Annotated in this window: 97 protein-coding genes and 2 tRNA genes (2 of these 99 running past the window's edge); 37 read left to right on the top strand and 62 right to left on the bottom strand. The window is 65.4% G+C overall.

Features of this window, described 5'->3' with window-relative positions; translation table 11 throughout:
• From ilvD to AC1DPF_RS03530, 4 genes are all read right to left on the bottom strand, one after another.
• Positions 1-467, bottom strand: partial view of a dihydroxy-acid dehydratase gene (gene ilvD, locus AC1DPF_RS03545; protein WP_477870057.1) — the beginning only. The gene continues 1,255 nt to the left of window position 1, outside the view; 467 of the gene's 1,722 nt are visible here — the first part of the coding sequence; the start codon lies at positions 465-467; its stop codon lies beyond the left edge, outside the window.
• Between the two features lie 324 nt (positions 468-791).
• Positions 792-1,142, bottom strand: a complete 351-nt coding sequence (locus AC1DPF_RS03540; protein ID WP_477870056.1) for a response regulator — start codon at positions 1,140-1,142, stop codon at positions 792-794.
• Between the two features lie 161 nt (positions 1,143-1,303).
• Entirely contained in the window at positions 1,304-1,993 is a 690-nt protein-coding gene (locus AC1DPF_RS03535) for an N-formylglutamate amidohydrolase (protein WP_477870054.1), read from the bottom strand.
• Complete coding sequence (locus AC1DPF_RS03530; RefSeq protein ID WP_477959731.1) at positions 1,990-2,727, bottom strand: enoyl-CoA hydratase/isomerase family protein; 738 nt, start codon at positions 2,725-2,727, stop codon at positions 1,990-1,992. Before AC1DPF_RS03530 ends, AC1DPF_RS03535 begins: the two co-directional genes overlap by 4 nt.
• A 63-nt stretch (positions 2,728-2,790) precedes the next feature.
• Here AC1DPF_RS03530 and AC1DPF_RS03525 point away from each other — a divergent pair, with 63 nt between their 5' ends.
• The 3 genes from AC1DPF_RS03525 (at position 2,791) to lldD (ending at position 6,496) form a co-directional block, all read left to right on the top strand.
• Positions 2,791-4,647 carry a DUF885 domain-containing protein gene (locus tag AC1DPF_RS03525; protein ID WP_477959730.1) on the top strand — a complete coding sequence of 619 codons (1,857 nt, stop codon included), beginning with the start codon at positions 2,791-2,793 and terminating at the stop codon, positions 4,645-4,647.
• Between the two features lie 112 nt (positions 4,648-4,759).
• The gene (locus AC1DPF_RS03520) at positions 4,760-5,329 is read left to right on the top strand and encodes a nitroreductase family protein (protein WP_477959729.1); all 570 of its coding nucleotides are present in this window, start codon (positions 4,760-4,762) and stop codon (positions 5,327-5,329) included.
• A 27-nt stretch (positions 5,330-5,356) separates the two neighbouring features.
• Entirely contained in the window at positions 5,357-6,496 is a 1,140-nt protein-coding gene (gene lldD, locus AC1DPF_RS03515) for an FMN-dependent L-lactate dehydrogenase LldD (protein WP_477870046.1), read from the top strand.
• 26 nt (positions 6,497-6,522) lie between these two features.
• Here lldD and AC1DPF_RS03510 read toward each other — a convergent pair whose 3' ends face one another.
• From AC1DPF_RS03510 to AC1DPF_RS03485, 6 genes are all read right to left on the bottom strand, one after another.
• The gene (locus AC1DPF_RS03510; RefSeq protein WP_477959728.1) at positions 6,523-7,509 is read right to left on the bottom strand and encodes a hypothetical protein; all 987 of its coding nucleotides are present in this window, start codon (positions 7,507-7,509) and stop codon (positions 6,523-6,525) included.
• A gap of 4 nt (positions 7,510-7,513) precedes the next feature.
• Positions 7,514-8,419: an NAD(P)H-hydrate dehydratase gene (locus AC1DPF_RS03505; protein WP_477959725.1), complete on the bottom strand. Its 906-nt coding sequence runs from the start codon at positions 8,417-8,419 to the stop codon at positions 7,514-7,516.
• Positions 8,416-9,183 (bottom strand): histidine phosphatase family protein, encoded by a 768-nt coding sequence (locus tag AC1DPF_RS03500; protein ID WP_477870040.1) that lies wholly within the window; start codon positions 9,181-9,183, stop codon positions 8,416-8,418. Before AC1DPF_RS03500 ends, AC1DPF_RS03505 begins: the two co-directional genes overlap by 4 nt.
• Positions 9,180-10,046 carry a KPN_02809 family neutral zinc metallopeptidase gene (gene ypfJ / locus AC1DPF_RS03495; RefSeq protein WP_477959724.1) on the bottom strand — a complete coding sequence of 289 codons (867 nt, stop codon included), beginning with the start codon at positions 10,044-10,046 and terminating at the stop codon, positions 9,180-9,182. Before ypfJ ends, AC1DPF_RS03500 begins: the two co-directional genes overlap by 4 nt.
• Before the next feature lie 95 nt (positions 10,047-10,141).
• On the bottom strand, positions 10,142-10,843 hold the full coding sequence (gene hutC / locus AC1DPF_RS03490; RefSeq protein WP_477959722.1) for a histidine utilization repressor: 702 nt from the start codon (positions 10,841-10,843) through the stop codon (positions 10,142-10,144).
• On the bottom strand, positions 10,840-12,198 hold the full coding sequence (locus AC1DPF_RS03485) for a formimidoylglutamate deiminase (protein WP_477959720.1): 1,359 nt from the start codon (positions 12,196-12,198) through the stop codon (positions 10,840-10,842). Before AC1DPF_RS03485 ends, hutC begins: the two co-directional genes overlap by 4 nt.
• A gap of 82 nt (positions 12,199-12,280) precedes the next feature.
• Between AC1DPF_RS03485 and hutI the strand changes: the two genes are divergently transcribed.
• The 5 genes from hutI (at position 12,281) to AC1DPF_RS03460 (ending at position 18,939) form a co-directional block, all read left to right on the top strand.
• The gene (hutI, locus tag AC1DPF_RS03480; protein WP_477959719.1) at positions 12,281-13,480 is read left to right on the top strand and encodes an imidazolonepropionase; all 1,200 of its coding nucleotides are present in this window, start codon (positions 12,281-12,283) and stop codon (positions 13,478-13,480) included.
• Entirely contained in the window at positions 13,477-15,009 is a 1,533-nt protein-coding gene (gene hutH / locus AC1DPF_RS03475) for a histidine ammonia-lyase (RefSeq protein WP_477870020.1), read from the top strand. The genes hutI and hutH overlap by 4 nt, the downstream gene beginning before the upstream one ends.
• The gene (hutG, locus tag AC1DPF_RS03470; RefSeq protein WP_477870018.1) at positions 15,009-15,812 is read left to right on the top strand and encodes an N-formylglutamate deformylase; all 804 of its coding nucleotides are present in this window, start codon (positions 15,009-15,011) and stop codon (positions 15,810-15,812) included. Before hutH ends, hutG begins: the two co-directional genes overlap by 1 nt.
• A 13-nt stretch (positions 15,813-15,825) precedes the next feature.
• A complete protein-coding gene (gene hutU, locus AC1DPF_RS03465; RefSeq protein ID WP_477870016.1) occupies positions 15,826-17,493 on the top strand; it encodes a urocanate hydratase in 1,668 nt (555 codons plus the stop codon).
• A gap of 75 nt (positions 17,494-17,568) precedes the next feature.
• On the top strand, positions 17,569-18,939 hold the full coding sequence (locus AC1DPF_RS03460; protein ID WP_477870014.1) for a methyl-accepting chemotaxis protein: 1,371 nt from the start codon (positions 17,569-17,571) through the stop codon (positions 18,937-18,939).
• A 151-nt stretch (positions 18,940-19,090) separates the two neighbouring features.
• Here AC1DPF_RS03460 and AC1DPF_RS03455 read toward each other — a convergent pair whose 3' ends face one another.
• The 12 genes from AC1DPF_RS03455 to AC1DPF_RS03400 all read right to left on the bottom strand — a co-directional run bounded on the left by AC1DPF_RS03455 (position 19,091) and on the right by AC1DPF_RS03400 (position 30,958).
• Positions 19,091-19,360: a hypothetical protein gene (locus AC1DPF_RS03455; protein ID WP_477870012.1), complete on the bottom strand. Its 270-nt coding sequence runs from the start codon at positions 19,358-19,360 to the stop codon at positions 19,091-19,093.
• 22 nt (positions 19,361-19,382) lie between these two features.
• On the bottom strand, positions 19,383-20,420 hold the full coding sequence (gene cheB, locus AC1DPF_RS03450) for a chemotaxis-specific protein-glutamate methyltransferase CheB (RefSeq protein ID WP_477870010.1): 1,038 nt from the start codon (positions 20,418-20,420) through the stop codon (positions 19,383-19,385).
• A 22-nt stretch (positions 20,421-20,442) separates the two neighbouring features.
• On the bottom strand, positions 20,443-20,892 hold the full coding sequence (locus tag AC1DPF_RS03445) for a chemotaxis protein CheW (RefSeq protein ID WP_477870008.1): 450 nt from the start codon (positions 20,890-20,892) through the stop codon (positions 20,443-20,445).
• 23 nt (positions 20,893-20,915) lie between these two features.
• The gene (locus AC1DPF_RS03440; protein WP_477870006.1) at positions 20,916-21,284 is read right to left on the bottom strand and encodes a response regulator; all 369 of its coding nucleotides are present in this window, start codon (positions 21,282-21,284) and stop codon (positions 20,916-20,918) included.
• Between the two features lie 75 nt (positions 21,285-21,359).
• Complete coding sequence (locus tag AC1DPF_RS03435) at positions 21,360-21,821, bottom strand: chemotaxis protein CheD (RefSeq protein WP_477959832.1); 462 nt, start codon at positions 21,819-21,821, stop codon at positions 21,360-21,362.
• 89 nt (positions 21,822-21,910) lie between these two features.
• Positions 21,911-22,936, bottom strand: coding sequence for a protein-glutamate methylesterase/protein-glutamine glutaminase (locus AC1DPF_RS03430; RefSeq protein ID WP_477870004.1), 1,026 nt, complete (start codon positions 22,934-22,936; stop codon positions 21,911-21,913).
• A complete protein-coding gene (locus AC1DPF_RS03425; protein ID WP_477870002.1) occupies positions 22,933-23,799 on the bottom strand; it encodes a CheR family methyltransferase in 867 nt (288 codons plus the stop codon). The genes AC1DPF_RS03430 and AC1DPF_RS03425 overlap by 4 nt, the downstream gene beginning before the upstream one ends.
• Before the next feature lie 9 nt (positions 23,800-23,808).
• A complete protein-coding gene (locus tag AC1DPF_RS03420; RefSeq protein ID WP_477959718.1) occupies positions 23,809-26,046 on the bottom strand; it encodes a chemotaxis protein CheA in 2,238 nt (745 codons plus the stop codon).
• Positions 26,043-26,327 carry an STAS domain-containing protein gene (locus AC1DPF_RS03415; RefSeq protein ID WP_477869998.1) on the bottom strand — a complete coding sequence of 95 codons (285 nt, stop codon included), beginning with the start codon at positions 26,325-26,327 and terminating at the stop codon, positions 26,043-26,045. Before AC1DPF_RS03415 ends, AC1DPF_RS03420 begins: the two co-directional genes overlap by 4 nt.
• Positions 26,328-26,381: 54 nt before the next feature.
• On the bottom strand, positions 26,382-28,253 hold the full coding sequence (locus AC1DPF_RS03410; RefSeq protein ID WP_477959717.1) for a methyl-accepting chemotaxis protein: 1,872 nt from the start codon (positions 28,251-28,253) through the stop codon (positions 26,382-26,384).
• 580 nt (positions 28,254-28,833) lie between these two features.
• A complete protein-coding gene (locus AC1DPF_RS03405) occupies positions 28,834-29,454 on the bottom strand; it encodes a response regulator transcription factor (RefSeq protein ID WP_477959716.1) in 621 nt (206 codons plus the stop codon).
• Positions 29,447-30,958: a PAS domain-containing sensor histidine kinase gene (locus AC1DPF_RS03400; protein WP_477959714.1), complete on the bottom strand. Its 1,512-nt coding sequence runs from the start codon at positions 30,956-30,958 to the stop codon at positions 29,447-29,449. The genes AC1DPF_RS03405 and AC1DPF_RS03400 overlap by 8 nt, the downstream gene beginning before the upstream one ends.
• Before the next feature lie 857 nt (positions 30,959-31,815).
• Here AC1DPF_RS03400 and AC1DPF_RS03395 point away from each other — a divergent pair.
• On the top strand, positions 31,816-32,796 hold the full coding sequence (locus tag AC1DPF_RS03395) for a YihY/virulence factor BrkB family protein (protein ID WP_477869990.1): 981 nt from the start codon (positions 31,816-31,818) through the stop codon (positions 32,794-32,796).
• On the opposite strand, the gene AC1DPF_RS03390 is transcribed toward AC1DPF_RS03395, so the two are convergent.
• Positions 32,793-32,918 (bottom strand): hypothetical protein, encoded by a 126-nt coding sequence (locus tag AC1DPF_RS03390; protein ID WP_477959712.1) that lies wholly within the window; start codon positions 32,916-32,918, stop codon positions 32,793-32,795. The genes AC1DPF_RS03395 and AC1DPF_RS03390 overlap by 4 nt on opposite strands.
• 309 nt (positions 32,919-33,227) lie before the next feature.
• Between AC1DPF_RS03390 and AC1DPF_RS03385 the strand changes: the two genes are divergently transcribed.
• Positions 33,228-34,697 (top strand): protein adenylyltransferase SelO, encoded by a 1,470-nt coding sequence (locus AC1DPF_RS03385; RefSeq protein WP_477869986.1) that lies wholly within the window; start codon positions 33,228-33,230, stop codon positions 34,695-34,697.
• A gap of 111 nt (positions 34,698-34,808) precedes the next feature.
• Here the strand turns inward: AC1DPF_RS03385 and AC1DPF_RS03380 are convergent, their stop codons facing one another.
• The 3 genes from AC1DPF_RS03380 to AC1DPF_RS03370 all read right to left on the bottom strand — a co-directional run bounded on the left by AC1DPF_RS03380 (position 34,809) and on the right by AC1DPF_RS03370 (position 39,688).
• Positions 34,809-36,071, bottom strand: coding sequence for an MFS transporter (locus tag AC1DPF_RS03380; protein ID WP_477869984.1), 1,263 nt, complete (start codon positions 36,069-36,071; stop codon positions 34,809-34,811).
• An 81-nt stretch (positions 36,072-36,152) separates the two neighbouring features.
• Positions 36,153-38,363 (bottom strand): TonB-dependent receptor, encoded by a 2,211-nt coding sequence (locus AC1DPF_RS03375; RefSeq protein ID WP_477869982.1) that lies wholly within the window; start codon positions 38,361-38,363, stop codon positions 36,153-36,155.
• Between the two features lie 149 nt (positions 38,364-38,512).
• On the bottom strand, positions 38,513-39,688 hold the full coding sequence (locus AC1DPF_RS03370; protein WP_477869980.1) for a sensor histidine kinase: 1,176 nt from the start codon (positions 39,686-39,688) through the stop codon (positions 38,513-38,515).
• 310 nt (positions 39,689-39,998) lie between these two features.
• Between AC1DPF_RS03370 and AC1DPF_RS03365 the strand changes: the two genes are divergently transcribed.
• Positions 39,999-42,245, top strand: coding sequence for a hypothetical protein (locus AC1DPF_RS03365; RefSeq protein ID WP_477959710.1), 2,247 nt, complete (start codon positions 39,999-40,001; stop codon positions 42,243-42,245).
• A gap of 290 nt (positions 42,246-42,535) precedes the next feature.
• Positions 42,536-45,139: a TonB-dependent receptor gene (locus AC1DPF_RS03360; RefSeq protein ID WP_477869976.1), complete on the top strand. Its 2,604-nt coding sequence runs from the start codon at positions 42,536-42,538 to the stop codon at positions 45,137-45,139.
• A gap of 279 nt (positions 45,140-45,418) precedes the next feature.
• Here AC1DPF_RS03360 and AC1DPF_RS03355 read toward each other — a convergent pair.
• Positions 45,419-45,493, bottom strand: a tRNA-Thr gene (locus AC1DPF_RS03355).
• A gap of 123 nt (positions 45,494-45,616) precedes the next feature.
• On the opposite strand from AC1DPF_RS03355, the gene AC1DPF_RS03350 reads away from it, so the two are divergent.
• A complete protein-coding gene (locus AC1DPF_RS03350) occupies positions 45,617-45,793 on the top strand; it encodes a hypothetical protein (RefSeq protein WP_477869974.1) in 177 nt (58 codons plus the stop codon).
• Here the strand turns inward: AC1DPF_RS03350 and AC1DPF_RS03345 are convergent.
• The 5 genes from AC1DPF_RS03345 to hemB form a co-directional block, all read right to left on the bottom strand.
• Positions 45,787-46,308, bottom strand: a complete 522-nt coding sequence (locus tag AC1DPF_RS03345; RefSeq protein WP_477869972.1) for a CAP domain-containing protein — start codon at positions 46,306-46,308, stop codon at positions 45,787-45,789. The genes AC1DPF_RS03350 and AC1DPF_RS03345 overlap by 7 nt on opposite strands.
• Before the next feature lie 111 nt (positions 46,309-46,419).
• Complete coding sequence (locus AC1DPF_RS03340) at positions 46,420-48,225, bottom strand: aminopeptidase P family protein (RefSeq protein WP_477959708.1); 1,806 nt, start codon at positions 48,223-48,225, stop codon at positions 46,420-46,422.
• A gap of 70 nt (positions 48,226-48,295) precedes the next feature.
• A complete protein-coding gene (locus tag AC1DPF_RS03335; RefSeq protein ID WP_477869968.1) occupies positions 48,296-48,829 on the bottom strand; it encodes a gamma carbonic anhydrase family protein in 534 nt (177 codons plus the stop codon).
• Entirely contained in the window at positions 48,826-49,359 is a 534-nt protein-coding gene (locus AC1DPF_RS03330; protein WP_477959706.1) for a GNAT family N-acetyltransferase, read from the bottom strand. The genes AC1DPF_RS03335 and AC1DPF_RS03330 overlap by 4 nt, the downstream gene beginning before the upstream one ends.
• Positions 49,356-50,348 (bottom strand): porphobilinogen synthase, encoded by a 993-nt coding sequence (gene hemB, locus AC1DPF_RS03325; protein ID WP_477959704.1) that lies wholly within the window; start codon positions 50,346-50,348, stop codon positions 49,356-49,358. The genes AC1DPF_RS03330 and hemB overlap by 4 nt, the downstream gene beginning before the upstream one ends.
• A gap of 115 nt (positions 50,349-50,463) precedes the next feature.
• Here hemB and AC1DPF_RS03320 point away from each other — a divergent pair, with 115 nt between their 5' ends.
• On the top strand, positions 50,464-51,363 hold the full coding sequence (locus tag AC1DPF_RS03320) for a diacylglycerol/lipid kinase family protein (RefSeq protein ID WP_477959702.1): 900 nt from the start codon (positions 50,464-50,466) through the stop codon (positions 51,361-51,363).
• Positions 51,364-51,379: 16 nt separating this feature from the next.
• On the opposite strand, the gene AC1DPF_RS03315 is transcribed toward AC1DPF_RS03320, so the two are convergent.
• The 6 genes from AC1DPF_RS03315 to AC1DPF_RS03290 all read right to left on the bottom strand — a co-directional run bounded on the left by AC1DPF_RS03315 (position 51,380) and on the right by AC1DPF_RS03290 (position 60,516).
• Complete coding sequence (locus AC1DPF_RS03315) at positions 51,380-52,777, bottom strand: MATE family efflux transporter (protein ID WP_477959700.1); 1,398 nt, start codon at positions 52,775-52,777, stop codon at positions 51,380-51,382.
• Between the two features lie 6 nt (positions 52,778-52,783).
• Entirely contained in the window at positions 52,784-55,519 is a 2,736-nt protein-coding gene (locus tag AC1DPF_RS03310; RefSeq protein ID WP_477959698.1) for a valine--tRNA ligase, read from the bottom strand.
• A 167-nt stretch (positions 55,520-55,686) separates the two neighbouring features.
• Positions 55,687-57,717: a dipeptidyl-peptidase 5 gene (locus tag AC1DPF_RS03305; protein WP_477959697.1), complete on the bottom strand. Its 2,031-nt coding sequence runs from the start codon at positions 57,715-57,717 to the stop codon at positions 55,687-55,689.
• Between the two features lie 68 nt (positions 57,718-57,785).
• Complete coding sequence (locus AC1DPF_RS03300; RefSeq protein WP_477959695.1) at positions 57,786-58,328, bottom strand: DUF2497 domain-containing protein; 543 nt, start codon at positions 58,326-58,328, stop codon at positions 57,786-57,788.
• Positions 58,329-58,369: 41 nt separating this feature from the next.
• Entirely contained in the window at positions 58,370-59,857 is a 1,488-nt protein-coding gene (locus AC1DPF_RS03295) for a TolC family outer membrane protein (RefSeq protein WP_477959693.1), read from the bottom strand.
• Between the two features lie 14 nt (positions 59,858-59,871).
• Positions 59,872-60,516 (bottom strand): protein-L-isoaspartate O-methyltransferase family protein, encoded by a 645-nt coding sequence (locus AC1DPF_RS03290; protein WP_477959691.1) that lies wholly within the window; start codon positions 60,514-60,516, stop codon positions 59,872-59,874.
• 170 nt (positions 60,517-60,686) lie between these two features.
• Between AC1DPF_RS03290 and AC1DPF_RS03285 the strand changes: the two genes are divergently transcribed.
• The 4 genes from AC1DPF_RS03285 (at position 60,687) to AC1DPF_RS03270 (ending at position 65,324) form a co-directional block, all read left to right on the top strand.
• Positions 60,687-60,760 (top strand) — tRNA-Cys (locus AC1DPF_RS03285).
• Positions 60,761-61,290: 530 nt separating this feature from the next.
• Positions 61,291-62,097: an SDR family oxidoreductase gene (locus AC1DPF_RS03280; protein WP_477869948.1), complete on the top strand. Its 807-nt coding sequence runs from the start codon at positions 61,291-61,293 to the stop codon at positions 62,095-62,097.
• A 459-nt stretch (positions 62,098-62,556) separates the two neighbouring features.
• Entirely contained in the window at positions 62,557-64,191 is a 1,635-nt protein-coding gene (locus tag AC1DPF_RS03275; RefSeq protein WP_477959689.1) for a tetratricopeptide repeat protein, read from the top strand.
• A 200-nt stretch (positions 64,192-64,391) separates the two neighbouring features.
• Complete coding sequence (locus AC1DPF_RS03270) at positions 64,392-65,324, top strand: sensor histidine kinase (RefSeq protein ID WP_477959687.1); 933 nt, start codon at positions 64,392-64,394, stop codon at positions 65,322-65,324.
• Between the two features lie 96 nt (positions 65,325-65,420).
• On the opposite strand, the gene AC1DPF_RS03265 is transcribed toward AC1DPF_RS03270, so the two are convergent.
• From AC1DPF_RS03265 to pstS, 4 genes are all read right to left on the bottom strand, one after another.
• Positions 65,421-66,293, bottom strand: a complete 873-nt coding sequence (locus AC1DPF_RS03265; protein WP_477869942.1) for a phosphate ABC transporter ATP-binding protein — start codon at positions 66,291-66,293, stop codon at positions 65,421-65,423.
• A complete protein-coding gene (gene pstA / locus AC1DPF_RS03260) occupies positions 66,290-67,129 on the bottom strand; it encodes a phosphate ABC transporter permease PstA (protein WP_477959685.1) in 840 nt (279 codons plus the stop codon). Before pstA (AC1DPF_RS03260) ends, AC1DPF_RS03265 begins: the two co-directional genes overlap by 4 nt.
• An 11-nt stretch (positions 67,130-67,140) precedes the next feature.
• On the bottom strand, positions 67,141-68,109 hold the full coding sequence (pstC, locus tag AC1DPF_RS03255) for a phosphate ABC transporter permease subunit PstC (RefSeq protein WP_477959683.1): 969 nt from the start codon (positions 68,107-68,109) through the stop codon (positions 67,141-67,143).
• 75 nt (positions 68,110-68,184) lie between these two features.
• Positions 68,185-69,222 carry a phosphate ABC transporter substrate-binding protein PstS gene (gene pstS, locus AC1DPF_RS03250; RefSeq protein ID WP_477869936.1) on the bottom strand — a complete coding sequence of 346 codons (1,038 nt, stop codon included), beginning with the start codon at positions 69,220-69,222 and terminating at the stop codon, positions 68,185-68,187.
• Between the two features lie 262 nt (positions 69,223-69,484).
• Between pstS and pstC (AC1DPF_RS03245) the strand changes: the two genes are divergently transcribed.
• The 6 genes from pstC (AC1DPF_RS03245) (at position 69,485) to AC1DPF_RS03220 (ending at position 76,260) form a co-directional block, all read left to right on the top strand.
• Entirely contained in the window at positions 69,485-70,864 is a 1,380-nt protein-coding gene (pstC, locus tag AC1DPF_RS03245) for a phosphate ABC transporter permease subunit PstC (RefSeq protein ID WP_477869934.1), read from the top strand.
• Positions 70,857-72,146, top strand: coding sequence for a phosphate ABC transporter permease PstA (gene pstA / locus AC1DPF_RS03240; RefSeq protein WP_477959681.1), 1,290 nt, complete (start codon positions 70,857-70,859; stop codon positions 72,144-72,146). Before pstC (AC1DPF_RS03245) ends, pstA (AC1DPF_RS03240) begins: the two co-directional genes overlap by 8 nt.
• Positions 72,147-72,154: 8 nt before the next feature.
• A complete protein-coding gene (gene pstB / locus AC1DPF_RS03235; RefSeq protein WP_477959679.1) occupies positions 72,155-72,934 on the top strand; it encodes a phosphate ABC transporter ATP-binding protein PstB in 780 nt (259 codons plus the stop codon).
• A 220-nt stretch (positions 72,935-73,154) separates the two neighbouring features.
• Positions 73,155-74,168 (top strand): substrate-binding domain-containing protein, encoded by a 1,014-nt coding sequence (locus AC1DPF_RS03230; RefSeq protein WP_477959830.1) that lies wholly within the window; start codon positions 73,155-73,157, stop codon positions 74,166-74,168.
• Between the two features lie 37 nt (positions 74,169-74,205).
• A complete protein-coding gene (locus tag AC1DPF_RS03225; RefSeq protein WP_477959677.1) occupies positions 74,206-75,714 on the top strand; it encodes an OprO/OprP family phosphate-selective porin in 1,509 nt (502 codons plus the stop codon).
• A gap of 177 nt (positions 75,715-75,891) precedes the next feature.
• On the top strand, positions 75,892-76,260 hold the full coding sequence (locus AC1DPF_RS03220) for a hypothetical protein (protein ID WP_477869926.1): 369 nt from the start codon (positions 75,892-75,894) through the stop codon (positions 76,258-76,260).
• Between the two features lie 283 nt (positions 76,261-76,543).
• Here the strand turns inward: AC1DPF_RS03220 and AC1DPF_RS03215 are convergent, their stop codons facing one another.
• From AC1DPF_RS03215 to putA, 4 genes are all read right to left on the bottom strand, one after another.
• Positions 76,544-76,993: an SRPBCC family protein gene (locus tag AC1DPF_RS03215; protein WP_477959675.1), complete on the bottom strand. Its 450-nt coding sequence runs from the start codon at positions 76,991-76,993 to the stop codon at positions 76,544-76,546.
• A gap of 32 nt (positions 76,994-77,025) precedes the next feature.
• Positions 77,026-77,670, bottom strand: a complete 645-nt coding sequence (locus tag AC1DPF_RS03210; RefSeq protein WP_477959673.1) for a helix-turn-helix domain-containing protein — start codon at positions 77,668-77,670, stop codon at positions 77,026-77,028.
• A gap of 65 nt (positions 77,671-77,735) precedes the next feature.
• Complete coding sequence (locus AC1DPF_RS03205; protein ID WP_477959671.1) at positions 77,736-78,491, bottom strand: prepilin peptidase; 756 nt, start codon at positions 78,489-78,491, stop codon at positions 77,736-77,738.
• A 174-nt stretch (positions 78,492-78,665) separates the two neighbouring features.
• Positions 78,666-81,764 (bottom strand): bifunctional proline dehydrogenase/L-glutamate gamma-semialdehyde dehydrogenase PutA, encoded by a 3,099-nt coding sequence (putA, locus tag AC1DPF_RS03200; RefSeq protein ID WP_477869916.1) that lies wholly within the window; start codon positions 81,762-81,764, stop codon positions 78,666-78,668.
• A gap of 106 nt (positions 81,765-81,870) precedes the next feature.
• Between putA and AC1DPF_RS03195 the strand changes: the two genes are divergently transcribed.
• Positions 81,871-82,350: an Lrp/AsnC ligand binding domain-containing protein gene (locus AC1DPF_RS03195; protein ID WP_477869914.1), complete on the top strand. Its 480-nt coding sequence runs from the start codon at positions 81,871-81,873 to the stop codon at positions 82,348-82,350.
• Positions 82,351-82,389: 39 nt separating this feature from the next.
• Here the strand turns inward: AC1DPF_RS03195 and AC1DPF_RS03190 are convergent, their stop codons facing one another.
• From AC1DPF_RS03190 to AC1DPF_RS03180, 3 genes are all read right to left on the bottom strand, one after another.
• A complete protein-coding gene (locus AC1DPF_RS03190; protein WP_477959669.1) occupies positions 82,390-85,812 on the bottom strand; it encodes a GAF domain-containing protein in 3,423 nt (1,140 codons plus the stop codon).
• 204 nt (positions 85,813-86,016) lie between these two features.
• A complete protein-coding gene (gene fghA, locus AC1DPF_RS03185; protein ID WP_477959829.1) occupies positions 86,017-86,853 on the bottom strand; it encodes an S-formylglutathione hydrolase in 837 nt (278 codons plus the stop codon).
• Between the two features lie 17 nt (positions 86,854-86,870).
• Positions 86,871-87,983: an S-(hydroxymethyl)glutathione dehydrogenase/class III alcohol dehydrogenase gene (locus tag AC1DPF_RS03180; protein WP_477959667.1), complete on the bottom strand. Its 1,113-nt coding sequence runs from the start codon at positions 87,981-87,983 to the stop codon at positions 86,871-86,873.
• A 100-nt stretch (positions 87,984-88,083) separates the two neighbouring features.
• Here AC1DPF_RS03180 and AC1DPF_RS03175 point away from each other — a divergent pair, with 100 nt between their 5' ends.
• The gene (locus tag AC1DPF_RS03175) at positions 88,084-89,064 is read left to right on the top strand and encodes an alpha/beta hydrolase family protein (RefSeq protein ID WP_477959665.1); all 981 of its coding nucleotides are present in this window, start codon (positions 88,084-88,086) and stop codon (positions 89,062-89,064) included.
• Between the two features lie 13 nt (positions 89,065-89,077).
• On the opposite strand, the gene AC1DPF_RS03170 is transcribed toward AC1DPF_RS03175, so the two are convergent.
• From AC1DPF_RS03170 to AC1DPF_RS03150, 5 genes are all read right to left on the bottom strand, one after another.
• Positions 89,078-92,620, bottom strand: a complete 3,543-nt coding sequence (locus AC1DPF_RS03170) for an error-prone DNA polymerase (protein ID WP_477871784.1) — start codon at positions 92,618-92,620, stop codon at positions 89,078-89,080.
• Positions 92,617-94,149 carry a Y-family DNA polymerase gene (locus AC1DPF_RS03165; protein ID WP_477871786.1) on the bottom strand — a complete coding sequence of 511 codons (1,533 nt, stop codon included), beginning with the start codon at positions 94,147-94,149 and terminating at the stop codon, positions 92,617-92,619. The genes AC1DPF_RS03170 and AC1DPF_RS03165 overlap by 4 nt, the downstream gene beginning before the upstream one ends.
• Positions 94,040-94,813 (bottom strand): ImuA family protein, encoded by a 774-nt coding sequence (locus AC1DPF_RS03160; protein WP_477871788.1) that lies wholly within the window; start codon positions 94,811-94,813, stop codon positions 94,040-94,042. Before AC1DPF_RS03160 ends, AC1DPF_RS03165 begins: the two co-directional genes overlap by 110 nt.
• Positions 94,814-95,139: 326 nt before the next feature.
• Positions 95,140-95,829, bottom strand: coding sequence for a hypothetical protein (locus AC1DPF_RS03155; protein ID WP_477959663.1), 690 nt, complete (start codon positions 95,827-95,829; stop codon positions 95,140-95,142).
• Between the two features lie 89 nt (positions 95,830-95,918).
• On the bottom strand, positions 95,919-96,593 hold the full coding sequence (locus AC1DPF_RS03150) for a hypothetical protein (RefSeq protein ID WP_477959661.1): 675 nt from the start codon (positions 96,591-96,593) through the stop codon (positions 95,919-95,921).
• Between the two features lie 143 nt (positions 96,594-96,736).
• Here AC1DPF_RS03150 and AC1DPF_RS03145 point away from each other — a divergent pair, with 143 nt between their 5' ends.
• Positions 96,737-97,372, top strand: a complete 636-nt coding sequence (locus AC1DPF_RS03145) for a hypothetical protein (protein ID WP_477959659.1) — start codon at positions 96,737-96,739, stop codon at positions 97,370-97,372.
• 12 nt (positions 97,373-97,384) lie between these two features.
• On the opposite strand, the gene AC1DPF_RS03140 is transcribed toward AC1DPF_RS03145, so the two are convergent.
• From AC1DPF_RS03140 to AC1DPF_RS03120, 5 genes are all read right to left on the bottom strand, one after another.
• The gene (locus AC1DPF_RS03140) at positions 97,385-98,134 is read right to left on the bottom strand and encodes a hypothetical protein (RefSeq protein ID WP_477959657.1); all 750 of its coding nucleotides are present in this window, start codon (positions 98,132-98,134) and stop codon (positions 97,385-97,387) included.
• Between the two features lie 172 nt (positions 98,135-98,306).
• Positions 98,307-99,230, bottom strand: coding sequence for an EamA family transporter (locus AC1DPF_RS03135; RefSeq protein WP_477959655.1), 924 nt, complete (start codon positions 99,228-99,230; stop codon positions 98,307-98,309).
• A gap of 85 nt (positions 99,231-99,315) precedes the next feature.
• Positions 99,316-100,362, bottom strand: coding sequence for a bifunctional DNA-binding transcriptional regulator/O6-methylguanine-DNA methyltransferase Ada (gene ada, locus AC1DPF_RS03130; protein ID WP_477871796.1), 1,047 nt, complete (start codon positions 100,360-100,362; stop codon positions 99,316-99,318).
• Between the two features lie 105 nt (positions 100,363-100,467).
• Positions 100,468-100,728 (bottom strand): hypothetical protein, encoded by a 261-nt coding sequence (locus AC1DPF_RS03125; protein ID WP_477871798.1) that lies wholly within the window; start codon positions 100,726-100,728, stop codon positions 100,468-100,470.
• A gap of 46 nt (positions 100,729-100,774) precedes the next feature.
• Positions 100,775-101,263 (bottom strand): hypothetical protein, encoded by a 489-nt coding sequence (locus tag AC1DPF_RS03120; RefSeq protein ID WP_477871800.1) that lies wholly within the window; start codon positions 101,261-101,263, stop codon positions 100,775-100,777.
• A gap of 166 nt (positions 101,264-101,429) precedes the next feature.
• Between AC1DPF_RS03120 and rpiB the strand changes: the two genes are divergently transcribed.
• The 6 genes from rpiB to AC1DPF_RS03090 all read left to right on the top strand — a co-directional run bounded on the left by rpiB (position 101,430) and on the right by AC1DPF_RS03090 (position 106,855).
• Positions 101,430-101,888: a ribose 5-phosphate isomerase B gene (rpiB, locus tag AC1DPF_RS03115; protein WP_477871802.1), complete on the top strand. Its 459-nt coding sequence runs from the start codon at positions 101,430-101,432 to the stop codon at positions 101,886-101,888.
• A complete protein-coding gene (glyA, locus tag AC1DPF_RS03110; RefSeq protein ID WP_477959653.1) occupies positions 101,885-103,201 on the top strand; it encodes a serine hydroxymethyltransferase in 1,317 nt (438 codons plus the stop codon). Before rpiB ends, glyA begins: the two co-directional genes overlap by 4 nt.
• A gap of 54 nt (positions 103,202-103,255) precedes the next feature.
• Positions 103,256-103,717: a transcriptional regulator NrdR gene (nrdR, locus tag AC1DPF_RS03105; RefSeq protein WP_477871806.1), complete on the top strand. Its 462-nt coding sequence runs from the start codon at positions 103,256-103,258 to the stop codon at positions 103,715-103,717.
• 89 nt (positions 103,718-103,806) lie between these two features.
• Positions 103,807-104,877: a TrmH family RNA methyltransferase gene (locus AC1DPF_RS03100; RefSeq protein ID WP_477959651.1), complete on the top strand. Its 1,071-nt coding sequence runs from the start codon at positions 103,807-103,809 to the stop codon at positions 104,875-104,877.
• Positions 104,878-105,050: 173 nt separating this feature from the next.
• Positions 105,051-105,959 (top strand): PEPxxWA-CTERM sorting domain-containing protein, encoded by a 909-nt coding sequence (locus AC1DPF_RS03095; RefSeq protein WP_477871810.1) that lies wholly within the window; start codon positions 105,051-105,053, stop codon positions 105,957-105,959.
• Positions 105,960-106,048: 89 nt separating this feature from the next.
• Complete coding sequence (locus AC1DPF_RS03090) at positions 106,049-106,855, top strand: sterol desaturase family protein (RefSeq protein WP_477871812.1); 807 nt, start codon at positions 106,049-106,051, stop codon at positions 106,853-106,855.
• A 59-nt stretch (positions 106,856-106,914) separates the two neighbouring features.
• Here AC1DPF_RS03090 and AC1DPF_RS03085 read toward each other — a convergent pair whose 3' ends face one another.
• Positions 106,915-107,229: a chorismate mutase gene (locus AC1DPF_RS03085; RefSeq protein ID WP_477871814.1), complete on the bottom strand. Its 315-nt coding sequence runs from the start codon at positions 107,227-107,229 to the stop codon at positions 106,915-106,917.
• 196 nt (positions 107,230-107,425) lie between these two features.
• Here AC1DPF_RS03085 and rpsD point away from each other — a divergent pair, with 196 nt between their 5' ends.
• Positions 107,426-108,040 carry a 30S ribosomal protein S4 gene (rpsD, locus tag AC1DPF_RS03080; RefSeq protein WP_477871816.1) on the top strand — a complete coding sequence of 205 codons (615 nt, stop codon included), beginning with the start codon at positions 107,426-107,428 and terminating at the stop codon, positions 108,038-108,040.
• Positions 108,041-108,094: 54 nt separating this feature from the next.
• Here rpsD and AC1DPF_RS03075 read toward each other — a convergent pair whose 3' ends face one another.
• On the bottom strand, positions 108,095-108,727 hold the full coding sequence (locus AC1DPF_RS03075; protein ID WP_477959828.1) for a TetR/AcrR family transcriptional regulator: 633 nt from the start codon (positions 108,725-108,727) through the stop codon (positions 108,095-108,097).
• Between the two features lie 92 nt (positions 108,728-108,819).
• Here AC1DPF_RS03075 and AC1DPF_RS03070 point away from each other — a divergent pair, with 92 nt between their 5' ends.
• From AC1DPF_RS03070 to AC1DPF_RS03060, 3 genes are read left to right on the top strand one after another with little or no spacing between them, the layout of a single operon-like run.
• The gene (locus tag AC1DPF_RS03070; protein ID WP_477959649.1) at positions 108,820-110,286 is read left to right on the top strand and encodes an efflux transporter outer membrane subunit; all 1,467 of its coding nucleotides are present in this window, start codon (positions 108,820-108,822) and stop codon (positions 110,284-110,286) included.
• Positions 110,279-111,445, top strand: coding sequence for an EmrA/EmrK family multidrug efflux transporter periplasmic adaptor subunit (locus AC1DPF_RS03065; RefSeq protein WP_477959647.1), 1,167 nt, complete (start codon positions 110,279-110,281; stop codon positions 111,443-111,445). The genes AC1DPF_RS03070 and AC1DPF_RS03065 overlap by 8 nt, the downstream gene beginning before the upstream one ends.
• A 6-nt stretch (positions 111,446-111,451) precedes the next feature.
• Positions 111,452-112,981 (top strand): DHA2 family efflux MFS transporter permease subunit, encoded by a 1,530-nt coding sequence (locus AC1DPF_RS03060; RefSeq protein ID WP_477959645.1) that lies wholly within the window; start codon positions 111,452-111,454, stop codon positions 112,979-112,981.
• A gap of 35 nt (positions 112,982-113,016) precedes the next feature.
• On the opposite strand, the gene lon is transcribed toward AC1DPF_RS03060, so the two are convergent.
• Positions 113,017-114,708 carry the 3' portion of an endopeptidase La gene (gene lon, locus AC1DPF_RS03055; RefSeq protein WP_477871824.1) on the bottom strand. Its footprint extends 693 nt past the window's final position, so 1,692 of the gene's 2,385 nt are visible here — the last part of the coding sequence; its start codon lies off the right edge, out of view — the gene reads right to left on this strand; it ends in the stop codon at positions 113,017-113,019.

Here is a 114,708-nt window from a genome sequence, read left to right as displayed (position 1 = left end):
GGCAGGATCGAACCGCCATAGACGAAGATCGACGGCACGTTCAGGCGCAACATCGCCATCATCATGCCGGGGAGCGACTTGTCGCAGCCGGCGAAGCCGACGACCGCGTCATAGCAATGGCCGCGCACCGACAGCTCGACCGAATCGGCGATGACTTCGCGGCTGACCAGCGAAGACTTCATCCCCTGATGACCCATCGCGATGCCGTCTGTGACCGTGATGGTATTGAACCGCCGCGGCGTGCCGCCCGCTTCCATCACGCCTTCGCGGCAGACGTCGGCCTGCGCGTCGAGCGCGGTGTTGCACGGCGCAGAGTCGTTGCCTGCGGAAGCGACCGCGACGAACGGCGCCGCAATCTGCTCCTCGGTCATCCCCATCGCATAATAATAGCTGCGCTGCGGCGCCCGCTCGGGGCCGACCGAGACATGGCGGCTGGGGAGTTTCGACTTGTCGAATATCTGCGTCATCGGGACTTCCTTGGTTGCGCGGAGCGCTCTAAGCGCTGCGGGGCGGTCGAGGCAAGGCCCTGGCAAGCCGTCCGGAGCGCGCGTGTCGGCATCGAGCAGCGTCGTGCCGGCAGCAAAGGCGCGGTCGCCGCCATGAGAATTGGGCAGCACTTATCGGCAGCGACGATCCCATGGCAGGACCAGGCTGATGTTACTTCGCCTTCATATTCCGATTCGATGAACCGGTGCCAATCGACAGTCCGGCGCTCGGTCGCGCAGCTTACCCTTCACCCACCAGCCGAAAGCGTCCGTCGAAAGGCGCCGCGGCACGACGGCCCCTCCAGATCACATCAGCTGCTCCAGGGTTGCGAGCAGGCTGCGCTGGCTGGTTGGCTTGCCGGCATTAGGCGCACCAGCGAGAGCAGGGCCACCGAACTGCTCCGGCTGGGCATAGGCGGTTGCCAGGGCGAAGGGCACGCCGCGGGCTTTCAGGACCTCTGCTACCGGCGTGACGAGCTCATCTCCCAGGTGGACGTCGAGCAGGGCGACCGAAGGCAGTTCGTCTTCTATGAGGCGGAGTGCGGCATTGACCGTCGCCACAGGGCCGATGGCGCGCCAGCCATGGCCCTCGACCCACAGCCGAAGATCCATCGCGATAAGATACTCATCCTCGACGATCAAAACCGTCTTCTGCATGCCAATCGCCAGTTTGGGAGACGTGTCTCCCACAAGCGGAATGACGTTCTCCACCGCAAAACTGCCAACTGCATAATCCTGTTCCGCCAAACGCAAAAGCCCTGAATCCTACGCCAACGAATCCATGAAATTTTTAAATGCACCAGTGAGCGGGAAGCACTCTAGATACGACTCGCGACATGCCGGATCACCGGCGCCAGCTTCTCTGCCCATGCCGCAACCCCCGCATCGTCGCCGATCATGTCTTGCCGGACCTCCAGCCCGAGATAGGCTATCCCATTCCCCTCGGCGTGCAGGTTCATCGTCGCGTTCAGCACCTTGCCCGAATAAGGCTCGTTGTCGCCAGTCACGATCCCTGCCGAACGCAGCGCCGCGATGCCTGGCCGCGCCCCGCGATCGTCCTGATTATACAGCACCCCGACCTGCCACGGCCGCTGCTCATGCGGCCTGGTGGCGAGCCGGGGCGTGAAGCTGTGAAGGGAGACGATCAGCCGCGGGCGATGCGCATCGATGCGCGCAGCGATGCCGCCATGATAGGGGCGCCAGAACCGCTCGATCCGGGCGCGCCGACCGACATCGTCGAGCAGGGCGTTGCCAGGGACAGCGAAACCGTCGCTTTCGATCGGAATCAGCCCACGAGCATTTTCCTCGCGGTTGAGGTCGATCACCAGCCGCGACACCGGGCCGAAGATTCCCTCCATGCCGAGTTGCGCGCACAGCAGCCGGCCGAGCGGCTCGACGCCGATGTCGATCGCCATATGTTGGTCCAGCAACGACGGATGGACATCGAGGTCGATGTCGCCAGGTACATGATTGGAGGCATGATCGGCGACCAGCAGCAGGCCGCTCATCCGGCGAACATCGGCCGGCGCCGCGCCTGGAAGGCCGCGACACCTTCGAGAAAATCGCCGCCGCCGAACGCGTCCTCGAACAGTCGGTCGGCATCGCTGTCCCCGGCCAGAATGCGCTTGAGGCCGGTGACGCTGGAGGCCGAGTTGACCGAGATCGTCTCCGCCAGCGCCAGCGCCGCCGTGTCGGCAGCCGGCGCACATTCCTCGACCAGCCTGATCGCCAGCGCCCGATCGGCGTCGATCGTCATGCCCGACACTAGCAGCCGAGCGGCCTGCCCCGGCCCGACCAGCGCTTTGAGCCGCGCGACATCCCCGGCCGGATAGACGATCCCTACCTTCGCCGGAGTGATTCCGAACGCCGCCTTCGCCCCGGCGATGCGGATGTCGCAGGCGAGTGCCAGCGCCACGCCCGCACCATAGCAGCCGCCGTCGACCGCAGCGATCGTCGCGATCGGCAGCGCCGCAAGCGCATCTAAAGCCGCCGCCATGCCGAGGCGGAAACGGGTTCGCATCGCCGGGTCGGCGCCGAGCGCCTCAAGATCCCCGATGTCCGCGCCGGAGCAGAAGATGCCCGGCGCGGCGGACCGAAGGATCAATACCCTGGCCCCGGATATGGCGACCTCCGCGATCGCGGCGGACAGCAGCTCCCAATGCGCAATGGCGATGGCGTTGCGGGCTGCGGGCCGGTCGAGGCTGATCCGCGCGACGCGGCCGATCGAATCGATGGTGAACATCCGCCGACTGTTGCCGTTCCCCATCGAAAATGTCACGACATCGCTGGACATATGGAATCTTCGATGGCCCCAGCTGTTTCGCGCCGCCAGTTCGGATATCTGATCGGCAGCGCCGCCATCGTCCCCGCCTTACCTGCCAGTGCCGGACCCCACCGCCCAGGCCCCTGCCCGATCATCACGCCGATCGATGCCATTACCGACGATCTGCTCGATCACACGCCCGAGACCGGCAGCTATGGCGGCGTTCCGCGCTCTGCCGGCGGCGGCCCGCTTGCGCGGCGGATGGACGATTATTCCCCTGAAGGCGAAGCGGCCTGGCGTGCCGCGCTCGGCGCGGCGGGGTTGGCGATCGGGCGCATCGACTGCAGCGGCGATGCGCTCGGGACATTGCGGCTGCGGATCGCCGCCGCGGTCATCGAAAATGGCACGCGCTCGGCGGCGATCGGCTATGGCCGCCCCAATCCCTTCTGGTTTTCCGGGCACGAACCCTACATCGTCAACCAGCTGTCCGGCCCCGCGATCAACACGCCCAATGTGATGATGGCGCAGCAGCCGCTGTCGACGCCAACCGAAGTGGATGCATGGCTGGAGAAGCTCGACGGCTTCGCCCCGGGCTTTGCCGGGGTCGTCGAGAAGACGCGCGCGGACCAGGGACTCGGCTGCATCCCGCCACGCGTGCTGCTCGAAAAGACGCTGCCGGTGCTCGAGAATTTCCTTGCCGGCCCGCCCGACAGCCATCCGCTGATCGTGGCGCTGCGCGAGCGGATGGCGACGGCGGGGCTGGACAGCCGCATTCGCGCCGCCGCAGAACAGCGCGCGATCGTCTCGCTCGAAAATCGCGCCCGCCCCGCATATGCGAAGCTGCGCGCGCGGGTCCGTGACATGCTTCCCGATGGACGCGAGGAGGCCGGGATCTGGGCGCAGCCGGATGGCGAAGCGCTCTATGCCGCCAATATCCGTTCGGTCGGCGACAGCTCCTTGTCGCCCGAACAGATCCACCGCATCGGCATCGACCAGATAAAGCTGGTGAGCTCGCAGCTGGACGTGCGGCTACGGCAGATCGGGCTTCGCAAGGGCACGCTGCGTCAACGGCTCGATGCACTGGCGGCCGATCCGCGGCAGCGTTTTCCCGATACCGCGCAAGGTCGCCGGCAGGTCCTCGATTATCTGCGCGCGCTGGTGGCGGGCATGGAAGCGCGCCAGCCGAGCTTCCTGCCGCACGCGATGATCCCCACCCAGCGCCTCGAGATCCGCGCCGTCCCACCGGCCACACAGGACTCGGCACCGGGCGGCTATTATGACGGCCCCTCGCTCGATGGCTCGCGTCCTGGCATCTACTGGGTGAACCTGCGCGACATGAGCGGAGTCCACCGATATGCACTGCCGACGCTCAGCTTTCATGAAGGCGTGCCCGGCCATCACACCCAGGGCGCGACCCTGTTGTCGCTGCCGCAGGCGCCGCTGCTGCTGCGCATCGCCAGTTTCAACGCGTATCAGGAGGGATGGGCGCTCTATGCCGAACGGCTCGCGGCGGACCTCGGCGCCTACGCCCATGATCCGGCCGGCGATGTCGGACGGCTCGCGGACGACCTGTTCCGCTGCGTGCGGCTGGTCGTCGACACCGGACTGCACCGGCTCAGATGGACCCGCGAACAGGCGATTGCCTATATGCAGTCGCACACCGGCTCGCCGATGAGCGAAGTCGTCGCCGAGGTGGAGCGCTATATGGCATGGCCGGGCCAGGCGCTCGGCTACAAGCTGGGCCAGCTGCGGATATTGTCGATGCGCGATCGGCTCAGGGCGCGTCTCGGCAGGCGCTTCGATCTCCGGCAATTCCATGCGATGGTGCTGGGCAACGGCGCCATGCCGATGGATCTGCTCGAAACCGTCGTGCTACCGTCGGCAAAGCGGCGAGGCTGATCCTGCGGCGGATCGCTTGCGAACGAAGTGTTTCCATTCCCGCCATGGTCTGCACCGGTGCCTGCCGATATCGCGTCTTAAGATGATGAGCCACCGCCCGATGAGAAATCGCATGACCGATCGCATGACCGACAGCCAGGTCGATCGCCTGTTCCTCGACCGCTGGTCGCCGCGCGCATTCGACGGGTCGTCGCTTGGCGAAGCCGACCTCCGCACGCTGTTCGACGCGGCGCGCTGGGCGCCTTCCTCCTTCAATGCGCAGCCATGGCGGTTGCTCTATGCGGTGCGGGGCGACGCGAACTGGGACCGTTTTCTCGGCCTGCTGGTGCCGGCGAACCAGGTCTGGGCGAAGAACGCCTCGCTGCTGATCTTCTTCGTATCTGCAACGACATCCCACGACCGGCCATCGCACACCCACAGCTTCGATACCGGTTCGGCCTGGATGTCGCTGGCGCTGCAGGCGCAGCTGATGGGGCTGCACGCGCATGGCATGGCCGGGGTCGATTATGACGCCGCGAGAACCGCGCTTGAGGTGCCCGACGATTTCCGCATCGAAGCCGCCGCCGCGGTGGGACGCCGGGCCGATCCCTCGATCCTGCCGGAAGCGCTGCGCGACAACGAGAAGCCCAGCGGCCGCAAGCCGATCGACGAGGTGGCCTTTGCAGGAAACTTCGTGGCATAGCCGCCCGATGACGGGCGCAGCACGGCCATGATCGCAGCCTCGGCGATCGACTATCGCGAACTGGCGCGGCGACGGCTGCCGCGGTTCCTGTTCGACTATATCGATGGCGGCTCCTATGCCGAGGTGACGCTGCGGCGCAACGTCGCCGATCTCGAGGACGTCGCGCTGCGCCAGCGGGTGTTGCGCGACGTTTCCCGGCTCGATCTCGATACCACCTTGTTCGGGCAGAAGCTTGCCATGCCCGTGGCCCTCGCGCCGATCGGGCTGGCCGGGTTGACGGCGCGGCGCGGCGAGGTCCAGGCCGCGCGCGCCGCCGAGGCCGCCGGCATCCCCTTCACCCTGTCCACCGTTTCCGCCTGCCCGCTCGACGAAGTGACGCGCAGCGTAGCGCGACCGATCTGGTTCCAACTCTACATGATCCGCGATCGCGGCTTCATGCGTGACCTGCTCGCGCAGGCGGCATCGGCCGGCTGCTCGGCCTTGCTGTTCACGATCGACATGCCGGTGCCGGGTTCGCGCTACCGCGATTATCATAGCGGCCTTGCCGGCGCGGCCGGGCTTCGCGGGCAGCTCCGCCGGCTGTGCCAGGGAGCGATGCATCCGCGCTGGGCCTGGGATGTCGGCATGATGGGCCGCCCGCACCAGCTCGGCAACGTCGCACCGCTGCTCGGCAGGAAGAGCGGCATCGAGGATTTCTTCGCCTGGCTGCGCGCCAACTTCGATCCGGCGATCCACTGGCGCGATCTCGAATTCATCCGGTCCGAATGGAAGGGACCGTTAATCCTGAAGGGGATTCTCGATCCGGAGGACGCACGCGAGGCGGTGCGCAGCGGCGCCGACGGGCTCATCGTCTCCAATCATGGCGGGCGGCAGCTCGACGGGGTGCTGTCGTCCGTCCGCGCGCTGCCGCCGATCGTCGATGCGGTGGGCGACGACATCTCCATCCTTGTCGATGGGGGGGTCCGCTCGGGGCTCGATGTGGTGCGGATGCTCGCGCTCGGAGCGCGCGGCGTGCTACTCGGCCGCGCCTGGGCCTATGCGCTCGCGGGCGGCGGACAGCGCGGCGTTGCGCATCTGCTGGCGCTGATCGAAGCCGAGATGCGGGTGGCGATGGCGCTGACCGGCGCGACGTCGATCGCCGCGATCGATCGCACTATCCTGGCCTGAACCATCGGCCATCCGAGACCACGATTTCATTGCCGCGTCCAGGTCAGCCATCGCGGCGCAGCCGGGCTGTCCACCGGCCCCTGCGGGGGATCCAGCGGATAGCCCAGGCTGCGCAGGTCGCAGGCCATGCGCTGCTCCAGCCAGCGGTTCGATCGCGAAAAGCGTGCTGCGACCCAGCGCCGCAATTCGCCGTCCAGGCCGGCGGCGGGCCGCGGCGCCGGGCCGAACAGAGGAGACCGGTTGAGCTGCCGGAACAGCCATTTCCGCGCCGCATACCAATAGGGAATATGGACCAGCCATCGCTTGTAGAGCAGCGACCGCGCAGTGAATAGGTTGGCCAGGCGCAGCAGCGGCAGCAGGACGACGCGGTAGGCGCTGTTCACGCGCTCGCCGCCGGGATCGGGCAGATCGGTCCCCAGCAAGGCCCCCACCCGCGCCAGCACCGCCGCCCGGTCCCGCGCCAGCGCCTCAAAAGGCAGCACGGTGACATGTTCGCGCCCGTAGAGCTCGTCATATGTCTCGACCAGACCGCGATAGTCGAGTTGCGCGAAATCGAAGCAGGGTATCTTGAACGGCCGGTCCTTGCCCAGGAATCGATAGCGCTGGGGGAGGAGATAGCGGCGCAGCGACGCGGTGCCGCCCTCGCGGACATATTGATGGTACCAGGACAGCGCCGCCGTCGGCTGCGCCCGGACGAAGATCAGGATATTCGCTTCGGGCAGGGTCGCGTGCAGCCGCCTCGCCATTTCCTTGGCGACATAGGTCGACGACAGGCCCTGGTGGAGGATCCCGGACAGATCCTCCTCGCACAGGATGGCGGGCTTGCCCGGCTGGTCGAGAGCCAGCGCAACGCGCGCCGCCGCCGGATCGAAATCGAAGGCGTCGCGGCACATCAAGGCGATGCGGATCGCCCGGCGATCAATCAGCCGGTGCGTCGTCAGCCGTGGATAGATCCGCTTCTGGAACCAGCTGGTCCCGGTCTTGTGGACGCCGATATGAACCAGCGGGCGCACGGCATTATCCCCGGTCTCGCCCGTCGTCGGCGGACGCCATCAGCCTCGGCACCTCGCCGGGCAGGTCGCGGGCAAGAAAGCCGATCGGCCCGATCCGCGCCGCCGCCGCCTGCCCCGCCTCGCCGTGCAGCCACACGCCCCAGCCTGCGGCGGTCACCGGATCGGCCCCGCGTGCGGCGAGGCCGGCCATGATGCCGGCCAGCACGTCGCCCGAACCGCCGGTGGCAAGGCCGACGCAGTCGCTGTCGTAGAGCAGCGCTCCGCCATCGGGCGCGGCGATGATCGTTTCGCTCGCCTTCAGCACGATCAGCGCGCCGAACTCTCGTGCCGCAGCAATCGCGCTCCCCACCGGGTCGGCGGCGATCTGCTCGGGCTCGCAGCCGGTCAGCCGGCCCATCTCGCCATGATGCGGAGTCATGATCACGCGTCCGTTGCGCGCAGCGACGATCTCGCGAAGGTCGGCAGCGCAGGCGATGGCTGCCGCATCGAGGATCGCGATCTGGTCGTCGCGCAATTCGGCGAAGAGCCCCTCGATCAGGGCGCGTGCGCTCGACTGGCTGACCATGCCCGGGCCAAGCAGCAGCGTATCGCAATAGCGCGCCGCGTCGACGAGGCTCGCCGCAGCGTCGGGAGCGATCTCACCGTCCTCATCGGTCGGCAGGCCGATCATCGCCGCCTCCGGCACCAGCACGCCCAGCTGCATCGCCGCAACATCCACCGTGGCGATCTGCAGCTTGCCCGCGCCCGCGCGCAACACCGCTTCGCCGGTCAGGCCGAGCGCGCCGGGCACGAACCTGCTGCCGCCCACCAGCAGCACGCGCCCGCGCGCATTCTTGTCGGTGGCCTGGCGATGGCCGGGCAGCGGATGCGCAGCGCGCCAAGCCCCATCCAGCGATACTATATTGCTCATCCGCGCGCCGCCACGATCTGGTCGGGCGCGCGGGTGACCGGCGCATGTTCGTCCTCCATCGGCGCCGTGGCGTTGTAGCGGACCATCACCAGGTTGCCGTCCTTCCCGGCCTGCGGATCGAAGGCATATTCGGTGACCGAGCAGTTCGCGACATCGGCAGCGCGATCGATCGCCAATATCCCTTCCTCGTCGAGATTCTCGATGATGTAGCGCAGGCATAGCACCACCACCTGGTGCGCGAAGATCATCACCCGCCGCTCGGCATAATGGAGCGAGACGGTATCGAGCAGCGAGCGCAGCCGCAGGATCACGTCGCACCAGCTCTCCCCGCCGGGCGGCCGATGGTAGAATTTCCCGAGCACCGCGCGAAAGCCGGCCTGATCGGGGAAGCTGTTGGCAATGCCGCTGGTCGTCAGCCCGTCGAGGATGCCGAACTCCTTCTCGCGCAGGCGCTCGTCCATGCAGATCACCTCGTCCGGCGCGGCCCCGCCGGCATCGCGGAAGCGGCGGGCGGTCTGCAGCGAACGGCGATAGGGAGACGACAACAGGATGTCGGGCCGGGCGCCTTCGTCATTCCCGGAAAACCAGTGGCCGAGCGCATCGGCCTGCTGCTCGCCGAGCGGGCTGAGGGGCACGTCGACGTCCCGGCCGGTGATTGCGATCCGATCGAGCGATGCTTGCTGCGCGGCATCGCGCGCGACATTGCCGGCGCTCTGGCCATGGCGAATGATCCACAGGCGAGCGGGCCAGCGCTGCCGCATCATCGCCCGCCGAACGTGTCGCAGCGTGCCGGATCGCCGGTCGACAGGCCGACCTGCAGCCACTTCTGGCGCTCCGCCGCGCTGCCATGGGTGAAGGACTCGGGCACGACGGAACCCTGGCTCGCCTTCTGCAGCGTATCGTCGCCCACGGCGGCGGCGCCGCGCAGGCCCTCTTCGGCATCGCCGGGCTCGAGCAGGTTCTTGTCGTTCGCCGCCCAGACGCCGGCATAGCAGTCTGCCTGCAGCTCGACCTTGACCTGCAGCGCATTGGCCTGCGCTTCGCTCATCCGCTCCTGCGCGCCGTGCACCTTGTCGAGCGTGCCCTCGAGATCCTGGACATGATGGCCGACCTCATGCGCGATCACATAGGCCTGGGCGAAATCGCCGGGTGCGCCGAACCGCGTCGCCAGCTCCTCGAAGAAGCTGGTGTCGAGATAGACCCGCTTGTCGGTCGGGCAATAGAAGGGGCCGGCCGACGACTGCGCGGCGCCGCAGCCGGACTGGGTTCGGCCCGGATAGAAGACCAGTGTGGTCGGCGTGTACTCGCCACCCTGCCGCGCGAACAGATCGCCCCACACCCGCTCGGTCGATCCGAGGATCTTGAGCGACGTGCTCTGGATCGCGGTCTTCTCGCCGGGCGCCGCCCCGGGCTCCCCCTGTTGGACGACCGGCGCGCCGTCCTGCGCCACGCCGATCAGCGACAGAGGATTGATCCCGAATATCAGCGAGATGATCCCGATCAGCAGCAGCGAGCCGCAGCCCAGCCCGCCCCGCCCGAGCGGTATTCCCATCGGCAGCCCGAAGCCACGCCCGCCGCCCGAGCGGATCTCGTAGTTGGAGCTTTCCCTTTCGTCATCGAGCCGCATGTCATTCTCCACTTCGGAGAGAATGCGCCGAGGAGGTTATGGTTGCGCCGCCTCAATCCTCCCTGGGGAGGATTCTCGACGTTCGCTGTCGACCGTCACGCCAGGAAACCCGCCATCAATTCGTAGCGCTCGCCCGGATAGATCTGGCGGACATAGGTGATCCGCTCGTCGGTTCGCCAGGTCCAGCGCTCGATCGACAGGCACACGCCGCCGACCGCGATCCCGAGTCTTTCGGCCACCGGGCGCTTCGCGGCGATGGCGCGGAAACGGTGGCGGGCGTCGGTCCAGGGAACATGGGCGAGCAGCCAGGCGCCCGGGCTCTCTTGCGCGAAGTCCACGTCGCGGGCGGCGGGGACCTGTTCGAGGTTGATAAGCCGCTCCTCCAGCGCGAAAGGCCTGTCGTCGGCGCGATGAAGACATCTCAGCGAAAGCACCCGGCCACCCGCCATGGCCAGCAACTCACGGTCGCCGCTATCGGCATCGCGCTCGACCCGCGCGATCAGGCCGAGTCTATAGGCCTTGCCCTGCATCCGTATCTCGGCCGAGATTTCCGGGACTTCGAGCGCCGCCCGATGCACCGGCCGCGCCGCCACGAAGGTGCCCGCGCGCTTGCGGCGGTCGAGCAGGCCCTGCTCGACCAGCCCCGCGAGCGCCTTGTTCACGGTCATCCGCGAGCAGCCATATTCGAGCATCAGCTGCTGTTCGACCGGAAGGCGATGGCCCGCCTCCCACACACCCGACATGATCCTGCCCTCGATATCCTGGCGGATGCGGTCGTGCAGCGGCGGCGGCTTCATCCGAGCAGTTCCGCCAGGACGGCGCGGTAGCGCCGGGTGATCGCGTCCCGGTCGATATGCCGCCCGTCCGTCACGCGCCGGCGTCCGCGCCGCCACAGGCCGGCGATGGCAGTGCGGCCGGCGGCGAAGATCAGCGCGTCGAGCAGGGCATCGCCCTTGCGGCCGGCCAGCGAGGGATGGTCCTCGTGGAGGGTCAGGAAGTCGGCCGGCGCGCCGACCGTGAGCTCCGCGGGCGCGCCCAGCGCACGCTTCCCGCCCGCCAGCGCGGCCCGGTAGAGCGCCGCCCCGGTGGAGCCGCCCGGCGGCGTCATCATGTTGCGGCCGCGTGCCATGAGCCGCTGGCCATATTCGAGCAGGCGCAGTTCCTCGGTCGCGTCGACCAGCACATTCGAGTCCGATCCGATGCCATAGGCGCCTCCAGCGGCGAGGAAGGGCGCGGCGGGAAAGATGCCGTCGCCAAGATTGGCCTCGGTGATCGGGCACAATCCCGCGACCGCGCCGCTTGCGCCGAGCCGCCGCGCTTCCTGGTCGGTCATGTGCGTCGCGTGGATCAGGCACCAGCTGGCGTCGACACCCATCCGGTCGAGCAGCCACTCGACCGGCCGCGCGCCGCACCATGCGAGGCAATCCTCGACCTCCCTGCTCTGCTCTGCCGCGTGGATATGGATCAGGCCGCTCGACAGTTCGACAACCGCCCCCAACTCATCGGGCGTGACCGCGCGCAGGCTGTGCGGCGCGACGCCGAGCACGCCGTCGGGCAGGCTCGACAGCGGCCCCTTCAGGCCTTCGAGCAGGTCCGCATAGCCGTCGAGATCATGGACGAAACGGCGTTGCGTGTCCCCGGGCGCAGCGCCGCCGAAGCCGGCATGTGCATAGAAGACCGGGAGGTGGGTCAGCGCGATCCCGGTTTCGGCGGCCGCCTCGAAGATGGCGAGGCTCATCGCGCGCGGATCGGCGTAAGGCCGCCCATCGCGGTCGTGATGGAGATAATGGAACTCGCCGACGCGCGTGAAGCCGCATTCGAGCATCTCGGCATAGGCCAGCGCGGCGATGGCGCGCAGATGGTCCGGCGTCAGCCGATCGACGAATTGGTACATCGCCTCGCGCCAGGTCCAGAAGCTGTCGGTGGAGCGGCCGCCCTTCTCGGCCAGCTCGGCCAGCCCGGCCATGCCGCGCTGGAAGGCGTGGCTGTGAAGATTGGGCAATCCCGGCAGCGCCACCGCGTGGCGCTCGTCGCCCTCCTCGTGCGCGGTATTTTTGGCGATCGCCACCACGATGCCGTTGGCGACGGATAACCGCACGCCCCGCGCCCAGCCGTCCGGCAGCAGCACCTGTTCGAAGTGGAACGTCCGCATGCCATCCGCCCATCATCCAGCCCTTATAATGTCTATACATTATCGGGGCGTCCGTGCAATGATGCGACGCGGAGACTCGGGCATGCGATGCGACAGGCTGTGGACGGACGCGCGGCTGGCGACGATGGCGGAAGACGCTGTCGGGCTCGTGGATCATGGCGTCGTCGCCGCGCGCGAAGGACGCATTCTCTACGCCGGCCCTGCCGCCGACGCGCCGCGCTTAGAGCCTTCCGAAACCAGCTCCTGCGACGGGCGCTGGATCACGCCGGGGCTGATCGACTGCCACACCCACCTCGTCCATGCCGGCGATCGCGCGCACGAGTTCGAGCTGCGGCTTCAAGGCGCCTCCTATGAGGAGATCGCCCGCGCCGGGGGCGGGATAGTGTCGACGATGAAGGCCACTCGCGCGGCCAGCGAAGACGATCTCGTCGCGAGCGCGTTGCCCCGCCTGGACGCGCTGATCGCCGAGGGCGTCACCACGATCGAGATCAAGTCGGGCTATGGTCTCCGCACCGCGGACGAACTCAAGATGCTGCGCGCTGCGCGGCGGCTGGGCCGGCTTCGCCCGGTCCGGGTCTGCACCACCCTGCTCGGCGCGCATGCGCTACCGCCCGAATATGCCGGTGACCGCGACGGCTATGTGCGCCTCGTCTGCGACGAGATGATCCCCGCTGTCGCCGGTGCGGGGCTGGCGGACGCGGTCGACGCCTTTTGCGAAACCATTGGCTTCTCGCCCGCACAGACCTGCCATGTGTTCGACGCGGCCAAGGCAGCGGGGCTGCCGGTCAAGCTGCACGCCGAGCAGCTTTCGAACCTGCGCGGCGCGGCGCTTGCGGCCGAGGCCGGCGCGCTGTCGGCCGATCATCTCGAGCATCTCGATGACGAAGGCGTGGCAGCCATGGCGCAGGCCGGCACGGTCGCGACGCTGCTTCCCGGTGCCTGGTACTTCATGCACGAGACCCGACTCCCGCCGATCGCTGCGTTGCGCGCCGCCGGCGTGCCGATGGCGCTCGCGACCGACAGCAATCCGGGGACCTCGCCGCTGACCTCGCTCCTGCTGGCGATGAACATGGGCGCGACCCTCTTCCGCCTGACCGTCGACGAATGCCTTGCCGGCGTCACCCGCAACGCCGCCCGGGCGCTTGGCCTGGTGCGCGAGACCGGCACGCTGGAGGCGGGCAAGAGCTGCGACCTCGCGATCTGGAACATCGAGCGCCCCGCCGAACTCGTCTATCGCATGGGGCATAATCCGCTGCATGCCCGCATCTGGAAAGGCCAATGACCGGGATCGTCCTCAACCCTGCCGAGGTGCCGCTCGCAGACTGGCGCGCCCTGTATCGCGGCGCAGTCCCGCGCCTCGATCCCGCGTGCGCGCCCGTGATCGCCGCAAGCGCCGCGGCGGTCGGCCGCATCATCACCCGGCACAAGCCGGTCTACGGCCTCAACACCGGCTTCGGAAAACTGGCGAGCGTCAAGATCGGCGACGAGGACCTGGCGACGCTCCAGCGCAACATCGTGCTCAGCCATGCGGCGGGTACCGGCGCCGCGACGCCGGCATCGGTGGTCCGGCTGATGATGGCGCTCAAGCTCGCCAGCCTTGCCCAGGGCGCTTCGGGGGTGAGGCCCGAGACGGTCAAGCTGCTCGAAGCGATGCTGCTCGCAGGGCTGACGCCCATCATCCCCGCCCAGGGCTCGGTGGGCGCCAGCGGCGATCTTGCCCCGCTGGCGCACATGGCCGCGGCCATGATCGGCGTCGGCCATATCGAGGTTGCCGGTCAACGGCTGACGGCGGAGGGCGCCCTGGCAAGAGCCGGCCTGACGCCGCTGACGCTCGGCCCGAAGGAGGGGCTGGCGCTGCTCAACGGCACGCAGTTCTCGACGGCCTATGCGCTGGCCGGGCTGTTCGAAACCGAGCGGCTGTTCCAGTCGGCGCTGATCACCGGCGCGCTCGCCACCGAGGCGGCGAAAGGATCAGACACGCCGTTCGACCCGCGCATCCACCGGCTGCGCCGCCAGCCTGGCCAGATCGAGACCGCCGAGGCGCTGCGCCGGCTGATGACCGGATCGGCAATCCGCGCCAGCCACCTCGTCGACGACGCACGGGTGCAGGATCCCTATTGCCTGCGCTGCCAGCCGCAGGTGATGGGTGCGGTGCTCGACCTGCTACGCCAGGCGGCGGCGACGCTCGGCATCGAGGCCAACGGCGTTTCGGACAATCCGTTGATCTTCCCCGAGAGTGACGAGGCGCTGTCGGGCGGCAACTTCCATGCCGAGCCGGTGGCGTTCGCAGCCGACATGATCGCGCTGGCCATCTGCGAGATCGGCTCGATCAGCGAGCGTCGGGTCGCGATGCTGGTCGATCCGGCGCTATCGGGCCTGCCCGCCTTCCTGACGCCGCAGCCGGGCCTGAACTCGGGCTTCATGATCCCGCAGGTGACGGCTGCGTCGCTCGTCTCGGAGAACAAGCAGCGGGCGACGCCGGCGAGTGTGGACTCGATCCCGACCTCGGCCAACCAGGAGGATCATGTGTCGATGGCGGCGCATGGTGCGCGCCGGCTGCTGGAGATGACGGCGAATTGCGGCGCGATCATCGGCATCGAGCTGCTCGCCGCGGCACAGGGATGCGATTTCCACGCGCCGCTGCGGTCGAGCGAGGCGCTGGAGGCGGCGCGGGCGCGGCTGCGGAGCGAGGTGCCGACGCTCGACCATGACCGGCATTTCCATCCGGACATCGAAGCCGCCAAAGCCATCATCGGATCGGGTTCGCTGGTGGAGGCCATCGGCATGACGCTACCGGGGGTGACGCAATAATGACCGGGTGGCTCGAGATCCGCCGCGGGAATGCGCCGCTCGTCGTCGGCTTCCCCCATAGCGGCACCGAAATCCCGCCCGAGCTGGAAGACCGCTTCGTCTCCCCCTGGCTCGCGCGCAAGGATGCCGACTGGTGGATCGACCAGGTCTACGACTTCGCCGCCGAGCTTGGCGCGACCACCATCCGCACCCGCATGTCGCGCAGCGTGATCGACGTGAACCGCGATCCTTCGGGTGCATCGCTCTATCCGGGCCAGACCACGACCGAACTCTGCCCGAGCACCACCTTCGAAGGAGAACCGCTCTATCGCGGCGATCCGCCCGATGCCGCCGAGATCGAGCGCCGCCGCGCGACCTGGTTCGATCCCTATCATGCGGCCCTCGCGGGCGAACTCGAACGGCTTCGCGCTGCGCATGGCAAGGTCGTGCTCTACGACGCCCATTCCATCCCCAGCCGGGTGCCGCGCCTGTTCGACGGGGTGCTGCCGCTATTCAACATCGGCACCAACCATGGCATCACCTGCGATGCGGCGCTGACCCGCGCGGTAGTGGACCTCGCCGCGGCGAGCGGGCGCAGCCATGTCCTCGACGGACGGTTCCGCGGCGGATGGACGACCCGCCATTACGGCCGGCCGGCAGATGGCATCCATGCGATCCAGATGGAGCTCGCGATGCGCGGCTATCTGGCCGAACCCGCGCGGATAGCCCCTGAAAACTGGCCGGCGCCGCTCGACCGCTCGAGCCCGCTGTTCTCCGACCTCCGCAAGATCCTCGCATCGTGCATCGCCTTCGCCCGCGCCTGAGAAAGGACCGATCGTGACCCGCCTCGACAATAGCCGCGTGATCAGGCCCGCCACCGGCACCATGCTGAGCGCGCGATCCTGGCTGACCGAGGCGCCGCTGCGCATGCTGATGAACAACCTCCACCCAGATGTCGCCGAACGGCCGGAGGAGTTGGTGGTCTATGGCGGCATCGGCCGCGCCGCCCGCGACTGGGAGAGCTATGACAAGATCGTCGAGACCCTGCGGCGGCTCGAAGATGACGAGACCCTGCTGATCCAGTCCGGCAAGCCGGTCGGCGTGTTCCGCACCCATGCGGATGCGCCGCGGGTCCTGATCGCCAATTCCAATCTCGTCCCCAAATGGGCGACCTGGGAACATTTCACCGAACTCGATCGCAAGGGCCTTGCGATGTACGGCCAGATGACCGCCGGCAGCTGGGTCTACATCGGCACGCAGGGGATCGTGCAGGGCACCTACGAGACGTTCGTCGAGATGGGCCGCCAGCATTATGGCGGCGATCTTGCCGGCCGCTGGCTGCTGACTGCCGGGCTCGGCGGCATGGGCGGCGCGCAACCGCTGGCCAGCGTGATGGCCGGCGCATCCTGCCTCGCGATCGAGTGCCAGCCGAGCCGGATCGAGATGCGGCTGCGCACCGGCTATCTCGATCGCGCCGCTGCCACGATCGACGAAGCGATGGCGATGATCGAGCAGAGCTGCGCGGCAAAGACGCCGGTCTCGGTGGGACTGCTCGGCAACGCCGCGGAGCTGCTGCCCGAGATGTACCGGCGCGGCATCCGGCCCGACCTGCTGACCGACCAGACATCGGCGCATGATCCGGTCAACGGTTATCTGCCGATCGGCTGGACGGTGGCGGAATGGGTCGACCAGCGCGAGCGCGAGCCGGGCAAGGTTGCCGCCGCCGCAAGGGCATCGATGGCGGTCCATGTCCGGGCGATGCTCGATTTCCAGGCCGCCGGCGTGCCGACCGTCGACTATGGCAACAACATCCGCCAGGTTGCCAAGGACGAGGGCGTGGCCAATGCGTTCGATTTCCCCGGCTTCGTCCCCGCCTACATCCGACCGCTGTTCTGCCGCGGCGTCGGGCCATTCCGCTGGGCCGCGCTGTCGGGCGATCCCGAGGACATCTACCGCACCGACGCCAAGGTGAAGGAGCTAGTGCCCGACGATATGCACCTCCACCGCTGGCTCGACATGGCTCGCGAGAAGATCCGGTTCCAGGGCTTGCCGGCTCGGATCTGCTGGGTTGGCCTGGGCGACCGCCACCGGCTCGGCCTCGCCTTCAACACGATGGTGGCGAGCGGCGAGCTGAAGGCGCCGGTGGTGATCGGGCGCGATCATCTCGACTCCGGCTCGGTAGCGAGCCCCAATCGGGAGACCGAGGCGATGCGGGACGGGAGCGATGCCGTCTCCGACTGGCCGCTGCTCAATGCGCTGCTCAACACCGCGAGCGGCGCGACCTGGGTATCGCTCCATCATGGCGGCGGCGTCGGCATGGGCTATTCGCAACATGCGGGGATGGTGATCGTGGCCGACGGTACCGATGCCGCGGCCAGACGGATCGAGAGGGTCCTGTGGAACGATCCTGCGAGCGGCGTGATGCGCCACGCCGATGCCGGCTACGATCTCGCGCTTGACTGCGCACGCGGCAAGGGCCTGGATCTTCCCGGCATATTGGGCTGAACCGCACAGCATCCCCGGCGAAGCTAACCGCCCATTAACCTCGATCCGGTACGGCATTCCCGACTGGAGAGAGCAATGGACATGTCTTCCGTGCAGAAAAATGCTGCCGCAAACAATTATCTGCGCGATGCCGAGATTGCGGAGCGCATCGCCGCCTATAACGGCGACGGCATTCTCGGGAAGCAACTCGAATTGATATGGGATCGGGCATCCGAACTCATCCTGGCGACGGTCGAGGAATACTGGACGCCGAAGCTGGACGATATCTACCGCTCCTGCAATTATGATCCGGAGGTCTCAGCCTCGGTGAGCCTCGAGAATGTCACTCGCAACCGCAGCTACATCCATTCCCATCCGATCGATGCCCAATGGATCAACGCGCTCAGCATGGCCGGCATCGTCATCCTGCAGTTCAAAATTCCGTTGGCTCAGGCCGTGGTCGATATGGCCGCCGAGTCTGCGCTGATCGCCGACCGCATCGCCGAACATTTCTCCGATGAGCCCGAGTTCGTAGCGATGGCGCGGAAAACCGGGCATCTTCTCTCCAGCATCCGGGTGGAGCTTGCGCTCTCCCATATCAACGCGTTTCGCAGGCAGCGTTCGCTGGAAGAGCGCGCGGAAGCTGGCACGATCTTCCGCAACGATGTCGGCGGCATATTGGGTACGACGCTCGAAAGTTCCGGGGCGCTCCGCGACCAGATGCTCGATGCCGCGCGCTCGGCACGCGGGATGCTGGGCAAGACCGGCGATGTCGCGTCCGCCGCTCAGCAGTCGGCAGCAGCCATGCGCGATGCGGCGCAGACCTCTGCCGGGCTGATCCGCGCGATCGAGGACGCCCGGCACGAGGTCGATGTCGCCGTTACAGTTGCGAGCCGCGCGGCCGACCAGTCTGCCGAGGCCGTTGCGGTCTCCGACGCACTCACCAACCATGCGCTCGGCATCGAATCGATATTGGGGCTGATCCGCGACATCGCCGGTCAGACCAATCTTCTCGCACTGAATGCGACGATCGAGGCTGCCCGCGCGGGCGATGCGGGCAGAGGGTTCGCCGTGGTTGCCCAGGAGGTGAAGAATCTCGCCAGCCAGACCGCTCGCGCAACCGACGATATCGCCCGCAAGATCGCCTCCATCCAGACCGCGACCCGCCAGGCGGTCGACGCGAATGGCTCGATCCGCGACACGATCAGCGAAGTCGAGGACCTCGCAAGCCGGCTTCTGGGAGCGATGGACATACAGGCGCGCACGGTGACCATGATTACCGCGGCAGTGGACCAGACGGCGATGGCTGCCGACTCCATGTCCTCAACGGTCGCAGAGATCCGCTCGGATACCGAGAATGTCGCGGCCCATTTCGACCGGCTCGAGGCAGGATTCCGCACCATGGACGGCAAGCTCGAGCAGCTGAAGGACACTGCGCATGCATTCGCCGCGCACATCGCAATTTGAGTGATTTAAAGTCAGGTGAAGCCACCTGACGGCTCGCAAATGCTAGAAAACATCCAGAGCAATGACCGATCGATGTAATCGTTCCTTGCTCTCCACCAGCGGCGCTGCGATGTCCCGCCGCCTCCCCGCGGCGTCGTTCAGGGTTTCGGCGTCACGCCTGCCGCGTGAGACCTTCGAGACGACTGGCTATGCTTTCCAACGGCGCTGCGGCGCTGGCGGCCTGGATATCCGGCGCGCGCAGGATATCCGCCACCGATGCGCAGCGCTGGCCGACATGGTCCAGAGCCTGCAGCTTTGCGACGTGCGCCGTCGTTATGGCGACGTCCTGGCAAAGCGCCACGCCGAGCATTTCCAGCTCGGCGCGCGCATCGTCCAGCTCGCTCGCCAGCATCGCCAGCAACGCCTTGTGATCGATCAGCATCTGGTTTCCCGATCTTGAAGGTTCAGGCGGCGTCGGCGATGCGGCGGCACGTTTCGAGCGCGACAACGCCGATCTCGCTGAGCGGCAGCTCGCGTTCGACGCCGCCGGCGGCGCAGGCCGCGGCGGGCGCCTCGTGGACCGCCGAGCTGGCGCTGTCCTGAGCCATGGTGAAGCCGCCAGCAGCGCGGAGCGCCTTCAGCCCGGCAGCGCCGTCGGTGCCCATGCCGGTCAGAACAACGCCAACCGCATTCGCGCCCGCAGTCTTGGCCATCGTCGCAAACAGGAGGCTGGCCGAAGGTCGAGCACCGTTGATCGGATCGGACTTCAGCAGGCGCAGCGTGGGGTTGGGCCATCGGCTCATCGCCGCATGGCTCGACGGATCGGTGACGAGGTAGATCGTCCCCTGGACCAGCGGCTGATCATCCTCGGCGAGCGCCACCTGGGCCGCGCAGGATGCCTTCAGCCGCTTGACGAGCGGATCGACGAAGCCCGGCTCGATCTGCAGCAGCAGGACGGTCGGCGGACAGTTCTTCGGAAAGGTCGGGAGCATGTTCAGCGCCGCATCGACGCCGCCGACGGATGCGCTCATGGCGACAACCTTGCCATTCCAGTCATAGCTGGCTTCGGTCGCATGGCGGATCGGCTTGACCTGCTTCACGCCGCCGTTGGACGCGGCGATGACGAGCGCCGCCAGCTTCGGAGCCAGCGCGTTGAATTCGTCCGGCGTGGCGCTCTTGGGCTTGGGGAAGCAGTCGATGGCGCCGAGTTCCAGCGCGCGGAAGGATGTTTCCGCGCCCTTCTGCGTAAGCGTTGACAGCATCACCACCGGGGTGGGCCGCTCGCGCATGATCTCCTCGAGGAATTCGAGGCCGCTCATCCCCGGCATTTCAACGTCCAGCGTTATCACGCTCGGCCGGAGCCGAATCATCATCTCGCGCGCTTCGTCGGCATTGGCGGCCATTCCGACCACTTCAATGCCGCGTGCGCGCTCGAGCACGCCACTGAACAGGGCGCGCATGGTCAGCGAGTCATCCACGATAAGAACTCGGGCTGTCGTCATCTCGGTAATCCTAGGTACGGGGTCAGGCGGCAGCTGCGAGGTCGGTGCCGGCAAGTTCGAGCGACAGGTGATCGAGCGCGAGGACCATCACCATCCGGTCTTCGACCGAAGCGATACCTTCGAGATAGGATGTGGTCGCACTGTCGCCGACGTTCGGCGGCGGCTGCATGCCGTCATTGTCGATCGAGACGATGTCATTGACCGAGTCGACGATCAGGCCCTGGAGCTGCCCGCCGATGCGAACGACGATGATGACGTGCCGCGCCGTCGGCTCGGTAAGGCCCCAGCCCAGCAGCGATGCCAGATCGATCACCGGCAGAACGGTTCCGCGCAGGTTCACAACGCCGCGAACATGCTCGGGAACGTGGGGCAGAAGCGTGGTGGGCGTCCATGCGCGGATCTCGCGGATCGCCATGATGTCGACGCCCAGATATTGTTCGCCGATCTGGAAGGTTATGAGCTGCCGGAGCATGATTTATCCTTTCGGTGAGGCTATCAGAGGGTGACGCGGCGAATTGCCGAGGCGAGCTTGTCCGGATCGAAGGGCTTCACGATCCAGCCCGTCGCGCCGGCTTCGCGGGCGCGGGTCTTCTTGGCATCGGAGCTTTCCGTCGTGAGCACCAGGATCGGCATCTCGCCGCCGCCGCGCTGGGCGCGAACCGCCTCGACCAGGCCGAAACCGTCCATGCGCGGCATGTTGATATCCGTAATCATGAGGTCGGGCTGATCGTTCGTCGCCAGCCACTCGAGGGCGGCGATGCCATCCACGGCCTCATGCACCATATGCCCCTGCTGGACGAGGGTGTGCCGGAGCAGCATGCGCATGCTCGGCGAGTCATCGACCGTCAAAATCGTCTTGGCCATAGTCTTCATCCTCGTTTCAGGGCGCTGCCCCGGCTATTGCAATCGGCGTCTGGAGTCTGCTTACCCACCTTTAGTTCAGAAAAGCTCAACGGCTCCGCCTCCCCTCGGCAGGACCGGACCGCGCGTTACGGCGGGAACATCCGCCGCGACCAGCCGGCAGCGGGCCTTGCCCGCCGTCGCGCGGAAATCGACGCGGCGCGCCAGCACTCCGCCAAGGTTGCTGTGCGCCAGCGGGATGCCATCGCGGAGGAGGAAGGCGCGCGCGAAGTCGGCATTGCTGGTGCCGATCGCCTGCATCCCCGCATGAAGATTGGCGCCGCCATAGAGATGCGCCCGCAATCGGCTGCGGATCGCGCCCGCCTGGAGCATCTCGTTGATCAGCAGTTCCATCGCATAGAGGCCATAGCGCTCGGCCTCCGCGGTGCTGCACACCGTGCCTTCGCGCGGCTCCGCCAGCAGGAAGTGGTTCATGCCGCCAACCCGCGCGAGCGGATCGAACAGGCAGCAGGCGACGCAGCTTCCCAACACGGTCGACATCACGACGTCGTCATTGTCCGTGACACGGCAGCTGCCCTGGACGATGTTGATCCGTATCTCGCGGGACAGTCCCCCATTTATGTCGTGCCTCAGAGGCTGCACAGGTCGAGCACCTTTCCTGCGATGCGGTCGATCGGCAGAACGTCTTCGACAGCGCCAATCTCATTGGCGACCCGCGGCATGCCGTAGACCACGCAGCTCGCCTCGTTCTGGCCGACAGTCCGAGCTCCTGCCTGGCGCATGGCCAGCAGGCCCTCCGCCCCATCACGTCCCATGCCGGTGAGGATCACGCCGACGGCCCGTGCGCCGATCGTCTGCGCAACCGAACGGAACAGCACGTCCACGGACGGACGGTGGCCACTGACCGTGCCTGCATCGATCAGCGAGCAGTGCGGCATCACCGTGCCGCGCACCATCAAGTGGCGCAGTCCACCCGGGGCGATATAGACATGCCCCTGCTCCAGCGGAGCGTCGGGCTCGGCCTCGCTGACCTTCGGCGCGCAGTTGGCATCGAGCCGCGCAGCGAAGGACGTGGTGAACGTCGCCGGCATGTGCTGGACCACGACCGTGGGCGGGCAATTTTCGGGAAAATGCTGCAACACCGTCATGAGCGCCTCGACGCCACCGGTGGACGCGCCGATCGCGATGATCTTGTCGCCAGCACGATAATTTTTGCGCGGTGCCGACGTCGGCGTCTCGCGGACGAGCGAACGGCGGCGGACGCGGGCAGCGCCCTTGACCATCGCCGCGAGCACGCCATCATCGGTCGCGATCAGGTCGGCAAGGCCGCCGCTGGGCTTGGCATAGCAATCCACCGCGCCCAGCTCGAGCGCGCGCACCGTCGCCTCGGCCCGCTTGGTTGTGAGCGTCGAGCACATCACCACCGGCGTGGGGCGCAGCCGCATCAGCTTTTCCAGGAAGTCGAGGCCGTTCATTCCCGGCATTTCGACGTCGAGCGTAATGACGTCCGGGTTCAGTTCACGGATCATCTCGCGCGCCGACTGGGCGCTCGCGGCGGACCCGATCACCTCGATCTCGGGATCGTGACGCAGCAATCCGCTCAGGAATGCGCGCATGGTCGGGGAGTCGTCCACGATCAGGCAACGGACGGTCATGCTGCGCCCTTTCTGTAGATGGTCTGCCCCACCGACACGAGGTGCTGGGCGGCGGGGCCGACCAGCCGCTCGGAATGGCCGATATAGAGAATGCCTCCGGGCACGAGCTGGTCGGCCAGGCGCTTCAGCAGCAGTTCCTTGGTCGGTTCGTCGAAATAGATCATGACGTTGCGGCACAGGATCAGGTCGAACTGGCCCTTGATCGGCCAGGCGTTCAGCAGGTTGAGCCTGCGGAAGCGTATCAGGTTGCGAACCGGCTGTGCGATGGTGAAGCGCTGCGCTTCGGATCGCGTCCATGCCTGCGCATAACGCGCGGGAATATCGCCCTTCAGACTGGCCGGATAAACGCCGGTCTCGGCGGTGCGAAGCACATGCTCGGCGAGGTCCGTGGCCAACAGGGCGACATCGCCTTGGCAAATGCGCCGCGCTTCGGCCATGTCGGTGCCGAGCAGGCACATCGCCAGCGAATAGATCTCCTCTCCGCTCGATGCCGCGGACGACCAGATCCTGATCCTCTCGCCACGCGCCAGACGATCGACATAGCTGCGACGCAGATGCTGCTCGAAATGATCGAAATGGTGGATTTCGCGAAAGAATTTGGTGTGGTTGGTGGTCAGCGCCTCGATCGCGCGCGCCCGCTCCGCCGAATCGTTGCGGATGATGTTTACATATTCGGCAAAGCTGCGCAGGTCCTTTTCGCGCAGGAATTTGGCCAGTCGGGAATAGATCAGCATCGCCTTGCCTTCAGGCATGCAGATGCCGGCATGGGCATGCACCATCGTAGCGATCGCTTCGAAGTCCTGTTCGGTATACCGATATTCCTGGCCGTCCTCGAAGGTGCGGCTGCTGGTGAGATCGTTCATCCTGTCAGCTCACTTCACGGCGCGAAGCGGCGAGCGCTCGATCTGCGGACGCGAAGCGCTGGTGATCGCCTCGACATCCAGGATGAGGGCGACACGCCCGTCGCCGAGGATCGTCGCACCCGCGACACCTTCGATCTGGCGATAATTGGACTCCAGGCTCTTGATGACGACCTGGCGCTGATCGCGAATCTCATCGACCATCAGCACCGCCTGGCCGGTCGCTTCGGACTCGACGACGATCAGCACCGCATCCGAAGGATCGGTCTTGGCGCCCGATATGGAGAGGCCCTCCGCCACCGACTGTACCGGCAACCAGGTACCCCGCACATTCAGCATCGGCTGGCTGTGCCCCATCATCTTCACATGATCCTGTTCGGGGCGAAGGCTTTCGATGATGTGGGTCAGCGGGATCACATAGGTCTCCTCGCCGACCGAGACGATCATGCCGTCGAGGATCGCGAGCGTCAGCGGCAGCGACATGGTGAAGGTCGAGCCTTCGCCAGGCCGCGACGAGATGCTGATGCGTCCGCCGAGCGCCTGGACGTTGCGGCGCACCACATCCATCCCGACGCCCCGCCCGGAGATGTTCGAAACCGACTCGGCGGTCGAGAAGCCCGCGGCGAAGATAAGATTGTCGATCTCCTCGTCGCTCAGCCGCGCGTCAGGCGAAACCAGCCCGCGTTCGATGGCCTTGCCGAGAACGCGCTCACGGTCGATGCCGCGGCCGTCGTCCGACACCGAAATCATGATGCGGCCGGAGCGGTGCTCGGCCGACAATCGCACCCGGCCCTGCGGATCCTTGCCCGCGGCAATGCGATCCTCGGGCCTTTCGAGGCCGTGGTCGATCGCGTTGCGGATCAGGTGGGTCAGCGGTTCGCCGATCCGCTCGACAACGGTCTTGTCGAGTTCGGTGCCCTCGCCTTCCACGTCCAGCTGGACGCGCTTGCCGGTGCTGGCCTGGAGTTCGCGCACGATCCGCGGCACGCGGCTGAACACCGATCGGATCGGCTGCGCGCGGATCGCCATCGCGCTGTCCTGCAGTTCGCGGGTCAAATGATCGAGGTCGCTCAGCTCGGTGATCTGGGCGAGGCCGCAGTTGAGCAGGCGCTGGGCGAGCATCGACTGGGTGATGACAAGTTCGCCGACCAGATTGACCAGCCGGTCGAGTTTCTCGAGATCGACGCGGATCGTCTGGGTCACGCCAACTGGTGCGCTGGCTCCCTTATCCTCGGGGGCCGGCACCGGCTCGGCCGCGGCGACAGGGACGGGCACGGGCACGGGCACGGGCACGGGCACGGGCACGGTGGTGGCGACGGACGCGCCAAGGGGCTCCGCCGTCGGGATTGGCACGACGGCAACCGGTGCGGGTTTGACGGGCTCAGCCACCTTCGGCGCCGCGGCGACAGCCGGCTCGACGGGCAATGGGGCCGCTACGGAGCCGAGATCGACGCCGTCGAAGACCAGCAGGCAGTCTTCCGCAACGAATTCGAAGATTTCGTCGATGGTGGCACGCTTGATCGCGTCGGGAAGGTCGACATGCCATCCGAGATAGCATTCCTCGGGATCGAACTGATCGATCGTGGGCAGCGCCGAGCAATCGACGTCGCGCACGCTAGCGCCGAGATCAACCAGCTCGCGGATCAGCAGCAGCGGTTCGCCGCCATGGGCCATTGCGCCGCGCGACGGGCGAATGAACAGCGTCGACTCGGCAGAGGCGGACTCCGGCGCTTCCTCTATCGCGCCCTTCTCCCAATCCGCGGCGGGGGCCGCGCCATCGTCGAGCTCGTCCATCAGGCCGGCGATATCGAAATCGAGGCCGGCATCGTCTTTCGCTTCCTCGACCGGCGAGGCGCCTTCCTCCACTGCCGGCGTACCCGATGACACGTCCTGGAGACGCTTCAGCACATCGGCATCGTCCGGCGTCGGAGCCTCCCCGCCGATCGCCGCGACATGGTCGGAAAGCATATCGAAGCCAGCGAGCAGCACCGAGACCAGGCCCGGCGTCATCGCGTGGTCGCCGCTGCGGACCTGATCGAGCAGCGTTTCGAAATGATGCGTGAAATGCTGAAGCGCGGTGAAGCCGAAGGCGCCAGAACCGCCCTTGATCGAGTGAACCGCCCGGAAGATCGTGTTGATCGTCTCGGAATCGTGCGAGCCCGACTGCAGCGCCAGCAGACCTTCTTCCGCCTGCACCAGCCCTTCGGCGCATTCCTGGAAGAAGATGTCCTGAATCTCTTCGATTTTCATGACGTTGCTCCGTCTGCGGGGAGGAGGATCTGCTTCATGCCGGCCAGCTTCAGGGTCGCGGCGAGCGTGTCGCCGACGCCCGCCAGAACCACGCCGGTGCCGCGTTCCCGGCCGGTGCGGACGGCACTGGCGAGGAGTTGAAGCCCGGCCAGGCCGATCTGCTCGACCGCCTCGCAGGCGATCTCGATGGACCCCGCTTCGGCGAAGGCCGCCTTCAATTCATCGAGATGAGCCTTGACCGCACTGCGATCCATGATCGGGGTAAGGGTAATGCGGGTCATGCGAGACGCTCCATGCACAGGGCTTCTATCGTGTCGGACGGTTCAAACTGGTCCTCAGAACTCGTTCCAGTCGTCTTCCGGCGCGATCGCGAGAGCCGCGTTGCCACGTGAGGCCGGAGCGCTGCGGACGATACGGGCCGCTACCGGGCTCGGAGCCTGGTGGGCTTCGCCGCGCATCGGCTCGATCCTGGCGCCGCTGCCGACGTCGAAGCGCGAAACCTGGGTGACGAGCTGTTCGGCTTCGGTGGCAAGGCTCCGCGCGGCAGCCGCGCATTCCTCGACCATCGCGGCGTTGCGCTGGGTCACGCTGTCCATCTCGGTGATGGCGGTATTGACCTGCTGGAGGCTGGCGGACTGCTCCTGTGCCGCGGTCGCGATGTCGCTGACCAGGCTGCTCACCTCGTTGACGCGCTCGGAGATCCGCTCCAGCGACTTGCCGGTTTCACCGACCAGCCTGACGCCGCTTTCCACTTGACTGGAACTCGCCATGATGCGGGCTTTGACGTCCTTCGCCGCTTCTGCCGCGCGCTGCGCCAGCGCCCGGACCTCGGATGCGACCACCGCGAAGCCCTTGCCGGCATCGCCCGCCCGCGCCGCTTCCACGCCGGCGTTCAGCGCCAGCAAATTCGTCTGGAAAGCAATTCCATCGATGACGGTGATGATGGCAGCGATTTCCTGCGAGCCGCGCTCGATGCCGTTCATGGCCTCGATGGTCTCCTGGACGACGGCTCCGCTCTTGTCGGCGTCGACCTTGGCCAGGGCGACCGCCGCATTGGCCTTGGTTGCGCTCTCTGCAGTTTCCTTCACGGTTGCATTGATCTGGTTCATCGCAGCAGCGGTTTCTTCGAGGCTCGCCGCCTGGCGTTCGGTGCGCCGGGATAGGTCACCCGAGGCTTGGTCGACCTCGCCGGCGCCGGTGCGGATGCCGCCGCTGCTCGACGAAATCGTGAGCATCGCAGTGCGCAACCCCTGGACCGCTGCGTTGAAATCATGCTCGAGCTTCGCATAGCCGTTTGGAAAACCGCTCAGCGAGGTGGTCAGGTCGCCTTCGGAAAGCTTGGCGAGACTATTGGCGAGTTGGTCGACCACCAACTGCTGCTCTGCGTCGGATCGCACCTTGTCCGCATCCGACTTGCTCTTGGCGATCGCCGCATCGCGGAACTGCTGGACGGCCGCCGCCATCCCGCCAAGTTCGTCGCCACGATCGATGCCGGGAATCTCGGACTGGGCATCGCCCTCGGAAAGCGCGGTCATGCGGCTCGCCAAGGCTCCAATCGGCGCCGAAATCCCGCGGCGCGCGATCATCAATCCGGCAACCATGCTGAGGATGACGCCAATGATACCGCTGGAGACGATCAACTTGATCGTGGAAGCAGTATCGGCCGAGAGGGCGGCGGCTTCGTCCGTAGCGGTCTTGCCCAACTGGTCGTTGAGCGCCACCACGGTTTTCGAAAGGGCGTCCATATCGCGATCGACGTTGGACAACGCGATCCGCGCTTCATCCTTGCGATCGGCGAGCCCAAGGCCGATGGCTGCCTCGTTCGCCTGCGCGACTTCCGTCATCGCGGCGCGGATGGGCAGGGCCTCATCCGAGATATCCGGGTTGAACTTAACGGCCTCGTCGAGTGTCGCGACGGCAGACTCTCCACTCTTCCGCGCCTGTTCCGCGGCGCTGCGAGCTTCCTGGCTGGTGCCCGGATAGGCCATCACCCGATAGCCGCCATAAACCATGTCCACCGCTTGCCGAAGCGACCGCGTCATGCGCTGCACCGACGGCTGAACATGGTTGGTCAGCTGGCCGTAGGACGTGTCCATCTTGATGAAGCGGGCTGTCGCGAGGCCAGTGATGCCAAGGGCGAAAGCTGCCAGCAGGCCGACGACCAGAGCGATCTTTTGAGAGATGGAAAAGTTGCTGAGGTTGAACATCGGTATTTCCTCGAATGACGAAAAATCAGGAATAAACTCGATCCAATGGACGTGCGCTGCGACTTCGGAGTGAGACGCGCAAAGGGACCTTGCCCGGTGTTCGGGATGGATTGCGGTGTTCTGGCCGGCAGGCGAACGAAAACGCGACACCTCGCCTGCCCGCAGCTGCGGGCGATGGCGTTGAAAAGGATGCCGCTTCGCTCGTTTTGATCGAGCCGTTCTGATAATGCATCGTGTGCCGCCTGCGACATGACTATGCGCAGTTTGCTAGGACCTCGAGGTTAACAAGAGGCTAAGTATGGGCCCGGGATTTTTACCACCAATTTTTACCAACTGATATCGCACGGCGATTTCGCCAGCCTCGACCACCCACCCTCCTGTTTTATTTGGGAGAACTTGCTGTCGAGCGCGTGGAACCGACGAGAGCGGACGTGCCAGGCGATCGCAGCACCGCCCTGCCCGAGAGAGGCTGTCGGGTGCCTCCACAATCGCCGCGATCCCGCCCCTCGCTCGGTGAGCCTGCTGATTCGCTTCGGCGAAACTGGCGCAGCGCCTGAACAGAGGCGCAAGCTGGAGCTGCCTAACCGTTGATCAGCTTGGCCGCGAATGCGATCTTCAGGATATCGGCGACACTATCCACCGCCAGCCGGTCCATGAGCGCCGCGCGGTAAAGCTCGACAGTCCGCACGCTCAGGCCGAGCTTGTACGCGATCATCTTGTTGGGATGTCCTTCGACAAGCCCCATCATCACGTCCTGTTCGCGCGGCTTGAGGCGGGCGACCTTGGCTTCGGCCTCTGCGGTCCGGGCACGGCTCTCGGCGCTGCTGCTCAGCCGCTCGATCGCATCAACGATCGCGCTCTCGAGTTGTTCGAACAGCACCGGCTTCTCGATAAAATCGGTCGCCCCATTGCGCATCGCTTCCACGGCCAGGGCGATATTGCCCTCGCCGGTCAGCATCACGACCTGATGGGGCGATTTTCGCCTCTGCATCTCCTGCAAGACCTGCATGCCGGTCATCACCGGCATGCTGAAATCGAGCAGCACGCAACCTGGTGCCGCCGACCGCTCCTCCTCGAGCCACGAAGGGCCGTCGGAATATGCCTTCAGCTTCCACGGCGTCCGGGTCGACAGCAGGTCGATGAGCGACTCGCGAAGATCGTCGTCATCGTCGATGATGTATACACAGGCTGGGTCAGCCATCCCTTCCCTCCTCGTTCACCGCTACTGGAAGGATCAATGCGAACCGGGCGCCCCTCTCCACCGCAGCTGTGTAGAGGAGCTGGCCGCCATGCGCTTCCATGATGCGTTTGCTGATCGACAGGCCGACGCCCATGCCCCCGAGCTTTTCGGTGGAGAAGGGCTTGAAGATCTCGGCAGCTCGCTCCGCTGTGATGCCAGGGCCATTATCTTCGACGGCAATCTCGCTGAATCCGTTGGGCAGCCGCCGCACCGTCAACGAGATCGCCGGCCTCGCCGTTCCCGGCTGCTCGAGCGCTTCGACGGCATTGCGCAGGAGATTGAACAGCACCTGCTGGATCTGCACGCGATCCGCAAGCACCGCGGCTTGCGGCTCGTCGATCTTGATCTTGAGCGATATGCCCTTCTGCCGAACGGCGCTCGACAGGAGCGCCGTCGCTTCGTTCACGATCGCGGCCACGGGCTCGATCCGCTTGTCCGCTTCTCCCTTCTCGACGAAGGAGCGGAGCCGTTTGACGATGGCACCGGCCCGCATGGACTGGTCGCTGGCTTTCTTGATCGCCTCCAGCAGCCGCTGGTGATGTGCGGGGTCCCCCGATTGCACCAGGAATTCCGCGGTCGAAAGCTGGTTCACCACCGCGCTTAGCGGCTGGTTGAGCTCATGAGCCAGCGCCATGCTCAACTCGCCGACGGCGCTCAACCGGGCGACATGGATCAGATCATTCTGCAACAACTGCAGCTTGGCCTCGGTTTCGAACCGCTGCGTGTGATCGCGGATGAATCCGGTGAACAGCCGCTCGCTGTCGGTGGACGCGTCGCCTACCCACAATTCGATCGGGAATTCGGTGCCATCGGCCCGGACCCCGTACATGATCCGCGATTGGCCCATGATCCGCGCTTCGTTGGTCTTGAGGTAGCGCAGAAGATAACCCGCATGTTCCGAGCGATAGGGCTCCGGCATGAGAATCTCGATGGGCTGACCGATCGTTTCCGACTGCACCCGGCCGAACATTCGTTCGGCGGCGGCGCTGAATCCACGGATCTTGCCGAACTCGTCGATCACGATCATCGCGCTGGGGACGGTCGACATCGTCGCGCGAAGCTCGGCTTCGCCGCGTCGTTTGTCGGTCTGGTCGATCAGCGCACCGACAAGCTGTCGTAATTCGCCGCCTTCGAGCAGCGGGCGAAGAGAGGCACGGAGATGCCGGCGATCGCCGTCACGGCGCACGAATATCGAGGAAATGCCGATCTGCGGCTCACCCTCGCGCAGGCAGCGCCGCAGCTTGCGAAGATGCTTCGCCTTGGCGGTCAGTGGCAGGCGGCGGAAAGCGGCGATGTCGAAGCGACTGAGCCCGGCGGGAAGCTCCAGCATGTTCGCAGCACCGGCCGAAAGTCTCACCTCTGCGGCGCACAGATCCCAGGCGAAAAAGCCGATAGTCTCAAGATCGGAAGCGGCCCCCATCTGCAACGCAGTGACCGCGGCTTCCGCCGACTCATACCCCAACATACTCGCTTCGACGTTCAAAGGCCGCCCCCTCGCTGTGCGATGATTGCACAGCGATCTCTTACCGCGTGTCGCGCTACCACTCTTCCAGCTGCAAACAGATACTAGACATTTACTTATATTGCAAAGATTACGTAGTTTCCCCTATAATATGCAAAGAACTTAGGCTCGCACCCTTCGGCCAATTTGTTTTCCGGATTACATTGTCCACGACCATCTTCGCTGCACCGCAGTAAACTTTTCTCCTTCTCCTGTGCAATGATCGCTGTTCTCTATATCTTTTCAGAGGCGATTCGAGCTGCCATTTCCCCATATGCGCCGCTGAGTTTAATCCAATTTGGATAGAAACAATCTCCCCTACACCCTCGACTCAGACAGCGCATGTCGGAGCAAGTGAATCTACGTTGGTATTATTCGATACTTGTCATGACGGGGCGGATCCAACATCACTCAGMCTCGGCATGTTGATGAGCGTCAGTATCGGGGAGTGGGTCAAGTGGGAGCTTACCGGGTTTACATCATGGACTGCATGGGCCTCCATATCGAGGACTGCGCCTCGATCAGCGCAGCGAACGATGCGGACGCGATCCAGGCCGCGGAGCGTCGCCACGACCGTCACCCGTCCGAACTATGGCTAAAAGACCGGCTCGTCAGGGCATTCCCTTCACACCGGGCGGTGTACCGCACCGCGCAATAGCCGTGCCATGGTCTGCGATCCCATCTGTCTGATCGGGATCGGTTATCCTTGGAGCCGCCGAAAAGAGGAGGCTTCTCCGGACAGCAGAGGCCCGATCCCTTTCCGCGAAAATTTCCCTGACTTTTGAGCAACTCACGCGTTTGAATATGCGGGAGCACGCGACATGACAGCCACGGAGGATCAGGACGATCTCGGCGCGACCGCCAGCAGCCCCGGCGTATTAGGCTGGCCCGCCTGGCGCGCGATACTCGGGCGAGTGTGGATCAATAGCGGTCGGCATAACATCGGACTGATGGCCGGCGGAGTAGCCTTCTATGGCTTCCTGTCCTTCGTGCCGCTGCTCGGCGCGCTGGTTATGACCTATGGCCTGATTGCCGACCCGTCCACAGTCGCCAAGCACATGCGGATGATCATCGATCTGGTTCCCGCCGAGGCCGCGAAGCTGATCTACGATCAACTCCTCTCGCTGACCACCGCGGCCGCCAGCAAGAAAGGCCTCGGGCTCGGGCTCGCCATGGCGGTCTCGATCTTCGGCGCGAGCCGCGCGGCGGGCGGGATGATGAGTGCGCTCAACGTGATCTACGAACAGGAGGACCGTCGCGGGATCCTGCGGAGCACCGGGATCGCTACGCTCATGATCGTCTGCGCCATCCTGATCGGAATCGTCGGCGTGCTGTCTGCCTCGGTGCTGGGTTTCGTCGAGGACCTCATCGGCGGGCTGAGCGCGATCGGCGCCACCTTGGTCCGGATGGCCACCTGGGTGCTGGCCGGCCTGCTGGCCAGCGCGACGATCGCGGCAATGTATCGCTTCGCGCCGGATCGAGAGGATGCGCGCTGGCGCTGGCTCAGCGTGGGAGCCGTGCTGGCGACGATCTCCTGGCTGCTGGTGACGATCGGCTTTGGCTTCTACGCATCCCGGTTCGGCGGCTATGACGTGACCTATGGATCGCTCAGCGCGATCGTGGTGCTGCTGATGTGGCTGTACCTCTCGGCCTACGCAATCCTGGTCGGCGCGCTGGTGAACGCAGAAGCGGAACGGCAGACCTGCGTCGACAGTACCGTGGGCCCGCCGCAGCCACTGGGCGAACGCGGCGCGACGATGGCCGACATGAGCGCCGCGCTCGACACGCGCGCTACGAACTAAAGACCGCGCAAGCGCACGCCGTGCTGCCGAACCGGGCGACCCGACCAATATCGACCGGTCACCGCATCGCTGCGTCCGCTGCCGTGGCGGGCTTTTTCCATGTGCAGCATCGACAGCTTCATATGGGCGTCAGCAGCGACACTGCTCGACGCTCGATGCGCCATGTCCAACTCCGCTCTGGCGCGTCGAACATGATATTCGCGATCACCGTGAGTCATGGAAAGTCTCCGATCGCCGAGCACTTTGCCGCCGCTGCACGTGCAGGTCATTTACCTGGGTGGAAATATGTACCGAAAAATCCTCTAGCCGCCCTCATTCCAGCGGAATCGGGCTGGCGGTATCGCCGCGGCTCTCCGGGCCATTGGTGATTCCACCCGAGGTGAAATCGCTCTAGAGCCGATGAACTTCGACCGTCGCAAGGGAGTTACAAGATGATGCCCATTCCCTTCGACAATAGCTATGCGCGCCTGCCCGACCGCTTCTTCGCCCGCGTAGCGCCCGCCAGGGCCCCGGCGCCGGCGCTGGTGCGGGTCAACGATGCGCTCGCCGGCGAGCTCGGCATCGACGCCGCATGGCTGCGCCGGCCGGACGGCCTGGAAATCCTGTCGGGACGAGAGATTGCGGACGGCTCCGACCCGATCGCGCTGGCCTATGCCGGGCACCAGTTCGGCAGTTTCGTGCCACAGCTTGGCGACGGGCGCGCGATCCTGCTTGGGGAAGTGGTCGACACCCAGGGCAGGCGACGTGATATTCAGCTCAAGGGCGCCGGGCGGACGCCCTTCTCCCGCTCGGGCGACGGACGCGCCGTGCTGGGCCCGGTGCTGCGCGAATATCTCGTCAGCGAAGCCATGGCCGCGCTAGGCATCCCCACCACGCGCGCCCTCGCAGCCGTGACCACCGGGGAACCCGTCATGCGCGACACCATGCTGCCGGGCGCGGTCCTCACGCGCGTCGCAGCCAGCCATATCAGGGTCGGAACCTTCCAGTTCTTCGCGGCCCGCGGCGACCGGGAGGCGCTTGGTCTGCTCGCCGATCATGCCATATCGCGGCATTATCCGGCGGCAGCCGCAGCAGCCCGGCCCTATCGCGCCTTTCTGGACGCGGTGATCGCCGCTCAGGCGGATCTGGTTGCGCGCTGGCTGCTGGTCGGGTTCATCCATGGCGTGATGAATACCGACAATATGGCGATTTCGGGCGAGACGATCGACTATGGCCCCTGCGCCTTCATGGACCATTATGATCCGGCGACGGTGTTCAGCTCGATCGACCGGATGGGGCGCTATGCCTATGGCAACCAGCCGCGCATCGCCCACTGGAACCTCGCGCGGCTGGCAGAGGCGGTGCTACCGCTGCTCGCCGACGATGAAGACGCGGCGCTCGCCGACGCGCAGGAGGCGCTGACGACGTTCGCGCCGGCCTTCGAGGCGGCCTATCACAGCGGCCTGATGCGCAAGCTCGGCCTGTCGGGCAGGCACGAGGACGACGTAGATCTTATCAGCGCCATCCTCGGCGCCATGACGGAGAACCAGGTCGACTTCACCCTGTTCTTCCGCCGATTGGGCGACGCCGTCCTGGGCGATGGCGAGCCGATCCGCTCGCTCTTCGTCGATCCGACCACCTATGACGGCTGGGCGCTACGCTGGCAGAGGCGCCTGGCCGACGAGCCGCTGGATGCGGCTGAGCGCCGCGCGGCGATGAACTCCGTCAATCCGGCCTTCATCCCGCGCAACCACCATGTCGAGGCGATGATAAACGCTGCGGTGGACGATGAGGATTTCGCGCCATTCGAGGAACTGCTGTCCGTCACATCCCGCCCCTATGATGATCAGCCCGACTTCGAACGCTATGCCGAACCGCCGCTGGCCCATGAGCGGGTTGCAGCGACTTTCTGCGGCACGTGACGCCATAGCCGCCCTGCCCCCTGCGCCTCTAGCTAGACCAGCGGTTCCGATGCGTCATCTGCCGTAACGGCCGGCCTGGGCGCAAAGATTCTTCGCCCGCGCCCGCCTTGGCTATTCCGAAAGCGATCGGGCCCAGTCGCGGCGGATGAAGGTGAGAGCGGTGGCGGCAAGGAGCACGGCCAGGAAAACCTGCCACGCCATGCGATAATCGCCGGTCATGTCAAATGCCCATCCGGCCAGCATCGGACCGCCCATGGCCAGCGGGGTCATCGCCGCCCGCGTTCCGCCCAGCGCGCTGCCGCAGCTGGCGAGCCCGAAGATGTGGGAGACGAGCGCGGCCCATACCGGCATCATGCCGCCAAGTCCCAGGCCGAATATGATGGCGGCGCAGGCCAGGGTCGCATAGCCGCCCTCGGCGATCAGCAGGACCATCGCGGCCGCCATCAGCAACAGGCCCAGACGCTGCGCCCAGCGCAGGTCGACCCGATCCGCCACCAGACCGAAGGCAAGCTTGCCGGCGAGGGCTCCGCCGCCGACCATGGATACAAGCGTGGCGCCTTCCAGACTGGTGAAGCCCCGCCCGATCGCATAGGGTACGAGCGAGATCATCATCGCGCCATTCACGCCGATCATCGTGCCGCAGCAGGCGGAGATGATCCAGAAGCCCGGGATGGCGCCGAGCGCGCGGAAGCCCATCACCTTCCGCCCCACCGGGAAGGCGGGCTGGAGCTTGCGCTCCCGCTCGGGCATGGTCGGCGGCACCGTGGCGAACAACCAGATCGGCCCTATGAGCAACAGCATCGCCAGCCCGTAGATGGCGAAGGTCGCGCGCCAGCCGGCCATGTCGATCAGCGCGCTCGACAACGGCGGAAAGACCATCGCTGCGACCGAGGCGCCGATGATCGAGAGGCCCAGCGCCAGCCCGCGGCGGCGTTCGAACCAGTGCGAGATCAGATAATTGCTGGTCACATTGCCGATGAAGATGTCCGCCGTGGCGATCAGCGTGCCGAACAGCAGCACGATCTGCCACATCGCGGTGGTCGCGCCGACCAGCGCCAGCCCGACGGCTGTGCCGACCACGCCGATCAGCGCCAGCCTGCGGATCGGCCAGCGATCGGCAAGCCAGCCAACCGGTGCCGAACCCAGCGCCCCGATCAGCACGACCAGCGAATAGGCGAAGTTGATCACCGTGCGCGGCGCCTGGAACTCTTGTTCGAAGGCGGCGGAATAATTGCCATAGGCATAGTAGATGGGGCCGGAAGCGAACAGCTGCAGCAGGAAGCCGAGGCCGACGGCATACCAGCCGGGATATATCCCGCTGCCCTTGGCAGCTGTGGCCGCCGGCTGAGGACATTCCGGTTCGGATCCGCGCATATTCTCTCCCGAGTTTCCAGTTCGATACCGGGATGCCAGGATGCGGGCCCGGACCCTCGCGCGGCCGGGCCTGCACCGCGATCAGAAGAAATATTCGAGCTTCACCCCATAGGTGGCCGGCTTCGCGTAGGTCACCGAGGTGGCGATGCCCGAAACCAGGATGCCGGCAATATATTTCTCGTCGAAGATGTTGTTGCCGAACAGGGTGGCCCGCCAGCGTTCATCGGCCGTGGTATAGGCGACATTGGCGTTGAACACCGTGAAGCTCGGCTGGCGGATATTGCCCTCGATATCATGGTTCATCCGCCCGGTGTACGAGCCGGTGAGGTTGAAGAGCAGGCCGGCGCCGCCAGCGACCATCGTCTCATAGGCGATCGTTCCGTTGAGCTGCAGCCGCGGCGTCCGGACCAGGCGGTTTCCGCTTGCATCGGCGATGATGTAGCTGGTGTTCCCGCCGATCGGCACCCCGGCCGCGTTGGTCGTCGGCCGGAAACCCTGCGCTCGCTCGAATTCGGTATATTCGCCATGCGTGTAGGCGACGCCGCCGCGGATCGACAGCCCCTTCGCCGGCGCTACCGTGGCATTGGCTTCGAAGCCGTAGATCTCGGCCTTGGCCGCGTTGCGCAGCGTCGGGGATACCGCGGTCGCGCCGAAGGCCGAGACCTGCAGGTTCTTGTACTTGTAGAAATAGGAAGCCGCATCGAAGCTCAGCGCGCGTGAGGGCGATCCCTTCATGCCGATTTCGAATGCATCCACCGTTTCCGGCTTGACCGCCACGCCCTGCAGGCCGTTGGCGTTGAAAACCCCTGATTTGAAGCCCTTGCTGTAGCTCGCATAGGCATTGACCGTCGGGGTGACCGCGTAGCGCAGCGACAGGCGCGGCGTGAAGCTGTCGAAACTGTCGCGGGCAGCGGTTAGCGTCGCCGGGTTTTCCTGTCCGGTCGCCGGAACGATGCGGGCACCGCGGAATTTCGGCTTGTCCTTGCTGTAGCGCAGGCCGCCGATCATGGTGAGCCGGTCATTGAGCTTGTAGGTCAGCTCGCCGAAGACCGCGACGGCCGTGATCTTGATGTCGTTCACGTTCACGCCCGACGTCAGCGGAGGTCTGCCGTCGGTGGTGAGGCCGCCGAAGGAACGAAGATGGAAGAAGCCGTCCTCCTCATAATAGGTGGCGCCGGCAAGCCAGGACAGCGGGCCCGTGCCGTTGGAGACGAGCGTGAGATCCTGCGAAATGGTGTCGTCGCCGAAACCGATGCGCGACTGGGAGAAGGCCGCCGGCGTGAGGTCGGAGTCGGTGAAGACGAACTGGCGCGCCTTCGTGAAGGCGCTCAGCGAGGTCAGCGTCGCGAAGCCGAAATCATATTCGATGAGCGTGCTGCCGCCCCAGGTCGTGACCCGGTTGATCGGCACCAGGTTGAGCGCTGACGTGTTGGGCTTGCGCGCAATCAGGATGCCGGGCACCGTCGCGCGGAGCTGGGCATCGCCGTTCAGCGGCTGGTTGCCGAAGGTCGTCAGGTCGTTGGCCCGATTATAATAGCCCGTCAACTTGACCCGCAGCTGGTCGTTCGGCTCGAAGAGCATCTTGCCGCGAAGACTCTTCGAATGCAGATATCCCAGGCGTTTGTTCAGATAGATGTCGCGGCGGAAGCCGTCATTGGTCAGATAGTCGCCGGAGAGGCTGACCGCGACCGTGTCGGACAACGGCGTGGACGCGAAGAAATTGGCCTGGAATTCATCGAAGCGGCCATAGCTCACCGCCAGCTTTCCGGTGGTCTCGCCCAGCTTGGGATCGCGCGTGGTGATGCTGATCGCGCCGCCGGCGGCGTTGCGGCCGAACAGCGTTCCCTGCGGCCCCTTCAGCACCTCGATCCGCTGAAGATCGACGAAGCGCAGGAAATTACCCGCCTGGAACGGCTGATAGACGCCGTCGATATAGATGGCGACGTTCGAACTGTCGCCGACCGAACTGCCGCTCGAACCGATGCCGCGGATCACCGGCTGCGCCGACGAGCCGACCGATTGAAAGTTCAGGCCCGGCGTGATCTGGGTCATCGAGCGGGCATCGGCGATGCCGGTGCGGGCGAGCGTTTCGGTGGTGAAGGCGGTGATCGAGAAAGGAACCTGGCTCTGCTTCTCGACGCGGCGCTGCGCCGTGACGACGATATCGCCGATCGCCTCGGAACCTGCCGAAGTCTCGGCGCCGGCCGTGGAAACCGGCTGGGCCGCAGCGACGCTGGAAAGTGCCAGCACTGCCACCGCTGAGGCTGCTGACAGACTGTCGATCAGGCGCATGTTTCTCTCCCCTTTATTTTGCTTTTTTAAGCTTCGGCCAATGACTATGGCCCCGGAAAATGCTTCTCAAGCCGGTGGGGATTCGATCACATCCATGAATGTTTGGGGAGGGAATGCCGTCGGTTCCGTAGCGACCGGGGCCTAGCTGGCTACCAATTCCCGTCGATGAACGTGATGCGGGTGGATGTGCCTTCGGCCGAGGTGCGATGCTCGATCTGGCCGGCGATCTGACGCGCAAGCCCCTGTACGAGCTTGAGGCCGCTGCCGTCCGCCTTGGCCGGATCATAGCCTATCCCGTTGTCCCAGACCGTGAGCGCCGCCTGCCCATTGCCGGGAGCCGCGGAGAGTTCCACGGCAATGCCGCCCGCCTTTCGTCCCTCGAAAGCATATTTCAAGCTGTTGGTGACCAGTTCGTTGACGATCAGACCGATCGGCACGGCGCGTTCCGACGGCAGCATGATGTCATCCGCATTCACGCTCAGGGTGATCTTCTCCTGCTGCCGGATGATGCCACTGCACAGCGCCTGGAGATAGGCGGGCATGCTGATGGCGTGGTTTCGCTGGTCGAGCCTCAATTGGTCGTTCGCCAGCGCGACGGCCGTGATCTGTTCCGCAATCTGGTTGATAATCAGCCGGTCCTCCTCGGAAGGCGCCTTCCGCGCGTGCACCGTCACCATGGAGAGGATGAGCTGGAAATAATTTTTGACGCGATGCTGCATCTCGCTGAGCCAAAGGTTGCGGTGCTGAACCTCGCGGGCGACCTGCTCCAGCGCGCGGCCATGCTGGCCCTGCACCTCATGTCGCTTGACCACGCCGGCGACGATGTAGGAGATCGCAAGCACGAACTCGATCGTATCTTCGCGGAAGTCGCGGCGTTCGTTGCTGTCGACCTCGAGCACGCCCCACACCGCGTTATCGACCAGGATCGGCACATTCGCGACCGATATGATGCCGTGCGACCTGAGGATCGGAGACGCCACATACTCCGCCGATCGGGTGATGTCGTCGATCGCCGTGGCTTGTCCGGTCTGCACCACCCTGCCCGGCGGCGACGCGAGATCGATCCCGAACGTCACCTTGCCGACCACCCCTTCACGCCAGCCCACCCCGTTGATGAGCAGCAGATCGCCTTCCGCCGGCCGATAGCGCATGATCTTGGTGTTCGAAACTTCGAGAGCCAGCGCAAGCTGCGACACGACATGGTCGAAAAAGGCGTCCAGCGACAGCGATTGCGAAGCCAGCAGGCCGACATCGACGATGATCCGCAGATGCGACCTCAACTTCTCGGCGTCGGCGATGTCGGAGCCAGCGGATTTCCGTGCCATAGCTCTTCTTCCCTCCTGCCGCCAACGCGCGAGCCCCGAAATGGATCATCCAACGGCTCCCGGAGCCTGGGCTAGGCCAGCTGCGGGGCCAATGGGCTACCTAAGCCACGGCGGATCGGCTAGAGCGGTATGTGATCCGATTACATCGGATTGGCCGCTCTAGGTCTTTGATTTTACGCGATATGCGAGTCGTCAGGTGATTCCACCTGACTTCATATCGCTCTAGAATAGGGAACGGAATCGAGTGCCGCATGACCCGTAGCTGGAACCGTCCGATATCCCACAGGTCCGCGAGGAGCGGCCGCCCCCGATGAGCCCTGTTACCGGCGGCCCGCTCGCGCTCGAATGCGACCTCGTGATGAAGGGCGGCGTCACCAGCGGCATCATATATCCGAGTGCCATCGCCGCCATTGCGCGCGATTATCGGCTGCGCGCGGTCGGCGGCACGTCCGCGGGCGCGATCGGCGCCGCGGCCGCCGCGGCGATGGAGTTCGGTCGGCGATCCGGGCGCAATGGCGACGCTCCGGCAATGATGGCCTCGCTGGCATCCCGCCTTGGCGCGCCTAGCGACGGACGCCCGCTGCTGCTGCGCCTGTTCGAACCCGATGCTTCGACGGCGCCGCTGTTTCGACTGTTGATGCGGATGTCGGAGGCTAGGCGGCGAGGCACCGGCACGGTCCTTCGCCTGTTCCTGCTGGTGCCGGCGATGATCGCGCTGCTGGTTGCCGGTGCGGTGGTCGGGGTGCTCGTCTGGCGCCTCCCCGAGCCGCGCGCCGCCGCGGGCATCGCCTTGGCGATGCTGTCGCTGCTGTGCGGTGCGGTCGTGCTGACCGTGCTGTTCGCCGCCGCCTACTGGTTGCCGCGGATCAAGGGCGGCCTGGCGGCGACCGCCGACAATGGCTTCGGCTTCTGCTCCGGAATGGCGCGCTACAGGACGCCGGCCCTGCGGTGGCGCTGGCCGTGGCAGCGCCCGCCGACGGCGGCCGAAGCGCCCTCGCTGTCGGAGTGGCTGCACGAGCAGTTCCAGGCGCTTGCCGGCCTGGACGAGGACGAACCGCTCTGCTTCGGCGACCTGTGGGCGGCATCGCACCGCGTGGCGGGCCGACCGCGCGAAGCGGCGTTCGCGATCGCGATGGAACAGGCTGCCGCCGTCGCGCGCGAACGACCGGCCCGCGAGAGCGCGACCGCACCGAACCCCGCGCCGCGCCTCGACGGCATTGCGCGCGACATCGAGCTCGCGCTGGTCGCATCGGACATCAACCGCGCCCAATCGGTGCAATTGCCTTTCATGCGCCGCGAGGACCGGCTCTATGCGCGGATCAGCGATCTGCGGGCGCTGTTTCCCGAAACGATCGTCACCTGGATGGTGAAGCACCGGCGGACGAGCGCCGAGATCGATGCCGAACTCGAGGCGCTGGTTCCCGAAGCCGAAGCCCGCGCGGACTTCATCCGCCTGCCTCGCCCCGAAGACCTGCCCGTGCTGATCGCCGTCCGCATGTCGCTCAGCTTCCCATTCCTGTTCCGCGCGGTCCGGCTCTATGTCGTGCGCCGCAACGGCCAGGCGCCGGGATGCCAGGAACTCGCCGAGGTCTGGCTCGCCGATGGCGGGATCACCTCGAACTTCCCGATCCATCTGTTCGACGCACCCATTCCCGGGCGGCCGACCTTCTGCCTGAACCTGCTCTACCATGACGACGAGCTGGAACCCGACGCTCCCCCGTCCAGAGCGCGCGGCGATGGCGACCACCGCACCGCGGCACCGGCCGATGACACTGGCCTGCCCACCGTCCCAGCCGAAGGCGGCAGCGCCGCGCCGGACGAGCTGGTCTATATGCTGCGCACCAACAGCGGCCGCCTGTCGGCCTATACCCGCTTCACGCCGGGCGCGGCATTCGGGCGGCTGGTCCGCTTCGGCGGCCGCGTGCTGACCACCGCACGGCAATGGGGCGACAATCAATTGATCGATATCCCCGGCTATCGCGACCGTATCGTGCATATCCGCATGCTGCCCGACGAAGGCGGGCTCAACTTCGACATGGGCAAGGACAGGATCGATCTTCTGCAAGCGCGCGGCGCGCGTGGGGGGACGGTGATCGCCAAGCGCTTTCGTCCCGACACGGCCGACGATCCGCTCCATCCCGGCGAGCGGCTCGTGCTCGGCTGGGCCAATCACCGCTTCGTGCGGTTCCGGTCGTTTCTCGCCGGACTGGAAGTGGCCGCGTCCCGCTTTTCGACCAACTGGACCCAGGACCGCCTCCGAGCGGAATATCCTTCCGACGATCCACGCCACGTCTATCCGAGCATCGAACAGATGACCGATGGAGCGCGCTCCGGCGACACGGCGCTCCCCAGAACCGGCTATCCGTTCCGCAACGCGGAGCAAGCCGACCTCGCCCATGAAATGGTGAAAGCCTATGTGGCGCTGTGCACGCTTGCCGGTGATCCAGCGTGGCGCGGAATCGACTTCGTCAACGGCCGCGCGACGAGCCCACGCCCCAAGGCGGTGGTCAAGCTTCGCCCGCCGAACGATACCGATGTGCTTTCGGAGCAGCCGTAAGGCGCGACAACTGCTCCGCGCAGAAGGCTGGTCAACCCAGTCCTCCTGCAGGGTCAACCACGAGAATGCGCTTGAACGCTATGGTTTCGGGCCCGAAAACATCCTCGAACATATCGGGCGGCAAGCTAAGGCGGGGGAATTTTCAGCGTCGGGCCATGCATGCCCGTGTTGAGCCATAGTCTGAATGGACGAGGTGGGCGCAGAAGCGACCGTGGAGGATCGCGGACGAGCCACGCGCCAAGAAAAAAAACAATGCTGTCGGCCTCGTAATTTTGGGAGAGGGAGGCATTATGCCGAAATTCAGAATATTAGCGACTGCATCAGCGATCGCCTTTGCGACAGCCGGTTTGTGTCAGGCGAGCGCCCAGGAAGCCGGTCCGACCTCTGGTGCGCCAGCGGAAACGGCCGATGCCGATAGCGGCCTGGGCGAAATCATCGTCACCGCGCGCAGGGTCAACGAAAATCTTCAGCGCGTTCCTGTCGCCGTCACCGCGCTTTCTGCGGACGCACTCAAACAGAAGAACGTCAGGGCGGTCACTGATATTCAGTTCAGTGTACCCAACCTCCAGATCAAGCCGAGCAATCTTTACCCCGGGCAGCCGGAATTCATCATTCGCGGTCAGCGCCAGCAGCTCTATACCGACGAAAATGTCGTCACCTATGTGAATGGCGTGCCGCAGAGTACGCGCGGCCTGACCCTTTATGATCTCGACAGCGTCCAGGCCCTGAAGGGGCCGCAGGGTACCTTGTTCGGGAAGAGTTCGCTCGGTGGCGCGATGGTTTTCACCACCGCCCGCCCGACATACGACCTGGGCGGCTCGGTGGAACTTGAATACGGCAATTACGACCGCAAGGCCGCGACTGCGGTCCTCAACCTCCCGATCGTGGCCGACATGGCCGCCCTCCGCCTCGCCGGAAATATCGAGCGGCGGGACGGGGTGTTCGAGAACCCGCTGGCGGGCCAGAAGGACCCAGGCAACCGGCGCAATGAAAGCATACGCGGCACGCTGCTGCTGCAGCCGACGGATCGCTTAGAGAGCATCACGACCGTCGACTATCTGCATCGTAACGAGGTTCCGTCGCCCTCCGTGATCGAGGCGGCGCCCACGGCGGCCCCAGGCTTCGCAGGACTGATCTCCATTCTGACCCAGGACGGCGTCAGGCAGCAAAGCGCGCTGGCCGGCGCCACGCCGATCTTGCGCAACGGCTTGCTCGTCCGGCAGGGGAGTCCTTTCCACTTCGCAACGCAGACTGGCATTGGCAAGACCAGCGGGCCGGCTCTCGCCGACGCCACTGGCGCTTCCATCAACGTCAATCCGTACAATACGCTGGCGTCGCGCTTGACATCATACGGAGCCGCGAACACCTCAACCTACAAACTCAGCGACGTACTCAGCATCAGGAACATCCTGGGATATCGGCACGAAAAGGCGATCGACCAGCAGGATCCCGGCGGCATCGGCGGTTTTCAGGTCAATGTCGCGCCAGTGCTGACTGCACTTGGCGTACCGGGCCTGCCACCGGTTTTCCCGAGCACCCTGGTCAACAATACCACCCATTACGTGAACACACGCAAGGCTTTGAGCGAAGAACTCCAGTTCATCGTTGAGCTCCCCAACCTCAAGCTCATCGCAGGTGGTTTTTATTCCCATCAGAAAGAGCAGTCATCGGTCAACTCCTTCTTCACCATCGCGTTTCTTTCGCTTTACCCTGTCGGAAGCCATTATCGCGAGGGTAACGTCAAGACCACCAGCAAGGCCCTCTTCGCGCAAGGCACCTATGATTTCTCCAGCATGGGAGCGGAAGGTCTCCGCCTTACCTTGGGCGCGCGCTACAACTGGGATAAAAAGTCCCTGGTGGGTGAGGATTTCTATTCGCCGTCAATCGCTTTTCGCCAGAACTATAATCCGGCAACCACACTTTGCGCAGAGGAAAACCGTACCGGGCTGGCTTCGGTCGGTGTGAACAACGGCGCTCAGTGCAGCCTCACCGGCAGCCACTCGTGGAAGGCGCTGACCTGGACCGCTTCGCTCGAATATCAGATTGCTCCACAGACGCTCACCTATCTGGCGACCAGGCGTGGCTACAAGGCGGGTGGCGTCACGCCCACCTCGTCCGTCAATACTGACTATAATTTCTTCGACCCTGAGAAAATCACCGACGTCGAACTGGGTTTGAAGCATCAGGGATTGATCGGAACCGTTCCGTTCCGCCTCAACATCGCGGGCTTCATCGGCAAATATAGGAACATTCAGACTCAGGACATTCTGGCGTTCTGCGTGAATCCGAGCTGCCCCGGGGGGGTTGCGTCACCGAACTACACCGACCTTCTGATCTTCAACGTCGGCAAGGCGACGATCAAGGGCGTCGAAGTCGAAGGCACCATCAAGCCGATACCGGAACTGACCCTGGATTTCGGCTTCTCCCACCAGGTCGGACGCTATGGCAAGGGCTCAGTCATCCCGCAGCCTCAGAGCGTCGGGCCGATCGGCATCAGCAACCCCATCGATTTCACTTCGGGTGTGAACCTGAAGGGAATTGAATTTCCCGGTGTGCCACGCACGACCTACAGCGTGGCCGGCAACCTCGACATGCCGTTCATCCCGGAGAGCTTCGCGAAGGTGGCTCTCAGCATGAACTACGCCTACCGGACCAAGACCAAAGGTCTTAAGTCAGCGGGCGTATATGGCGCACCCGGATTTGGAGTTCTCGGTGGACGTCTGTCGTTCAATGACCTGTTTGCGTCCCCGTTCGCACTGTCGTTCTGGGTGCAAAACCTGACGGACAAGGCGTATAGGTTGGGATGCTCCGATAACCTCAATTCTATCGGTTATGCAGCTTGCAAGTGGGGCGACCCACGAACCTACGGTGTGACCGGTTCAATCAAGTTCTGATAAAAACAAGTCTACCAATGGCCCTGTCCGGAACCGGACGGGGCCATTGTCTATCTGAAGGACCGATCCTTCCTGGACAGACCGGTCGCGCCGAGATTGGTCGCACCGGTAAGATCTGTCAGTCTCGGTCATGCGTTGGATTTCACTCCCGATTTCCCTCTTGGCGGTCGTCGCCGGTCCCGCCTTCGCGGCACCACCCGTTGCAACCGGAATTGCGGCCGCCCCGGTCCGCCCGGCGCGGCCCCCAATATGGGACATGTCGCTAAGTCATTGAAAAAATGGTGCTGCCGGTGAGGATTGAACTCACGACCTCAGCCTTACCAAGGATGCGCTCTACCACTGAGCTACGGCAGCATTGCCTGCGAAAAGCGGGCGGCCGGGTGGTCTCCCCCGGCGGTGTCGGGGGCCTATGGACAATGGCGGGGCCTGCGTCAAGGCGGCTTGCCGATTGTCTTTGAATATGGCTATCGATCGGCGATGAAGAAGCCTGCTCCTCCATCAGGTGCGTCTGCCGCGGATGAGCGTGCGGCGCGGCTGGCAGAAGCATTGCGCACCAATCTGCGCCGCCGCAAGGCCCAGGCGCGCGCCACCGGCGAGCGCAACGCGCAAGACGACGCGAAGGGCGGCGCATCGGGCAACGATCCGGATCAGTAGGGCTTTTCGCCGATCACATTGCCGCCTTCCAGATAGCGGCACACCAGCACATCGTCATCGTCGCTGCTGGCGATGGCGCAGCCTACCTCCGTGGTCGATCGCCATACCAGCTGCGTATAATGGCCGACGTCGCGCCACTGGCCGGTGGTGCTGTTGCGCGGAAACGGCCCGTTGACGAAGATCCGCCGCTCGTCGACCCACAGGTTGACCATCTGTTCGGGCGAGTAATAGCCCTTGGTACCGCGCCAGAGATTCTCCCCCTCCTCGCCATCGATGGGATCCTCATAGTCGGCGGTGTCGCTATGCTCGAGCCCGTCGATCAGCGTCAGCTGCCGCGCCCATTCGAGCGACTGCCTGGCGAGCTTGTCGCTCCATTTCAGCGGCGGGATGCCGAGCCGGACCCGTTCGGCATTATGCGCCGCAAGCAGACGGGCATCGACGTCCTGCGGCGTCCATAGCGGCGCGGCGGCGCCAACGGCCAGCAAAGCCATCGGCGCGATCAGCAGGCGAGCCATCTTCCCGCGCCACGGCTTCATTCGCTCGTCAGACCCATCTCCATGCTACGCAACTGGGACGCGCGGGCCGTCGATCTCATACAACGACTCGCCGCGCCTGCCGCGTAATTTTTATGCCTGCCAGGCGGGGCTTTCAAGCAGCGGTGATGTCGCCTCGTGCAGCCACGCCGCGGCGTCGCCCGTCAGCTGCGGCGCCACGATCTCGCGCACCCTGGCGTGATAGGCGTCGACCCAGGCGATCTCGTGCCGATCGAGCATGCCCTCGTCGATCAGGGCGCGCTCATAGGGCGCGAAGGTGAGCGTCTCGAAGCCGAGCATGTCCTTCTCGGCGCCTTCGATGTCCTGCTCGACCGTCAGGATCAGATTCTCGATCCGGATGCCATATTCGCCGGCCTTGTAGTAACCCGGCTCGTCCGAGAGGATCATTCCCGGCTGCAGCGGCTCGTCGCCGCCACCGAAGGTGGCGATGCGCTGCGGCCCTTCATGGACCGACAGATAGGCGCCGACGCCATGGCCGGTGCCATGCGCATAATCGAGCCCCGCCGCCCACAGGAACTGCCGCGCCAGGATGTCGAGCTGCCCGCCCCGCGTGCCCTTGGGGAAGATCGCCCTCGCCACGGCGATATGGCCCTTCAATACGCGGGTATAGCGATCGCGCATCTCCGCGGTCGGCGTGCCGATCGCCACGGTGCGGGTCACGTCGGTGGTACCGTCCTGATATTGCCCGCCCGAATCGACCAGGTAGAGCGAGCCCGGCTCGAGCCGGCGGTTGGTAGCCTCGCTCGCGCGATAATGGACCACCGCACCGTTCGGACCTGCGCCCGAGATGGTGTCGAACGACAGATCCTTGAGCAGTCCGGTTTCGGCGCGGAACGCCTGCAGCCGATCGGAGGCAGTCAGCTCGTCGAGCCCGCCCTTGGCCGCCTCGACGGACAGCCAGTGCAGGAAGCGGCTGAGCGCCGCGCCGTCGCGTGCCTGCGCCGCCTTGTGCCCTGCGATCTCGACCTCGTTCTTGATCGCCTTGGGCAGCACGACCGGATCGCGCTCTTCGATCAACGCTGCGCCGCCCGCCTCGAGCGCCTCGAAGATCGCGGCCACCGCCCGCTCCGGATCGGCCGCCACCGTCTTGCCCGTCAGCGCCCGCAGCGCAGGTTCGAACTGCTCGCGGGCGTGGAGGCGCACGCCGTTGCCAAGGTGCTGGCGGACATCGTCATCGATCTTGTCGGGCGCGACGTAGAGGTCGGCGGTCGCGTCGGCATGGACGATGGCATAGGCCAGCGCCACCGGCGTGCGATCGACATCCTGCCCGCGGATGTTGAACGCCCAGGCGATCGAATCGAGCGCCGACAGGACCGCACTGTCCGCTTTCTTCGCGGTGAGCCAGTCTGCTATGTCCGCGCGCTTCGCGGCCGAGGCCTTGCCGGTCAGCGCATCCGGCTGAACCACGAGCCGCGCGGCCGATGGCGACGGCCGATCCGGCCAGATCGCATCGACCGGGTTGGTGTCGACGGCGATCAGCTCGGCGCCCCTGGTCGCGAGCGCCTTCTGCGCCGCCGTCACCCAGCCCTTGGTATGAAGCCATGGATCATAACCGATGCGGCCGCCCGTGGTGGCGTGGGCTTCCAGCCAGGCGGCAATGCTGGTCTGCGGAACCGACTCATAGCTCCAATGCTTCCCGTCGACCTGCTCGCGCACCTGCAGCGTATAACGCCCGTCGACGAAGATCGCGGCCTCAGCCGGCAGCACCACCGCCGAACCCGCCGAGCCCTGGAAACCGGTCAGCCACGCCAGCCGCTGCGCATAGGCGCCGACATATTCGCTCATATGCTCGTCGGTCAGCGGCACGACGAAGCCGTCGAGCCTGCGCCGCGCCAGTTCCTCGCGGAGTGCCTTCAGGCGATCTTCGTAACTCGACATGGAAATGCGCCCTCAAAAGTCATCGTGCATAGATAGGCCCGCGCAAGAAGCGCGGCAACGGCACCACGAGCTAGGCCTCCAGCGCCGCGTGATGCGCCTGCGCCGTCTCGACATAGCCGGCCACGCCTTTCCGGTGTCCGGCGATCTCCTCCGGGGTGAGGTCGCGCATATATCGAGCCGGCCGGCCGCTCCACAGCTGGCCGCTCGGGATGCGCTTGCCCGGCGTCAGCATCGAGCCGGCCGCGAGCATCCCGTCGGATTCGATCACGCAGCCGTCCATCACGATCGCACCCAAGCCGACGAAGGCGCGGTCATGCAAGGTACAGCCATGCACCATAGCGAGATGGCCGATCAGCACGTCATCGCCGATGATAGTCGGGTGGGTAGCGGTCGAGACATGGACGACGCTGCCGTCCTGGATGTTGGTGCGCGCGCCGATCCGGATATGATTCACGTCGCCACGCACGACGACGTTATACCAGAGGCTGGCGCCCTCACCGATGTGGACATCGCCGATCACCCGCGCTCCAGGCGCGACGAAGGCGCTGGGGTCGATCGTCGGGCTGATGCCGCCAAAGGTCAGGATAGTCGCGCCGTCGCTCATGTGGGCCTTCCGATGCTGTAGGTAATATGGGGTCTCAGCCGCGCTTCGAGCGTCGGCCGGTCAAGGTCGAAATCTAGATCCGCGTGCCGCCGCATGCCGAGTCGCTCCATCAGGCCCCAGGATCGGGCGTTGCCGATATTGGTGATCGCCCAGATGCTGTCGTCGGCAAGATTGGCCCAGCCCCAGGCCAGGCTCGCCTCCGCCGCTTCGCGCGCATAGCCCCTGCCCCAATGTTCGGCGGCCAGGCGCCAGCCGATCTCGATCCGCCCTTCCAGCGGCGTACCCGGCGGCCCCGGCTTGAGCCCGCAGAAGCCGAGAAGGTCTCGGCCGGCCTTGCGTTCCACCGCCCAGAAACAATAGCCGCGTTCGGCCTGCAGCGCATTCTGCCGCGCGGTCGCCGCATCGATCTCGGCATGCGACAGCGGTACGCCCAGATATTCCATCACCGCCGGGTCATTGCACATGGCATGGAACGGGGCCTTGTCGGCCTCTTTCCAGCCGCGCAACACCAGCCGGCCGGTTTCGATCATGCGCCGAGCAGGCGCGCCGCATGCAGCGCATGATAGGTCAGCACGCCCGAGGCGCCCGCCCGCTTGAACGCCATCAGCGTCTCCAGCACCATCGCGTCGCGATCCGCCGCGCCGGCCGCCACCGCATGCTCGATCATCGCATATTCGCCCGACACCTGGTAGGCGAACACCGGCACCTCGAACCGTTCCTTCACCAGCCGGACGATGTCGAGATAGGGCAGCCCCGGCTTCACCATCACGCTGTCGGCGCCTTCGGCCAGGTCGAGCGCCACTTCGCGCAGCGCCTCCTCGGCATTGGCCGGGCTCATCTGATAGCCCTTCTTGTCGCCCTTCAGCAGCCCGCGCGTATCGACCGCGTCGCGGAACGGGCCGTAGAAGGCGGAGGCATATTTGGCGGCATAGGACATGATCTGGACGTCGACATGCCCGCCGCTCTCCAGCGCGCCGCGGATCGCGCCGACCCGCCCGTCCATCATGTCGGAAGGCGCAACGATATCGCTGCCCGCCTCCGCCTGCACCAGCGCCTGGGCGACCAGCACCTCGCTGGTGGGATCGTTGAGGACATGGCCGCTCGCGTCGACCAGCCCGTCATGGCCATGGCTGGTATAGGGATCCAGCGCGACATCGGTGAGCACGCCGACATCCGGGACTGCGTCCTTGATCGTGCGGATCGCGCGACACATCAGATTATCCGGGTTGAGCGCCTCGCGGCCATCGTCGCTGCGCAGCGCGCGCGGCGTATTGGGAAACAGCGCCAGGCAGGGGATGCCCGCCGCTTTCGCTTCACGGGCGCGTTCGGCAACCTGCCCGAGCGGCCAGCGCGAAACGCCTGGCAGCGAGGCGATCGGCTCCTCCGCATCGCCATTGGCGATAAACAGCGGCCAGATCAGATCGGCGGGCGTGAGGACGTTCTCGGCAAACATGGCGCGGCTCCAGCCGTGGCGGCGCGGGCGGCGCAGGCGAAGCGCGGGATAGGAAGCGTGAGTCATGCGCGTGCTTTAGCGGCTGCGCGCGACGGGCGCAAAGCACGCTGAGTCCGCCGCCTATTCATCTTCCGGGGAGAGAACTGCGCCCGAAACAACATGTGGCGCGTTCCATAGCCGCATGACCGACCAGATAGTTACGCCACGCTCGGCGATCCTCATCGTCAATGCCCTCTCTCGCCAGGGCCGCAAACAGTTCGAGACCGCCTGTACCCGGCTTGGCGAAGCCGGCATCGACCTGATCGAAGCCATCGCGGTGGACAAGCCGGGCACGCTTTCGGAGATCGTCCGCAACGCGATGGCCAGGAAGCCGCCGATGCTGATCATGGGCGGCGGCGACGGCACTCTGTCCTCGGCCATAGATCATCTGGTGGGCACCGACACGACCTTCGCGGTGCTGCCGTTCGGCACCGCCAACAGCTTCGCCCGGTCGCTGGAAATCCCGCTCGATATCGACGGCGCGATCGACGTCATCACCGCGGGCGAGCCGCGCCGCATCGATCTCGGCGTGATCGATGGCGATTATTATTGCAATTGCGCGGCGATCGGCCTGTCGACCAAGATCGGCGATCATATCCCGCCGCTGCTGAAGAAGGCGCTCGGCCGGGTCGGCTATCTGCTATGGGCCACCTACCAGTCGATGAGGTTCAAGTCGTTTCGGTTGATCGTCACCCATGACGGCGTGCGCGAGGAGATAGAAGCGCTTGAGGTCAGGATCGCCAACGGCCCTTATCATGGCGGTGTCGAACTGGTCGACGAGGCCGATCCGGAAAGCGGGGAGATCGTCGTGCAGGCGGTGACAGGAAGCTCCGCTGCACGCCTCGGCTGGAGCTGGTTCACCAGCTATCTCAGGCTGCAGGCCCGCAAGGACACGACGATCGAATATCGCGGCAAGAAGATCCATATCGAAACGGTGCCGCCGATGAAGGTCTCGATCGATGGCGAAGTGGTCGCCAGGACACCGTGCACCGCTCGGGTGGCGGCGAAGGCGGTCTCCGTCATCGCGCCGCGGCGCGATTGATCGCGCTGCCGACCGATCAGACGGCCACCAGTTCCGCCTTCTCCGCCCTATCGGCGAGCACGCCCTTCTTCCAGCTGCCGCGCGCATAATATGCCCACGCCATGGTGCAGGTGAGGACCGAACCGAAGGGAAACGCCCACCACAGGGCATCGAACCCCAGCCATTGGTGGGCCGCGAGCGCGAAGCCGATCCGGCAGACGAACAGGCCGAGGAAGAATATGACCAGCGGCCCCACCACCGCGCCATTGGCGCGCGCGGTGCCGAACAGCACCAGCGTCATGCCCGAGAAGAGGAAGCTCCAGCCCGCAAGATGCTGGATATGCTGTGCGATCGCCATCGCCGGGCTGTCCGCGCCGAGGAACAGGCTCAGTATGGGACGGTCGAACCAGGTGACGAGTACGACGAGTATGCCGGTCAGCAGAAGATTATAGACCAACCCGCCGCGCGTGATCGCGCCCACCCGATCCCAGCGCCCGGCGCCGATATTCTGGGCAGCCATCGCGCTGACCGCGGCGCCCATCGCCATCGCCGGCATCTGGATGTAATTCCAGAGCTGGAAGGCGACGCCATAGGCCGCGGTTGCATAGACGCCGGCGCGGTTGACCAGCCCGACCATCACCAGCGCGCTCAGCGTCATCACCAGCATCTGCATCCCCATCAGCGCGCCCTTGCCCAGGATCAGGCGCAGCAGCGCCGGCTGCGGCAGGAGATAGCGGAACTCGGCGCCCCGGAGCCGGATCGGAAGGTCGCGCCAATAAACGACGATCAGCATGCCCAGCAGCGACACGACATTGGCGATGAGCGTGGCAACCGCCGAGCCGACAATTCCAAGTTCGGGAAATGGCCCGATTCCCGCGATGAAGAAGGGGTTGAGGCCGGCATCGATGGCGATGGCCAGAACCATGAACCACAGCGGCGTCATGGCGTCGCCGGCGCCGCGCAGCGTCATCATCAGCAATATGTTGAGCGAGCTGAACGGCATGGTGAGCAGCATCATCTTGAGATAGGCCGAGGCCAGTGCTGCCGCCTCGGGCGGCGTCCCCATCGCGTGCAGGAGCCTGTCGGTGAAACCGGTGCCCAGCGCTACGATGATGATCGTGATCGCCAGGAACAGCGCCGCCGCCGCACCCACGGCACGCCGTGCGCCATCGATATCCTTGCGGCCGACATGCTGGCCGACCAGCACTGTCGCCGCCATGCCGAAGCCGAAGAACAGCGAGAAGGCGAGAAACACGATGTTGGTGGCATTGGATGTCGCCGCCAGCGCGTCCTCGCCCAGGAAGCGCCCGATCCACACCATGTTGATCGAGGCGTTGAGCGACTGGAGGACATTGCCCACCAAGGTCGGGATGGCGAACAGCAGTAGCGTCTTGCCGATCGGCCCCTCGATCAGATCGCGTTTGGGGGCCGCCATCTCCGCCTATCCCAGCCGCGCCAGGGCGGCGGCCAGCTGTTCGGCCTCGAGGCTTTTCTCGGCATGGTCCGCGCGCGCCTTCTCGACCGCCTCGGGCTTCGCCTTCTCGACGAAGGCGGGGTTGCCAAGGCGTCCGGCGAGGCCGTCGCGCTCCTTCTCGGCCGCCGCGATCCCCTTGGCCAGGCGCGCGCGCTCGGCTTCGAGGTCGATCACGCCTTCGAGCGGCAGCACATAGGTCGCCTCGTCGACGACGACCTGGGCAGCACCGCCGGTGGGCGCCTCGCCCTCGGCGACCTCGATGCGCGCGAGGCGGGCGATCGCCGCGCTGTTGGCGGCAAGGCGCGCCCTTGTAGCATCGCTCGCCCCACGCGCATAGCCCTTGAGCCTGGCGCCGGGCGGCACGTTGAGCCCGGTGCGCGCAGTGCGGATCTCGCTCACCAGCCGGATCAGCCAGTCGATTTCCTGCTGCGCCGCCGGATCGATCGCCCGCGCGTCAGCCATCGGCCACTTCGCGACGATGATGTCGTAGGCCCGCTCGCCAAGAGCATGCCACAGCTCCTCGGTGATGAACGGCATGAACGGGTGGAGCATGACGAGGATCTGGTCGAGCGCCCAGCCGGCGACCGCGCGGGTCTCGGTGGCCTGCGCCTCGTCCGCGCCCTCGGCCAGCAGCGGCTTGGTCAGCTCGATATACCAGTCGCAGAAGCTCGCCCAGACGAAGTGGTAGATGGTATTCGCCGCCTCGTCATAGCGCAGGTCGGCGATGGCGAGATCGAGCGCCTGCACCGTCTTGACGGTCTCGGCGATGATCCAGCGGTTGACCGCGAGCTCGGCCCTGGGCGCTTCGAGGCTGGTCGACGCGCCGATGCCGTTGCCCTGCGCGAAGCGCGCGGCGTTCCACAGCTTGGTCGCGAAGTTGCGATAGCCTTCGACGCGCTTCTCATCGAGCTTGATGTCGCGCCCCTGGCTTTCCATCGCGGTCAGCGTGAAGCGCAGCGCATCCGCGCCATACTTGTCGATCAGGCCGAGCGGGTCGACGGTGTTGCCCTTCGACTTCGACATTTTCGAGCCGTCGGCGGCGCGCACCAGGCCATGCAGGTACAGCGTCTTGAACGGCACCTCACCCATGAAGTGCAGCCCCTGCATGATCATCCGCGCGTCCCAGAAGAACAGGATGTCGAAGCCCGAGATCAGCACGTCGTTCGGGTAGTGGCGGCTCAGGAGAGACTTCCCCGCTCCGTTCGTCCCGAGCGACGTCGAGGAACCTTCGCTCGAAGACCGTGTCTCGACTTCGCTCGGCACGAACGGTTCTCTCTGGAGCGGCGCGTCAGGCCAGCCGAGCGTTCCGAACGGCCACAGCGCCGACGAGAACCAGGTATCGAGCACGTCACCGTCGCGGGTCAGCTTCCGACCGCCAGCCTGGGCCTGCGCCCCAGCCTCGTCTTCGGCGACATAGACCTGGCCATCCTCGTCATACCAGGCCGGGATCTGGTGGCCCCACCAAAGCTGGCGCGACACGCACCAGGGCTGGATATTCTCGAGCCAGTTATAATAGGTCTTGGTCCAGCTTTCGGGCACCACGCGGATCGCGCCCGAGCGCACCGCCTCGATCGCCGGCTTCGCCAGCGTCTCCGCATCGACATACCATTGGTCGGTCAGCCACGGCTCGATCACCACGCCCGAGCGGTCGCCATAAGGCGTCTGGATGGTGCGATCCTCGATCTTCTCGAGCAGGCCGGCCGCGTCGATGGCCTCGACGACCTGCTTGCGCGCCTCGAACCGGTCAAGGCCAAGATAGCCGGCCGGGATAAGCCCGTCGCTGGTCTGGACGACCTTTGCCTCGCCATCGAGCATGTTGAGCATCTCGCCGGCCTTGAAGCCCGCGCGCTTGCCCACCTCGAAGTCGTTGAAGTCGTGCCCCGGCGTGATCTTCACCGCACCCGAGCCAAGCTCGGGATCGGCATGCTCATCGGCGACGATCGGGATGAGCCGGCCGGTGATCGGCAGCCTGACCTGTCGGCCGATCAGCGCCTTGTAGCGCTCGTCCTCAGGGTTCACCGCAACGGCCATGTCGGCGAGCATCGTCTCGGGCCGTGTCGTCGCGACCGAGATCGCGCCGCTGCCATCGGCGAGCGGATAGCTGAAATGCCAGAATTTGCCGGCGATCTCGCGCGTCTCGACCTCGAGATCGGAGATCGCGGTCTTGAGGCCCGGATCCCAGTTCACCAGCCGCTTGTCGCGATAGAGCAGCTTCTGGTTGTAGAGATCGACGAACACCTTGAGGACGGCCTTGGAAAAACCCTCGTCCATGGTGAAGCGTTCATTGGCCCAGTCGCACGACGCCCCGAGCCGGCGAAGCTGGCGGGTGATCGTGCCGCCGCTCTCTTCCTTCCATTCCCAGACCTTGGCGATGAAATCGTCGCGGCTGAAATCGGTGCGCTTCTGGCCGGCGGCGTTGAGCTGCCGCTCGACCACCATCTGGGTGGCAATGCCGGCATGATCGGTCCCGACCACCCACAGCGCGTCCTTGCCCTTCAACCGGGCGTGGCGGATCAGCACGTCCTGCAGCGTATCGTCGAGCGCATGGCCGATGTGCAGGCTGCCGGTGACGTTGGGCGGCGGGATGACGATCGTATAAGGCTCTGAATCGGGGCGCTCCGGGCGGAACAGCCCCTGCTCTTCCCAGTAGGCATACCAGCGCGCCTCGATGGCTGCGGGGTCGAACGTCTTGTCTATCGTCATGATGGCAGTGGCTTTAGCGGGGGAATGCTGCACCGCGCCACCCCATAATCCTATTTTCCTATCCCCTGCCGCTCGCTTTGAGCGAAGTCGAGGAGCACGCCCGAACGAAGTGAGGGCTTCCGGCTCCGCTCGACATGCGTCCGCGACATCGCTCGAACAGAACCGCTCTATTTTTTCACATGCTTGTCCATCCAGCCGAGCACCTCGTCATACCACTGGATGCTGTTCCGGGGCTTGAGGATCCAGTGGTTCTCGTCCGGGAATATCACGAGCCGCGATTCCACGCCTCGGCGCTGGGCGGCGGTGAAGCCGGCGATGCCCTGGGTATAGGGGATGCGGAAATCCTTCTCGCCATGGATAAACAGCATCGGCGTCTTCCACGTAGTGACATGATTGACCGGGTTCCACTTCTCATAGCTCTGCGGGACCTCGTAATAGGGGCCGCCATGCTCCCATTCGTCGAACCACAGCTCCTCCGTTTCATAGGCCATGGCGCGGGCGTCGAACACGCCGGCATGCGTCACCAGGCATTTGAACCCATCGGGCCAGTTGCCGGCGATCCAGTTGGTCATATAGCCGCCATAGGAGCCGCCCGCCGCGCAGGCGTTGCCGCCGTCGAGCCAGCTGTAACGGGCGGTCGCCGCGGCGAGGCCGAGCTTCAGATCCTCCAGCGGCTTGCCGCCCCAGTCCTGGTTGATCGCGTCGGTGAAGGCCTGGCCGTAGCCGTTCGAGCCATGGAAATCGACCATCACCGCGCCATAGCCAGCCCCCGCGAACACCGCGGGATTCCAGCGATAGGACCAGCCATTGCCGAACGAGCCCTGCGGTCCGCCATGGATCAGGAAGGCGATCGGCGCCTTCGCTCCCGCTGCCAATCCGGCCGGCTTGACCGCATAGGCCCAGACGATGTCGCCATTGGCGCCCTTGAAGCTGAAATGCTCGATGCCGGGCATGTCGATGCCGGCGAGCCTGTCCTTGTTGACCGAGGTCAGCCGCACTGGCTTGCCCTTGCCGATCGCGGCGTAGAGGTCGGCCGGCGCGGTCAGGCTGTTTAATGTATAGACATAACCCTTCGGCGTCGCGAGCACGCCGCCGGCGGTGCCGGCGCCGGTGAGCCTGGTCACCTTGCCGTTCGCGACCGACACGGCGAATAGCGGCTCGTCGCCGGTATCGAGCGCGGTCACATACAGCGATGTGCCGTCATGGCTCCAGGTCAGGCTTGCGGGTGACTGGTCCCAGCCCTCGGTCAGCGGCTTGACCTCGCCGGTCGCAAGATTGCGCAGCTGGATCACCAGCCGGTCGGACTCATAGCCAGGCCGCTTCATCGCCGCATAAGCGAGCCATTTTCCGTCGGGCGACACGGTCGGCAGCGTATCGGTCGCGTCATTGGCATCGGTCAGGTTGACGGGCGGCGTCGAACCATCGGCCGGAGCCGCGAAGATATCGAGGTTGGTCGACAGCGGCTCGGTCGTGCCCGCCTCGCGAAGCGCGAAATAGACGGTCCTTCCGTCGCGGCTCCAGGCGATCTCGCTGCCATCGCCAAAGGGCCTGGAGGGCGTGTCGCCGACCAGCCCGCCTTCGATCGCCACGCCGTTGCCCGAGGCTTTGCCGTCGGCCAGCGGCAGCACGAAGATCTGCGAACGCTGGCCATCGCTCCATGTGTCCCAATGGCGGATGAAATAACCATCATAGGTGCGCGCGCTGCCACCGGTCGCGGCGGGCTTGGTGTCAGCCAGCGACTTCGCGCCGACCGGCCGCGCCGCCCACACCAGCAGCCTGTCGCCGGTCGGCGCGATCCTGAAGCCGTCGACGTCCTGGCCAGCGACCAGCTCGGGCTCGCCGCCTGCGATGGCAACCCGCCAGATGCCGCCCTTCCCGCCCTTGTCGGCGGTGAAAAACACCCAGCGCCCGTCCGGCGAGAATGCCGGCGAAGCCTCATTGACCGCCGGATCGGCGGCGAGCCTTTCGGGAAGGGCGCCTTTCTTCGACAGATCGAGCCGCCATAGATCGGTTCGGCCCTTGTTCGCGGCGAGATCGGTCTCGCGCTGGTCCCAGACCAGCCAGCGTCCGTCCGGCGACACGTCGGCGGCGCCGATGCGCGAGAAGGATGCCACGTCGTTGATCGTGAGCGGGCGGGCATGCGCGGCTGCGCCAATGCCCGCGGCGAGGCCAAGGGCCAGGAGCGGGAGTTTCTGCATGGACAGGGACTAAACCAGTTGCCGCGCAGCGCCAAGCACCGTGTCAGCGAGGTGGTACACTGGCCGGGTTATCCGTCCTTTTCGGTCATTCGCCGGATCTCGGCCTGCACCAGCCGCTCGACCATGTCGGGCAGGTTCCTGTCGATCCACTCGGAGAGCAGGGGCTGCAGCATCTCCCGCACCAAGGCGTCGAGCGTCACATCGCCCCCGCTGGGCCGGGGAGCCGGGGTGCGCGGCATCAGGTCGCGCGGGACCGGGCGCGGCGCCGGCTGCGGCATCTCGGCCTCGGCGCGGCGCAGGCGGTCGACGGCGCGCTGCACCGGTTGGGGCGATGGCTGGGCCGACGGCTGGGGCAGTGGCTCGAGCGGCGGCGCGAAGGGCTCGGGCGCACGATCGGTCAGTTCCAGGATCGAATCGGCGGACGGAGGCTCGCTGCGCCTGGGCCAGGAGGGAATCGGCGCGGGGGCCGGTTGGCCGGCCCCCATCGACGCAGCCGGCCCCGCCTGCGGCACTGGCGCCGCGCGCTGGGGCGCCGCCGGAGCCGCCTGCGGCTGGGGCGACGGCGGATCGTCGGCTATGATGCGTTTGATGGAAGCCAGTATATCTTCCATCGAGGGTTCGGAACGCGGATCGGCCATGCGCCCGATATAAGCTATTTCTCGGGGCTTGCCACCGGGCTGTGCGGTGGGACCGCGGAAAAGCTCGGCTGGCCGAGCGTCGATGTCGCGACCGACTTCGGCTTGGGATCGCTGTCCCAATCCCAAATGCGGTTATGGACCCGCGTATAGTTGGCGACGGGATCGTACAGCGAGCCGCCGTCGAGCCCGAGATCCTTGGCCTGCGCACGCCCCATCGCCGCCAGCAGGGCGAAACCGGCCACATAGGCGTCGCGCTTGGCCGAGACGAGCGTGGACCGTGCATTGAGCAGTTCCTGCTCGGCGTTCAGCACGTCGAGCACGTTGCGGGTGCCGACCCCCTGCTCGGCGCGAACGCCTTCGAGCGCGAGTTCGTTGGCCGACACTGCGGCCAGCGATGAGTCGATCACGCCCAGCGACGCCTGATAGCGCGAGAAGGCGGTGCGCGCGTCGGCGATCACCGCGCGCTCGGCCGCAGTCTGCGCCTCGATCGCCTGGCTCTTGCGCGCCTGCGCCTGGCGAACGCGCGCGCCGGGCTCACCGCCCTGGAAGATCGGGATCTGCGCCTGCACGCCCAGCGTCGCGGTCTTGTCGATCTGCTTCACGCCCGCGGCACCGCCGGCCAGCGTACCGCGATAGTCGGTATAGTCGCCGGTTCCAAATGCCGACAGGCGCGGCATCCTCAAAGACTGGGCGATGCCGACGTCGTAATCGGCGGCGCGGGACGCCTGGCGCGCTGCGGCCAGATCGGGATTGTTGGCCACCGCCACATCGACCGCTTCCTCGGACATCGCTGGAAGGCCGGGCAGCGGCGGCGGCGGCTCCAGATTGTCGGGGAACTTGCCGACCACTTCGAGATAGGCCTGGCGGCTGGCGTCGAGCTGCGCCTGCGCAGATTGGAGGCTGCTCCGCGCGCCGGCCAGCCGCGCCTGCGATTGGGCGACGTCGGTGCGGGTGAGGTCGCCAACCTGGAAACGATCGCGGCTCGCCTGAAGGTCGGTTTCGAGCACCTTCACATTGCCCGCGTTGAGATCGACGATCGCGGTGTCGCGGATCACGTCCATATAAGCGGCAACGGCGTTGGTGAACACGTCGCCCTCTGTGGCCTGCAGGCTTGCGCGGCCCTGCTGAACCCGCGCCTTGGCCGCGCGCACCGAATTGCGCACGAACCCTCCCTCATAGAGCGGCACGGTAACGGTCGCCGAGCCGCCGAGCGCCTCCTTGGGCGAAGTGAAGCTGTTGGCCGAGCGCTTGACGAATTTGTTGTAGCTCGCGGTCGCGCTAACATCCGGCAGGCCCTGGGCGCGGGCAATCGCGACATTCTCGTCGACTGCGCGCAGCCCGGCGCGCGCGCCGGTCAATGTCGGGTTGGACGCGTAAGCCTGGCTGAGCGCGTCGCGCAGCGTGTCGGCGGAGGCCATTGCGGGAAGGCCGGCGATCATCATCGCAGCGATCGAAACACTCCAGCGGGCCACTGGCACCGCGCCCCCCAACTTGAACTTCACCGAATACATCCCTGTCAGAAACTGAAGGCGGCAGGCTTGGCGAAGCCGGGCAGACGAGCGGCATCGGCATCCGCGAAGGAAGTCGTGCCGAAGCCGCGGCCGGCGCGGACGCCGGAGACGAGCCGCGTGACGCCCTGATCGATCAGCGCACCCACCAGCCGGCCGCCATCGGCCAGCTGGTCGATCAGCGCCTGCGGCACCTCCTCGACAGCGCCGTCGAGCAGGATCAGCGAATAGGGAGCGCCCTTCTTGCTGCCGGCCGGAAGCGCGGCCTTGACCCAGGTCGCGCCCGGCACGTTCTTCTTGCCCAGCGCGAGCAGTTCGGCGTCTTCCTCGACCGCGACGACCTCCGCACCCAGCTTCTCGAGCAGCGCCGCCGTATAGCCCGTCGCCGCGCCGACCACGAGCGCCTTATCGCCCGGGGACACGTCGGCCTGGGTCAACAGCCGCCCGGTGACCATCGGCGGGCTAAGCTCGCGCCCGGCACCGATCGGCAGCGCCAGATCGGCATAAGCGAGCACCGCCTTGTCCGCCGGCACGAAACGCTCGCGCGGCACCTCGCCCATCGCCGCGACCACGCGCGGATCGTTGACTCCGGTCGTCCGGAGCTGGCTGGCCACCATGGCTCGGCGCATCTGCTCGAAATTCTGCTCGGTCACTGGGCTTTCCCGATATTAGTGTCTTATCCCTACAATACAGCAGGGCGAGGTTCAAGGCTTTACCGCGTCACTGCATCACCGCCAAGCGCGATTAGCTCCCGCTGGATCGCGACGATCGCGCCGATCATGGTTGACATTCCAGCCCCCTACCGCCATTGCCGCGCTCCGCTGGCCCGATGGCGGAGTGGTTACGCAGAGGACTGCAAATCCTTGCACGCCGGTTCGATTCCGGCTCGGGCCTCCACCTCCTGAACCGCTGACCTATATGTCGGCTTGTCGGCATCGGCATCTCGATACTGCCGGTCTGGGGCATCTGTAATTCAGCTGATCCGCAGCGTTTATCGCCCACCGATCCCCCGAATGGTCGGAAGAGGCGCCATCGCCATTGCACGTCAGCCATGGCCGCTCGGCGCATGGTCGGCCGCCACTCGTTCGGGGCGAAAGCCGGCCTGCCAGCCTGTACGGGCAACAAATAGCGACCAGCGGCAGGCCTCGAACGATGGGCTCGCCGCGCAGTCTGCATATTCACTTTTCGGAGTGAAGTTGGCGACATTCCGCACAGCGCACCTGTGCAAATCATCAGTTCCCGTCGGAGCGGCCCATATCCTACTGTAAATTAAATCCGCTTCCGTGCGCCTCATGCCGCGACCAGGCAGGACGCGGATGGCAGAACTTCTACTGCTCATCGCCAAGGCTCAAGATTGCGCTTCGCCGATCCGCGACAGAAGACGCCGGCGCAACGCCGGCCACATGGTTTGAAAGGCAGATATCGGCATGGCTGGAAGACTACAGGGTAAGAGCGCGATCATTCTCGGCGCTGCCAATCGCGACAACATGGCGCAGGTGATCGCCCGCCGCCTCGTCCAGGAAGGCGCCGCCGTCGCCGTCGCCGGCCGCAAGATGGATGAGCTCGAGCGTTTTGCATCCGAGATCGGCGGGCATGCCATGCGCTGCGACATTACGCGGCGTGACGAGGTCTTCGCATTGGCGGCCGAGGCGAAGGAAAGGCTCGGGCGACTGGACATAGCCATCAACGCCACCGGATGGGGTCTCCTGACCGGCTTCCTCGAAACCACCGAGGAAGAGTTCGATCAGATGAGCGCGCTTCAGTTCAAGGGGCCGTTCCTGTTCATGCAGGCGATGATCGGCGCGATGGACCAGGGCGGATCGATCATCCAGATCAGCTCCGCGACGGCGAAGATCATGCTCAACGACCACGCCGCCTATATGGGCGCGAAGGCGGGCACGGATCACATCGTCCGCGTCGCCGCGCACGAATTCGGATCGCGCGGCATCCGGGTAAACTCGATCTCGCCAGGCCTCACCGCGACACCCATGACGGCCGATGCCATGGCCATTCCGGGTCTCGCCGAAGCCTTCCTGCCGGGCTACCCGCTAGGCCGCGTCGGCACGGCCGAAGATATTGCGGCAGCCTGCGTTTTCGTCGCATCCGACGAATGCTTCATGACCGGCGAGAATCTGCAGGTGAACGGCGGACTGACATTGCGCCGCAATCCCACGCGCGAGGAGATCACCGCTTCGATCCAAGCGCATGGCCAGGCCGCGAATCCGGCGGCCTGAGCGATCACCGCTACCCGCCGGGCCGGATATCGCGGTACGATGGTCAATCTCGTCCCGGCCGGCTCGCCGTTGCCCGCACCGTCGGCTGACACTGGATAACGGCATCGCGCCGGACCGCGAAAAGGCCGACCGCCCCGGTGGTGGGGGCCAAAAAGGGCGATCGGCCAATTCGCCAGATATGGATGGCCGGCATCCTATTGGAGGGGAATGCCCTGCCATCCGACGGCTGACAGCATGACGCTGCTAAATCCCTGCTGCAACCAAGACGCGCGGCTGGGCAGTGACTAGCCGTCTCTGTTACCGTTACACCGTCGCACTGGCCTCGGCTGAGATCGCCGGTGACACCAGCGGGAATTCGCGCTACCTGCCGTCATCGACATGAGCGACATGGGTGAACTCGCGACCGATCGCTTAGGTGGGGATACGCCTCTGCCTGACTCAGACACACATTGCGCGGAAATGATGCGCGAGCTGCAGTCGGTGATCGCCTCGTCGGACTTCGCGCGTGCCCCGATCATGAAGCGCCTGCTGTCCTTCCTGGTCGGCGAAACGGCGGCGGGCCGTGGCGACCAGCTCAAGGCCTATTCCGTGGCGGTTGACGGGCTGGGCCGGGCCCCCGACTATGACGCGCGGGCAGACAGCTATCCTCGCGTGCAGGTCGGCCGGCTCCGCCGGATGCTGGACAGCTATTACAGCGTGACGCCCCCTAGTTCCGGGCTACGGCTGACCATCCCCAGCGGACGCTATCGGGTGACGCTGCAGCCTGTGGAGGCGACGGCCGAAGAGGCGGCCGTTGCACCGCCGCCGGTGCCGCCGATCCCGCCGCTGGCATTCAGCTTCCAGGCCGGACTGCTCATCCTCCTGCTGTTGCTGAGCACCGCCGCGCTGATCCGGATCCTGCCGATGGACATCAGCGCGCCGACCATCGGGCATGAACGCCCGGTGCTCGAACTCGGCGCTACCGACATGGCGAAAAGCGGCGAGCTCGGCACCCTTGCCCGGGCGACCCTGATCAACGGTCTCGGCCGGAGCGGGATGTATGACCTCCGTGCCCAGCGTCGCTCGGGCACGACGGATCCGCTTGCCGTTCCCGCGCGCTACCATCTTGCGACCGACCTGATCGGCGGTGAGCGCCCGCGCCTGTTCCTGCGCCTGACACGGCTCTCGCCGGATCGATTGATCTGGTCGGGCGATTTCAACATCCCGACCGAACAGGGCGTCGATAGCGAAGCGCTCGACCGGGCGCTGGCGCCCGCCATCGCTACGATTGGCCGTGTCACCGGGGTCGTCGCCGCACACGAACTCCAGGAACATGGCGGGCAGGAAGCAACCGGCTATAGCTGCCTGCTGCTCTATCACCGCTACCGCAAGGAGCGCACCGACGACGACCTCGAGCATGTGAGCACATGCGTGGAGCGCAGCACCAACCGGGATCCGAACAACGCCGAACTGCAGGCGGCGGCGGCGCAGCTGGCCGTCGAAAAGATGGTGAGTTCCGAAACCGATCCGCGCGACCGGCCCGCGCTGCTGCTTACCGCCCAGCGCCACGCCCAGATTTCCGGCTCCATCGACCCACTCAACCCATGGAGCAACGCGGCGCGCGCGCGGATCGCGGTGGTTCGCCGCGCATGTTCTCAGGCGGTGGCCTTCGCGCTGCGGGCGGCGTCGCAGCAGCCTTATGATCCAGCCCTTCTGTCGGATGCCGGAGTCTATCTGCTCGACTGCGGCGATCCACGGGCAGAGCAGTTCATCCGCCGTGCCATCGCGCTGGACGACAATCCGGACGGTCGATTCTACGCCCCGCTGCTGCTGCTCGCGATCGGCCGTGACGATCACAGGATCGCCCACGAAGCCTTGTCGCACATGTCGCCGCCGCTGTTCGGACGGCATGGCCGCTTCTATCTGGTGAGCGCGGCGGGCTATGCGATGATCGGAGATCTGCCGCGAGCCCGCGCCTCATGGTCCCAGCTCGAGAAGATCGGCGCCCCGATCGCCCGTGACCCCCAAGGCTATCTCGCGCGGCTGGGTTATGCAGCTGCCATCCGAGCCAAGGCGATAGCACATCTCCACAAGGCAGGGCTTATCGCGTCCTGACGAAAAATCGACCGCGCGACCGGAACGGCTTCCGCTGCAGCCGATAGCGGGATAACATCCTGCTGCCGTATTAGGGCAACGGCACCGCCGGGCGGGCAACCGCAAGGCACTGAGGAGCAGGGACTATAACGCTTATCGGGAATCTCCCGCACGGCCTTGCCGGGCGGAATGCAAAGCTGTCGACCGACATTGTCGTCGCGATGGCGGCCATCGGACTTGCCGTCATAGGACGGGCGCTGGTCGATCTTTTCGCGCCCGGCGTGGTCGCCTATGCCTTTGTCTTTCCGGCGGTGATCTTTGCCAGCCTGATCGCCGGCGCGCGTTCGGGCTGGATGGCGGCGGCAGGCTGCCAGCTGCTGATCTGGTATTTCGTCATCCCGCCGCGCCGGGATTTCGCGATCAGTGTTCCGGATGCGATCGGCCTTTTCGTCGCCACTGGCTCGCTGGTGCTGACGGTGTGGGCGGTAGCCTCGTTTCGCGCGACGTCGATGCGGCTTCAGGAGGAGAAGCAGCGGCGTGTCGAGCTGCTGTCACTCGCGCTGCGCGAGGTCGATCACCGCACGCGCAACAACTTCCAGATCGCCTCCTCGCTGCTGCTGTCGCGGGCGGCGGGCGAAGCCGATGCCCGGCTGCGCGACGAATTGAAGCAGGCGGCCGGCCGGCTGCAGTCCCTTGCAGCAGCCTATTCGAATCTCGCGCTGAGCAGCGCCGACCTTTCGACCGTGCTGCTCCACGAGCATCTTCGCGAGATATGCGACCGCGTCTGCGAAGGCATGCTTCCGGCCGGCGTGTCGCTCAGCTTCGACGCGGAACCCGTACAGATGCCGGCGCAGAGCGCGGTGGCGATCGCACTGATCGTCAACGAATGCCTGACCAATACCGCCAAGCACGCGTTCCCGGACGGCATTGGCGCCGTCGCTGTGTGGCTGCGCCCCGAAGGCGACGACGTGTTGATAACGATCGAGGATGACGGGATCGGCCTGACCGATGAACGCGCCGCAGGGACGGGTACGAAGCTGATCGATGTGCTGGCGCGCTCCTTGAAGGGCGAGTTTCACACGAGCAGCGGAGCGACCACCGATCGCGGAACGCGGTGCGAGCTAAGGGTGCCGCTGTTGCAGCTAAATCATTGACAGAGCATGATTCACGCTGTCGGTGGAAGCGCCACGCGCTCCCACCTCAAACGATCAGGCCCTAGGACGGCGCGCCAGGCGCGGCCACCCTCCCCGTCAGCCGAATCGCCCCGTTACATAGTCGCGCGTGCGCTGGCCGCGGGGGTTGGCAAACAATTCCTCGGTGGACTGGAACTCCATCATCCGCCCCAGATACATGAAGCCGGTATAGTTGGAGATGCGCGCCGCCTGCTGCAGGTTGTGCGTCACGATCACGATCGTGAAATCCTGGCGCAGTTCGACCAGCGTCTCCTCGAGCTTGGCGGTCGACACCGGGTCGAGTGCCGAGGCGGGTTCATCGAGCAGCAGCACATCTGGCTCGACGGCGATGCCCCGAGCCACGCACAGGCGCTGCTGCTGACCGCCCGAAAGACCGAGGCCGGAGGTGCCAAGCTTGTCCTTCACCTCGTCCCACAGCGCGGCGCGGCGCAGCGCCTTCTCGACGATCACGTCCATCTCCGCACGGTTCACGCGGCGATAGAGCCGCACGCCGAAGGCGACATTGTCGTAGATCGACATCGGGAACGGCGTCGGTTTCTGGAACACCATCCCCACCCGGGCGCGCAGGCCCGCGACATCGACCGGCGAGCGGACCATCTCCGCGTCGCCGCCGCCATCGCGCTCGCGCAGCCGCTGCAGGCTCTTGCGATCGGCGAGCACGTCGTGGCCATCGAGCAGGATTCGGCCGACCGCCTGCTGCCGGGGATAGAGATCGTAGATCCGGTTGAGCGCCCGCAGCAGCGTGGACTTGCCGCAGCCCGACGGTCCGATCAGCGCCGTGATCTTGTTGCGCTCCACCGGCAGGTCGACGCCGTGCAGCGCCTGGGTCTTGCCATAGAAGAAATCGAGGTTGCGCGCCTCGATCGCGAGATTGTCGCGCGGCGGGAACGCCAGATGAACATCCTCGGTCAGGTGCGAAAGGGCATTCATGAGCGGCGAGCCTCCCGAGCGATGATCCGCCCGATGATATTGATGGACAGGACGGCGATGGCGATCAGCAACGCGCCGACCCAGGCCAGGCGCTGCCAGTCCTCATAGGCGGACAGCGCGAACTGGAAGATGGTGGTCGGCAGGCTCGCCATCGGCTGGGTGAGGCTGGTGGAGAAGAACTGGTTGCCGAGGGCCGTGAACAGCAGCGGCGCGGTCTCGCCGCTGATCCGCGCGAAGCCGAGCAGCCCCCCGGTGACGAGGCCCGCGCGCGCCGCCTTCCAGATGATCTTGCGGATCACGAAGGAGCGGGCCGCCCCGAGCGCCATGCCCGCCTCGCGCAGCGCGCTTGGTTGCAGGTTGAGGATATCCTCGGTCGTCCTGGTCACGATCGGCGTGGCGATGATCGCCAGCGCGACGCCGCCGGCCCAGGCCGAAAAACCGTGGAAAGGACGGACCAGCAGCTCGTAGACGAACAGGCCGATCAGGATCGACGGAGCGGACAGCAGCACATCGTTCAGGAAGCGGACGACATGGCCATAGGGCGTGTTGCCGCCATATTCGGACAGCCAGGTGCCCGCCAATATGCCGACCACCAGCGCCATCGCCATGCCGAGGCCGCACATGATCAGCGACCCCATGATCGCGTTGGACAGCCCGCCCTCGGACCCCGGCGCGGGCTGGGTCATGGTGAAGATCTTGCTGTCGATCCCGCCGATGCCCTTGCTGACCAGCGACCAGAGGATCAGCACCAGCGCGGTCAGCGCGACAAGCGTCGCCGCAGCCGTCAGTACGACGAACACGATGTTGGATATGCGGCGGTACAAGGTGCGATCCATCGGTCCGCTCCTCAATATTTCTGGCCGCCGAGGAGCGCGCGAGCGATCGCGAGCACCCCGAAGGTGATCAGGAAGAGGACGAGCCCAAGCGCCACCAGCGCGGCGCTGTGCATGTCGCTGGTTGCCTCCGCAAACTCGTTGGCGATCGTCGAGGCGATGGTGGAGCCCGATGCGAACAATGAATCCGGGAATGTGTGCGCGTTGCCGATGATGAAGGTGACGGCCATCGTTTCGCCCAACGCGCGTCCGAGGCCGAGCATCACCACGCCGACGATGCCGCGCTTCACATAGGGAATGACGACCGAGCGGATCACCTCGAACGGCGTGCAGCCGAGGCCATAGGCCGCTTCGCGCAGCTGCGGCGGGATGGTCAGGAACAGCTCGCGGAACACCGCCGCCATATAGGGCAGGATCATCACGGCCAGGATCAGCGAGGCGGTGAAGATGTTCGCACCGTTCGGCACGCCGGCGAACAGCTTGTCCTGCCAGGAGCCGGGTTCGGCCTCCATGATCAGCGGCAGCTGGACATGTTCGGCGAACCAGGGGGCGAGCACGAACAGGCCCCACATGCCGTAGACGATCGAGGGAATGCCGGCGAGCAGCTCGACGGCGATGGCGATGGGGCGCGAGATCGACCGGGGACAGAACTCGACGAGGAACACCGCCACCCCCAGCGCCAGCGGCAGCGCGATCACCAGCGACATGAAGGCGGTTACCAGCGTCCCGACGATCGGGCCTGCCGCACCATAGACTTCGGTAACCGGGTTCCACTCGCTCGAAGTCAGGAATCCGAAGCCGAACTGTTGGAAGGCAGGCCAGCCACCGATGGCAAGGCTGATGACGACGCCGCTCAGCGTCGCCAGCAGCAGCGTCGCCGACGCGAGGCAGGCCGCGTGGAAGATCGTCTCGCCCATCGACTTGCCCGCCGCGAATCGGGAGGCGGCAGGTGGTTCATCTGTGGGAAGTGCGGCGCTGGCCATGTTTCTCATCCAGTGAAAGGGCGGAACGCGAATCTCTCGCGCACCGCCCTCTTCAGCCCAAAGATCGCTACCGAATCAACGCGAAGTGTAGACCGGCTTGCCGCCCGACTTTACGCTGGCAAGCCACTGCTTGCGGACCAGCCCCTTCACGGCGGCGGGCAGCGGCACATAATCGAGCGCCACCGCCGAAGCGTCGCCACCCTTATAGGCCCAGTCGAAGAACTTCAGCACGCTGGCGCCGGTCGCGGCGTTGACCTGGTTCCGGTAGACCAGGATGAAGGTTGCGCCGGTGATCGGCCAGGCCTTCGGACCCGGCTGGTCGAGCAGCAGGATGTAGTTGCCGGGTGCTTTCGACCATTGCGCGCCGGCGGCGGCGGCGGCGAAATTGGCCGCGGCAGGCGCCGGGAACTGGCCCGCCTTGTTCTGCAGCAGAACGAAGGTCGCCTTGTTCTGCTTGGCATAGGCATATTCGACATAGCCGATCGAACCCATCGTCTGCTTGACGAAGGCCGAGACGCCGTCATTGCCCTTGCCGCCGATGCCGGTCGGCCAGGACACCGCGTCGCTGGCGCCGACCTTCGAGGCCCAGGCCGGATTTTTCATCGCCAGGTAGGAGGTGAACAGGAAGGACGTGCCCGAGCCGTCCGAACGGTGGACGACGGTGATCGGCAGGTTGGGCAGCCGGACGCCGCGGTTGAGCGCGGCAATGCGCGGATCGCTCCACTTCAGCACCTTACCCAGGAAGATGTCGCCGAGCAGCGCGCCCGAGAGCTTGACCTGGCCGGGCCGGACGCCCGGCAGGTTCACGATCGGCACGACGCCGCCCATCACGGTCGGGAACTGGTACAGCCCCGACGCGGCGAGCTCCTCGGGCTTCAGCGGCTTGTCCGTCGCGCCGAAATCGACGGTCTTCGCCTTGATCTGCTTGATGCCGCCGCCCGAGCCGATCGCCTGATAGTTGAGGCCGACGCCGGTGGTGGCTTTGTAGGTCTCCGCCCATTTCGCATAAAGGGGCGCCGGAAAGGTTGCACCCGCGCCGGAAATATCCGCGGCATGGGCAGAAGCGGCACACAACAGGCCCGCGCTCAGCGTGGCTACAAATCTCTTCAGCATCAAAGATCTCCGAAGCCGGAGTTTCTCCGGCGGCGGCGCCCGCCTAGCCCCCGCCTGTTACAACATTGTGACACTTCCCGGCAGAGCCGGGAAAATCCGTCCGCGCGGCCGCTCACGCTCGCGTGGGCAAGCGCGCGCGCCAGGCTCGTCACGAAACTGCAATAATTCCGACCGGAAAGCGTAACGTCCTACGGCCATGTAACGACCGGACGCCGAGATCGGCCTCCTTTCCTGCGCCTCCCGCGAAGTGAACCCTATGCCGATGTCGATCATGGTCCTGCTTATTTTCGCGCTGGGAGCGGCAGCGTTCGTCGCTGCGCGGTCGCGGGCGAATCAGTTCAAGCCGGCAGCGGGCCAGCGCCTTCATTCGCGCCCGAATTATCATGGCGCGCACATGCTGCTGTGGGTCGCACTGCCCGCGCTTCTGTTTCTCGCGATCTGGAGCTTCGTATCGCCGAGGCTGGTGACGCAGGCGGTGCTCGACACCCCCGCCGCGGCCCAGTTGCCGCCAGCCGGCATCGAGCGCGACGCGGTGCTCGCCGAGATGCGCGGCCTCGTCGATGGCTCGATCGAGGCGAGTTTCAATCCCGCCGCGGAGCAGCTGGCGCCGGTCTACCGCGGCGCGGCCGATCATTATGCGATGCTGGGCGGGATCGCGGCCGCGCTGCTCGCGCTCGCCGGCGGCGGCTATGCATGGACGCGGCTGCATCGGGATTTCCGCGCACGGAACCGGGTCGAGCGGGTGATAATGCTGGTACTGCTCGTGGCATCGCTGATCGCGATCTTCACCACCTTCGGCATCGTCGTGTCGCTGCTGTTCGAGTCGCTTCGTTTCTTCCAGAAGGTTTCGCCGATCGAGTTCCTGTTCGGCCTCGAGTGGAGCCCGCAGACGGCCATGCGGGCCGACCAGGTCGGCTCGTCGGGCGCGTTCGGCGCGGTGCCGCTGTTCTGGGGAACGATCTTCATCGGCGCGATCATCGCCATGGTCGTCGCGATCCCGCTGGGGCTGATGAGCGCGATCTATCTCACCCAATATGCCAAGCCCGGGCTGCGCCGCTGGATGAAGCCCGCGCTCGAGATGCTCGCCGGCGTCCCCACCGTGGTCTATGGTTATTTCGCCGCGCTCACGGTGGCACCCGCGATCCGGGACTTCGCGGCCTGGGCGCATATTCCCGGCGCCTCTTCCGAATCGGCGCTCGCCGCCGGTCTGGTGATGGGCGTGATGATCATCCCGTTCGTATCCTCGATGGCCGACGATTCGCTCGCAGCAGTGCCCCAGGCGATGCGCGACGGCTCCTTCGCGCTGGGCGCCACGCCGTCGGAGACGATCCGCAAGGTGCTTGTTCCCGCCGCCCTGCCCGGCGTGGTCGGCGGGGTGCTGCTCGCGGTCAGCCGCGCGATCGGCGAGACCATGATCGTGGTGATGGCCGCCGGCCTTGCCGCCAACCTGACCGCCAATCCCTTCGCCAGCGTCACCACCGTGACCACCCAGATCGTCCAGCTGCTCACCGGCGACCAGGAGTTCGACAGCGCCAAGACGCTGGCGGCCTTCGCGCTCGGGCTGACGCTGCTGATCGTGACCCTCATCCTCAACATCATCGCCCTGCGCGTGGTGAAAAAATATCGGGAAGCCTATGAGTAGCGCCGCAGCCCTGCCGGGCGGAGAGATATCGGTTACGATCGACGCGAGCGGCTGGAAATCCGACGCGATGCAGCGTCGCGTTGCGAAGCGCTATGCATCCGAGCGGCGCTTCCGCGCGATCGGCATGTTCGCGGTCGCCCTGTCGGCGGGCTTCCTCGCCTTCCTGCTGATCAAGATGCTGTACGACGGACTGGGCGGCTTCACCCAGACCGAGATACGGCTGACGGTCGACTTTCCCAGCGTCGCCGCGGGCGTGACGCCCAAGGCACTCGAGGGCAAGGGCGCCGACGATGCACTGGCGGCGCTCGATCTGGAAAGCCTTGCGGCGACATCGGCAGCGGCAGCCTATGGCGAGACCGGGTCGCTGCTCCTGTCGGACGGAGCTTGGCTGTCGCTGCGGTCGGCGCTCAAGAGCGATCCATCGCTGATCACGCGCAAGGCCGAAATCTGGGTGCCCGCCTCGGTCAACATCGACTCCGCCGCCAAAGGCGCTGGCGAGCCCGATGCAAATCGCCAGCTCGCAGCGCTGAAGGCCAAGGGCAACGTCCAGACCGGGTTCAGCACGACCTTCTTCACCGCTTCGGACTCGACCGACCCGACCGTCGTCGGCATCTGGGGCGCGTTCAAGGGAACGCTGCTGACAATGGCGGTGACCGCGCTGCTGGCCTTTCCGGTCGGCATGCTCGCCGCGCTGTATCTCGAGGAATATGCGCCGCGCAACCGCTGGACCGACCTGATCGAGGTTTCGATCAACAATCTCGCGGCCGTGCCGTCGATCATCTTCGGATTGCTCGGCCTCGCGGTGTTCCTGAACTTCATGAACATGCCGCGATCGGCGCCGATCGTCGGCGGGCTGACCCTGGCGCTGATGACGATGCCGGTCATCGTCATCGCCTCGCGCAACGCGATCAAGGCGGTGCCGCCCTCGATCCGCGATGCGGCGCTGGCCATGGGCGCTTCGCCGGTCCAGGTCGTCTTCCACCATGTCCTGCCGCTGGCGATGCCCGGCATCCTCACCGGCACGATCATCGGCATGGCGCGCGCGCTGGGCGAAACCGCACCGCTGATCATGATCGGCATGCGCGCCTTCATCTCCTCGCCGCCGACCGGCCTGACCGAACCGGCGACGGTGCTACCGGTGCAGATATTCCTCTGGTCGGACGAGGTCAGCCGCGGCTTCGTCGAAAAGACCTCTGCAGCGATCATCGTCCTTCTGGCCTTCCTGATGACGATGAACGCCACGGCCATCTATCTCCGCAACCATTTCGAACGACGGTGGTAAATCCGACCATGCAAGAAGCAGCTATCACGGCCTCGCTGAAGATGACGGCCCAGGCCGTCAACGTCTTCTATGGCGAGAAACAGGCCATCAAGAACGTGTCGATCGACGTCGACAAGGACAATGTCACCGCCTTCATCGGCCCGTCGGGCTGCGGCAAGTCGACCTTCCTGCGCACGCTCAACCGCATGAACGACACCGTCGCGGGCTGCCGCGTCGAGGGCCGCATCGCGCTCGACGGAGAGGACATCTATGCTTCGGGCATGGACGTCGTGCTGCTGCGCGCCCGCGTCGGCATGGTGTTCCAAAAGCCGAACCCCTTCCCCAAATCGATCTACGAAAACATCGCCTATGGGCCGCGCATCCACGGCCTCGCATCCAGCAAGAGCGAGATGGATCACATCGTCGAGCGCTCGCTGCAGCGCGCCGGCCTGTGGAACGAGGTCAAGGACCGCCTCCAGGAAAGCGGCACCGCATTGTCGGGTGGCCAGCAGCAGCGGCTGTGCATCGCCCGCGCCATCGCCGTCGATCCAGAGGTGATCCTGATGGACGAGCCCTGCTCGGCGCTCGATCCGATCGCGACCGCCAAGATCGAGGAGCTGATCACCGAACTGCGCGGCCGCTTCGCGATCGTCATCGTCACCCACAACATGCAGCAGGCCGCGCGCATCTCGCAGCGCACCGCCTTCTTCCACCTCGGCGAGCTGGTCGAATATGGCGGCACCGGGGATATCTTCACCAACCCGGTCCAGACCCGCACCCAGGATTACATCACCGGCCGCTACGGCTGATCTGCCACCGCCAATTGTAACATTGGAGCAGCGCGCGGCCGGCCCCCGGTCGCGCGCTGCGCGATTCCAGGCTCCTCCGCATCCTGCCTGTCACGTGATTGCAACACGGCCGTCACGACAGCTTCACAGGCCCTGCCTAGTGACTCCGCCCATGAGGCGAGTCGCCATTCGCCTCATCCACCTAAGGGGGAAGATAATGTATATTCGTCACAAGGCGCTGATGATCGGTGTCGTCGGTCTGGCCTGCATTCCGAGCATGGCCGCTGCCCGCACCCAGATCCGCGCCGTCGGCTCCTCGACCGTCTATCCGTTCGCGACCGCGGTCGCCGAGCGGCTCGCGCGGGCCAATCCGAACATGAAGCCGCCGGTCATTGAATCGACCGGCACCGGCGGTGGCATGAAGCTGTTCTGCGCCGGTGTCGGCGAGCAGCATCCCGACATCGAGAATGCCTCGCGCCGCATCAAGGCTTCGGAACTCAAGAGCTGCCGCGAAAACGGCGTCACCGACATCACCGAGATCCAGGTCGGCATCGACGGCATCGCCTTCGCCACCGGCAAGGCCAATGCGATGAGCAACCTGACGCCGCTCGACATCTACAAGGCGTTGGCAAAGACTCCGTTCGGCAAGGCCAACAAGGCCAGGACATGGAAAGACGTCAACGGCAGCCTGCCCGCCACGCCGATCCGCGTGTTCGGTCCGCCGCCGACCTCGGGCACCCGCGACGCCTTCGGCGAGCTGATCATGACGGCAGGCTGCAGCACCAGCCCGGTGATGCTCGCGCTCAAGAAGAGCGACGAGGCCAAATTCAAGGCGATCTGCACCGGCATGCGCGAAGATGGCGCCTTCGTCGAGACGGGCGAGAACGACAATCTGATTGTCCAGAAGCTCGAGAGCAATCCCGGCACCATCGGCATCTTCGGCTATTCCTATCTCGAGGAAAATGCCGACAAGCTGAAGGGCATCGCGATCAACGGCGTCGTGCCGACCTATGACTCGATCGCAGCTTTCAAATATCCGGGTTCGCGTCCGCTCTACATGTATGTGAAGAACGCGCACGTTCGCGCCATTCCGGCGATCAAGGCCTATATCGCGGAGTTCACCAAGGAAACCGCCTGGGGCCCGGGCGGCTATCTGGTCAAGCGCGGCATGATCGCGGCGCCCGCCCCGATCCGCGCCAAGAGCGCCGCCGCCGCGCGCGCGCTGACGCCGCTCAACGCCGCCGAGATCAAGTAACCGCGTGCGAACATCGATTTCGAAAAGGGGAAATATCGTGAAGAATAACGTGCACATGCTGCTGGTCGCGGCAAGCGCGCTGGCGTTCGCCAGTGCCGCCCAGGCGCAGGACACGCCGGCCGCCGATACGCCGGTCGAAACCGTCGAGGAGCAGCCCGCCTCAGCCGCCGACATGGAGTTCCTGAAGGCGCAGGTCGAAGCGCTGCAGGCGCAGGTCCAGCAGCTCACCGCCCGCGCCGCCAAGGCCGAGCCGAGCTGGAAGGGCGCACCCCAGTGGGTCGACACCGCCGGCTGGAGCTTCAAGCCGAAGGGCGTGCTCCAGTTCGATGCCGGCTATGTCTCGCTGCCGAAGAAGATCGCCGGCACCGTCGGCGTTGCCGGCACCAGCGCCGGATCGGGCGTCAACACCAACAATGTCGGCTGGAACACCCGCGCTCGCCGCCTGATCGTCGGCGCCGAGGGCAGCATGCCCGGCGGCTTCGGCTACAAGTTCGAGCTCGAACTGTCGCAGGGCGGCGTCAACTATGAGGACATGGTGATCAGCTACCAGAAGCCCGGTAGCCCGTGGAGCATCACGGTCGGCCATCAATATCCGCTGTCGAGCCTCGAGCTGCTGACCAGCAACCGCTTCACCACCTTCATGGAGCGCGCCGGCATGACCGACGCGCTGGGCTATGGCCGCCGCCTCGGCAGCACCATCGCCTATACCGACCCGGCCGGCCGCTTCGGCCTCGCCGGCGGCATCTACTCGGAAGACGTCGCCAACGCGAACGTCGCCCGCACCGGTTGGCAGGCCAGCGTCCGTGGCTATTATTCGCCCATGATCGGCCAGGTTCAGGGCCATCTCGGCTTCCAGTTCCAGCACCGTGTCGCGCCGACCGACGCCCAGAACATCCGTTATCGCCAGCGGCCCTACACCCAGGTTTCGGGTGAGCGCTTCATCGATACCGGCGCGATTGCGGCGAAGGGCGACGACATCCTCGGCGGCGAACTGGCGGCAATCTACAAGTCGTTCCACTTCGCCAGCGAATATCAGCATGTCTGGGTTCGCAGCATCAAGCCGGGTTCCGTGTTCGGCATCAACAATGCCGCCGGCACCACCAACTTCTCGATCGACGATCCGCAGTTCCGCTCCGGCTATGTCGAGGTTGGCTATTATCTGACCGGCGAAACCCGCGGCTACAAGGGCGGCAAGTGGGATCGCACCAAGGTGCTCCACCCCGTCACCGAAGGCGGCATGGGTGCGTTCCAGATCAATGCCCGCGCCGACTTCACCGATCTCAACGACAGGGTCGGCGGCCCGGCAACGGTGCTGACCGGCAACGGTATCACCTACATCAACGGTGGCGTCTCGAAGGGCTATGAAGCCAGCCTGATCTGGCTGCCGATGGATTATGTGAAGTTCATGCTTCAATATGCCCATTCGGACATTTCCGGTGGCCCCTCGGCACGCGCCTTCTCGGGCTTCACCACGGCGGCCCCTGCGGGCTTCCAGCACAAATATGGCGTCGATGCGGTTACCCTGCGGTCGCAGCTCGACTTCTAAACCGGTACCACACCCCCCACTCGCGCACCGCCGGTCGATCCGGCGGTGCGTTTTTTTGTGTCCGCGGCAGAATATCTTTCATGCCGCCGGCCGCAGCGTCCTTGACGAACATGTTACAGATCGGTACTCGCATCTCCCTGACGTACCGATCTGTAACATCATCACAGGACAGTTGAGATGGCCTATCTCGATCTTTCGCCGCTGCACGGCCAATCCAGAACCGCTTCCGCGATCGACGCAGGGCAGTTTTCGTCGACGGAACTGCGCGTGATCGATCTCGCCGAACGGATCGACGCGACGGAGGAAATCGATCCCCGCAGCCATCTGGGCCGCTTCGTCGAATGGGCGCTCGGCGTCCGGCTTGCCCGTCCGCTCGCCGATCCTCGCCTCGAAGCGCTGCGCCGCTTCGCCTCGCTGGCGCGGCACCATGCCGGAGAGGTCTCCGAGGAGCATGTGCAGCGCCTTGTCGAAGCCGGCTACTCGCAGAGCCAGGCCTATGGCCTGCTCGGCTATCTCGGGCGGCGGAGGCGCGGGGCCCTGCACTGATCCGAACACCCCGCCGTTCCCTGCGGCGGGGCCGGGGGTGGGCACCGTTCCCCCGCGGTGGCGATCCGGCAGCCCCCAAGCCGTCGATCACCGGCCCACCCCCGATACCTAGAGCATCGAGCTTTACTCTGACGCACCCGACTCCGCTCATCCTGAGGAGGGACTGAGCCTGGCGAAGGCCTGTCTCGAAGGATCCTTCGAGACGCCATTTCGACTTCGCTCAATGGCTCCTCAGGATGAGCGGGTCAGACTAACCGCTCGCTGCTCTAAATACGCGCATCGCTCAGATCGTCTTCACCACCACCTCGAGCTGGTCGGTCGCGATGCCCCAGCCCTGCTCGAAGCCCATCGCCTCATGCTGTGCGAGATCCTCGGCGGTCCAATGGCGCGCCCGCGCGGTATAGCGCGTCTTGTCATCCTCATCTTCGAAGGTGAGAATCACGGTCATGAACGGCTTTGCCGACGGCTCCCACGCGCTGGTGAAGGCATCGGTGAACACCAGCTTCTCGTTCGGAATCACCTCCAGATAGACGCCGCGATTGGGCATCTCCTCGCCATTGGGGCCGCGCATGACGATCAGGCTGGAGCCGCCGGCGCGGACATCGGTCTGCGCCTCCGATACGCTCCAGGGCGGCGGGCAGAACCAGCGCGGGATGATCTCCGGGTCCGTCCAGGCCCGGAACAGCTTGTCGCGCGGCGCGTCGATCAGCCGGGTGAGGGTCAATTCGTACATCCGGGAATCCTCCTTGTCTCGCCGCGAAACACTCAGGCTTCGCCGCGCGGGTAGATGATGATCGACAGATAGCGACTGGTCGGGCTGACCAGCGCCTCGGGACCGTGCAGCGCGCCCGAATCGAACAGCAGCGAGTCGCCCGGGCTGAGCGTGTAGCGCTCGCTGCCATGGCGATAGATCACTTCGCCTTCGAGCATGAAGATGAACTCCACGCCGCCGTGGCTGAAGCTGGTATGCGGCACGGCGTTCTCGCGCAGCACGATCAGATAGGGCTCGACCACCACGTCCCCGCGCAGGACATGCCCAAGCAGCTGATAGACATGCCCCGCCTTGGTGCCGCGCCGCTCGATGGTGAGCCCCTGCCCGGCCGGGACATAGGAACAGTCCTGCCGCTCCTCGAACGATGCGAACAGCGATGACAGCGGCACGTTCAACGCGCCGGCGATGCCCTGCAAGGTCGACAGCGAAGCGGATATGCCGCCATTCTCGATCTTCGAAAGCATGCCGTTCGAGATGCCTGCGGCCGAGGCGAGATCGGACATCGAGAGGTCGTTCTGCCGCCGCAGCTGCCGAATCTGCGTGCCGAGCGCCCGCTCCAGGCTGCGCTCCGCCACCTGCGGCGCGCTGGCCCCGGTCGCGAGACCGCCATCGTCGGCGGGAGAAAGCAATTTGGCCATGCGGTGACCCTAGCGCGCTTTGGTGCCGTGCCAAAGAGAAGCTGTGACCAGTTCGTCATGCATCGTCAGATCATTGATGGAGTCCAGCCCGTAGCGTTCGCAATCCATGCGGCCCACGCGGCCAAGGCCAGGAACATCCCGAAGGGGACACTCGATCCAGCGCCCAGAGGCCGGCGGCGCGCGAGTTCGACGATGCACCATAGCAGCCCTGCCAGCGCCGCGCCCAGCAGCACCAGTGGCAGCATCCGCCAGCCGAGCCACAGCCCGATCGCCGCGAACAGCTTCACGTCGCCGCCGCCCATGCCCTCGCGGTGGCGGAGCAGGCGGTAGCCGTGGCGGATCGTCGCGAAAGCGGCGAACGCCGCAGCGCCGCCGATCAGGCGGTCCGCCAACGGCGGTGCAATGCCAGCGACGCCCACTGCGAGCCCTCCCAGCGCCAACGCTCCCGTCAGCCGATCGGGGAGCCAGAGATGGCGGGCATCGCACAAGGCAAGCGCGAGCAGCAGCCAGCCGAACAACGCACCGGCCAGCGCCTCGGCCGGATCCGCGGCAATGGCGAAGCTCAGCGCGCCGATGCCGGCCGCGGCGATCTCGGCAAGGGGATGGAGGCCGTTGATCCGGCTGCCGCAACAGGCGGCGCGCCCACGCTGCAAGGCAAAGCTGAGGATCGGGATCAGCCGCGCGGCCCCGATCGGCACGCCGCAAAGGTCACAGCTGGAGCGGCCTCGCGCTATCGAGCGCCCTTGCGGCCATCGAACGACCAGCGTGGCGAGGAAACTGCCGATGATCGCCCCCAGCACCGCGCCGGCCCAAATCAGCATCGCTGGTGCCATCCCTGTCCGGCCCCCTGTCATGAGGGCGTCACGCACTCATGCAATAGCCCGGGGGGCAAGAATAGTGGGGATCGTGATGCGCAATATCGGAACCTGCGGCTGCGGCCTGCTCGGGCGACTGCTGATCTTCGCGACCCGCAACGCGGTCCGGTCGGCCCCTCCTCAAAGATTGAGCAAGGCCGGATCGCCGCCCTGCGCGGTGATGTTGACCGACAGCGCCCGCTCGGTCGCATAGCGCAGCAGCGCATGCGGGCCGCCGGCCTTCGGGCCGGTACCGGAAAGCCCTTCGCCGCCGAACGGCTGGACGCCCACCACCGCGCCAATGATCGAGCGGTTCACATAGACATTGCCCGCCGCCACCAGCGCCCGCACCTCTTCGGCGAAGCGTTCGAGCCGGCTGTGGATGCCCAGGGTCAGCCCATAGCGGCGCGCCGCGAGCTCCCCGGCTACCGCCGGCAGATCGGCCGGATCATAGCGCACGACGTGCAGGATCGGGCCGAACACCTCGCGTTCGAGGAAGCCAGCCGACGGAATCTCCGCCAGCAGCGGTGCGAAGAAATCGCCGGCCTCCGGTCCGGCGCAGGCGTGCAGGATAATCGCCTCGCGCTTCAGCCGCTCGCGGTGCGCCGCAAGCGCGGCCTTGGCGTCGGCATCGATCACCGGGCCGACATCGGTCGCCGGATCAGCAGGGTCGCCGATGACCAGCGCCTCCATCGCGCCCCTGATCGTCGCGATCAGCTCGTCGGCGCTGTCGTTCGGCACGAACAGCAGGCGCAGCGCCGAGCAGCGCTGCCCGGCCGATCCGAAGGCCGACAGGATCACATCGTCGACCACCTGTTCCCTGAGCGCGGTCGTATCGACGAACATGCCGTTCAGGCCGCCCGTCTCGGCGATAAAGGGGATGATCGGTCCATTGCGCGCGGCGAGCTGGCGATTGATCGCCCAGGCCGTCTCGGTGCCACCGGTGAACGCGACGCCGTCGATGCCGGGGTGGTTGACGATCGCGCCGCCGATCGCCGCGCCATCGCCGGGCAGCAGCGCCAGCAGCGCGGGATCGAGCCCCGCCTTGTGGAACAGGCGGACGGCGCGCGCGGCAATCAGCGGGGTCTGCTCGGCGGGCTTGGCGAGCACGGCATTGCCGGCGGCCAGCGCCGCAGCGATCTGGCCGGTGAAGATCGCGAGGGGGAAGTTCCAGGGACTGATGCAGGCGAACACGCCACGCCCGGCCAGCTCCATCTGGTTGATCTCGCCGACCGGGCCGGGAAGTATCGTCGGCGCGCCGAACAGCCGCTCCGCCTGCTCGGCATAATAGCGGCAGAAGTCGACCGCCTCGCGCACCTCCGCGACGCCGTCGTTGAGCGTCTTGCCCGCTTCCAGCGACAGAAGGGCGACCAGCGCGTCCATCTCCGCTTCGAGCGCATCGCCCATCGCGCGCAGGATCGCCGCCCGGCCGCTGCCGCGCAGCGCATTCCAGCGCGGCTGCGCCTTGCGCGCCGCGATCATCGCGCGGTCGATGTCGGCAATGCCTGCCTCCGACGCATAGCCGATCACGCGGCCACGATCTGCGGGGCTGGTGACTGGCCCGGGATGTGCGGCGACCAGTCGTCCCTCGACGATCGCGCCGGCCGTCTCGCGCTCGCCGGCGATCAGCCGCGCCGCCCGTGCAGCCCGTTCGCGCGCGTCCACCAGCGTATAGTCGCGGCCGAGCGGATTCTTGCGCGCGGCGCCATAGATGTCGGCGGGCAGCGCGATCCGCGCATGGCGCGCCGGATGCGCGGCGGCCGTCGCGATGGGGTCGGCCACCACCAGTTCGGCGGGCACCTGCTCGTCGAGCAGGGCGTGGACGAAGCTGGTGTTCGCGCCATTTTCCAGCAAGCGGCGCACCAGATAGGGTAGCAGCTCCTCATGCCCGCCGACCGGCGCATAGGCGCGCAGACGCAGCGGCCCGTAGCGATTGGCCGCGGCCGCATAGAGCGCCTCGCCCATGCCATGCAGCCGCTGGTGCTCGATCGTCACCCCGGCGCCGTCGGCCATGCCGCGCACCGCTGCGAGGGTATGGGCATTATGACTGGCGAATTGCGGGTAAAGCGCCGGGCTGGCGTCGATCAGCGCCTTTGCGCAGACCAGATAGGACAGGTCGGTTGCCGCCTTGGTGGTGAAGACCGGATAATCCGGCCGGCCGGCGACCTGGGCCTTCTTGATCTCGCTGTCCCAATAGGCGCCCTTGACCAGCCGCACCATGATCCGCCGCCCGCTGCTTTCCGCTAGCGCGCGAAGCGCCTCGATCACCGCCAAGCCGCGCTTCTGATAGGCCTGGACGACGACGCCGAGGCCGGTCCAGCCGCCCAGTTCCGGCTCCTTGACCAGCCGCTCGATCATCTTCAGCGAGACAACCAGCCGATCGGCCTCCTCGGCGTCGATCGCGAAGTTCAGGTCGTGGCGGGCCGCGATCAGGGCGAGCCGCTTCACGCGCGGATAGAGCTCGTCCCAGACGCGCGCTTCCTGCACCGCCTCATAGCGGGGCGACAGCGCCGACAGCTTGACCGACACGCCGTGCCCGAGCTCCGGCCCCGCGCGGTTCGACGCCGTGCCAACCGCCTCGATCGCGTTGGCATAAATCGTCTCGTAACGCGCGGCATCGGCGGCGGTGCGGGCGCCTTCGCCGAGCATGTCGAACGAGCAGAGATAATTCTCGCGCCGGGCGCGGCCGAGCGCATCGCCGATGGTGCGGCCGAGCACGAACTGCTCGCCCATCATGCGAACCGCGGCCGCGACCGCCTGGCGGATCACCGGTTCGCCCAGCCGCGCGGTCATCCGCTTGAGAAAACCGCCGAGGTCGTGTTTCGCCTCGTCGTCGACATCGATCAACCGGCCGGTGAGCATCAGCCCCCAGGTCGAGGCGTTGACGAACAGGCTGTCGGATTGGCCCAGATGACTCGCCCAGTCGGCCGAGCCGATCTTCTCCGCGATCAGCCGGTCGCGCGTCTCGGCGTCGGGGGTGCGCAGCAGCGCCTCGGCCAGGCACATCAGCGCGAGCCCCTCGCGCGTGCCGAGCGAGAATTGCTGGAGGAAACTCTCGACGACGCCCTGCTTGCGGGTGGAGCGCCGCGCCTCCTCGACCAGCGCGACCGCCTCGGCGACGATATCGGCCCGGTCCTGAGCCCCCAGCGGCTGGCGATCGAGCAGCCCGCGCACGACGTCACCTTCATCGGCATATTTGCCGGCGTCGATGATGTCCCAGTTCGAAAGCACGCTCGCCATATATTCTCCATCGCCGCCGAAATACCCGAGCAATCTAGATGATATTGCGGATCAGGCCGAAGGTGCTTCATATTAATGACCTGATATCCGAAGGGATGGATAAATCATGGCAACCGCACCGAAGCATGTTCCAATCGACGAAACCGATCGCCGGCTGCTGCGCGTGCTGCAGGAGGATGGCCGAATCACGAACCAGGCGCTCGCCCAGCGCTGCAGCCTTTCGCCAGCCGCCTGCTTCGACCGGGTCAAGCGGCTGCGCGAGCGCGGGGTAATCACCGGCTACACCGCGCTGCTCGATCCGGAGAAGCTCGACCAGGCGCTGATGATCTTCATCGAGGTGCTGCTCGACCGCACCACGGACGATGTCTTCACCGCCTTTTCCGAACATGTCCGCCGCGTGCCGCAGGTGATGGAATGCCACATGGTCGCAGGCGGCTTCGATTATCTCCTCAAGGTCCGCGTGTCCGACATGGCCGCCTATCGCAGCTTCCTGGGCGACATCCTGACGGCCATGCCCGGCGTCCGCGAGACGCGCACCTATGCAGTGCTGGAGGAGGTCAAGCTGACGACGAAGCTGGCGGTGTGAAGCAGGACGAACAGGATCCAGCGGCCCACAAGCCTCTGGCTACCCACGGGTGACGCCCTTCTCGTCCATGGTCGAGACCGGCAACTCGATGGTACAGCAGATGCCATCGTCACCCAGTTCGAAGCTGGTCCTTGCGCTCAGCTGATATGGCATAGCCCGCTCGATCAACTCACGGCCTTGGCCGCGCCGACCGACGATCGAACTCGGCTCGGGCATCTCGACGCCCGTCTCCTTCCACTCGATGCGCAGCCAAGAAGCGCCGCTCTCCGGTTCCTGCTCCACCCGCCAGAGAATCGACAGCTGGGCTCCCGGCTGGCCGAGTGCTCCGTATTTCAGTGCGTTGGTGGCCAGCTCGTGCATCGCCATGGCAAGTATCTGAACGGCACTGGAGCGCAGCCTGACCTTCGAAGGGCCGTCAAGCATGACCGCGTCGCCGGGAGCGCCCATCGCTTGCAGTTCGGTACGGATCAACTCGTCGAAGGTGACCCGCTCATATTCGTCGAGTCGGGAGAGTAGCCCCTGCACGCGGGCCAGGGCATCGATCCTGGATTGGAATCGGATGTCGAAATCCGCCAGGTCCGAGCTCGTCTTCAGTGTCTTCGACGCCGTCGATCGCACTACCCCCATCAGGTTGCGGGTGCGGTGTTGCAGCTCGTGGACGAGCACCTGCAGACGACTCTCGCTTTCCCGCAGCGCCGCCTCGGCCCGCGCGCGTTCGACCGAATCCCAGACGCGCTCGGCAGTCTCTTGCACCAGCTGGATATCCGCCTCGGTCCACACCTTGGGGGCGGCGTCGGCTGCTGCCAGCACTCCGACCCACCTCCCGTCCTTGACCAGAGGGAAAGCACAAAAGGAGACAACCTGCGAGGCGGCGAGGCGCTCCCTCAGGGCCGCGGATACCAACTCGGAGGTTCCTGCATCGGAGAGAATGACGTGCCGCCCGCGATCGAGGTCGTGCATTATCCAGTCAAGGTCGGACAGCGAACGCTCGCCGACCACCGAGAGCCGCTGACCGTCGACACAGTCCTCGGTCGTAAAGACAAGGCTATCGTTCGCGCCCTTCTCGGCATAGAAGGCCCTGCTCACGCCAAGTCGTTGCGCCAGAAGGTGGCAGGCCTCGCCCTCAATTGCGATCGGATCGGTCAATGGTCGCAAGGCATCGCTGAGTTTCAGCAAAAAGGCGTGGCGCTGCTCAGCCTGCTTCCGCTTCGTGATGTTCAGGAAGAGCGCGGCAAAGCGACCCGGTTCGGTAGGATATGCTATCGCTTCGAGCCAGTTCCCGAGGGCGGGGACCTCGCGCTCGAAATGGATCGCCTCTCCGGTCTTGACCACCAGAGCGAACATTTCGACCCAATAAGACTCCCGACCAGGAAAGAGTTCGCTGGCGCGCAGCCCTCGAACTTCTTCGTTCGGCCGGCCGACCATTCGCCGCCACGCCGTGTTGGTTTCCAGGACCACATAGTCGACGGGCTCGCCGTCCGGCCCGAATACCATTTCACAGTGCAGGAAGCCTTCGTGCATGCGCTCGAACAAGCCGTGCCAGCGTTTCTCGCTCGCGCTTAGCGCTGCCTCCACCCGGCTCTGTTCCACCGCGGCCCAGGTGCGTTCGGCAACATTACGGATCAGTTCGACGTCAGTTTCCCGCCAGTGACGTGGGGTGGAATTGGTGACGTAGAGAAGGGCCGGAAAACCCCGTGCCTTGATCAGGGGCACCGCAACGCTGGCGGCTATCCCTTTCCGTGCGAGAGCGGCCCGGTGATGGGGTGAAGACGTGCGTTCATCCAGCGCGACATCGTCGATCACGACGGCTGCGGTCTCCCGAAAATCGAAACCATAATTGCCGAAATCCTCTATTCGAAAACGCCCCCCGGCCAAGTTGGGCACTTTTCCATTCGTCCATCCCGCCAAGCCCGTCACGAACTCGCCCGACGCGTCGATCTCCGCGTAGCCGACCTGTCCGGCGTCCAGGTAGCGCCCGAGTGCCTGGCATGCCGCGAACGTGATCTGTCCCGCATCGCCGAGCGACCGCAGCACGTCACTGAGCTCCAGAACGAGCGCCTGTCGCTCTTCCCTCTCGAGCATGAGCGCTTCTTCGCGCTTGCGATCCTCGATATCGGTGGAGGTGCCGAACCAACGGACGATCTTGCCGGTCACCTCATCTAGATAAGGTTCAGCGCGAAGGAGAAACCATCGATAATTACCATCGTTGTCGCGAAGTCGGCTCTCTACGGCAGAAACGCTACCGGTCACCCGTGCCGCCTGGAACACATCCATGGTGCGCTCAAGGTCATCGGGATGAATATAGTCTGTCACGACATCGCTCACCGTCGTGGACGGGCAGGACCAGCCGGCATAGGTCATCCACTGCCGGTTGACGAATTCGAGCCCGCCCTTCACGTCGGTGATCCAGACGAATTGGGGCACGGCGTCCGCCATCAGCCGGAACCGAGCCTCGCTTTCACGCAGCGCCGTTTCCGCCCTCGCGCGCTCCACCGCCGCCCAGGTGCGCTCGGCCACCTCTTCAGCCAGTTCGATGTCATCCGCCGACCAGAGGCGTGGGACATGGCTGTGGATTACAAGCGCCGCCGCGAGGCGACCTGACTTGATGAGCGGAACGTCGATGAGCGCGGCGATCGAGATGCGCGCGAAGGATGCGAGCGCCTTCGTCGACGATGTCCGCACGTCATGGGCCACGTCGTCGATGGCAATTGTGCAACCCCGCTTCAGATCCGCGCTAAAGCGGTGCCCGAACTCTGCAAGCCGATACCGTCCAACGTTGCTCGGGATGGAGCCATCATTCCACTCTCTTTGAACGGTCAGGAACTCGACCGAAGGATCAACTTCGGCATAACCTACCTGTACGACCCCAAGATGGCGGCCTATCGCTTCGGCGGCAGTGAACATGATTTCGCGCGGATCATTCAGCGGCCGCAGCGTGTCATTGAGCTTCGACAAGAACAGCTGCCGCTCATCGGCCACGCGCAGCGTCGCGACCATATCGTCAGCTTGCGAGATAAGTGTGAGCACGCCGCCGACGCCATTTGCCGTGCCCGCGTCAGCTATAGCGCTTTGGCTGTAGGTCCAGTGGACATCCTCCACGCGCCCGTGTCGCTCGATCGAGATCAGCCGGCTTTCGCATCGTTTCGGAGCGCTGCCGGCCATGATCTGCTCACAGCCCGGGCGGAGGGCGCTCCAAATCCCGGAAGGCTGCGCTGCCAGGGGCGCGAGAAGCGAAGAGCGTATGTCTGGGCCGAACAGGCGGACCCACGTATCGTTGTTGAACAGGAAGAGTTCCGGCCCCCATGCAAGCGCCGCCGGACGGTCGATGGCGAGCAGCATGCTCAATGCCGTCTTGAGGCTCTGCGGCCAGTCCTCCATCGGCCCGAGCGACGTTTCCGTCCAGTCGCGAGCGCGGATGAGTTCCCCCATCTCGCCGCCACCATCTAGCCACTCGTTCATCATGCGCGTCCCGCACTTGTTTCGGGCGGACATCTCGATCGCTCGTTCGTGCAGAATGCACCGATCGGGTTCACTATGCCATCGTCAATCCGGACGACGCCCGAAAAGGATGAAGCGGCACTAAAGGACGACGGCAGCCCGGCCTTCAGCACAATCCATATGCGCCTGAGATCGGCGCAGAGTACACTCGTCGGGATGCGCCGTCCGCTACCCCAGCCGTTCCGCATGCCAGCGCAGATGATCTTCCATGAACGTCGAGATGAAATAATAGCTGTGATCATAGCCCGGCTGCAGCCGCAGGGTCAGGTCGATCCCCGCCGCTGAGCACGCYGTCGCCAGCAGTTCGGGCCGCAGCTGTTCGGCCAGAAAGCTGTCGGCGTTGCCCTGGTCGACCAGCAGATCCTTCACCCGCGCGCCATCCTCGATCAGCGCGACCGCGTCATGCCTGCGCCAGACCGCGCGGTCCTCGCCGAGGTAGCCCGCCAACGCCTTGTGGCCCCAGGGCACCTGACCCGGCGCGACGATCGGCGCGAAGGCGGAAATAGCGCGGTAGCGGTCGGGGAAGGTCAGCCCGATGGTCAGCGCACCATGGCCGCCCATAGAATGGCCCATGATCGACTGCCGGCCCATGTCGGCGGGAAAATGCGCGGCGATCAGCGCCGGCAGCTCGTCGGTGACATAGCTCCACATCTTGTAGTGCCGGGCATAGGGGTCTTGTGTCGCGTCGACATAGAAGCCTGCGCCGAGGCCGAAATCATAGGCGCCGTCCGGATCGTCGGCCACGCCGTCGCCGCGCGGGCTGGTATCGGGCGCGACGAAGATCAGGCCGAGTTCGGCACAGGCGCGGCGATACTCGCCCTTCTCGGTGACGTTGGCATGGGTGCAGGTGAGCCCCGACAGGTAGAAGACCACTGGTAGCCTGGCGCCCTCGGCGTGCGGCGGCACAAAAACGCTGAAGGTCATCGGCGTGCCGGTCGCGGCGCTAGCATGCCGATAGACGCCCTGCACGCCATCGAAGGCACGTGCGGTGCTGACGGTTTCCAGGCTCATGTCGGCGCGGCTCAGAACACCACCACGCTGCGGATGCTTTCGCCGGCGTGCATGAGGTCGAAGCCCTTGTTGATGTCCTCGAGACCCATGACGTGTGTGATCATCGGGTCGATCTCGATCTTGCCGGCCATGTACATGTCGACGATCTTCGGCACATCGGTCCGGCCCTTGGCGCCGCCGAACGCGGTGCCGCGCCAGTTGCGGCCGGTGACCAGCTGGAACGGGCGGGTGGCGATCTCCTTGCCGGCTTCCGCCACGCCGATGATGATCGAGGTGCCCCARCCGCGGTGACAGGCCTCCAGTGCGGTGCGCATMACCTCGGTGTTGCCGGTGGCATCGAAGGTGTAGTCGGCGCCGCCATCGGTCATCGCCACGATCTTCGCGACGACCTCCTCGCGGCTCAGCCCCCTGGAGTTGAGGAAGTCGGTCATGCCGAACTTGCGGCCCCAGGCCTCGCGGTCGGGGTTGATGTCGACGCCGATGATCTTGTTGGCRCCSGCSAGCCGCGCGCCCTGCAGCACGTTCAGCCCGATGCCGCCGAGGCCGAAGACCACGACATTGTCGCCGACCTGCACCTTGGCGGTGTTGACCACCGCGCCGACACCRGTGGTGACGCCGCAGCCGATATAGCAGCTCGACTGGAACGGCGCGTCCTCGCGGATCTTCGCCACCGCGATCTCGGGCAGCACGGTGAAGTTCGAGAAGGTCGAGCAGCCCATATAATGGAAGATCGGCTGGCCCTTGTAGCTGAAGCGGCTGGTGCCGTCSGGCATCAATCCCTGTCCCTGGGTCGCACGGATCGCGGTGCACARRTTGGTCTTGCCCGAAAGGCACGACTTACACTGGCGGCATTCGGGGGTGTAGAGCGGGATGACATGATCGCCCGGCTTCACCGAGGTGACGCCGGGACCGACCTCGCGCACGATGCCGGCGCCTTCATGGCCTAGGATGCTCGGGAAGATGCCCTCGCTGTCGAAGCCGTCAAGCGTATAGGCGTCGGTGTGGCAGATGCCCGTCGCCATGATCTCGACCAGAACCTCGCCGGCCTTCGGCCCCTCAAGGTCCACTTCGACGATTTCCAGGGGTTTCTTCGCTTCAAAGGCGACAGCGGCACGGGTCTTCATTTTGATCCTCCGGAGTTTCGCGGAAGCGTTAGCCGGTCAGAGCATCATCGGGAAGCCTGTCCCGTGCAATCGGAAGGGTCCTCTTATTTTCATTTGCGTTATGGTCTCACCCGATGGAATCGGCCACATAGCCGCCGATATGCGGCTGATAGGCTTTACCATTGCCCTGCTCGCTTCGTTGCTCGGGCCGGGCGTTGGACACGCTGCGTTACCGATCACCTTGTGCGAAGGCGTCTGGCTCGATGCGGTGCGGAGCCGTCCGGTGCCGGTGCGGATCCGCATGCCCGGGGGTGGAGGCAAGGTCGGAGTGATCCTGTTCAGCCATGGTCTCGGCGGATCGCTCGATGCGGGAGCGATCTGGGCGCATGGCTGGGCCGAAGCGGGCTTTGCGGTGATCAACATCCAGCATCGCGGCACCGACAGCGCAATCTTCGGCAAGCCGGGCTTCCGGTCGGCGCTGAACGGCGAGCAGCTGATTTCACGAGTGCGCGACATCCAGTTCGTGATCAGCGAGCTCGGCCGGCGCAAGGCGCAGGACCGATGCGACCTCGACCGGATCGATCTCAGCCGAATCGGCGTGGCGGGCCACAGCTTCGGCGCGCAGACGGTGCAGGCGATCGCCGGGCAGCGCTTTTCCGCCGCCATCGAGCCCCCTCTCGGCGATCCGAGAGTCCGCGCCGCCGTGGCGCTGAGCCCTTCGCCGCCGCTCAGCGGATCTCCCGAAGTGGCTTTTTCGACGGTTCACATCCCCTTTCTGTCGATAACAGGCACAGAGGATGCGATTCCCTTCGTCACGCCGATCACCGCGCGACAGCGCCAGGAACCGTTTCGGTTCATGCCGGCCGGCGAAAAATATCTGCTGGTCTTGCAGGGCGCCACCCATGAGATGTTCGCGGGCCAGATCATCCACACGATGCTCAATGGCGAACCTACACCCTACATCCGGGAGACCGTGATCGCCGCGACGGTGGCGTTCTGGAGGGCGACGCTCGACGCGGACCGGGGGTCGCTGCGCTGGCTGCAAAGCCCGGAGGGTCTGCGCGCCGAACTGCGGCCAAGGGACCTGTTCGAGAGCAAGTAGACCCGCCGGTCGTTCAATGGAAATCGCGCGACCGGGGCAGGATGCGCACATCGCGCGGGTGGCTGCCGCGTTCGACATGGTTGCGCGGCGCCTGAGGGTGCTCGAACTCATCGGCGCGTGCCAGCGTGATGGTGGGGCTATGATCCTCGGACAGCCGACTGAGCTCGGCGGTGCGATCATGGACGCGCGACGCCATCAGGTGGACGACGCCCTCGGGGCTGCGCTGGATCTCGCCCTCGACCACCATCAGCCGCGACGCCATCACCGCATGCCGCTGCATCTCGAACAGCCGCGCCCACATCAGGACATTGGTGATCCCGGTCTCATCCTCCAGCGTGATGAAGATCGCCTTGCCCTCCCCCGGCCGCTGGCGGACCAGGACGACACCGGCGACGCGCGCCTTCACCCCGTTGCGCGCCGCGCTTGCCTCGCGGCAGCTCAGCACGCCCTCGCGCCGGAAACCCTCGCGCAGGAACTCCATCGGATGGCCTTTGAGCGACAGCCGGGTCAGCTGGTAATCGGCGGCGACATGCTCGGACATCGGCATGACCGGCAGCATCGCATCGGGCTCCTCGCCAAGCTCGCGCGCCTTGACGGCAGCGAACAGCGGCAGTTCGCCATCAGGGGTGCGCCGCACCTCCCACAGCGCAGTGCGGCGGTCGAACCCGATCGAACGAAACGCATCGGCATCGGCCAGCAGGTGTAGCGCCCGGCGCGGCAGCGATGCGCGCCGGGCAAGCTGCTCGATAGTATCGAAGCGCCCACCGGCGCGGGCTTTGCCGATCGCCTCGGCCCAAGCCTGGCGGAAGCCATCGATTTGGCGCAGGCCGATCCTGAGCGCGAGGGCTCCATCGCGCGCCAGCTCGAGGCTGTTGTCCCAGTCGCTCGCATTGATGTCGATCGCGCGCACCTCGACGCCATGTTCGCGGGCATCGCGGACGATCTGCGCGGGAGCGTAGAAGCCCATCGGCTGCGAGTTGAGCAAAGCGCAGGCGAACACTGCCGGATAGCGGCATTTTATATAGGATGAGGCATAGACCAGCAGCGCGAAGGACTGGGCATGGCTTTCGGGGAAGCCATAGCTGCCGAAGCCCTCGATCTGCGTGAAGCAGCGCTCGGCGAAGTCGCGCGGATAGCCTCGGCCGACCATGCCCTCGACCATCTTGGTCTTGAACTTCGGCATGCCACCGGCGTTGCGGAACGTGGCCATGGCGCGGCGCAACTGGTTGGCCTCGGCGTCGCTGAATTTCGCCGCGACGATCGCCAGCTTCATCGCCTGTTCCTGGAACAGCGGCACGCCCAGCGTCTTGCCGAGCACATCCTCCAGTTCGTCAGCATTGCCATGATCCAAGTGAGGCCTGGGATAATCGATGTTCAGCCGGCCTTCGCGCTGCTCCTTGCGGCGCTTGAGATAGGGATGGACCATGCCGCCCTGGATCGGCCCCGGCCGCACGATCGCCACCTGTACCGCCAGGTCATAGAGCGTGCGGGGCCGTAGCCGCGGCAGCATGTTGATCTGGGCACGGCTCTCGACCTGGAAGACGCCGATGCTGTCGCCGGTACACAGCATGTCATAAACATCGGCCTGGTCCTCGGGGATCCTGTGCAGCGCATAGCGCTTGCCGAGATGCGTATCGATCAGGTCGAACGCCTTGCGGATGCAGGTCAGCATGCCCAGCGCCAGCACGTCGACCTTCATCAGCTGCAGGGCGTCGATATCGTCCTTGTCCCATTCGATGAAGGTGCGCTCGTCCATTGCACCATTGTGGATCGGCACGGTCTCATCGAGCCGGTCCTCGGTCAGCACGAAGCCGCCGACATGCTGCGACAGATGGCGGGGAAAGGTCAGCAGTTGCTCGACCAGCATGTTGAGCCGCGCGATCTCGACATTGCCGATATCGAAGCCGGTCTCGTGGAAACGCTTCTCCTCCATCTTCGAGGAGAAGCTGCCCCAAATCGTCGAGGTCAGCTTCGTGGTGACATCCTCGCTCAGCCCCAGCACCTTGCCGATCTCGCGCACCGCGCTGCGCGGCCGATAGTGGATCACGGTCGAGGCTATGCCGGCGCGATGGCGGCCGTAGCGCGCATAGATATGCTGCATCACTTCTTCGCGCCGCTCATGCTCGAAATCGACGTCGATATCCGGCGGCTCGTTGCGATCCTCGGAAATGAAGCGCGAGAAGAGCAGCTTGTGCTTGACCGGATCGACCGAGGTGATGCCGAGCACATAGCAGATCACCGAATTGGCGGCCGATCCCCGCCCCTGGCAGAGGATGCCCTTGCTCCGCGCGAACTTCACGACATCGTGGACCGTCAGGAAATAATAGGCATATTTGGCCTGGCGGACGAGCTTGAGTTCGGTTTCCACCAGCTCGGCGACCTCGGGCGCCGGATCCTCGCCATAGCGTTCGCGCACCCCTTCGGCGACGAGATGCTCGAGCCAGGCCTGGGGCGTCCAACCGGACGGAACCGGCTCATGCGGATATTCATAGCGGAGCTGGCCGAGGTCGAACTGGACTCGTTCGAGCAGTCGCAGGCTTTCGGCAAGCGCCTCCGGATAATGTCTGAACAGCCGCGCCATCTCGGCCATGGGCTTGATGTGGCGCTCGCCATTGGCGGCGAGGCGGGTTCCCGCCTCGTCGAGCCTGAGGCCAAGACGGATGCAGGTGACGACATCGTGGAGCGGGCGCTGCTCGGCGGTGGCGTAAAGGACATCGTTGGTGGCGATCAGCGGGATGCCGATATCGCGCGCCAGCTTGGCGTGCCTGGCGATGCGGCGGCGGTCGGGACCGGAATAGGATGTGGCGAGGCCCAGCCAGACGCGTCCGGGCGCGGCATGGTTGAGGATCGATAATACTCTCCCCAGACCGTCACCCCAGCCCTTCGACTGCCTGCAAGGCAGGCGCTCAGGATAAACTTCAGCCAGAGGCTGAAGGCTGGGGTCCATGTCTGTCTTCACTAGGGATAGTCTGGGAGGTGAGCTCTCAACCTTCCCTCCTGCCGCAAGAGACATGGATCCCAGCCTTCGCTGGGATGACGAAAATGGGAGAAGAAACGACGCAGGAGCCAGCGGCCCCTGCCATTTCGGATGCAGCCTTGCGCCGACATCCCCGAGCTTCAGCCCCTGCCCCGCCGGCATCACGATCAGCAGCAGATCATCGAGATGATCGAGCAGGTCGCCCAGATAGAGGACGCAATCGCCCTTGATCGCGCGGCGATTACCGGTGGTGAGGAGCAGGGTCAGCCGCCCCCACCCGCGCCGGGTCGCGGGATAGGCAACGATGTCCGGCGTCCCGTCGGCAAAGACCAGCCGCGCGCCGGCCACCAGCCTGAAGTCGATATCGGCCCCGCCCTCCGCCGCCAGATTGGCGCGCGCCGTGCGCAGCGCCTTCCAGGCGCGCACCACGCCGGCCACCGTGTTGCGGTCGGCGATGCCGATGCCGGCATGGCCCGCCGCGATCGAAGCGGAGACCATGTCCTCGGCCGCCGAAGCGCCGCGCAGGAAGGAGAAGTTGGTCGCCGCGACCAGTTCGGCGAAGGTGGCGGCCTCGGTCATGCGAACAGGCCGTGGATATACCAGGTCGGGATCTTCGCCTCGCGGCCGTAGAGGCCGTGGCGGAACAGCCAGAAGCGGCGGCCCTGCCTGTCCTCGACCCGGTAATAGTCGCGCGCCATCCCAGCATTGTCGGCCCGGCGCCACCACAGCGCCCCAATTCGCTCCGGCCCTTCGGCCAGGACGATGTCGTGCAGCCGCTGCCGCCAGCGGAACTGGCGCGGCGGGCCGTCCGGCACAGAGGCGAGGACCTCGATCGGCTGGGGTGGATCGAACAAATGGGTGGGCCGCAGCGGCGGCTCGCCGGGCTCGGGCGACGGCCAGCCGCCGGGCGGCGCTTCCCCGATCGCGGGAAAGGCCAGCACCGCCTGCTCGGGAATATGGCTGTCGCGCGGCGCAAACCGCCGCACGCGGTTGCGTCCGAGCCGGGTCGACAGCCGATCGAGCAGCTGGGCCAGCTCCCCCTCGGCGATCGCCCCGCCTTCGAGCGGCAGCTGGAGCGGTGCCAACGGTTCGAACAGCGGCACCGACAGCCGCACCAGATCGAAGCCGAAACCGGGATCGACCGGATCGGACAGCGTCTCCAGCCGCTCGTTGAACAACCGCATCAGCAGCGGGACATCGCGTACCGGCAGTCCGGTCTCGATCCGCAGGCTGCGCACCAGCCCGTCGGTGCGGAACAGCTGCGCCTCGAAGCGCCGCCCGCCGCGATGCCCCTCCTCCATTCGCCGCGCCGCCTGCTGGGCCAGCGCCTCGATCGCGGCCAGTGCGGGATCGACATGACCGATCGGCTCGGCGAAACGCCGTTCGAGCACGAGCGCCGCTTGCGGACGCCGCGCGGTAATGCGGATGTCGCGCCCGCCCGAGATCCTGTCGAGCCGGTCGGCAGCGTCTTCCCCAAAGCGCGCCGACAGCAGCTGCGACGGCCGAGCGCTGAGATCGGCGAGGCGCTTGAGCCCGGCGCGGCGCAGTGCCATCGCCTCCCCGGCCTCGAGGCCCAGGGCTTCGACGGGCAGCATGGCCGTCGCCTCGGCGGGATAATGCGCCAGCGCATGCGCCGCATCGGGGGTGTCGGCGAGCGCGCTGCGGACATGCATGCCGAGCCGCTGCAGCCGCGCCACCAGGTCCTCGCGCAATCCCGCCTCGCCGCCGAACAGATGCGCGCAGCCGCTGATATCGAGGATCAGCCCGTCGGGCGGATCGAGTGCCACCATCGGCGTGTAGCGATCGCAGCCGTCGGCGATCCGCTCGATCCATTCGCCATCGGCGCGCATATCGATATCGACGACGCCGAGATCGGGCATCCGCGCCCGCGCGTCGGCCAGGCTGAGGCCGGGCGCCAGCCCGAGCGCCAGTGCAGCCCGGCTGACGGCGGCCAGCCGCATCGCACCCTTCTGCTTCTCCACCAAAGCGAACGGGGCATCAGGCGGAAAGCCGGGCTGGACCGCTCCCGTCCGGATTGCCCGCGCCAGCCGATCGGCCGGCAGGAAGGGGAAGCACAGCGCCAGATAGCGTCGCTTCCCGGAAGACATGCTCGTCACGATTCCACTCCAGACAGGCGCGTACCCCAGCCAGTCCCCCGCGATGCCGCAACAACTCGATCTCGATCGCCGGATGGCCAGGCGCACCGGCCTCGAGCGCCGCCGACGCCAACGATCGCACCCGCCAACGGCTATAGGCGGCGCTCGGGACCGGCTCGGCCTCGGCGCGCAGCAGCAGCACGGTCACCCCCGATTTCTCGGCCGCGACCGCGAGCCGCCGGCTCACCGTCAGATCGAAGCCGCGTGCCGCCTTCCAGGGCTCGATCAGCACCGCCGAGACATCGGCACAGCGCACCGCATCGCCCGCGGCGCGCAGCAGCGCCGCCTCGTCCGGCGCGACGATCTCGATCAGCCGAGACGGATCCAGGCCGAGATCGGCGAGCCCCGGCCCGTAAAGTGCCCCACCGGCACGCACCGCTCCATCCTGCCGCAGCCAGAGCAACGGCCCTTCCCCCCGTCGTATCGCCAGCATCAGCGCGGTCCCGGCCAGAGCCGCGCGATCGTCCGGCTCGGCAGCGAACAGCTCGTGCAGCTTGCCGCACGGCAAACCACCCCCCAATTGCGCGTCGAGCGGCTCGGCGCCCAACGCAAACAGCGTGGCTTCCGGGGGCTTCGGCCCCTCGATCGCACAGATGCGCGATCTCAGGGCGGCCAATAAGATCCGCGACTCATCCATGGTTCTTGTTTTGTTCTTATACTCCCTTCAACAAGGGAGGAGTCAAGGATGCACTAAAGCTGGTAGTGAGGTAGTTTCAAATTGGGGTTATGGAAACTCATCCTCGGGTCAGTCTCGCTAACCCCGCTCGACGTTATCGGTCGTGTGTTGTGGGAGTGCCCACGCAGATTGAAGCCTGCTTGTCCCATGCGCCGCCTCGATCCAAACACGCATCGACATCGAGGAAATTCTTGAGGGAGCGAACGGCAAAAATGGCTGACAGCGTTGCCACTATTATCACAAGGACAGCCACCCTTCGTCTCATCTCAGTATCTCTTGTTCAGACCGTTGGGCCTAAAATGATCACATGCCGCAGTACATTGATGCGCTCCCGAACCCCCTTCGCGAATGCGCCGTCCCGCACTCCGGCCTGCCACGTTCGCCCGTTGATCCGCGAGAGAGGCGGACCTAGGGTCACCTTTGATACGCTGGTCCACGATTTCTCGCCCATTGCTTATCGTTCGCGCGACAGCCTCTCCTGTTTCACCTAGCGACGATGCTTCGCAGTTGGCTTTGCAATGAAAGTATTTGTCCGCGCCGATCGTGTTAGCATCCCTCATATCTCCGTAATTACGAAAGAAATTGCCACCTGCCTTGGCTGCCTCTTTCAAAACTCGCCCATCTCGCTCGCCTTGCGCGCGCATCGCCTCATACTCATTCCAATTCGAATTGCCGAGTTCGGCAAGTTGAATGGGCTTTTCCTCTCCAAGACGCCTGATGGACTCAAGCTCCTCATCGCGCTTGCGATCCAATTCGTCCCAACTCGCGATTCCCGCGCGATTCTGCTTGCCGGAATTCCGACCTGTGAGCTTTGCCTCATCTCGCTCCTCGTCGAGATAGATGACGTTCCAATTCTCATCGACGCGAAACGGCCTAGGCATCTTGCCGTCAGCCCCAGGCAGCGATTTGATTCCGGCATTAAACCATGCGAGTCTCCGCGCTCGAGAATAGAACATAGAGTGAACTAAATCAAATCCTACATTGCAAGTAGAATCTGCCCCCCGCCCTTTCGATCTTGATCCGGAGTAATCGACCAGTGCTCGGCTTATCTGCGGCGGCCATAGGTGTTGAGGGTATTGTAGCTCCCGATGCACAGCTTGCAGACGGCGTAACCGTCAGGTTCCTTCTTGCTCGCGAAGGCCATCGCATCGTCCAGCGTCGTGAACCCGGTCCAGATGCTGCCCTTGGCCGGCCCCTTGTTTTTGCCGAGCCCCCCATTGCAGGAGGAGCAGTCCGAAGCATGGGCCTTCGCCGTCCGATGGTACGGGCTGTGCAGAATCCAGAAGGGTTTCGGCGAATCGTCATCACTGACCACGGGCTCGATCGGCAATAGATCGGTTCGCTCCCGTGTGGCGACATACAGGTCCGAGGCGACGATCATGTCCTCCGGTGTCCAGACGCGATCGGTCAGATTGCAGGCGAGCGCCGCCGTCTCGCGCTTTGTCCATTGCTTCGAACCATCCTTCGGCCGGCTCGGATTGGGTATCCAGCAATAGTTCCGGTAGTGTATCCAGATCGCGACCTGCCGCTCGTGAAACTCCATCACCTTTGAAAAAGCATTGGTCTTCCGCGTGAAGCGTCGATTGGCCTGCCGGAGAAAGCCGTTCTCTCGCTCCACGAGCCATGTCGTGATGTCGGCGGGCTCCGGGCTCCCCTTGAGCACATTTTTCCGCACGCCGACATATCGGCTGCCGGGACGTGGTTCGCCGTTCTTGTCCATGTCCGTGCCGGCGACCTTGCCGCGCTCGGGGATCAGATGGTCTATGGCCGCTTCGTGGAGGGCGATCTGTTGACCCATGGGGGAGAGCTCGTGCGCGTGCTTCTTCCCGTATCGCGGGTACAGTTCGTGTCGGAGGTCTGTGGATGAGCCGCTACCAAGGATTCCGCGTTAACGGCTGGACGTGCAACTTCACGACATTTTCGGCGAGCGAACTCACTACGATCGCGGACATTCCGGGCCAGATTCAGCGGCTCTGGCGAAGCCGGGGGCAACTGCCCGGCGGCGGCCGAAAGAGCGGAAACTTCGATGCCCGCGAGGCGGCCGAGATCATGGTACGCTATGATCTGTCCCGGCTCGGCGTCCCACCTTCCGAGACCGACGAGATCGGAAGTGCCGCGGCGCAGATCATGCTGTGGTTCGCGCTGCTCAATTCCGATGGCACCTGCGAGGTGAATGGGACTCAGGAAGACACTGCGAACTTCCTCAAGCGCTTCCAACAGGACGAGCGCATAGCAGGAGCCCTGACAGCCGAGCCGAAGGTCCAACGCTACCTCTGGAAAGCGCCGGGCGACAAATTGAGCTTTGCTACCGACATCGCTAAGGTGATCGAGGCTCAGGGCCAGCGGGCAATGACGTTCCTCGATCTTGAAAAATCGGCGTTTGATCTGGCTGAGAAGGCAGGAAAGCCGCTTTTCTCGATTGACGTGTCAGGAGATGCCATTGGTCGGCGAGTGCGCCGCCTCACTGGTCAGCGGCCAAGTCTCACGGTCGTTAAATAGACGAACCCCAGGCTAATCCTTCTTTGCCCCTTGGGCCGGTCCAACTTGCCGACGAAATCGTAGCGTGCCTCCCCCGTCAGGCTCTACCCACCTAATGAGCAGGTCGTTGTCTTCCATTACAAGATCGAAGCGTTGAATAGATGGATCTGCCGCGTTGATGAAGTTCATTTCAGATGGTGATGATGGGATACGGTCGTACCTCACCTCTTTCTTACCTGCGAAATATGCATGGAACGTGGCATTTTTCGTTCCGTCACTGGTGACTCGCCAACTATTTAGGCCGCCAGCCCATTTATCAAAATCCGACTTCAAAATGCCGAACAGTGACCCATCTTCTCTGAAACTGACTCTCATATCGATAGCGAGCGGCCCGCTTCCCAATCGCCAATCTCCTGTGAGCCGTTCAACCGGCAATTGCGCGAGCACGGTTGGGGCTGGAGGGCCTATGAGCGCCCGCGCATCCATCGCATCCAGAAGAGAGCGAGCTTTGACAGCCGCCGAAGCTGCGTCTGATGAGCTCTCAGAGTCCTTGACGACACTCTCGACGAAGCTGTCATACTCCTTTCCGCACACAGCTTGTGCGGCTTTCATATGAGCTTCCGGCGAACCGGCGTCTTGACGACGATCATAAGCTCCTCGGGCGAAGCACATCACATAGGCTTCATACCGATTCTTCGACTCCGCCGAGTAGCGTTCTTCGAATATGTTCAAAGGCTGAGACTGCGAGACAATTTCTGCCAAAAGAAGTGTGGCTAGGATCATCGAGCGTCATCCCCGTCGGCGAGGCGTTCGGTCTAGTATGCCTGATACGGGGATGCAAAACGTCGCTGAAAACCGGAGCAGCGCTCGTATTTGGTTAGCCAAACTGACGCCAGAAGAGGCGAGAGTCGATTTTCAATAACCGGGTTGGGCAAACTACCTCACCACCCTAAAGCTAGCTCGCCGCGCCGCGCCGCCATGGATATCCGGGGAGCTGCCCTGCGAGCGGCCAGAGGACGTTGATGGCCAATCCGCCGATCACCAGCGCCGCCGCCACCAGCTTCCACGCAGGCAGCGACTCTCCCAGCAGCAGCGCCGAGGCGCCCATGCCGAATACCGGCACCAGCATCGCCGTCGGCGTGATCGTCGCGGCCGGATGGCGCGACAGCAGCCAGCCCCAGGCTGCGTAACCAAACAGAGTGTTGCCGATCGACTGCCACAGCACTGCCGCCCAGGCTTCCGGCCCCGCATGGTTGACCGCAGCGCTGATCGCTGGCCATCCCTCCATCAGCAGCGAGCCCATAAACAGCGGCGGGATCGAGAACAGGCTCGCCCAGACCACGAAGGAAAGCATGTTGGTGGCGCCGCTCGCCTTGGCGACATGATTGCCGCCGGCCCAGCCCATCGCGGCGACCAGCACCAGCCCGAGGCCCAGCGGGGTAGCGCTGCTGTCCCCATGCAGGATGATGATCGCGATGCCGATCGTCGCCATCACCAGCGCCACGAGCTGGAACGGCCGGACCTTTTCGCCGGTGAAGGCCATCGCCAGGCCGATGGTGAAGAACACCTGGCTCTGCACCACCAGCGAGGCGAGGCCCGGCGAGATATGGCCGTTCATCGCGATATAGATCATGCCGAACTGGCCGAAGCCGATCAGCACTCCATAGGCGGCCAGCGCCTTCCACGAAACCGCCGGCTTGCGGATGAACAGGGCCGGTAGCAGCGCGAAGCAGAAACGCAGTGTTGCGAACAGCAAGGGCGGCAGCTCGTCAAGCCCGATCCGGATCACCACGAAATTGGTGCCCCACACGACAACGACCGCGAGCGCCAGCAGCAGATGGCGCAGCGGCAGGCCCGGYGATGGAGCAGTGGCGTTCATGCGGCGGCCATATCGGGCAACCGACCGGAACGCCATCCGGACAATCGCGCTTCATTGTCTTGCCTTCCCTGGCGCGAAGTGGGCCTTACCCCCGCGCCTCGCGCGCCAACAGCGCCCGCTTGCGCTCGACGCCCCAGCGATAGCCTGAAATCGAACCATCGCCACGCACCACCCGGTGACACGGCACCGCCACCGCGAGATGGTTGGCGGCGCAGGCGCCGGCGACGGCGCGGACCGCAGCGGGATCGCCGACAGCTTTGGCAAGCTCGGCATAGCTGCGGGTCTCGCCGGCCGGAATCGCCTGGAGCGCCTGCCACACGCGGCGCTGGAAAGCGGTCCCGCGAATGTCGAGCGGCAGCGCCAGCCCTTGTGCCGGTTCCTCGATCATCGCCACCACATGCGCGACCTTCTCCTGGAAGGCGATATCGGCGGCGATCATCCGGGCATTGGCGAAGCGCCGTCCGAGATCCCCAACCAGCGCGTCGTCATCGTCACCGATCAGGATGGCGCAAATCCCTCGCTCGCTTTCCGCCGCAAGCACCCGGCCGAGCGAAGATGCGCCGATTCCATAACGGATCTCGGTGGCGGCGCCGCCCTTGCGATAGGCCGCGGGAAGCATGCCCAGGGCAGCATCGGCAGCAGCGTAGAAGCGCCCGCTCGATCCGAAACCCGCCTCGTAGAGCGCCTCGGTCACCTGCGTGCCGTTCCCCAGCGCCGCGCGGACTTTCCGCGCCCGTTCGGCATCGGCATAGCCTTTCGGCGTCAGGCCGGTGACGCTGCGGAACAGGCGGTGGAAATGGTGCGGGCTGAGCCCTGCCCCGGCGGCGAGTTCGTCGAGCGACAACGCCTCCTCGGCCTGCTCGATATGGCGGCATGCCGTCGCGACCAAGGCGGCCTGGCGCTCGGCAAGCGGCGCCTCGTTGGGCCGGCACCGCTTGCAGGGCCTGAACCCGGCAGCCTCGGCCGCAGCCGCATCGGCATGAAAGGCGACATTGCGCCGATTGGGCGTCCGTGCGCCACAGGCCGGGCGACAATAGACGCCCGTCGTCGCCACCGAATATACGAAGCCATCTGCCCGCGCGTCCCGCGCCAGCACCGCTTCCCACCGCGGATCATCGATCGTCAACGTCATCGCCGATACCTTTCGCACATATTGCCTGTGCGATCATCTGGCACCTATGACGCCGGGACGCCTCCCGGCGCTTGCTTTCGAATCGAGAAGACCCGCCGGCAGCTCTCAGGCGGCTGCGCGGGCCTCGGCTTCGCCTTCGCAATCGGGGCAACGGCCGCCGTGAGGATAGGCGGCATCGGCATTGTGCCAATGCCCCACCATCGCCTCGAAAATCTCTATTCCCTCGCCATAGCCGAGGCCGCGCAGCACATCGTTCGTCAGCAAATCGATCGCGCGGTGCGCCGCATGGCCGTGCATCGTCTCCACGATCAGACGCGCGCGATCGGCAAACTCCTTGGCGGTCATCAGGGGAGCGGGCTTGGTCATCGCCGCGCCCTAACGCCCAAAACCGGCCATTTCAAGGCTGAGCTGTTCAGGGCCGAGTGGACGGCGGCGTTACGGCCTCGTCGCGGCAGAAGCCCTCGCCCTGCTGGATCATCAGGCAGTTCTGCTTGCCCGCCAACCATTTCAGCCTGGTCTCGTCGCCGGTCGCCGCGCGGATGCTCTCGGGCCGGCCATTGCGGGTGAAGCGGATCATGTCGCCATCCGCGGTGCCGTCATAGCTGTTGGTGCCGTCGAGCAGCGTCACGCTCAAGATGTAATGGCCGTGCTCTCCGGCCGGCTGGATATCGAGCATCAGCCCCTCGACCCCGATCCACTTGCCGACCCAGGCATCGGTGGGCAGCGCGGTGGCGGCGCTGTTGACCGTCGGATCGACGTCGTCGATCATCTCGTCGGCGGCGACGTTGCCGGTCTCGGCGACATTGTCGATCGGATGGGCATCCTCGCCCTTTGCGCACGCAGCCAGCAGGAGGACCGCGGCGAGGCTTGCGCCAAGACAGGCAGATGTGCGGATATTCATCGGGTCAACTCCCTGCGCGCGACTGCCGCCGCTTCAAGAGGTCATCGCGGGCGAGGTCAACAGCAAAGATGGCGGCGCCCATTATGATGGAGCTCGGCATTGCGATAACCGGCTATCATCCCTAGAGACCGGCCAGCACCCGACTCGTCAGCACTGGACAGGATATATGGCCGAAATCGTTGCCATCGCATCCGATCATGCCGCGTTCGACTTGAAGGCCGCGCTCGTCCTGTGGCTTCGCGAAGAAGGCCATGAGGTTCGCGATCTCGGCCCCGACAGCACGGCATCGGTCGATTATCCCGATTATGGCTATCGGCTCGCCGAGGCGATCGCCGCGGGCGAAGCGACCAAGGGCATCGCCCTATGCGGTTCCGGCATAGGCATATCGATCGCGGTGAACCGCCATCCGGCGGCGCGCTGCGCGCTGGTGTCCGAAGTGCTGTCGGCCAGGCTCGCACGCGAGCATAACGATGCCAATGTCATCGCGCTCGGCGCGCGGCTGATCGGCATCGAGCAGGCCAAGGCCTGTGCCTCCGCCTTCCTGTCGACACCGTTCGGGGGCGATCGCCACGCCCGCCGCGTCGACAAACTCACCCACCCCCGTTTCCACAAGGAACCCGCATGAGCAGCAAGCCCGCCGCCACCCTTTCGGACGTCCAGCCCGACGGCTTCTTCACGCGCGGTCTCGCCCAAGCGGATCCGGCGGTGTTTGGCGGCCTCCAGCAGGAAATCACGCGCGAGAAGAAGCAGATCGAGCTGATCGCATCGGAGAACATCGTCTCCAAGGCGGTGCTCGAGGCGCAGGGCTCGGTGTTCACCAACAAATATGCCGAGGGCTATCCGGGCAAGCGCTATTACCAGGGCTGCCACCCCTCGGACGTGGTCGAGCAGCTGGCGATAGACCGCGCCAAGCAGCTGTTCGACTGCGGCTTCGTCAACGTCCAGCCGCATTCGGGCGCGCAAGCCAATGGCGCGGTGATGCTGGCGCTGACCAAGCCTGGCGACACCATCATGGGGCTCAGCCTCGATGCCGGCGGCCACCTCACCCACGGTGCCAAGGCCGCGATGTCGGGCAAATGGTATAACGCGGTGCAATATGGCGTGCGCCCCGACGATCACCGTATCGACTTCGACCAGGTCGAGGCGCTGGCCCGCGAGCACAAGCCGACGCTGATCATCACCGGCGGCTCGGCCTATCCGCGCCACATCGACTTCGCCCGCTTCCGCGCCATCGCCGACGAGGTCGGGGCGCTGTTCATGGTCGACATGGCGCATTTCGCGGGCCTGGTGGCGGGTGGAGTCCACCCCACCCCGTTCGGCCATGCCCATGTCGTCACCACCACGACTCACAAGACGCTCCGCGGCCCGCGCGGCGGCATGATCCTGACCAATGACGAGGCGATCGCGAAGAAAATCAACTCGGCGGTGTTCCCCGGTCTTCAAGGCGGCCCGCTGATGCACGTCATCGCCGCCAAGGCGGTCGCGTTCGGCGAGGCGTTGCAGCCCGACTTCAAGGCTTACGCGGCGGCAGTGGTCGAGAACGCCAAGGTGCTCGCCGCGCGCCTCAAGGAACGCGGCGCCGATCTCGTGTCGGGCGGCACCGACACCCATCTCGCGCTGGTCGACCTGCGCCCGATCGGCGTCACCGGCCGCGATGCCGACGAAGCGCTCGAACGCGCGAGCATCACCTGCAACAAGAACGGCGTTCCCAACGATCCGCTGCCGCCGGTCAAGACGAGCGGCATCCGGGTCGGCTCGCCGGCCGGTACGACGCGCGGCTTCGGCCCGGCCGAGTTCCGCGACATCGCCGACATGATCGCCGATGTGCTCGACGGCCTCGCCAAGAACGGCGCCGAGGGCAACGGCAAGATCGAAGCCGACGTCAAGGCGCGGGTCGAGGTGTTGTGCGATCGTTTCCCGATCTATCCGGAGCTTTGATTTGATCCGCTCACGCGGATGCGGCCCCGGCCCGTGCGCCCGTAGGGCACAATAATGCGCTGCCCCTTCTGCGCCCATGACGACAGCCAGGTGAAGGACAGCCGCCCCACCGACGACGGGGCGGCGATCCGGCGGCGGCGGCAGTGCGAGGGATGCGGTGCGCGCTTCACCACTTTCGAGCGGATCCAGCTGCGCGAGATGACGGTGGTGAAAAGCGAGAACCGGCGCGAGCCGTTCGACCGCTCGAAACTCGAACGCTCGATCCAGATCGCCTGCCGCAAGCGTCCGGTCGATCCCGTCAGGATCGAGCGGCTGGCCACGGCGATCCAGCGCCAGATCGAAACCCTGGGCGACAACGAGATTCCCGCCAGTGCGGTCGGCGAGATGGTGATGGACGGCCTCAAGGCGCTCGACAGCGTCGCCTATATCCGTTTCGCCAGCGTGTATAAGGACTTCCGCGAAGCCAAGGATTTCGAGGATTTCGCCGGTGCGGTAAGCGAGGCGGGGCGGGAGTGAACATTCCAGCTTCCGTCCCATATTCGCCGGCCCGCTCATCCTGAGTAGGGGCTGAGCTTGGCGAAGCCCCGTATCGAAGGACCCTTAAAGTGAGTTTCTGGGCCTATATGCTGCGCTGCGCCGACGGCAGCTTCTATGTGGGTCATTCCGATGATCTGACGAGCCGGATCGCTCAGCATCAATCCGGCGCCATTACTGGTTATACGCAAAGCCGCCGCCCCGTCAGTCTGGTGTGGTCCGAGGAGTTTCCGGAACGCGACCAGGCTTTCGCGGCGGAAAGGCGGATCAAGGGCTGGTCGCGCCTCAAGAAGCAGGCTCTGATCGATGGCAACTGGTCCGCCCTCACGCGGCTCGCCAAGAAGTCGAGCATCCTTCGAGACGAGGCTTCGGCAAGCTCAGCCTCTCCTCAGGATGAGCGGCAAGAAATGCGAAAGCCGCAAACAGCAGCCAGCCCCCCCGTCATCGTCCTCGTCCGCCCCCAGTTGGGCGAAAATATCGGCAAGGCCGCGCGCGCGATGCTCAACTTCGGGCTAATCGAGCTGCGATTGGTCAGCCCCCGCGACGGCTGGCCCAATCCCGATGCAGGTCCAGCGGCCTCGGGTGCGGACATCGTTCTCGAGCGCGCCCAGGTTTACGACAGCGTGGCGGAGGCGACCGCCGATTGCGCGCATGTCTATGCGACGACGGTGCGCAAGCGCGGTGTGACCAAGCCGGTGGTGACGCCCGAGGCGGCCGCCGCTGATATTCATACGGAGAGCGGCCGTTGCGCGATCCTGTTCGGGCCCGAGCGATCGGGTCTTGAAACCGACGATGTCGCCTTGGCCAGGACGATCATCACCGTCCCGATCAATCCCGAGTTCGGCAGCCTGAACCTCGCGCAGGCGGTAATCCTGATCGCCTATGAGTGGTCCAAGGGCGTCGAACTCTCTTCGCCGCCAGCGGTAGAACTCGATCCCCCCGCACCGCAGGAAGACCTTGACGGCCTGATCGACCATCTCGATCGGATGCTTACCGACACCGGTTATTTCTTTCCGCCGGACCGCGCACCGGTCACCAGGCGGACGCTGCGCAGCCTGCTGACGAAGCCAGCGTGGAACGCTCAGGAAATACGGACGCTGCGCGGAGTTCTCAGTACTATCGACAAGCCGCGCCGGCGCTGAAATGCTGCGGCGCCGCGAATATATCCCCTAAATCATCGGACTTACATGGTTGATGGGCGCTCACCCTGATTGTAAACTAGATGTAAATCCCAGTTTTCTGCGGAATCTTGCATCGATCTTCGAAATGTCGTAAGTATCTTGGATTGCGTTCTGTGATCGGGGGATCTGTGGTCATGCGTATCAAGCTGTTCGCCCTTGCGGCGGCTGCCATTGCCTGTGCGGCGGGAGGGCCGGCTCAGGCTGCGAACCTGCTCGTCAACGGCGATTTCGACCTGGTCACCATGACCAATGGCAATGCCCAGCATTCGACGATCTTCGGTGATGGCACCGATGGCCTCCCCACCCTGACGGGCTGGACAACCACTGGCGGCTACAACTTCGTCATGATGGACAATCCCAGCTATTTCGGGGGCGGCTCGCTGACCGGCGCCGATGATCTGTTCGACGGGGCCTATACCACCGCCAATCCCGGCGATTCCCGCTTTTCGCTGTGGGGTCCCGATACATTCGGCAGCCCGGAGATGAACGGCCTGACGAACAGCCCGATCACCTCGACCGGTGGCGGCGGCAATTTCATCGCTGCGGACGGCGCCTATCTCAACCGTCCGATCGAGCAGGTCGTGACGGGCCTCCAGATCGGCCGGCAATATCACCTGACCTTCGCTTGGGCCGCAGCCCAGCAGCAGGGCTTCTCGGGCGACACCACCGAAGGTTGGACCGTCTGCTTCGGCATCTGCTCTTACACCATACCAAGCGGCGAGGAGGGCAGCACCGTCTTCGATCCGGGTTCCGAATTCTACACGACCCACATCGAAGCCAATGCCAGCCATGGCTTCGTTCCGTGGCAATATGAGAACATGACCTTCACCGCGACCGCGACCACGCAGACACTGTCGCTGCTCGCTTATGGTACGCCGATCGGCCAGCCGCCCTTCGCGCTGATCGACAACGTCAATCTCTCGGTGCCCGAGCCGTCGACCTGGGCGATGATGCTGATCGGCTTCGGGCTTGTCGGCGGGGTGATGCGGACGCGCCGCCAGCCATTGACGGGCCGGCGCGCGCTCAACGCGCAGATCATCTGAAAATCGATCCCCGCCGGCCGGCGGCTGACAGGACAGCCGCCACGCCCTAGGATCGGCGGCCGGCCGTTTTGGAACCAGGGCGGAACAACATGTCCCCCGAGTTGATGCACCTGCTGCTGATCCTGAGGAGCCAGATCATCTGGCTGTTCCTGCTGATCGCGCTGTTCGTGCCGCTCGAGCGCCTGTTCGCCGTGAACCGACAGCCGACTCTTCGTCCGCAGATGCTGGTCGACCTCGGCTATTATTTCCTGACCGGCCTGATTCCAACGCTGATACTCGCCTTCCCGTTGGGGGCCATCGCCGCGCTCTCACGACAGCTTGTTCCGGATAGCTATTTTCTCTGGGTCGCGATGCTGCCGATCTGGATCCAGATTGCCGCCGCCTTCGTGATCGGCGAACTGGGCTTCTACTGGGGCCACCGGGCGATGCACCAGGTGCCGTGGCTATGGCGCTATCATGCGACCCACCACGAGCCGGAGCGGATGGACTGGCTCATCAACAGCCGTGCCCATCCGATCGACATCATCTTCACGCGGATGTGCGGACTGTCGCTGGTTTCGATCGCGGGCTTCGGAGCGCCGGGATCGGGATCGGGCAGCAGCATACCGGTGCTCGTCCTGATCGCCGGCACGGTGTGGAGCTTCTTCATCCACTCCAATATCGGCTGGCGGCTCGGCTGGCTCGAACATGTCCTGTCATCGCCACGCTTCCACCATTGGCATCATTCGCGGATCGATCACGTCAACCGCAACTATGCGTCGATCCTGCCCTTGTACGACCGGATATTCGGTACGCATCACCTGCCGCCAACGGCGTGGCCCCCCAGCTATGGCATTGCCCCGGAGAACCGGCCTGACATGACGATCGCCGAACCCGAAGCGGGGGACCCACCCTAAAGCAATGATCGTCTGAGGTGGAAGCGCGTGGCGCTTCCGCCGAAAGCGTGAATCAAGGTCTAGGATTGCCGCCTGTCGAACGTCTCGAACTCATAAGCGATCGATCCCTCCACCAGCATGTCGTACAGCTGGTAGGCAAGCTTCGGCGGAAAGCCCCGGTCGTTGGCGACCTTGACCGCATGCGCCACCACCGCCGCCTTGCGGACTTCGTCGCGCACGGCGTCGCGGCTCGGCTTGATCCGCGCGGCCGCCTCGATATAGCGCATTCGTTCGGCCAGCAGCGTCACAACCAGCGTATCCAGCGCATCGATCGCGGCGCGGACCTGGCTCATATCGGTGCAATCGGCGGCGGGTACGGTTTTTTGGTCGGTCATGCGCGGCCCTTAGCGCGGTCCGGCAGGCTTGACTATCCGCCCTTTCGCCGCCATAGGCCCGCCTTCGCAATAGGCCCCACACCCCGGTGAAGTGGTGGCCCTGCCGTTCGCAAGGACCAAGCAGAGCGAAATACCGGGAAAGAACCGTCCCTGCCGAAGCTGGGACGAAAACGTTGTAGCGATTGAAGGAAATATCATGACGAAGCGCACCAGCGCCAAGTACAAGCTCGACCGTCGCATGGGCGAGAATATCTGGGGTCGTCCGAAGAGCCCGGTCAACAAGCGCGAATATGGTCCGGGCCAGCACGGTCAGCGCCGCAAGGGCAAGATGTCGGATTACGGCATCCAGCTGAAGGCCAAGCAGAAGCTCAAGGGCTATTACGGCGACGTCACCGAGAAGCAGTTCAAGAAGAACTACACCGAGGCTTCGCGCATGAAGGGCGACACCTCGCAGAACCTGATCGGCCTGCTCGAGCGCCGCCTCGACGCCGTCGTCTATCGCGCCAAGTTCGCGCCGACGATCTTCGCCGCGCGCCAGCTGGTCAGCCACGGCCACATCCGCGTCAACGGCGTGAAGTGCAACATCGCGTCGCGTTTGGTGAAGCCGGGCGACGAGATCTCGCTGGGTTCGAAGGCGCAGGAAATGGCGCTGGTGCTCGAAGCACAGGGCCTGTCCGAGCGTGACATTCCCGAATATATCGCCGCCGACGGCGGCTCGAAGGTCACCTACGTCCGCGTGCCGACGCTGGACGAAGTGCCTTATGCCGTGAAGATGGAACCGAACCTGGTCGTCGAATTCTATTCGCGCTGATCGGTCCCGAATCGGGGAATTACAGAGGGCGGCCTTCGGGTCGCCCTTTTTCGTTCAGGGGGCGTAGGCGCGCAGGAAGATGTCCATCGCCGCATCGGCATCGGCGGCGATAAGCTCGGGCGTCGGCGCCTCCAGCTGGCCGAGCAGCAACTGCTGGTAACATCCCGAGACGCACAGGCTCGTCAGGACCTTCGCGGCCCGCATCGGATCGTCGCAGCGGAGCAGGCCGCGCTCCATCGCCGACTCGACAAAACCCTCGAGGAGGACGTGAATTGTGGACGGCGCGCGCTCGTAGAAAATAGCTCCCATCTCCGGGAAGCGGCCGGCTTCGGCATGCACCAGCCTGTGCAGCGCGATCGCTTCGGGACTTGTGACCTTGTGCAGGTAGCTTCTGCAAAAGGCTCGGAGTGTCCGCTCAGGATCCCCGCATGGATGGAGCAACGTCGAAACCTCGAGGCGATACGCCGATGTGGCGCTGTCGAGCACCGCCTCGAACAGAGCCTCCTTCGACGGGAAATAGCTCCATAGGGTAGCCTTCGACCCGCCGAGGGCCGCTGCGATGCCGGACATCGTCGTCGCGGCATAGCCTTGCTCAAGGAACGATCTGCGGGCAACCGCCAGAATGGTCTCCCGGCGATCGAGCCGCCTGGCCTCCCTCCGTCCCAATATCGGCTTTTCATGTACCATGATCATTACCGTACTATATGGTACAGATCAGCATTGACAAGTGGCCAACTTGGGATCACATGCCGAAATAATACCAGGCAGTACGGTTTCATATGCATTCGAATCGGTTCTCGATGTCCCGCCTGACCTTAGCCGCCGCGATGGCGGCTTCGCTAACGGCGTGCGCGGCCGTGCCAAATCTCGGAGCCAGACCCCAGATCCGCTCGGCAGCGACGATGGCGGCCGAGCGAAGCCTGGCGACTCCCACGTCCGCTGATTGGCCGGATGGCGACTGGTGGGAAAGCTATGGCGACGTCCAGCTTGCGCAGCTTATCGACGAGGGCCTCAAAGGATCCCCTGATGCCGTCGCAGCGGCAGCGCGCTTCCGTCGCGCGCAGGGACTGGCGCAGGCGGCCGGCGGCTCCCTGCTTCCGTCGCTCGACGCACAGGGCAAGGGCGGCGTGGAAAAACAGAGCTATTATCTCGGGATTCCACCGGCTTTCGTGCCGCACGGCTGGAAGGACACCGGACAGGCGGCACTGAACTTTTCATTCGACCTGGACGTCTGGGGCCGCAACCGCGCTGCTCTCGCCGCAGCAACCTCCGAAGCGGAGGCGGCCCGGATCGAGCAGGACCAGGCCCGGCTGATGCTCACCACGAGCATTGCAGCAGCCTATGCAGACCTCGCGCGGCTCTACGCCGAACGCGATGTGCAGGCAGCGGCCATTGAGCTGCGGCTCGCGACCCAGAAGCTGGTCTCGGATCGGGTCAGGACCGGGCTCGACACCAGGGCTGAGCTCAAGCAGGCGGACGCTGGCGTTCCGCAGGCGCGAGCCGACCTGGCCGAGATCGACGAGATGATCGCGCTGGGCCGCAACCAGCTCGCCGCCCTCGTCGGTGCCGGCCCGGACCGCGGATTGACCATAGCCCGCCCCTTGCTGACAAGCCTCCATCGACCTGGCTTGCCCGCACAGGTGACGACCGATCTCATCGGCCGGCGCCCGGATATCGTGGCGGCGCGGGCGCGAACCGAAGCTGCCGCAAGCCGGATCAAGGTCGCACGCGCCGATTTCTATCCTTCGATCAGCCTCGGCGCACTTGTCGGGGTACAATCGATTGGGCTGGAGAATCTCACCAAGGGCGGATCGCTCTTCGGCAATGCAGGACCTGCCGTGAGCCTTCCGATCTTTCATGGCGGCGCCTTGAGCGGCCGCTATCGCGAAGCGCGCGCACGCTATGACGAAGCGGTAGCGGATTATGACAAGACCGTCATAGGCGCCTATCGCGAGGTTGCCGACGCCGTGACCAGCCAGCGAGCGCTGGCCGATCGCCTCGACCAGTCTCGCCAGGCGCTCGCCGACTCCGAGGAGGCCTATTCGATCGCCCGCAAGCGCTACCAGGGTGGATTGTCGACCTATCTCGACGTGCTGACCGCCGAAGAGCGGGTATTGCAGGCGCGCCGCTTCGTCGCCAATTTGGGCGCCCGCGCGTTTGCACTCGACGTCATGTTGGTCCGAGCGCTTGGCGGAGGCTTCACGACCACTACCGCACATCTTGCCAAGGACAGGCCCAATGGCTGATGCCGATCCAGTGACCAAGCCTTCGGATGCCTCGATGCACGAGCTTGAAGACGCCGCCAAGGCTGTTCGGCTGCAGGCGCGCAAGACCTGGTTGACGCGACTCGCGCTTGCCGTGGCGGCGGCCGCCTTGCTCTATACGCTCTGGTACCTGCTGATCGGCCGCAACCATGTCAGCACCGACAACGCCTATGTGAATGCCGAGGTGGCCCAGGTGACACCACTGCTCTCGGCGCAGGTCCTCTCGGTCACCGTCAGCGACACCCAGCCGGTGCGGCGCGGCGACATATTGGTGCGCCTGGACGACAGCAACAGCCGGATTGCCTATGCGCAGGCGGAGGCGGAACTGGCGCGCGCCAGGCGCATGTTCCGTCAGGCGTCGGCCACCAGCACCTCCCTGTTGGCGCAGGTCGAAGCACGCCGCGCCGACATCGCGCGCGCCGAGGCCCAACTCGCCAACGCCCGCGCGGATTACGACAAGGCCCGCATCGATCTCGATCGGCGCCTCGAACTTCAGCCCTCGGGTGCGGTGTCGGGCGAAGAGCTGACCAGTGCGCGCAAGGCGTTCGCGGCCGCTCGCGCCAATCTCGACGTCGCCCGCGCGGGCATCGCCCAGGCGCAATCGAGCCGCGGTGCCGCATCAGGCGAACTCGCGGCCAACCAGGCGCTTGTGTCCGGCTCGACGATCGAAACCGATCCGATGGTGCTGGCCGCGAAAGCGAAGCTCGAGGCTGCAAGGCTGGATCTCGATCGCGCCGTCATCCGCGCGCCCATCGACGGGATCGTCGCACGCCGGCAGGTTCAGGTCGGGCAGCGCGTTGCGCAGGGCACCTCGATCATGACCATCGTGCCGCTGTCGAAGGTGTATGTCGAAGCGAACTTCAAGGAACGGCAGCTCCGCCGCGTGAAGCCTGGCCAGCCGGCAACCCTGACGGCCGACATCTATGGTGGCGATGTCGAATATCATGGCCGGGTCGTCGGCTTTTCGGGGGGCACCGGCTCCGCCTTCGCTCTGATCCCGGCGCAGAATGCGACCGGCAACTGGATCAAGGTCGTCCAGCGCGTGCCGGTACGGATCGAACTCGATCCCAGGGAGCTCGCCGCGCACCCATTGCGGGTCGGGCTGTCCATGGAAGCCGAAGTCGACGTCTCCGGCGACTGAGCTTCCATGGACCACAGGGAAACATATGACCTGGTCACCGGGCGGCGCAGGTTCCTCGCCACCATCGCCTTGGCGTCCGCCAACCTGATGGTCATCCTGGACCTTACAATCGCGAACGTGTCGGTACCGCATATTGCCGGCAACCTCGGCATATCACCCAGCCAGGGGACGTGGGTCATCACCTCCTATGCGGTCGCCGAAGCCATCTGCGTACCGTTGACCGGCTGGCTCGCCGAACGCTTTGGTGCGGTGAGGACATTCGTGCTGGGCGTGCTCGGTTTCGGCATCTTCTCGGTGCTGTGCGGCATGTCCGTCAGTCTGGGGATGCTCATCGTCTGCCGGATCGGGCAGGGAATATGCGGCGGTCCGCTAATGCCGCTCACCCAGACGCTGTTGCTTCGGCTGTATCCGCCGGAAAAACGCGCCCAGGCAACGACCCTTTGGGCGATGACATCCTTCGTGGGGCCGGCGCTGGGTCCAATTCTGGGCGGCACGATCAGCGACAATATAAGCTGGCACTGGATCTTCTTCATCAACGTGCCAATCGTCGCCTTCTGCGCCATCACCGCCTACAGGCTCGTGCGGCCGATCGAAACGCTGACCGTCAAACGGCCGATTGACATAATCGGACTGGCCCTGCTCATCACCTGGATCGGTGCGTTTCAGATCATGCTCGACATAGGTCGCGAGCATGACTGGTTTGCCGATCCGACCGTCTTGGTCTTGGGGATCGTCGCCGGGATCGGATTCCTCGTTTTCGTAATCTGGGAATTGACGGAAGATCATCCGATCGTCGACATCAGGATGTTCCGTTACCGCGGATTTTCGATCGGTGCGGTGTCGCTCGCGATGGGCTTCGGAGCCTATTTCGCGGGGATCGTGGTCATACCCCAATGGATGCAGCTGTCGCTCGGCTATACCGCCACCCAGGCGGGCTTCGCCACCGCATTCACAGCTATGTCGGGGATGGTCGTAGGACGCTTCGCTCCACTCCTGGCAACGAAGATGGATCCGCGGATCATCCTGTCAGCCGCCCTGGTCTGGATCGGCATCGCGACGCTGGTCCGTACCAATTGGACCAGCGGAGCGGATTTCTGGACGTTGGCGCTGCCCCAGATGTTGATGGGCTTGGGCATGCCCTTTTTCTTCGTGACGGTCACGACGATGACGCTGGGATCCGTCGCGCCGGAAGAGGTCGCATCGGCTGCGGGTCTTCAGAACTTCGTCCGCACGATAGCCTTGGCGGTCGCGACGTCGTTGACGATGACCTACTGGGATGACCAGGCACGGAGCTTCGGCAGCGATCTGGCCGGAAAAATCCACGCCGACGTGACCAGCGCCGCGCTGACGGCCAGAGGTTTCTCGACCGAACAGGTCCGCACGATCATCGCGCAACTTGTCGACAAGGAGGCGCTGACCCTTGCCACCGACAAGGTGTTCCTAATCGTCGCGCTAACGATGTGGCTGATCGCAGCCTGGGTGTGGCTGTCCCCCCGCCCGAAGGGCAATGTGCCAGCCGAGGCCGCCTTGCACTGATCGAGCACAGGCGATCCCGCGCGCAAGAAGATCGGTCAGGGGTCCAATCCCTGCTCCAGCGCGTCCTCGACCTTCTCGAGCCATATGAACTCGAGCTTCTCGCGGGCATTTTGCGGGATGTCGTCATAGTCCCGGCGGTTGCGGGCCGGCAGCATGACACGGGTTATGCCAGCGCCTGCCGCAGCAACGACCTTCTCCTTTATGCCGCCGACCGGCAGCACCAGTCCCCGGAGCGATATCTCGCCGGTCATCGCGGTATCGCTGCGCACGGTCTTGCCCGTCAGCAGCGAGGTCAGCGCCATGAACATCGCCACCCCGGCGCTCGGACCATCCTTTGGCGTGGCGCCGGCGGGGACGTGGACATGAACGTCGCTCTTCTCGAACGATGTGGCATCGATTCCCAGTGCGTCGGCCCGGCTCTTGACGAGGCTGAGCGCTGCCTGCGCGCTCTCCTTCATCACGTCGCCGAGTTGCCCCGTCAGGATCAGCCGCCCGGAGCCGGACATGCGGCTCGCCTCGATGAACAGGATGTCGCCGCCCACCGGCGTCCATGCCAGCCCGGTGGACACACCCGGCACACTGGTCCGCTGTGCCACCTCATTCTCGAATATATGGCCGCCGAGTATCTCGGTCACATCCGCCTCACCCAACGCGACATGGGTCGCGCTGCCCTCGGCGATCTGGACTGCCGCATGGCGGATCACCTTGCCGATCTCGCGCTCCAGATTCCGCACCCCCGCCTCGCGGGTATAGTGGCGGATGATGGCGCTCAGCGCGGCGCCGTCGATCTCGACCTGCCCGTCCGCCACACCGTTCGCTTCGAGCTGGCGCCGCACGAGATAACGTTCGGCGATGCGGAGCTTCTCCTCCTCGGTGTAGCCGGCGAGCGAGATGATCTCCATGCGGTCTCGCAACGGCCCGGGGATGGTATCGAGCATGTTCGCCGTGGCGATGAAGACAACTCGGCTGAGATCGAATGGAACGCCGAGATAATTGTCCCGGAAGCTGTTGTTCTGTTCGGGATCGAGCACTTCGAGCATCGCCGAGGATGGATCCCCCTGGATGCCGCGGCCGAGCTTGTCTATTTCGTCGAGCATCATCACGCAGTCGCGCGTGCCCGCCTTGCGGATCGCCTGGATGATGTTGCCGGGCAACGCGCCGATGTAGGTGCGGCGGTGGCCGCGAATCTCCGCCTCGTCATGTACGCCTCCGAGGCTCACGCGCACGAACTCGCGCGCCATCGCCTTCGCGATCGACTGGCCGAGCGAGGTCTTGCCCACGCCGGGAGGGCCGGCGAAGCAAAGGATCGGCGCCTTCCCCTCCGGCGCGAGCTTGCGCACCGCCAGATATTCAACGATCCGGCGCTTGATCTTGTCGAGCCCATAATGATCCGCGTCGAGCTGCTCTCGGGCCTGGGCGATGTCGATCGGCTTGGGATCGGGCGTCGCCCAGGGCAATTCGGTCAACCAGTCGAGATAAGTGCGGATGATGCCATGTTCGGCGGCGCCGTCGGGCATCCGCTCGAGCCGGCGCAGCTCCTTCGTCGCCTGCTTCTCGATATCCTCGGGCATGCCGGCCTTGGCGATGGCATCGCGGAGTTCGGCGATCTCGGCGGAATTGCCTTCGTCCTCGCCGAGCTGACGCTGGATCTCCGCCATCTGCTCGCGCAGCAGATGCTCGCGCTGGCGATTGCCGAGTTTCTCCTGCACGCCGCGGCCGATCTCCGC

This window comes from Rhizorhabdus sp. P4_G6, from assembly GCF_056401045.1.
Note: the sequence above shows the minus strand (reverse complement) of the source record. Positions and strands in the feature narration are given on the sequence as shown.

Excerpts from the sequence above, each read along its gene's own strand:
- AC1DPF_RS03310 (WP_477959698.1), bottom strand. The coding sequence starts at position 55,519 with ATGACGATAGACAAGACGTTCGACCCCGCAGCCATCGAGGCGCGCTGG.
- AC1DPF_RS03150 (WP_477959661.1), bottom strand. The coding sequence starts at position 96,593 with ATGGACAAGAACGGCGAACCACGTCCCGGCAGCCGATATGTCGGCGTG.
- rpiB (WP_477871802.1), top strand. The coding sequence starts at position 101,430 with ATGGCCGAAATCGTTGCCATCGCATCCGATCATGCCGCGTTCGACTTG.
- AC1DPF_RS03085 (WP_477871814.1), bottom strand. The coding sequence starts at position 107,229 with ATGACCGACCAAAAAACCGTACCCGCCGCCGATTGCACCGATATGAGC.
- AC1DPF_RS03415 (WP_477869998.1), bottom strand. The coding sequence starts at position 26,327 with ATGACCCGCATTACCCTTACCCCGATCATGGATCGCAGTGCGGTCAAG.
- AC1DPF_RS03215 (WP_477959675.1), bottom strand. The coding sequence starts at position 76,993 with ATGTACGAATTGACCCTCACCCGGCTGATCGACGCGCCGCGCGACAAG.
- AC1DPF_RS03440 (WP_477870006.1), bottom strand. The coding sequence starts at position 21,284 with ATGGCCAAGACGATTTTGACGGTCGATGACTCGCCGAGCATGCGCATG.
- AC1DPF_RS03060 (WP_477959645.1), top strand. The coding sequence starts at position 111,452 with ATGGACCACAGGGAAACATATGACCTGGTCACCGGGCGGCGCAGGTTC.
- AC1DPF_RS03315 (WP_477959700.1), bottom strand. The coding sequence starts at position 52,777 with ATGGCGGCCCCCAAACGCGATCTGATCGAGGGGCCGATCGGCAAGACG.
- AC1DPF_RS03170 (WP_477871784.1), bottom strand. The coding sequence starts at position 92,620 with ATGACCGAGGCCGCCACCTTCGCCGAACTGGTCGCGGCGACCAACTTC.
- AC1DPF_RS03430 (WP_477870004.1), bottom strand. The coding sequence starts at position 22,936 with ATGACCGTCCGTTGCCTGATCGTGGACGACTCCCCGACCATGCGCGCA.
- AC1DPF_RS03505 (WP_477959725.1), bottom strand. The coding sequence starts at position 8,419 with ATGAGCAATATAGTATCGCTGGATGGGGCTTGGCGCGCTGCGCATCCG.
- AC1DPF_RS03380 (WP_477869984.1), bottom strand. The coding sequence starts at position 36,071 with ATGCGCGGATCCGAACCGGAATGTCCTCAGCCGGCGGCCACAGCTGCC.
- ypfJ (WP_477959724.1), bottom strand. The coding sequence starts at position 10,046 with ATGCGGCTCGATGACGAAAGGGAAAGCTCCAACTACGAGATCCGCTCG.
- AC1DPF_RS03330 (WP_477959706.1), bottom strand. The coding sequence starts at position 49,359 with ATGATCGAAACCGGCCGGCTGGTGTTGCGCGGCTGGAAAGAGGCCGAC.
- AC1DPF_RS03360 (WP_477869976.1), top strand. The coding sequence starts at position 42,536 with ATGCCGAAATTCAGAATATTAGCGACTGCATCAGCGATCGCCTTTGCG.
- hutI (WP_477959719.1), top strand. The coding sequence starts at position 12,281 with ATGCGATGCGACAGGCTGTGGACGGACGCGCGGCTGGCGACGATGGCG.
- AC1DPF_RS03375 (WP_477869982.1), bottom strand. The coding sequence starts at position 38,363 with ATGCGCCTGATCGACAGTCTGTCAGCAGCCTCAGCGGTGGCAGTGCTG.
- AC1DPF_RS03425 (WP_477870002.1), bottom strand. The coding sequence starts at position 23,799 with ATGAACGATCTCACCAGCAGCCGCACCTTCGAGGACGGCCAGGAATAT.
- AC1DPF_RS03070 (WP_477959649.1), top strand. The coding sequence starts at position 108,820 with ATGCATTCGAATCGGTTCTCGATGTCCCGCCTGACCTTAGCCGCCGCG.
- AC1DPF_RS03405 (WP_477959716.1), bottom strand. The coding sequence starts at position 29,454 with ATGGCTGACCCAGCCTGTGTATACATCATCGACGATGACGACGATCTT.
- AC1DPF_RS03395 (WP_477869990.1), top strand. The coding sequence starts at position 31,816 with ATGACAGCCACGGAGGATCAGGACGATCTCGGCGCGACCGCCAGCAGC.
- AC1DPF_RS03435 (WP_477959832.1), bottom strand. The coding sequence starts at position 21,821 with ATGTCGACCGTGTTGGGAAGCTGCGTCGCCTGCTGCCTGTTCGATCCG.
- AC1DPF_RS03485 (WP_477959720.1), bottom strand. The coding sequence starts at position 12,198 with ATGCGGACGTTCCACTTCGAACAGGTGCTGCTGCCGGACGGCTGGGCG.
- AC1DPF_RS03410 (WP_477959717.1), bottom strand. The coding sequence starts at position 28,253 with ATGTTCAACCTCAGCAACTTTTCCATCTCTCAAAAGATCGCTCTGGTC.
- AC1DPF_RS03065 (WP_477959647.1), top strand. The coding sequence starts at position 110,279 with ATGGCTGATGCCGATCCAGTGACCAAGCCTTCGGATGCCTCGATGCAC.
- AC1DPF_RS03370 (WP_477869980.1), bottom strand. The coding sequence starts at position 39,688 with ATGGCACGGAAATCCGCTGGCTCCGACATCGCCGACGCCGAGAAGTTG.
- AC1DPF_RS03275 (WP_477959689.1), top strand. The coding sequence starts at position 62,557 with ATGATGCGCGAGCTGCAGTCGGTGATCGCCTCGTCGGACTTCGCGCGT.
- ada (WP_477871796.1), bottom strand. The coding sequence starts at position 100,362 with ATGACGTTGACGATCGATGATCCGCGGTGGGAAGCGGTGCTGGCGCGG.
- AC1DPF_RS03320 (WP_477959702.1), top strand. The coding sequence starts at position 50,464 with ATGACCGACCAGATAGTTACGCCACGCTCGGCGATCCTCATCGTCAAT.
- hutG (WP_477870018.1), top strand. The coding sequence starts at position 15,009 with ATGACCGGGTGGCTCGAGATCCGCCGCGGGAATGCGCCGCTCGTCGTC.
- AC1DPF_RS03525 (WP_477959730.1), top strand. The coding sequence starts at position 2,791 with ATGGCCCCAGCTGTTTCGCGCCGCCAGTTCGGATATCTGATCGGCAGC.
- hemB (WP_477959704.1), bottom strand. The coding sequence starts at position 50,348 with ATGACTCACGCTTCCTATCCCGCGCTTCGCCTGCGCCGCCCGCGCCGC.
- AC1DPF_RS03280 (WP_477869948.1), top strand. The coding sequence starts at position 61,291 with ATGGCTGGAAGACTACAGGGTAAGAGCGCGATCATTCTCGGCGCTGCC.
- AC1DPF_RS03265 (WP_477869942.1), bottom strand. The coding sequence starts at position 66,293 with ATGAATGCCCTTTCGCACCTGACCGAGGATGTTCATCTGGCGTTCCCG.
- AC1DPF_RS03455 (WP_477870012.1), bottom strand. The coding sequence starts at position 19,360 with ATGCTGATCGATCACAAGGCGTTGCTGGCGATGCTGGCGAGCGAGCTG.
- AC1DPF_RS03530 (WP_477959731.1), bottom strand. The coding sequence starts at position 2,727 with ATGTTCACCATCGATTCGATCGGCCGCGTCGCGCGGATCAGCCTCGAC.
- AC1DPF_RS03500 (WP_477870040.1), bottom strand. The coding sequence starts at position 9,183 with ATGATGCGGCAGCGCTGGCCCGCTCGCCTGTGGATCATTCGCCATGGC.
- glyA (WP_477959653.1), top strand. The coding sequence starts at position 101,885 with ATGAGCAGCAAGCCCGCCGCCACCCTTTCGGACGTCCAGCCCGACGGC.
- AC1DPF_RS03460 (WP_477870014.1), top strand. The coding sequence starts at position 17,569 with ATGGACATGTCTTCCGTGCAGAAAAATGCTGCCGCAAACAATTATCTG.
- pstS (WP_477869936.1), bottom strand. The coding sequence starts at position 69,222 with ATGCTGAAGAGATTTGTAGCCACGCTGAGCGCGGGCCTGTTGTGTGCC.
- rpsD (WP_477871816.1), top strand. The coding sequence starts at position 107,426 with ATGACGAAGCGCACCAGCGCCAAGTACAAGCTCGACCGTCGCATGGGC.
- AC1DPF_RS03305 (WP_477959697.1), bottom strand. The coding sequence starts at position 57,717 with ATGCAGAAACTCCCGCTCCTGGCCCTTGGCCTCGCCGCGGGCATTGGC.
- AC1DPF_RS03390 (WP_477959712.1), bottom strand. The coding sequence starts at position 32,918 with ATGAAGCTGTCGATGCTGCACATGGAAAAAGCCCGCCACGGCAGCGGA.
- AC1DPF_RS03345 (WP_477869972.1), bottom strand. The coding sequence starts at position 46,308 with ATGGCTCGCCTGCTGATCGCGCCGATGGCTTTGCTGGCCGTTGGCGCC.
- AC1DPF_RS03340 (WP_477959708.1), bottom strand. The coding sequence starts at position 48,225 with ATGTCGAGTTACGAAGATCGCCTGAAGGCACTCCGCGAGGAACTGGCG.
- AC1DPF_RS03365 (WP_477959710.1), top strand. The coding sequence starts at position 39,999 with ATGAGCCCTGTTACCGGCGGCCCGCTCGCGCTCGAATGCGACCTCGTG.
- AC1DPF_RS03125 (WP_477871798.1), bottom strand. The coding sequence starts at position 100,728 with ATGACCAAGCCCGCTCCCCTGATGACCGCCAAGGAGTTTGCCGATCGC.
- pstA (WP_477959685.1), bottom strand. The coding sequence starts at position 67,129 with ATGGATCGCACCTTGTACCGCCGCATATCCAACATCGTGTTCGTCGTA.
- AC1DPF_RS03220 (WP_477869926.1), top strand. The coding sequence starts at position 75,892 with ATGGCCTATCTCGATCTTTCGCCGCTGCACGGCCAATCCAGAACCGCT.
- AC1DPF_RS03350 (WP_477869974.1), top strand. The coding sequence starts at position 45,617 with ATGAAGAAGCCTGCTCCTCCATCAGGTGCGTCTGCCGCGGATGAGCGT.
- AC1DPF_RS03520 (WP_477959729.1), top strand. The coding sequence starts at position 4,760 with ATGACCGATCGCATGACCGACAGCCAGGTCGATCGCCTGTTCCTCGAC.
- AC1DPF_RS03335 (WP_477869968.1), bottom strand. The coding sequence starts at position 48,829 with ATGAGCGACGGCGCGACTATCCTGACCTTTGGCGGCATCAGCCCGACG.
- pstA (WP_477959681.1), top strand. The coding sequence starts at position 70,857 with ATGAGTAGCGCCGCAGCCCTGCCGGGCGGAGAGATATCGGTTACGATC.
- AC1DPF_RS03145 (WP_477959659.1), top strand. The coding sequence starts at position 96,737 with ATGAGCCGCTACCAAGGATTCCGCGTTAACGGCTGGACGTGCAACTTC.
- lldD (WP_477870046.1), top strand. The coding sequence starts at position 5,357 with ATGATCGCAGCCTCGGCGATCGACTATCGCGAACTGGCGCGGCGACGG.
- AC1DPF_RS03190 (WP_477959669.1), bottom strand. The coding sequence starts at position 85,812 with ATGATGAACGAGTGGCTAGATGGTGGCGGCGAGATGGGGGAACTCATC.
- AC1DPF_RS03075 (WP_477959828.1), bottom strand. The coding sequence starts at position 108,727 with ATGGTACATGAAAAGCCGATATTGGGACGGAGGGAGGCCAGGCGGCTC.
- AC1DPF_RS03140 (WP_477959657.1), bottom strand. The coding sequence starts at position 98,134 with ATGATCCTAGCCACACTTCTTTTGGCAGAAATTGTCTCGCAGTCTCAG.
- hutC (WP_477959722.1), bottom strand. The coding sequence starts at position 10,843 with ATGAAGCCGCCGCCGCTGCACGACCGCATCCGCCAGGATATCGAGGGC.
- AC1DPF_RS03205 (WP_477959671.1), bottom strand. The coding sequence starts at position 78,491 with ATGCTGATTTGGGCCGGCGCGGTGCTGGGGGCGATCATCGGCAGTTTC.
- AC1DPF_RS03165 (WP_477871786.1), bottom strand. The coding sequence starts at position 94,149 with ATGTCTTCCGGGAAGCGACGCTATCTGGCGCTGTGCTTCCCCTTCCTG.
- AC1DPF_RS03270 (WP_477959687.1), top strand. The coding sequence starts at position 64,392 with ATGGCGGCCATCGGACTTGCCGTCATAGGACGGGCGCTGGTCGATCTT.
- AC1DPF_RS03385 (WP_477869986.1), top strand. The coding sequence starts at position 33,228 with ATGATGCCCATTCCCTTCGACAATAGCTATGCGCGCCTGCCCGACCGC.
- pstC (WP_477959683.1), bottom strand. The coding sequence starts at position 68,109 with ATGGCCAGCGCCGCACTTCCCACAGATGAACCACCTGCCGCCTCCCGA.
- putA (WP_477869916.1), bottom strand. The coding sequence starts at position 81,764 with ATGGCGAGCGTGCTTTCGAACTGGGACATCATCGACGCCGGCAAATAT.
- AC1DPF_RS03230 (WP_477959830.1), top strand. The coding sequence starts at position 73,155 with ATGATCGGTGTCGTCGGTCTGGCCTGCATTCCGAGCATGGCCGCTGCC.
- AC1DPF_RS03195 (WP_477869914.1), top strand. The coding sequence starts at position 81,871 with ATGGCAACCGCACCGAAGCATGTTCCAATCGACGAAACCGATCGCCGG.
- AC1DPF_RS03540 (WP_477870056.1), bottom strand. The coding sequence starts at position 1,142 with ATGCAGAAGACGGTTTTGATCGTCGAGGATGAGTATCTTATCGCGATG.
- AC1DPF_RS03090 (WP_477871812.1), top strand. The coding sequence starts at position 106,049 with ATGTCCCCCGAGTTGATGCACCTGCTGCTGATCCTGAGGAGCCAGATC.
- AC1DPF_RS03210 (WP_477959673.1), bottom strand. The coding sequence starts at position 77,670 with ATGGCCAAATTGCTTTCTCCCGCCGACGATGGCGGTCTCGCGACCGGG.
- cheB (WP_477870010.1), bottom strand. The coding sequence starts at position 20,420 with ATGACGACAGCCCGAGTTCTTATCGTGGATGACTCGCTGACCATGCGC.
- AC1DPF_RS03095 (WP_477871810.1), top strand. The coding sequence starts at position 105,051 with ATGCGTATCAAGCTGTTCGCCCTTGCGGCGGCTGCCATTGCCTGTGCG.
- pstC (WP_477869934.1), top strand. The coding sequence starts at position 69,485 with ATGTCGATCATGGTCCTGCTTATTTTCGCGCTGGGAGCGGCAGCGTTC.
- AC1DPF_RS03120 (WP_477871800.1), bottom strand. The coding sequence starts at position 101,263 with ATGAATATCCGCACATCTGCCTGTCTTGGCGCAAGCCTCGCCGCGGTC.
- pstB (WP_477959679.1), top strand. The coding sequence starts at position 72,155 with ATGCAAGAAGCAGCTATCACGGCCTCGCTGAAGATGACGGCCCAGGCC.
- AC1DPF_RS03420 (WP_477959718.1), bottom strand. The coding sequence starts at position 26,046 with ATGAAAATCGAAGAGATTCAGGACATCTTCTTCCAGGAATGCGCCGAA.
- AC1DPF_RS03155 (WP_477959663.1), bottom strand. The coding sequence starts at position 95,829 with ATGTTCTATTCTCGAGCGCGGAGACTCGCATGGTTTAATGCCGGAATC.
- AC1DPF_RS03175 (WP_477959665.1), top strand. The coding sequence starts at position 88,084 with ATGGTCTCACCCGATGGAATCGGCCACATAGCCGCCGATATGCGGCTG.
- hutH (WP_477870020.1), top strand. The coding sequence starts at position 13,477 with ATGACCGGGATCGTCCTCAACCCTGCCGAGGTGCCGCTCGCAGACTGG.
- AC1DPF_RS03400 (WP_477959714.1), bottom strand. The coding sequence starts at position 30,958 with ATGTTGGGGTATGAGTCGGCGGAAGCCGCGGTCACTGCGTTGCAGATG.
- AC1DPF_RS03300 (WP_477959695.1), bottom strand. The coding sequence starts at position 58,328 with ATGGAAGATATACTGGCTTCCATCAAACGCATCATAGCCGACGATCCG.
- AC1DPF_RS03445 (WP_477870008.1), bottom strand. The coding sequence starts at position 20,892 with ATGCTCCGGCAGCTCATAACCTTCCAGATCGGCGAACAATATCTGGGC.
- AC1DPF_RS03535 (WP_477870054.1), bottom strand. The coding sequence starts at position 1,993 with ATGAGCGGCCTGCTGCTGGTCGCCGATCATGCCTCCAATCATGTACCT.
- nrdR (WP_477871806.1), top strand. The coding sequence starts at position 103,256 with ATGCGCTGCCCCTTCTGCGCCCATGACGACAGCCAGGTGAAGGACAGC.